This is a genomic window from Burkholderia sp. MSMB1459WGS, assembly GCF_001534535.1.
Lineage (GTDB): Bacteria > Pseudomonadota > Gammaproteobacteria > Burkholderiales > Burkholderiaceae > Burkholderia.
The window spans coordinates 114766-210308 of the sequence record NZ_LPMU01000075.1; the positions used below are offsets into that span (position 1 = coordinate 114766).

91 protein-coding genes, 1 tRNA gene and 2 pseudogenes (1 of these 94 running past the window's edge) are annotated in these 95543 nt (G+C 67.7%); 50 read left to right on the forward strand and 44 right to left on the reverse strand.

Annotation, left to right across the window (positions count from 1 at the left end):
* The 3 genes from WT97_RS29190 to WT97_RS34395 all read left to right on the forward strand — a co-directional run.
* A protein-coding gene (locus tag WT97_RS29190) for an RHS repeat-associated core domain-containing protein (RefSeq protein WP_257128568.1) crosses the window boundary here: on the forward strand, positions 1 to 203 show its end. Its footprint begins 4120 nt before the window's first position; 203 of the gene's 4323 nt are visible here — the last part of the coding sequence; the start codon falls outside the window, past its left edge; its stop codon occupies positions 201 to 203.
* 21 nt (positions 204 to 224) lie between these two features.
* On the forward strand, positions 225 to 824 hold the full coding sequence (locus WT97_RS34390) for a hypothetical protein (RefSeq protein ID WP_156440337.1): 600 nt from the start codon (positions 225 to 227) through the stop codon (positions 822 to 824).
* Positions 825 to 920: 96 nt separating this feature from the next.
* A complete protein-coding gene (locus tag WT97_RS34395; RefSeq protein WP_257128569.1) occupies positions 921 to 1208 on the forward strand; it encodes a hypothetical protein in 288 nt (95 codons plus the stop codon).
* Positions 1209 to 1257: 49 nt separating this feature from the next.
* Here WT97_RS34395 and WT97_RS33750 read toward each other — a convergent pair whose 3' ends face one another.
* Complete coding sequence (locus WT97_RS33750; RefSeq protein ID WP_082751506.1) at positions 1258 to 1908, reverse strand: hypothetical protein; 651 nt, start codon at positions 1906 to 1908, stop codon at positions 1258 to 1260.
* 784 nt (positions 1909 to 2692) lie between these two features.
* Between WT97_RS33750 and WT97_RS29195 the strand changes: the two genes are divergently transcribed.
* The 5 genes from WT97_RS29195 (at position 2693) to WT97_RS29215 (ending at position 7665) form a co-directional block, all read left to right on the forward strand.
* Positions 2693 to 3811 carry a branched-chain amino acid ABC transporter substrate-binding protein gene (locus WT97_RS29195; RefSeq protein ID WP_034204312.1) on the forward strand — a complete coding sequence of 373 codons (1119 nt, stop codon included), beginning with the start codon at positions 2693 to 2695 and terminating at the stop codon, positions 3809 to 3811.
* Between the two features lie 173 nt (positions 3812 to 3984).
* Positions 3985 to 4911, forward strand: coding sequence for a high-affinity branched-chain amino acid ABC transporter permease LivH (livH, locus tag WT97_RS29200; RefSeq protein ID WP_034204313.1), 927 nt, complete (start codon positions 3985 to 3987; stop codon positions 4909 to 4911).
* Between the two features lie 11 nt (positions 4912 to 4922).
* A complete protein-coding gene (locus tag WT97_RS29205; protein ID WP_060354901.1) occupies positions 4923 to 6194 on the forward strand; it encodes a high-affinity branched-chain amino acid ABC transporter permease LivM in 1272 nt (423 codons plus the stop codon).
* A complete protein-coding gene (livG, locus tag WT97_RS29210) occupies positions 6191 to 6964 on the forward strand; it encodes a high-affinity branched-chain amino acid ABC transporter ATP-binding protein LivG (protein ID WP_059502395.1) in 774 nt (257 codons plus the stop codon). Before WT97_RS29205 ends, livG begins: the two co-directional genes overlap by 4 nt.
* Complete coding sequence (locus WT97_RS29215; RefSeq protein WP_006484776.1) at positions 6964 to 7665, forward strand: ABC transporter ATP-binding protein; 702 nt, start codon at positions 6964 to 6966, stop codon at positions 7663 to 7665. The genes livG and WT97_RS29215 overlap by 1 nt, the downstream gene beginning before the upstream one ends.
* Before the next feature lie 92 nt (positions 7666 to 7757).
* Here the strand turns inward: WT97_RS29215 and WT97_RS29220 are convergent, their stop codons facing one another.
* A complete protein-coding gene (locus tag WT97_RS29220; protein ID WP_060354902.1) occupies positions 7758 to 8609 on the reverse strand; it encodes a LysR family transcriptional regulator in 852 nt (283 codons plus the stop codon).
* A gap of 151 nt (positions 8610 to 8760) precedes the next feature.
* Between WT97_RS29220 and WT97_RS29225 the strand changes: the two are divergent.
* Positions 8761 to 9672, forward strand: a pseudogene (locus tag WT97_RS29225) (DMT family transporter); the annotation flags it as partial.
* A 68-nt stretch (positions 9673 to 9740) separates the two neighbouring features.
* Positions 9741 to 10091, forward strand: coding sequence for a VOC family protein (locus WT97_RS29230; RefSeq protein WP_060037147.1), 351 nt, complete (start codon positions 9741 to 9743; stop codon positions 10089 to 10091).
* A 44-nt stretch (positions 10092 to 10135) separates the two neighbouring features.
* Here WT97_RS29230 and WT97_RS29235 read toward each other — a convergent pair whose 3' ends face one another.
* The 3 genes from WT97_RS29235 to WT97_RS29245 form a co-directional block, all read right to left on the reverse strand.
* A complete protein-coding gene (locus WT97_RS29235) occupies positions 10136 to 10543 on the reverse strand; it encodes a DUF2000 domain-containing protein (RefSeq protein WP_059795294.1) in 408 nt (135 codons plus the stop codon).
* A 44-nt stretch (positions 10544 to 10587) separates the two neighbouring features.
* A complete protein-coding gene (locus WT97_RS29240; protein WP_060037149.1) occupies positions 10588 to 11445 on the reverse strand; it encodes an AraC family transcriptional regulator in 858 nt (285 codons plus the stop codon).
* A gap of 73 nt (positions 11446 to 11518) precedes the next feature.
* Positions 11519 to 12502, reverse strand: a complete 984-nt coding sequence (locus tag WT97_RS29245) for an AraC family transcriptional regulator (protein ID WP_060037151.1) — start codon at positions 12500 to 12502, stop codon at positions 11519 to 11521.
* 41 nt (positions 12503 to 12543) lie between these two features.
* On the opposite strand from WT97_RS29245, the gene WT97_RS29250 reads away from it, so the two are divergent.
* On the forward strand, positions 12544 to 13293 hold the full coding sequence (locus WT97_RS29250; protein ID WP_059502405.1) for an SDR family oxidoreductase: 750 nt from the start codon (positions 12544 to 12546) through the stop codon (positions 13291 to 13293).
* A gap of 88 nt (positions 13294 to 13381) precedes the next feature.
* Here the strand turns inward: WT97_RS29250 and WT97_RS29255 are convergent, their stop codons facing one another.
* Entirely contained in the window at positions 13382 to 14683 is a 1302-nt protein-coding gene (locus WT97_RS29255) for an aspartate aminotransferase family protein (RefSeq protein WP_059502407.1), read from the reverse strand.
* A gap of 79 nt (positions 14684 to 14762) precedes the next feature.
* Here WT97_RS29255 and WT97_RS29260 point away from each other — a divergent pair, with 79 nt between their 5' ends.
* Positions 14763 to 15647: a LysR family transcriptional regulator gene (locus WT97_RS29260; RefSeq protein WP_060354903.1), complete on the forward strand. Its 885-nt coding sequence runs from the start codon at positions 14763 to 14765 to the stop codon at positions 15645 to 15647.
* A gap of 182 nt (positions 15648 to 15829) precedes the next feature.
* Here the strand turns inward: WT97_RS29260 and WT97_RS29265 are convergent, their stop codons facing one another.
* Complete coding sequence (locus WT97_RS29265) at positions 15830 to 17071, reverse strand: MFS transporter (protein ID WP_060037156.1); 1242 nt, start codon at positions 17069 to 17071, stop codon at positions 15830 to 15832.
* 139 nt (positions 17072 to 17210) lie between these two features.
* On the opposite strand from WT97_RS29265, the gene WT97_RS29270 reads away from it, so the two are divergent.
* On the forward strand, positions 17211 to 18083 hold the full coding sequence (locus tag WT97_RS29270; RefSeq protein WP_060354904.1) for a LysR family transcriptional regulator: 873 nt from the start codon (positions 17211 to 17213) through the stop codon (positions 18081 to 18083).
* Between the two features lie 76 nt (positions 18084 to 18159).
* Here the strand turns inward: WT97_RS29270 and WT97_RS29275 are convergent.
* A tRNA-Leu gene (locus WT97_RS29275) sits at positions 18160 to 18244 on the reverse strand.
* Positions 18245 to 18386: 142 nt separating this feature from the next.
* Here WT97_RS29275 and WT97_RS29280 point away from each other — a divergent pair.
* The gene (locus WT97_RS29280) at positions 18387 to 19700 is read left to right on the forward strand and encodes a leucine-rich repeat-containing protein kinase family protein (RefSeq protein WP_060037219.1); all 1314 of its coding nucleotides are present in this window, start codon (positions 18387 to 18389) and stop codon (positions 19698 to 19700) included.
* Between the two features lie 15 nt (positions 19701 to 19715).
* Here WT97_RS29280 and WT97_RS29285 read toward each other — a convergent pair whose 3' ends face one another.
* The 8 genes from WT97_RS29285 to WT97_RS29315 all read right to left on the reverse strand — a co-directional run bounded on the left by WT97_RS29285 (position 19716) and on the right by WT97_RS29315 (position 25136).
* Positions 19716 to 20345: a LysE family translocator gene (locus tag WT97_RS29285; RefSeq protein ID WP_060037158.1), complete on the reverse strand. Its 630-nt coding sequence runs from the start codon at positions 20343 to 20345 to the stop codon at positions 19716 to 19718.
* Positions 20346 to 20443: 98 nt separating this feature from the next.
* The gene (locus WT97_RS34705; protein ID WP_006486739.1) at positions 20444 to 20617 is read right to left on the reverse strand and encodes a hypothetical protein; all 174 of its coding nucleotides are present in this window, start codon (positions 20615 to 20617) and stop codon (positions 20444 to 20446) included.
* Positions 20618 to 20649: 32 nt separating this feature from the next.
* Positions 20650 to 21093, reverse strand: coding sequence for a copper chaperone PCu(A)C (locus WT97_RS29290; RefSeq protein ID WP_060037160.1), 444 nt, complete (start codon positions 21091 to 21093; stop codon positions 20650 to 20652).
* An 83-nt stretch (positions 21094 to 21176) separates the two neighbouring features.
* Positions 21177 to 21542 carry a copper resistance protein CopC gene (locus tag WT97_RS29295; protein ID WP_059795322.1) on the reverse strand — a complete coding sequence of 122 codons (366 nt, stop codon included), beginning with the start codon at positions 21540 to 21542 and terminating at the stop codon, positions 21177 to 21179.
* Positions 21543 to 21832: 290 nt separating this feature from the next.
* Positions 21833 to 22210, reverse strand: coding sequence for a DUF2946 domain-containing protein (locus WT97_RS29300; RefSeq protein WP_059795325.1), 378 nt, complete (start codon positions 22208 to 22210; stop codon positions 21833 to 21835).
* Between the two features lie 92 nt (positions 22211 to 22302).
* Positions 22303 to 22797 (reverse strand): SRPBCC family protein, encoded by a 495-nt coding sequence (locus tag WT97_RS29305; protein ID WP_060037220.1) that lies wholly within the window; start codon positions 22795 to 22797, stop codon positions 22303 to 22305.
* A 58-nt stretch (positions 22798 to 22855) separates the two neighbouring features.
* Positions 22856 to 23158: a 2Fe-2S iron-sulfur cluster-binding protein gene (locus tag WT97_RS29310; RefSeq protein ID WP_059502422.1), complete on the reverse strand. Its 303-nt coding sequence runs from the start codon at positions 23156 to 23158 to the stop codon at positions 22856 to 22858.
* An 82-nt stretch (positions 23159 to 23240) separates the two neighbouring features.
* Positions 23241 to 25136, reverse strand: coding sequence for a sigma-54-dependent Fis family transcriptional regulator (locus WT97_RS29315; protein WP_060037162.1), 1896 nt, complete (start codon positions 25134 to 25136; stop codon positions 23241 to 23243).
* Positions 25137 to 25321: 185 nt separating this feature from the next.
* On the opposite strand from WT97_RS29315, the gene WT97_RS29320 reads away from it, so the two are divergent.
* Together WT97_RS29320 and WT97_RS29325 are read left to right on the forward strand one after the other, a co-directional pair.
* A complete protein-coding gene (locus WT97_RS29320; protein WP_249189237.1) occupies positions 25322 to 25597 on the forward strand; it encodes a DUF2964 family protein in 276 nt (91 codons plus the stop codon).
* Between the two features lie 239 nt (positions 25598 to 25836).
* Entirely contained in the window at positions 25837 to 26124 is a 288-nt protein-coding gene (locus WT97_RS29325) for a DUF1488 domain-containing protein (protein WP_006480750.1), read from the forward strand.
* A 245-nt stretch (positions 26125 to 26369) separates the two neighbouring features.
* On the opposite strand, the gene WT97_RS29330 is transcribed toward WT97_RS29325, so the two are convergent.
* Entirely contained in the window at positions 26370 to 27671 is a 1302-nt protein-coding gene (locus WT97_RS29330; protein WP_060354905.1) for an NCS2 family permease, read from the reverse strand.
* An 805-nt stretch (positions 27672 to 28476) separates the two neighbouring features.
* On the opposite strand from WT97_RS29330, the gene WT97_RS29340 reads away from it, so the two are divergent.
* Positions 28477 to 28755, forward strand: a complete 279-nt coding sequence (locus WT97_RS29340) for a hypothetical protein (RefSeq protein ID WP_034186190.1) — start codon at positions 28477 to 28479, stop codon at positions 28753 to 28755.
* Positions 28756 to 28927: 172 nt separating this feature from the next.
* Here WT97_RS29340 and WT97_RS29345 read toward each other — a convergent pair whose 3' ends face one another.
* From WT97_RS29345 to WT97_RS29365, 5 genes are all read right to left on the reverse strand, one after another.
* Positions 28928 to 29302, reverse strand: a complete 375-nt coding sequence (locus tag WT97_RS29345; protein WP_060037222.1) for a DUF2917 domain-containing protein — start codon at positions 29300 to 29302, stop codon at positions 28928 to 28930.
* Positions 29303 to 29553: 251 nt separating this feature from the next.
* Positions 29554 to 29841: a hypothetical protein gene (locus WT97_RS29350; protein WP_059502430.1), complete on the reverse strand. Its 288-nt coding sequence runs from the start codon at positions 29839 to 29841 to the stop codon at positions 29554 to 29556.
* Positions 29842 to 29943: 102 nt separating this feature from the next.
* Positions 29944 to 30849 carry a metal-dependent hydrolase gene (locus WT97_RS29355; protein ID WP_060037164.1) on the reverse strand — a complete coding sequence of 302 codons (906 nt, stop codon included), beginning with the start codon at positions 30847 to 30849 and terminating at the stop codon, positions 29944 to 29946.
* Between the two features lie 35 nt (positions 30850 to 30884).
* The gene (locus WT97_RS29360; protein ID WP_060037166.1) at positions 30885 to 32672 is read right to left on the reverse strand and encodes an SDR family oxidoreductase; all 1788 of its coding nucleotides are present in this window, start codon (positions 32670 to 32672) and stop codon (positions 30885 to 30887) included.
* 44 nt (positions 32673 to 32716) lie between these two features.
* Positions 32717 to 33616 carry a M24 family metallopeptidase gene (locus WT97_RS29365; protein ID WP_059502434.1) on the reverse strand — a complete coding sequence of 300 codons (900 nt, stop codon included), beginning with the start codon at positions 33614 to 33616 and terminating at the stop codon, positions 32717 to 32719.
* A gap of 289 nt (positions 33617 to 33905) precedes the next feature.
* On the opposite strand from WT97_RS29365, the gene WT97_RS29370 reads away from it, so the two are divergent.
* The gene (locus WT97_RS29370) at positions 33906 to 34178 is read left to right on the forward strand and encodes a CopG family ribbon-helix-helix protein (protein WP_059502436.1); all 273 of its coding nucleotides are present in this window, start codon (positions 33906 to 33908) and stop codon (positions 34176 to 34178) included.
* On the forward strand, positions 34166 to 34456 hold the full coding sequence (locus WT97_RS33775) for a type II toxin-antitoxin system RelE/ParE family toxin (protein WP_082742335.1): 291 nt from the start codon (positions 34166 to 34168) through the stop codon (positions 34454 to 34456). Before WT97_RS29370 ends, WT97_RS33775 begins: the two co-directional genes overlap by 13 nt.
* Before the next feature lie 81 nt (positions 34457 to 34537).
* Here WT97_RS33775 and WT97_RS29380 read toward each other — a convergent pair whose 3' ends face one another.
* The 3 genes from WT97_RS29380 to WT97_RS29390 all read right to left on the reverse strand — a co-directional run bounded on the left by WT97_RS29380 (position 34538) and on the right by WT97_RS29390 (position 37993).
* Positions 34538 to 35311: a slipin family protein gene (locus WT97_RS29380; protein WP_059502441.1), complete on the reverse strand. Its 774-nt coding sequence runs from the start codon at positions 35309 to 35311 to the stop codon at positions 34538 to 34540.
* On the reverse strand, positions 35308 to 36840 hold the full coding sequence (locus WT97_RS29385; RefSeq protein WP_060037224.1) for a nodulation protein NfeD: 1533 nt from the start codon (positions 36838 to 36840) through the stop codon (positions 35308 to 35310). Before WT97_RS29385 ends, WT97_RS29380 begins: the two co-directional genes overlap by 4 nt.
* A 121-nt stretch (positions 36841 to 36961) precedes the next feature.
* Positions 36962 to 37993: an AraC family transcriptional regulator gene (locus WT97_RS29390; RefSeq protein ID WP_059502443.1), complete on the reverse strand. Its 1032-nt coding sequence runs from the start codon at positions 37991 to 37993 to the stop codon at positions 36962 to 36964.
* A gap of 136 nt (positions 37994 to 38129) precedes the next feature.
* Here WT97_RS29390 and WT97_RS29395 point away from each other — a divergent pair, with 136 nt between their 5' ends.
* From WT97_RS29395 to WT97_RS29420, 6 genes are all read left to right on the forward strand, one after another.
* On the forward strand, positions 38130 to 39263 hold the full coding sequence (locus WT97_RS29395) for an acyl-CoA dehydrogenase family protein (protein WP_060037170.1): 1134 nt from the start codon (positions 38130 to 38132) through the stop codon (positions 39261 to 39263).
* 165 nt (positions 39264 to 39428) lie between these two features.
* Complete coding sequence (locus WT97_RS29400; RefSeq protein ID WP_060037172.1) at positions 39429 to 41135, forward strand: AMP-binding protein; 1707 nt, start codon at positions 39429 to 39431, stop codon at positions 41133 to 41135.
* A gap of 112 nt (positions 41136 to 41247) precedes the next feature.
* The gene (locus tag WT97_RS29405; protein WP_060037175.1) at positions 41248 to 42777 is read left to right on the forward strand and encodes a CoA-acylating methylmalonate-semialdehyde dehydrogenase; all 1530 of its coding nucleotides are present in this window, start codon (positions 41248 to 41250) and stop codon (positions 42775 to 42777) included.
* Positions 42778 to 42795: 18 nt separating this feature from the next.
* Positions 42796 to 43698, forward strand: a complete 903-nt coding sequence (gene mmsB, locus WT97_RS29410) for a 3-hydroxyisobutyrate dehydrogenase (protein WP_060037226.1) — start codon at positions 42796 to 42798, stop codon at positions 43696 to 43698.
* Positions 43695 to 44486 carry an enoyl-CoA hydratase gene (locus WT97_RS29415; protein WP_060354906.1) on the forward strand — a complete coding sequence of 264 codons (792 nt, stop codon included), beginning with the start codon at positions 43695 to 43697 and terminating at the stop codon, positions 44484 to 44486. Before mmsB ends, WT97_RS29415 begins: the two co-directional genes overlap by 4 nt.
* Positions 44483 to 45622: an enoyl-CoA hydratase/isomerase family protein gene (locus WT97_RS29420; protein ID WP_060037179.1), complete on the forward strand. Its 1140-nt coding sequence runs from the start codon at positions 44483 to 44485 to the stop codon at positions 45620 to 45622. The genes WT97_RS29415 and WT97_RS29420 overlap by 4 nt, the downstream gene beginning before the upstream one ends.
* 40 nt (positions 45623 to 45662) lie before the next feature.
* On the opposite strand, the gene WT97_RS29425 is transcribed toward WT97_RS29420, so the two are convergent.
* Entirely contained in the window at positions 45663 to 46583 is a 921-nt protein-coding gene (locus WT97_RS29425) for a LysR family transcriptional regulator (protein WP_059502454.1), read from the reverse strand.
* A gap of 180 nt (positions 46584 to 46763) precedes the next feature.
* On the opposite strand from WT97_RS29425, the gene WT97_RS29430 reads away from it, so the two are divergent.
* Positions 46764 to 48302, forward strand: coding sequence for an MFS transporter (locus WT97_RS29430; protein ID WP_060037181.1), 1539 nt, complete (start codon positions 46764 to 46766; stop codon positions 48300 to 48302).
* A gap of 30 nt (positions 48303 to 48332) precedes the next feature.
* On the opposite strand, the gene WT97_RS29435 is transcribed toward WT97_RS29430, so the two are convergent.
* From WT97_RS29435 to WT97_RS29460, 5 genes are all read right to left on the reverse strand, one after another.
* Positions 48333 to 49712: an efflux transporter outer membrane subunit gene (locus WT97_RS29435; protein ID WP_060037183.1), complete on the reverse strand. Its 1380-nt coding sequence runs from the start codon at positions 49710 to 49712 to the stop codon at positions 48333 to 48335.
* A 6-nt stretch (positions 49713 to 49718) separates the two neighbouring features.
* Complete coding sequence (locus tag WT97_RS29440) at positions 49719 to 51764, reverse strand: MacB family efflux pump subunit (protein WP_060354907.1); 2046 nt, start codon at positions 51762 to 51764, stop codon at positions 49719 to 49721.
* A 2-nt stretch (positions 51765 to 51766) separates the two neighbouring features.
* Positions 51767 to 52957 (reverse strand): efflux RND transporter periplasmic adaptor subunit, encoded by a 1191-nt coding sequence (locus WT97_RS29445; protein WP_060037228.1) that lies wholly within the window; start codon positions 52955 to 52957, stop codon positions 51767 to 51769.
* A 456-nt stretch (positions 52958 to 53413) separates the two neighbouring features.
* Positions 53414 to 53995, reverse strand: coding sequence for an HD domain-containing protein (locus WT97_RS29455; RefSeq protein WP_059502463.1), 582 nt, complete (start codon positions 53993 to 53995; stop codon positions 53414 to 53416).
* A gap of 79 nt (positions 53996 to 54074) precedes the next feature.
* A complete protein-coding gene (locus tag WT97_RS29460) occupies positions 54075 to 54641 on the reverse strand; it encodes a helix-turn-helix transcriptional regulator (protein WP_059502465.1) in 567 nt (188 codons plus the stop codon).
* Positions 54642 to 54887: 246 nt separating this feature from the next.
* On the opposite strand from WT97_RS29460, the gene WT97_RS29465 reads away from it, so the two are divergent.
* The 3 genes from WT97_RS29465 (at position 54888) to WT97_RS29475 (ending at position 57816) form a co-directional block, all read left to right on the forward strand.
* Entirely contained in the window at positions 54888 to 56291 is a 1404-nt protein-coding gene (locus tag WT97_RS29465) for an HdeD family acid-resistance protein (RefSeq protein WP_059502468.1), read from the forward strand.
* Between the two features lie 94 nt (positions 56292 to 56385).
* On the forward strand, positions 56386 to 56958 hold the full coding sequence (locus tag WT97_RS29470; protein ID WP_059502470.1) for a hypothetical protein: 573 nt from the start codon (positions 56386 to 56388) through the stop codon (positions 56956 to 56958).
* 126 nt (positions 56959 to 57084) lie between these two features.
* Positions 57085 to 57816 carry a ribonuclease T2 gene (locus WT97_RS29475; RefSeq protein ID WP_034204357.1) on the forward strand — a complete coding sequence of 244 codons (732 nt, stop codon included), beginning with the start codon at positions 57085 to 57087 and terminating at the stop codon, positions 57814 to 57816.
* 135 nt (positions 57817 to 57951) lie between these two features.
* On the opposite strand, the gene WT97_RS29480 is transcribed toward WT97_RS29475, so the two are convergent.
* Positions 57952 to 59475, reverse strand: coding sequence for an FAD-dependent monooxygenase (locus tag WT97_RS29480; RefSeq protein WP_060037189.1), 1524 nt, complete (start codon positions 59473 to 59475; stop codon positions 57952 to 57954).
* 147 nt (positions 59476 to 59622) lie between these two features.
* Between WT97_RS29480 and WT97_RS29485 the strand changes: the two genes are divergently transcribed.
* Positions 59623 to 60300, forward strand: coding sequence for a TetR/AcrR family transcriptional regulator (locus WT97_RS29485; protein ID WP_060354908.1), 678 nt, complete (start codon positions 59623 to 59625; stop codon positions 60298 to 60300).
* Between the two features lie 49 nt (positions 60301 to 60349).
* On the opposite strand, the gene WT97_RS29490 is transcribed toward WT97_RS29485, so the two are convergent.
* Together WT97_RS29490 and WT97_RS29495 are read right to left on the reverse strand one after the other, a co-directional pair.
* The gene (locus WT97_RS29490) at positions 60350 to 60985 is read right to left on the reverse strand and encodes an isochorismatase family cysteine hydrolase (protein ID WP_059502476.1); all 636 of its coding nucleotides are present in this window, start codon (positions 60983 to 60985) and stop codon (positions 60350 to 60352) included.
* A gap of 76 nt (positions 60986 to 61061) precedes the next feature.
* Positions 61062 to 61976 carry a glutaminase gene (locus WT97_RS29495; protein ID WP_059793444.1) on the reverse strand — a complete coding sequence of 305 codons (915 nt, stop codon included), beginning with the start codon at positions 61974 to 61976 and terminating at the stop codon, positions 61062 to 61064.
* A 218-nt stretch (positions 61977 to 62194) separates the two neighbouring features.
* Between WT97_RS29495 and WT97_RS29500 the strand changes: the two genes are divergently transcribed.
* Both WT97_RS29500 and WT97_RS29505 read left to right on the forward strand, forming a co-directional pair.
* Positions 62195 to 62905, forward strand: a complete 711-nt coding sequence (locus WT97_RS29500) for a response regulator (protein ID WP_034204362.1) — start codon at positions 62195 to 62197, stop codon at positions 62903 to 62905.
* Between the two features lie 64 nt (positions 62906 to 62969).
* Positions 62970 to 64100 carry an ATP-binding protein gene (locus WT97_RS29505; RefSeq protein WP_059502480.1) on the forward strand — a complete coding sequence of 377 codons (1131 nt, stop codon included), beginning with the start codon at positions 62970 to 62972 and terminating at the stop codon, positions 64098 to 64100.
* A 102-nt stretch (positions 64101 to 64202) separates the two neighbouring features.
* On the opposite strand, the gene WT97_RS29510 is transcribed toward WT97_RS29505, so the two are convergent.
* Entirely contained in the window at positions 64203 to 66596 is a 2394-nt protein-coding gene (locus WT97_RS29510; protein WP_060354917.1) for a patatin-like phospholipase family protein, read from the reverse strand.
* Positions 66597 to 66870: 274 nt separating this feature from the next.
* Here WT97_RS29510 and WT97_RS29515 point away from each other — a divergent pair, with 274 nt between their 5' ends.
* From WT97_RS29515 to WT97_RS29530, 4 genes and pseudogenes are all read left to right on the forward strand, one after another.
* Complete coding sequence (locus WT97_RS29515; protein ID WP_059502482.1) at positions 66871 to 67905, forward strand: rod shape-determining protein; 1035 nt, start codon at positions 66871 to 66873, stop codon at positions 67903 to 67905.
* Between the two features lie 90 nt (positions 67906 to 67995).
* Positions 67996 to 68354, forward strand: a pseudogene (locus WT97_RS35240) (autotransporter outer membrane beta-barrel domain-containing protein); the annotation flags it as partial.
* Positions 68355 to 68512: 158 nt separating this feature from the next.
* Positions 68513 to 70735 (forward strand): amylo-alpha-1,6-glucosidase, encoded by a 2223-nt coding sequence (locus tag WT97_RS29525; protein ID WP_060354909.1) that lies wholly within the window; start codon positions 68513 to 68515, stop codon positions 70733 to 70735.
* A gap of 96 nt (positions 70736 to 70831) precedes the next feature.
* The gene (locus WT97_RS29530; protein WP_009694579.1) at positions 70832 to 71083 is read left to right on the forward strand and encodes a hypothetical protein; all 252 of its coding nucleotides are present in this window, start codon (positions 70832 to 70834) and stop codon (positions 71081 to 71083) included.
* Positions 71084 to 71566: 483 nt separating this feature from the next.
* Here WT97_RS29530 and penR read toward each other — a convergent pair whose 3' ends face one another.
* Positions 71567 to 72457 (reverse strand): beta-lactamase transcriptional regulator PenR, encoded by an 891-nt coding sequence (gene penR, locus WT97_RS29535; protein ID WP_060037195.1) that lies wholly within the window; start codon positions 72455 to 72457, stop codon positions 71567 to 71569.
* A gap of 148 nt (positions 72458 to 72605) precedes the next feature.
* On the opposite strand from penR, the gene blaPEN-bcc reads away from it, so the two are divergent.
* The gene (blaPEN-bcc, locus tag WT97_RS29540; RefSeq protein ID WP_060037197.1) at positions 72606 to 73544 is read left to right on the forward strand and encodes a PEN family class A beta-lactamase, Bcc-type; all 939 of its coding nucleotides are present in this window, start codon (positions 72606 to 72608) and stop codon (positions 73542 to 73544) included.
* Positions 73545 to 74015: 471 nt separating this feature from the next.
* Here the strand turns inward: blaPEN-bcc and WT97_RS29545 are convergent, their stop codons facing one another.
* From WT97_RS29545 to WT97_RS29565, 4 genes are all read right to left on the reverse strand, one after another.
* Positions 74016 to 74216: a hypothetical protein gene (locus tag WT97_RS29545; RefSeq protein ID WP_059502489.1), complete on the reverse strand. Its 201-nt coding sequence runs from the start codon at positions 74214 to 74216 to the stop codon at positions 74016 to 74018.
* A gap of 582 nt (positions 74217 to 74798) precedes the next feature.
* A complete protein-coding gene (locus WT97_RS29555) occupies positions 74799 to 75131 on the reverse strand; it encodes an antibiotic biosynthesis monooxygenase (RefSeq protein WP_060037199.1) in 333 nt (110 codons plus the stop codon).
* A gap of 42 nt (positions 75132 to 75173) precedes the next feature.
* Positions 75174 to 76550, reverse strand: a complete 1377-nt coding sequence (locus tag WT97_RS29560) for an ATP-binding protein (protein ID WP_060037201.1) — start codon at positions 76548 to 76550, stop codon at positions 75174 to 75176.
* On the reverse strand, positions 76547 to 77209 hold the full coding sequence (locus tag WT97_RS29565) for a response regulator (protein ID WP_060037203.1): 663 nt from the start codon (positions 77207 to 77209) through the stop codon (positions 76547 to 76549). Before WT97_RS29565 ends, WT97_RS29560 begins: the two co-directional genes overlap by 4 nt.
* A gap of 233 nt (positions 77210 to 77442) precedes the next feature.
* Here WT97_RS29565 and WT97_RS29570 point away from each other — a divergent pair, with 233 nt between their 5' ends.
* The 7 genes from WT97_RS29570 (at position 77443) to WT97_RS29600 (ending at position 83920) form a co-directional block, all read left to right on the forward strand.
* Positions 77443 to 77796 carry a YgiW/YdeI family stress tolerance OB fold protein gene (locus WT97_RS29570; RefSeq protein ID WP_059793427.1) on the forward strand — a complete coding sequence of 118 codons (354 nt, stop codon included), beginning with the start codon at positions 77443 to 77445 and terminating at the stop codon, positions 77794 to 77796.
* A gap of 54 nt (positions 77797 to 77850) precedes the next feature.
* Positions 77851 to 78711 (forward strand): MurR/RpiR family transcriptional regulator, encoded by an 861-nt coding sequence (locus WT97_RS29575; protein ID WP_006485686.1) that lies wholly within the window; start codon positions 77851 to 77853, stop codon positions 78709 to 78711.
* 54 nt (positions 78712 to 78765) lie between these two features.
* A complete protein-coding gene (locus tag WT97_RS29580) occupies positions 78766 to 79191 on the forward strand; it encodes an N-acetyltransferase (RefSeq protein ID WP_059502499.1) in 426 nt (141 codons plus the stop codon).
* Between the two features lie 183 nt (positions 79192 to 79374).
* Positions 79375 to 81042, forward strand: a complete 1668-nt coding sequence (locus WT97_RS29585; protein ID WP_060354910.1) for an ankyrin repeat domain-containing protein — start codon at positions 79375 to 79377, stop codon at positions 81040 to 81042.
* A gap of 144 nt (positions 81043 to 81186) precedes the next feature.
* Positions 81187 to 82047, forward strand: coding sequence for an oxaloacetate decarboxylase (locus tag WT97_RS29590; protein WP_060037209.1), 861 nt, complete (start codon positions 81187 to 81189; stop codon positions 82045 to 82047).
* 344 nt (positions 82048 to 82391) lie between these two features.
* On the forward strand, positions 82392 to 82658 hold the full coding sequence (locus tag WT97_RS29595; protein WP_034204377.1) for a YodC family protein: 267 nt from the start codon (positions 82392 to 82394) through the stop codon (positions 82656 to 82658).
* Between the two features lie 101 nt (positions 82659 to 82759).
* Positions 82760 to 83920: a cytochrome P450 gene (locus WT97_RS29600; RefSeq protein ID WP_059793420.1), complete on the forward strand. Its 1161-nt coding sequence runs from the start codon at positions 82760 to 82762 to the stop codon at positions 83918 to 83920.
* A gap of 15 nt (positions 83921 to 83935) precedes the next feature.
* Here WT97_RS29600 and WT97_RS29605 read toward each other — a convergent pair whose 3' ends face one another.
* Both WT97_RS29605 and WT97_RS29610 read right to left on the reverse strand, forming a co-directional pair.
* Entirely contained in the window at positions 83936 to 84262 is a 327-nt protein-coding gene (locus WT97_RS29605) for a superinfection immunity protein (RefSeq protein WP_059502508.1), read from the reverse strand.
* A gap of 90 nt (positions 84263 to 84352) precedes the next feature.
* Positions 84353 to 84772, reverse strand: a complete 420-nt coding sequence (locus WT97_RS29610) for a rhodanese-like domain-containing protein (protein WP_060354911.1) — start codon at positions 84770 to 84772, stop codon at positions 84353 to 84355.
* Positions 84773 to 84886: 114 nt separating this feature from the next.
* On the opposite strand from WT97_RS29610, the gene ftrA reads away from it, so the two are divergent.
* The 5 genes from ftrA (at position 84887) to WT97_RS29635 (ending at position 90136) form a co-directional block, all read left to right on the forward strand.
* On the forward strand, positions 84887 to 85849 hold the full coding sequence (ftrA, locus tag WT97_RS29615) for a transcriptional regulator FtrA (protein ID WP_059502511.1): 963 nt from the start codon (positions 84887 to 84889) through the stop codon (positions 85847 to 85849).
* Between the two features lie 258 nt (positions 85850 to 86107).
* Complete coding sequence (locus WT97_RS29620; RefSeq protein WP_059502513.1) at positions 86108 to 87562, forward strand: M20 family metallopeptidase; 1455 nt, start codon at positions 86108 to 86110, stop codon at positions 87560 to 87562.
* A 60-nt stretch (positions 87563 to 87622) separates the two neighbouring features.
* Positions 87623 to 88732: a malate/lactate/ureidoglycolate dehydrogenase gene (locus tag WT97_RS29625; RefSeq protein ID WP_060037213.1), complete on the forward strand. Its 1110-nt coding sequence runs from the start codon at positions 87623 to 87625 to the stop codon at positions 88730 to 88732.
* Positions 88729 to 89292, forward strand: a complete 564-nt coding sequence (locus WT97_RS29630; RefSeq protein ID WP_060037232.1) for a TfoX/Sxy family protein — start codon at positions 88729 to 88731, stop codon at positions 89290 to 89292. The genes WT97_RS29625 and WT97_RS29630 overlap by 4 nt, the downstream gene beginning before the upstream one ends.
* A gap of 265 nt (positions 89293 to 89557) precedes the next feature.
* The gene (locus tag WT97_RS29635; protein WP_060037215.1) at positions 89558 to 90136 is read left to right on the forward strand and encodes an NnrU family protein; all 579 of its coding nucleotides are present in this window, start codon (positions 89558 to 89560) and stop codon (positions 90134 to 90136) included.
* Between the two features lie 33 nt (positions 90137 to 90169).
* Here WT97_RS29635 and WT97_RS29640 read toward each other — a convergent pair whose 3' ends face one another.
* Positions 90170 to 91549, reverse strand: a complete 1380-nt coding sequence (locus tag WT97_RS29640) for an amino acid permease (protein WP_060037217.1) — start codon at positions 91547 to 91549, stop codon at positions 90170 to 90172.
* A gap of 292 nt (positions 91550 to 91841) precedes the next feature.
* The gene (locus WT97_RS29645) at positions 91842 to 92579 is read right to left on the reverse strand and encodes a sulfite exporter TauE/SafE family protein (protein WP_059793475.1); all 738 of its coding nucleotides are present in this window, start codon (positions 92577 to 92579) and stop codon (positions 91842 to 91844) included.
* 1135 nt (positions 92580 to 93714) lie between these two features.
* On the opposite strand from WT97_RS29645, the gene WT97_RS29650 reads away from it, so the two are divergent.
* The coding region (locus WT97_RS29650) for an Ig-like domain-containing protein (RefSeq protein ID WP_156440338.1) at positions 93715 to 95543 on the forward strand (1829 nt) is incomplete at its 3' end.

The window sequence follows — 95543 nt, forward strand, 5'->3', positions numbered from 1 at the left end:
TGACCAAAAATCAAAGTGCTTCCGGTGTGTTTGACATGGCGAGTCCATCGAATACCGTTGACGGTGTTGGTGGTGGGGTAATTACGCCATCAGCAGGAAAGACGGGGCAGTTCGAAATCGCAACTGGAAATAGAGATATAGGGGAAGTGCTTGGTGAGCGTGGTACTTCGTATGATGCAACATTTCACGTGCTGAAATATTGAGGTGTGTTGATGAGCGCGGAGTTGAAGAAGATATTTGAGAAAAGATTGCAAGATTTTTTAAAGGAAAATATCAGCGAAAGCGGTGTCAAGGTATCGAGGAGTGAGATTGTTGTTGACCGAGAAGGTGGGGGTAATGGGCGCATCGGATTTAGATTTCTGAGAAATGCAAACGGATATATTCTTTCTGCTGCAGCTGATTCTCCTGGCCTTCAGGATTTTTATGTGAGCAGAAATCCTCCGTACAGACCAAGGATACCAACTGGTCTGGTTATGGCAATGAATACGTCTATGGAAACTGTAAAATCATTTTCCCCGAATGTCGGTGGGGCAATTGATCTGCCTCGTGATGAGGGGGAGATTGAGTCGGCATGTCGATGGATATGTGAAAAGGTAACGAGTATTTATTTGCCAAGAATAATCAATGTGGTGGAGGTCAATTCTGGGTTGGTTCGGGACGTAATGGAAAATCCAAATTACTATTCATACCCATTTCTAACCATTGTTTTTGCTGCAAAGAAAAATGGTATCGGCCTGAATGAGCTTGATACTGATTATTTGCTGGGTAAAAAGGTGTCGGGGAATAAGTCGTTCGATGGTGAAGTTTTGAAAGAGTATTTTTAGGGTATGAAGCGGTGGGGCGCCGTGTGCGGCAAACTGCGAGGTACGGCGGGTGGCGAGTTGCTTGCCAAGCAGTAGCAATACGATGCGGCAGGTGACGTGATCCAGAAGCGCGATCAGCGTTATGGCACGACGAGCTATCGGTATGACCCGACAGGGCGCATAGAACAAGCGGCAGGGCCGAGGCTGCCGTCGGAAGTGTTTCGCTGGGATGCAGCGGCGAACCTGGTGGCGAGCGATCACCCGGGCGGCTATGTCGAGCACAACTGGCTCAAAATGTTCGAGGACAAGCGATTCGAGTACGACGCGTATGAGCGGCTCGTTCGCAAGCTGAGTGGGCATGGGCCGGCTAAAGAGCTCACGCCGCAAGGCGAGGATCGATATTGAGCCGGGCAGGGTAGAGCAGCCGTAAGCGGTAACCACCCAAAACCCCGCATCACCAAGCAATATCGCAAGACGACCGCGACGTCCCCGCACCGCCGGTAGCCGTGCATTTCGTCCCCGATCCGTTGTCGTAGAACGTCCGCGTCTCCGGTTGCCGCACCGACGGATCGAACGGATTCGGCGCGCCGTGCGGACCGCGAGGCGCATCGTACGGCCGCTGGGGCGCATGCGCACCCGCACTTCCAACTGACCGAGAGCCGGTCGCGCGCAGGTATTCGTTCCAGTGCTGCTCGCGCTGCTCATACCCAGGCACTGCGCGACCTAAACTGTCGCTCCCGCCCGCGCCAAGCGCGACGCGGTTCGGAGCCGAGAGAAAATCGGGTTCGTGTTTAAAAGAAGGCGGCGATGCCACGAGCGCATCGCTTGTCACCTGCAACGGCCGCGTATCCGGCGTATCGAACGGGCTACGTTCGGTGGGGGCGGCGAACTGCACGCTTCGACGGCTCATCCGCGCAGCATGCCCGTCATCCCGAGCAACCGCACGCCGCTCCGAGCGGAACACATTGGCACCGGCCGATCGATCGGTCAGCGTATCGCGTTCCGAAGCATGGGAAGTCGAAACAGAGAGCGCGCACGCGATCGCGGCAGCGGAACACAGGCGGAAAGGGCAATTCATGGGCGATCCGAAGCAGGTGATGTGCATTGAACAAAACGGCAGATCACTGGCTGGCGGCGGGGCGACGAGCGGGTGTCGACGCGGCCCTGAGGCGATTGCGAGGCGCGGCGGGCGCGACTTGCACGAAGGCTGGCTGGATTGCGGAAGCGAGTTCGCATTATTTCACGGATATATCAAAAAGCTTTCAATATGTTTAGTTTTTCCGCTAAACGGAAATTTTTCCCGCCTCGCGTAGCGCCCCGTCCTGGTGCGCACGCTCACAATCATCAGTCGATTGATTTCCAGCGTCCGGGCCGTCGGTAGCTCGAAAAATGCGCCGGCGCGACCTCCCCATCGCCGAACACTCCGCCCAGCAAGGAATCCGCCTCGATCCCCGTGCCTAATCGCAACCCGATTGCACTCGAAGCAAACGTTCCCGCCTCGCCGAGGTTGCGCCCCCATCGCCACCCACCCATCTCAAAAACGTACGTGTTTTCCCTCAATCGACAGGCATTTTTGACAGACGATTGAAAAACGCCCATATAATTTCGGCTGCCTTGCCAACAGCTGTCGGACCATCCCTCCGAACCAGCGATTTGGCAAGCGGGGCAGGCGAAACGCTTGCGCAATGCAAGACGCATCACGATGTCTTTCCGAACCAGACGTCCCCTTCGGGGACTGCAAGAGCCGGGCCCCGCTACGCAACATTCCGCCGGAGTTCCGTCTTCTATGTGTCTCGGGCGTGTCCCATGTCCTCGCCCCGGGTGCTGTTCGATTGCGCAAGTCATGCCGCCTTTGCCCGTATGACTAAACAACATCGAGGAGCTCCCAGATGACGCTGTCCCGTCTTACGTCCATTTCCGTCGCTGCCGTGCTGTTCGCCGCGGGCGCCGCCGCCGCGCAAGCGGAAACCGTGAAGATCGCCATCGCTGGTCCGATGAGCGGCTCGGTCGCCCAATACGGCGACATGGTGAAGGCCGGCGCGCTGACCGCGATCGAACAGATCAACGCGGCAGGCGGTGCGGGCGGCAACAAGTTCGAAGTCGTGCTGATGGACGACGCGTGCGAACCGAAGCAGGCCGTCGCCGTCGCCAACAAGATCGTCAGCCAGAAGATCAAGTACGTGATCGGCCACGTGTGCTCGGGTTCGACGATTCCCGCGTCGGACATCTACGAGAACGAAGGCATCGTGATGGTCACGCCGTCGGCCACCGCGCCGCAGCTGACCGAAGGCAAGAAGCGCCACTTCATCTTCCGCACGATCGGCCGCGACGACCAGCAAGGCCCGGCCGCCGCGCACTACATCATCAACAACGTGAAGCCGAAGAAGGTCGCGGTCCTGCACGACAAGCAGTCGTACGGCCAGGGCATCGCGTCGTCGGTGAAGAAGGACCTCGAAGCCGCGAAGATCCCGGTCGTGCTGTTCGAAGGCATCAACGCCGGCGATTCGGACTACTCGGCGATCATCACGAAGCTGAAGTCGCAAGGCGTCGATTTCGTCTACTTCGGCGGCTACCACCCGGAAATGGGTCTGCTGATGCGCCAGGCGCGCGAGCAGGGCGTGAAGGCGACGTTCATGGGGCCTGAAGGTGTGGGCAACAAGGACGTGACGGCGATTGCCGGCCCGGCTTCGGAAGGCATGCTGGTCACGCTGCCGGCCGACTTCTCGGCCGATCCGGCCAACGCGGCGCTCGTGAAGGCGTTCGCGGACAAGAAGCGCGATCCGAACGGCCCGTTCCAGATGCCGTCGTACGCCGCGGTGAAGATCATCGCCGACGCGATCGCGGGTGCGAAGACGACGGATCCGACCAAGGTCGCCGCGTACATGCACAAGACGACGTTCGACACGCCGATCGGCAAGGTCGCGTATGACGCACAGGGCGACCTGAAGGCGTTCAAGTTCGTCGTCTACACGTGGCACAAGGACGCGACGAAGACCGCCGCCAAGTAATACGGAGTACCCGCCCCGCACACGCGCTCTGCCCGTCACCCGGGCGGAGCGCGTGCGCATTTGGCCGTTCCGCGGCCAACGGGCGGCCCGAGACGACACCGTGCGTTGCGCGCGGCCGACCGCCGTGATCCGGCGCAGGCATGCGACACAGCGCCAACGGGAGCTTCCCGCACATGACTGACTTCTTTCCTCAATTCGCCCAGCAGCTGGTCAACGGCCTGACGCTGGGTGCGATCTATGCGTTGATCGCCATCGGCTATTCGATGGTCTACGGCATCATCGGCATGATCAACTTCGCCCACGGCGAGATCTACATGATCGGCGCGTACGTGGGCCTCGTGACCCTGACGGCCATCGGCATCTCCGCCGGCTATCCGTTGCCGCTCGTGCTCGGCGCCGCGCTGATCGTGTCGGTGATCGTCACGGGCCTGTACGGCTTCGCGGTCGAGCGCGTCGCGTATCGGCCGCTGCGCGGCGGCCCGCGGCTCGTGCCGCTGATCTCGGCGATCGGCATGTCGATCTTTCTGCAGAACTACGTGCAGATCGGCCAGGGCGCGCGCGACGTGTCCGTGCCGGTGCTGATCTCCGGCGCGTTCGACATCCATCTCGGCGGCGACTACGACGTGACGATCCCGTATGCGCGCCTGTTGATCGTCTGCGTGACGCTCGTGCTGATGATCGCGCTCACGCTGTTCATCTCGCATTCGCGGATGGGCCGTGCGTGCCGTGCGTGCGCCGAGGACATGAAGATGGCGAACCTGCTCGGCATCGACACGAACCGTGTGATCTCGTTCACGTTCGTGCTCGGCGCAATGCTGGCGGCCGTCGGCGGCGTGCTGATCGGGCTGACGATCGGCAAGCTGAATCCGTATATCGGCTTCGTCGCGGGCATCAAGGCGTTCACCGCCGCGGTGCTCGGCGGGATCGGCAGCATCCCCGGCGCGATGCTCGGCGGCGTGCTGCTGGGCCTGGCCGAAACCTTCGCCGCGGGCTACATGCCGGCCGAGTACAAGGACGTGGTCGCGTTCGGCCTGCTCGTGCTGATCCTGCTCTTCCGCCCGACCGGCCTGCTCGGCAAGTCGGACATCGAAAAGGTTTGAGGGAGACGCAGATGAGTCAAGTCATTTCCGTTCGCCGCCCGGCCGCCGATGCTTCGATCGGCCAGGCGTTGAAGAATGCGGTGGCTGCCGCGATCCTGACGGCGATCCTCACGATTCCGGTGCTCGGGCTGCAACTGAAGCTCGACGGCTACCATGTCGTGCTGACGCCGCACTGGCGCCCGGTGTGGATCGCCGTTGCGGCGGTATTCCTGTTCCAGTTGTTCAAGCCGTGGCTGATGCGCGCGAAAGCGGCCGTGAAGCTGCCGGCGGCGCCTGCGATGGGCGCGCGGCAGCAGCGCGCGATCATCTGGGTGCTGCTCGCGGTGGGGCTCGTGTGGCCGTTCTTCGGCTCGCGCGGCGCGGTGGACGTCGCGACGCTCGCGCTGATCTACGTGATCCTCGGCCTCGGGCTGAACATCGTGGTCGGTTTCGCGGGGCTGCTCGATCTCGGCTATGTCGGGTTCTATGCGGTCGGCGGCTATACGTACGCGATGCTGAACCAGTATTTCGGGCTGTCGTTCTGGGAGTGTCTGCCGATCGCGGCGATCGCCGCGGCGACGTTCGGCTTCCTGCTCGGCTTCCCGGTGCTGCGCCTGCGCGGCGACTATCTCGCGATCGTCACGCTCGGCTTCGGCGAAATCATTCGCCTGCTCGCGAACAACCTGACGAGCCTCACCGGCGGCCCGGACGGCATCTCGAGCATTCCGAAGCCGACGGTGTTCGGCTTCGAGATGGCGCGCTCGGCGAGCGTCGAAGGCGCGAAGACCTTCCATGAACTGATCGGGCTGGAATACAGCGGCGAGCACATGGTGATCTTCCTGTACCTGATCGCGCTGCTGCTGGTGGGCTTCACGCTGTTCGTGACGAGCCGCCTGATCCGCATGCCGATGGGCCGCGCGTGGGAAGCGCTGCGCGACGACGAGATCGCATGCCGTTCGCTGGGTCTCAACCCGACGCGCATCAAGCTGTCGGCGTTCACGCTCGGCGCGGCGTTCGCGGGGATCGGCGGCGCGTTCTTCGCGGCGCGTCAGGGCCTCGTGAATCCTGAATCGTTCACCTTCATCGAATCGGCGCTGATCCTCGCGATCGTCGTGCTCGGCGGGATGGGCTCGCAGCTCGGCGTGATTCTCGCGGCGATTCTGCTGACCGTGCTGCCGGAAGTCGCGCGCGGGTTCGCCGAGTACCGGATGCTGATCTTCGGCCTGGTGATGGTGTTGATGATGATGTGGCGTCCGCAGGGCCTGCTGCCCGCGAGCCGTCCCCACGTGGAGCTGCCGCAATGAGCGTGAATGCAGAACTGTTGAAGGTCGCCGGGCTGCAGATGCGCTTCGGCGGGTTGCTCGCGGTGGACGGCATCGATTTCGACGTGCGCCGCGACGAGGTGTTCGCGATCATCGGGCCGAACGGCGCGGGCAAGACCACGGTGTTCAACTGCGTCGGCGGCTTCTACAAGCCGACCGGCGGCGACGTCGTGCTCGACGGCCACGCGATCGCCGGGCTGCCGAGCCACAAGATCGCGTTGAAGGGCCTCGTGCGGACGTTCCAGAACATCCGCCTGTTCAAGTCGCTGACCGTCGTCGAGAACCTGCTCGTCGCGCAGCATCGCAAGGTGAAGGCGGGGCTGCTGCACGGCCTGTTCGCGACGCCCGCGTATCGTCACGCCGAGAAGGAAGCGCTCGAACGTGCGGCCGTGTGGCTCGACCGGATGGGGCTGACGTCGGTCGCCAACCGGCCGGCGGGCACGCTGTCGTACGGGCACCAGCGGCGTCTGGAGATCGCGCGCTGCATGATCACCGAGCCGCGCCTGTTGATGCTCGACGAGCCGGCGGCCGGCCTCAACCCGCAGGAAAAGATCGAGCTGCAGCATCTGATCGACAAGCTGCGCCGCGAGTTCGGCGTATCGGTGCTGCTGATCGAACACGACATGAGCCTCGTGATGGGCGTGTCCGACCGCATCCTCGTGATGGAGCACGGCCGGCCGATCGTGATCGGCACGCCGGAAGCGGTCCGCAACGACCCGCGCGTGATCAAGGCGTACCTGGGGGAAGAGTGATGCTGAAGCTGGAACAGGTCCATACGCACTACGGCGCGGTCGAGGCGCTCGCGGGCGTGTCGATCGAGGTGAACAAGGGCGAGATCGTCACGCTGATCGGCAGCAACGGCGCCGGCAAGACGACGCTGATGATGACGGTATGCGGCACGCCGCGTGCATCGTCGGGCCGCGTGCTGTTCGAAGGCAACGACATCACCGCGATGTCGACGCACCAGATCATGCGGCAGGGGATGGCGATCTCGCCGGAAGGGCGGCGCGTGTTCCCGAGCCTGACGGTGCTCGAGAACCTGAAGATGGGCGGCTTCTTCGCGAGCCGTCACGAGATCGACGACGGTATCGAGCACGTGTTCAAGCTGTTTCCGCGCCTGAAGGAACGCGCGGCGCAGCGGGCCGGCACGATGTCGGGCGGCGAGCAGCAGATGCTGGCGATCGGCCGCGCGCTGATGAGCAAGCCGCGTTTGCTGCTGCTCGACGAGCCGACGCTTGGCCTCGCGCCGCTCGTGATCGCGCAGATCTTCGACATCATCCGGACGATCCGCGACGAAGGCGTCACGGTCTTCCTGGTCGAGCAGAACGCGAACAAGGCGCTCGGCGTGGCCGATCGCGGCTACGTGCTCGAAACGGGGCGCGTGGTGCTGGCTGACACGGGCGCGAACCTGCTCGCGAACGACCGGATCAAGCAGGCGTATCTCGGCGGTTGACGAGAGAAAGCCGCCGGCCTGCAACGGGCCGGCGGCAGTTTTGCGGGACTGTTCGCGTTCGTTTGCAAGGCCGGTTCCCGGCCTTGTCTTCCCTATCCGATCCTGAACGTGCTTTTCAGCACGTCGCGCAGATGCAGCGCGGCGCGATTGCTGTCGTCCGTCAGCACCGTGACGAGGTGCGGCGGCAGATCGGGCAGCGCGATTCCGGCGATGTGGCTCGTCAGGTTGCCCGACACACGCTCATGCTCGATCAGGCCGACCGCGAGGCCGTTCGCGATGCACGCTTCCACCGCCGGCGAACTGGCGCTTTCGAGCAGCATCCGGTGCGCGATCTTCGCCTTCTTCAGCGCACGCAATGCGGTGTCGCGGTACGGGCAGCCCGGCAGTTGCACCGCGATCGGCAGCGGTGCGTCGGGATTGAACTTGAACGTGCGCGCCGCTACCCACACCGGATGGGTCTTGCCGAGCAGCTCGGCGTGCGGCGGCGCTTTCGGTACTACGGCGATCGTGATGTCGAGCTGGCCGCGCGCGAACAGCTGCTGCAACTCGTCGCTGGAGCGCGCTTCGACCGTCAGTTCGAGCAGCGGCCGGTCCGCGGCGAAGCGCGGCAGGAATTCCGCCATGAAGTGCGCCGCGTAGGAATCGGGGATGCCGAGCCGCAGCTTGCCGGTCAGCATCTGCGGCGACAGCGATTCGACGAGTCGGTCGTGGCTCAGCAGAAACTCGGTGGTGTCGCTCAGCAGCTTGTGGCCGAACTGCGTAAGTTCGACCGCCTGGTTGTTTCGCGTGAATAGCCGCTGCGCGACCATCTCCTCCAGCTTCTGAATCTGCGCGGTGACGGACGACGGGCTGCGGTTCACATGAACGGCCGCATCCTTGAAGCGGCCAAGCTTCGCGACGGCGTGGAAGGTACGGAGCAGGTCGACGTCCAGGGTACGCGGCATGATTTGGTTTTTCCGAATCGGTGATTCAGGTAATGTCGATTGACGGAATTATTGAGCAACCCATATTCTCGGGTCAACGGCTCGAGCCGATTCGCCCGGCGGACCTGCGACCCGCGCCGGTCTCCTGCCACCTTCCGAGAATCGTCGCTCCATGCAGCTATTCCTGCTTCAACTCGTTTTCGTCCTGTCGTGGAGTTCCGGATTCATCGGCGCCAAGCTCGGCGCGGAGACGGCCGGCGCGTTCAACCTGCTGTTCTGGCGGTTCCTGCTCGTCACGCTGTGCGTCGCGATCGTCGTCAATCGGCGGATCGGGCGCCTGACGCTCGAAAAAATCCGCTATCACGCGGTGATCGGCTTCCTGTCGCAGTTTCTCTATCTGGCCTGCGTGTACGTTGCGATCCAGCATGGGCTGCCACCGGGCATCGCGGCGATCGTCGCGGCGTTGCAGCCGCTCATCACGGCGGCGATGGCGTCGTTCGGCGGCAGCGAACGCAGCGGGGCGCGCCAATGGGCCGGGCTCTTGGTCGGGTTCGTCGGCGTGGGCATCGTGATCGGCGGGCAATACGCGCTGCCGGCCGGGTCGGTCGGGATCGTGATGTACCTGCTGCCGCTGGTGTCCGCGTTCGGCTTGTCGATCGCGACGATCTATCAGCGCCGCCGCGCGTTGACCGACGTGCGCAGTAACGAGGACGGGTTGATCCTGCCGTTGTTCGTGCAGGGCTGCGTGAGCCTCGTGCTGTTCGCGGCGGGCGGGATCGTCACGGGCGACCTGCACGTGCCGACGCAGCCGAACGTGTGGGTGTCGGTCGTGTGGCTCACGGTGTTCTCGACGTTCGTCGCTTATCTGTCGTTGTGGGCGCTGCTCAGGCGGATGCCGGCGACGCGCGTGGCGACGCTCGTCTATCTCGAGCCACCGGTGACGCTGATGTGGGCCGCGTGGATGTTCGGCGACCGGATCGAGGTGACGACCTATGTCGGTATCGTCGTCGTCGCGCTCGGCGTCTGGCTGGCCGGCAAGCACGGCGCGCGGCCGCGCTGCGCGGACATGAAGACGCCCGGCCGCCGACGTGCTGGTCGCGCGCGTGATTCCAGTGTAGCTTCGCGAGACTGCCCGAATCGTGAAGGAATCCGATGAAAGTCAAACGAATCGTCGCCAACATCGACACGCGATCCGTCGACGACGCCAAGCGCTTCTATCAGCACATTTTCGGCCTCGACCTGCTGATGGACCACGGCTGGATCGCGACCTACGGCAATGCCGAGCAGATGGACGTGCAGATCAGCTTCGCGTCGCAGGGCGGGTCGGGCACGCCGACGCCCGATCTGTCGATCGAGGTCGATGACCTCGACGAAGCGCTCGCGCGCATTCAGGCTGCCGGCATTCCGGTCGAATACGGCCCGGCCGACGAGCCATGGGGTGTGCGGCGCTTCTACGTGCGCGACCCGTTCGGCAAGCTCGTCAACGTGCTCGCGCATCGCTGAGCGGCGGTGGCGTGCGGCGGCCGGCGGGCGGGGCACGCCGGCGTTCACGCATGCAACGCCAGCCCCTTCACCGCCTTGTCGACGGCCTTCTTCGGCCCGTGCAACGCCAGGCCGACGAGATCGGGATGCTCCGCGTCCTCGGCGCGAAACGCCGCGCGGTTGGCCGCATCGTGCCCGGTCGAAAACATCGCCCGCACGTAGGGCACGATCGTGAGCTCGCGCGACAGCGCCTGACGGTGCGCGGCCTGCAATCCGTTCAAATCGGCGGCGAACACCAGCATCGGCTGGCCGAGCATCCGGCCGTAGCGGCGCCCGGCCGCATCCTCGTAAGGCTCGCCCAGTGCTTGGGGCGCGCCGGCCGCGACGCCCGTTGCGAGAAACGCGACCACGTTGAGTTTCTGCCACGCGGCGAGATCGTCGCGCACGATCAGCGCTACTTTGGTATCGAACATGCTTGCTCCCGGTTGGAGCATCCATGATCGGACGTCGTGCGCGATCAGTCTGGAACGTTTGTGCAGAGTTGCCGGTACGCGGCCGGCGTGATCCGGTATGCGCGGCGGAACCAGCGGCCGAGGTGGCTCTGGTCGGCGAAGCCGACGTCGGCGGCCGCCTGCGCGGGCGTGCGGCCGGCCGCCAGCAGCTTGCGCGCGGCACGCAGCCGCAAGCGCACGAGGTACGCGTGCGGCGACGTGCCGAACGCGCGCTGGAACATCCGCGTGAGCCGGAACCGGTCGATGCCGGCGGCGCTCGCGAGTTCGTCGAGGCCGATGTTGCCGTCCATGCGTTCGTGCAGCAGGTCGCGCACGCGCGCGATCGCAGGCGGCACGGCGCTGCTCTCCAGCACGAGCGGGCTGGCCAGTTGGCTGCCGAGGCGCATCAGCAGGCGGTCGAGCGTCTGGTCGCGCGCAAGCCGGCCTTCGTTGTCGTGGATCGCGAAGAAGGCGTTCCGGATCGCGTCGACGAGGCCGCGATCGTCGACGAGCGTATGGCCGAACGTGGCTTCGACGCTGCCGAGGCCCGGCAGGTCCAGCCGGCGCGCGGCGCGCTCGACCCACGCCTGCGGCAGGTACAGCATCCCGTACGTGAAGCCGCCGGCTTCGGGCGCGTGGCCGTCGTGCATCGCGCCCGGCTCGATCAGGATCGCGCGGCCCGGCACGCTGGTATGCAGCGAACGGCGACACTGGAAGCGTTGCACGCCCTGTTCGGTGAAGCCGACCAGCATGTCGTCGTGATCGTGCGCATCGTACGCATGGCCGTTGAAATGGGCGTGCAGGCTTTCGATGCCGGTTTCCGCATCGCGGCGCGCGACGAGCCAGTGGTCGGTCGTGCCGACGGTCTTTGCGTCGGTCGTCATCGCGCGCCTCGCACATCGTCGTGGCGTGACGAAACGAGGTTGCAGGCGGCGGGACAGGGAAGGCGGGTGCGGCTCATGGTTCGTTCGCCGCCTGTTCGGCCTGTTCGTCGCGCGCGTATTGCGCGGGCGGCCGGCCGACGTGCCGCGCGAACGCGACGCTGAAGGTGCTCGCGGAACTGTAGCCGACGCGCGCCGCGATCTCGGCGATGCGGCCTTCGTTGCGGCGCAGCAGGTCTTTCGCGAGCGCCATGCGCCACGTCAGCAGGTATTCCATCGGCGCGACGCCGACCGCACGGCTGAAACGCTCGAAGAAGGTCGAGCGCGACAGCGCCGCTTCCTTCGCCAGCTCGACGATCGTCCACGGATGCGACGGGCGCGCATGCATGGCGCGGATGGCGGCCGCGAGGCGGCTGTCGGCGAGCCCGCGCACGAGGCCCGGCGATGCGTGCGTGCCGGCCGTGAATCGCAACGCCTCGATCAGCAGCACTTCCATCAGCCGCGACAGCACGATCTCGCGCGCGGGCCGCTGCGCGCGCGATTCGTCGCGCACCAGTTGCACGAGCGTGGTCAGTCGCGGATCGCCGCGCACGTGCACGAATCGCGGCAGGAGTGACACCAGCAATGCCGCGTCGGGCGAACCGAAGCTGCAGTTGCCCAGCATCATGCGCGTGTCGATGGGGTTGCCGGGATCGCCCACCCGGTATTCGCCGGTGTCGAGCGCCATCGGCGGTGCGGATTCGACGCCCGGCGGCGGCGGTTCGAGGCTCGATGTCGCGATGCCGTACGCCGCCGGAATCAGCACGAAATCGCCGGCCCGCAATTCGATCGGCGCGTGCCCGTCGATCTCGATCCGGCAACCGCCGTCGAGAACGACGCAATAGAACGGCTCGCCGGCGACCGTACGACGCACGAGCCATGGGCTCGCACCGTGAACGGACTTGGAGTACCGCGCAGCCGGTTGCAGCAGCGTCACGACTTCGGTCAGCGGGTCGATCATCGCCGGACTCTCGCAAAAGAAAAGCGGATTTTCGATTGTAGCGAATACGGCGGCGGCCATCTATCGTACGGACACGTGCTCAACACATCCCAGGAGTTCGCATGAAGACCGTACTGATCACCGGCTGTTCTTCCGGCTTCGGCCTCGAAATCGCGCGCCATTTCCTGGCGCGCGACTGGCAGGTCGTCGCGACGATGCGCACGCCGCGCGGGGACGTGCTGCCGCCGTCGGAGCGCTTGCGCGTGCTGCCGCTCGACGTGACGAACGCGGACAGCATTCACGCGGCGATCGATGCCGCCGGCCCGATCGACGTGCTCGTCAACAACGCGGGCTTCGGCGCGGCCGCACCGGCCGAACTCACGCCGCTCGACACGGTGCGCGCGCTGTTCGACACCAACACGATCGGCACGATCGCGGTGACGCAGGCCGTGCTGCCGCAATTTCGCACGCGCGGCGCGGGCGTGATCGTGAACGTCACGTCGAGCGTCACGCTGAAGGTGCTGCCGCTGGTCAGCGCGTATCGTGCAAGCAAGGCGGCCGTGAATGCGTTCACCGAATCGATGGCGGTCGAGCTCGCACCGTTCGGCGTGCGCACGCATCTCGTGCTGCCGGGCCGCGCGCCCGGCACGCGTTTCGCCGACAACGCACGGGCCAACATGCATGGCTTCGAGCACGAAGCGTACGCGGACTTCGTCGGCAAGGCCGTGGCGCGGATGCTCGATGCATCGGGGCCGATCACCCATGCGCAGGACGTTGCCGAAGCCGTGTGGCGCGCGGCGACCGATCCGTCGAGCCCGATGCGTATCCCTGCCGGCGCCGATGCCGAAGCTTGGGCCGCCGAAGCCCGCTGATCGATACGGAATGCGAAGCATGAGCGCGTCGTGCCGGTCGGTCGAACCGGCGCGACGGATCGCGCGGGAACGGGGCTGTCGCGTGCCGTTACAGCGCGCGCGTAATCGCCTGCTCCAGCAGCGACAGGCCGAGATCGATCTCGTCGTCGCTGACGGTCAGCGGCGGCGCGATCCGGAACACGCCGCCCATGCCGGGCAACTGCACGATGTTCATGCTGAGCCCGAGGTTCATGCACGCGCGCGTGATCTTCGCGCCGAGCCCGTCCGCCGGCTCCTTGGTGCGGCGATCCTTGACGATTTCGACGCCGAGCAGTAGCCCGCGCCCACGCACGTCGCCGATGCAGTCGAAGCGTTCCATCAGGTCGAGCAGGCCGCGCCGCAGCCGCTCGCCCATCACGTTCGCGCGCGCGACGAGGCCGTCGCGCTGCACGACGTCGAGCACGCGCAGGCCGACGGCTGCCGGCAGCGGGTCGGACACGTGCGTCGTATAGAACAGATAGCCGAGTTCGTGCGCGCGTTCCTCGATGGCCGCGGACGTCACGAGGGCTGCGAGCGGCAGCCCCGCGCCGAGCGTCTTCGATAGCGTCAGGATGTCGGGCGTCACGCCGTCGCGCTGGCACGCGAACATCGTGCCGGTGCGACCGACGCCCGTTTGCGCTTCGTCGAGGATCAGCAGCATGCCGCGTTCCTCGCACTTGCGCTTGAGCGCAGCCATATAGCCTTCCGGCAATTCGATGATCCCGCCCGAACTGAGGATCGGCTCCGCGATGAACGCGGCGAGGTTGCCGCTCGACTGGCGATCGATCAGGTCGAACGCGTAGTCGAGTTCGGCGAGCGGGTCGTAGGCGCCGTTGCGCTCGAAGCGCGGCCGGTATGCGAACGGCGCCGGAATCGCGAACGAGCCGACCGACGCCGGGCCGACGCCCTTGCGGCCGGCGCTGTACGTGGCCGACGCGGCGGCGCCCGTCATCCCGTGCCACGACTGCGCGAACCCGACGATCTCGTACTTGCCGGTGACGAGCTTCGCCATCCGGATCGCCGCCTCGTTCGATTCCGCGCCGGTGCTGAGCAGCAGCGCGCGGTCGAGCCCGGCGGGCGTGATGTCGGCCAGGCGGGTCGCGAGATCGACGACCGGCCGCGACAGCATGCCGCTGAACAGGTGGTCGAGCTTGCCCGCGTATTCGCCGATCACGGACACGATCTCCGGATGGCTGTGGCCGAGCACCGCGCTCATCTGGCCCGACGTGAAATCGAGGATCGCGCGGCCGTCGGCGTCGTAGACGAAGCTGCCTTTCGCGCGCTCGACGATCATCGGCTCGAACGTGCCGCCGTAGCGGACCAGGTGCTGCCTGGCGTTGCGCCAGAAGGTTGCGTCGTCGTTCAGGGACATCGGGCGGCTCCGGGCAAAAGGGCGGGGGATCGCTTGCAGTCTAGGCGCGCGTCTGGTTTGATGGAAACGAATAGTTCTAATGCAAGCTAGAAAGGGAGCTAATACCTTGGCGCTTTCGCTCGAAATCGACCTGCTGCGCTCGTTCGTCGCGATCGCCGAGGTGCGCGCGTTGAGCCGCGCGGCCGCGCGGGTCGGCCGCACGCAATCCGCGCTCAGCCAGCAGATGAAGCGGCTCGAAGCGGCCGTCGATCAGCCGCTGTTCCAGCGTACCGGCCGCGGCGTGGTGCTGACGCATCCGGGCGAGCGGCTGCTCGTGCACGCGCAGCGCATCCTGCGGCTGCACGACGAGGCGATGGCCGACCTGTGCGGCACGGGGTTGTCTGGGACCATCCGGTTCGGCTGCCCGGACGATTACGCCGAGGTGTGGCTGCCGTCGCTGCTGCGGCAGTTTTCGAGCCAGCATCCGCAGGCGATCGTCGAAGTCGTCTGCGCGCCCACGCCGCGGCTCGTCGAACACCTGGAGAAGCGTGCGGTCGATCTGGCGATGATTTCCGTGCCGGACGACGGCGCGACCGACGACATCGTTCGCCGCGAGCAACTGGTCTGGATCGGCTATCCGGGGCTCGAACCCGCGCATTTCGATCCGCTGCCGCTCGCGCTGTCCGACCGCGACACGCTCGATCATCTCGCGGCCTGCGACGCGTTGAGCGGCGCCGGCCGCGACTATCGCGTCGCGTACGCGAGCAGCAGCCTCGCCGGGCTGATCGCGCTCGTGCGCTCGGGGCAGGCGTTCGCGGTGATGACGCAGACGGCAGTGCCGGCCGACCTCGCGATCGTCAACGGCGATCCGCATTTGCCGCCGTTGCCGGCCGTGGGCATCACGCTGAGGTTCGACCGGAAGCGGCCGTCGCACCTGACGGCAGCATTCGCCGACCATATCCGGCAAACGCTGCCGTTGCTGTGACGGGCGACGCGAATCAGTCGACCATCGACGAGGCCGACACCTGCCTGGAGCCGGGCATCTCCGCCGTCGCATCGCGTACGCGGATCGCCGCCTGCATGGCCGGCAGCTTCAGTTCGGTTTCCTGATATTCACCGGCCGGTTCGGGCCCGCCGACGATGCCGCGATTGTCGTCGGGCGTCGCATCACGCGCGGCTCGAGCGCCGCGCCGCCAGCACTGCGATGACGAGCAGCACCGCGACATAGGCGGCGACGCTCGTCCATGCGCCGCGTTGCCAGAACGCGCCGCCGACCGAGCCGAGCACGCTCGACCCGACATAGTAGGCGAGCAGATACAGCGAGGCCGCATGCCCTTTCGCGGCGCCTGCGAGCGCGCCGACCCAGCCGCTCGCGACCGAATGGGCGACGAAGAAGCCGATCGTCACGAGCACGATGCCGACGACGATCGCGGCGAGCGAGTGCGACAGCGTCAGTGCGAGGCCCACCGCGAAGACGACGATGCCGCTGACCAGGACCGGCCCCCGCCCGAGACGATCGGCAAGCGCGCCGGCGCTCGATGACGACACCATCCCGAACAGGTACGCGCCGAAGATCAGCCCGCATGCGGTCGGGCTCAGGTTGAACGGCGCCGCCATGAGCCGGAATCCGGCGTAGTTGTAGATCGTCACGAACGCGCCCATCATCAGGAAGCCGATCGCGAACACGAACGGTAGGCGTGCATGACGCAGTTGCGCGTGCCACAGCCGCAGGTGGTGACGCAGCGTCAGGTCGGTGCGCTTCACGAAGCGTCGCGAGGCCGGCAGCAGCATCACGAACGCGAGCGCCGCGAGCAGGTCGACGACGCCGATCGACAGCATCGCCGTTCGCCACGAGAAGTGCTCCTCGAGCGCGCTCATCCCGATCCGTCCGATCATGCCGCCGAACGCGGTGCCGCCGACGTAGAGCCCCATCGAGAAGCCGAGCCCGTCGGCGGCGATTTCTTCCGCGAGATAGGCCATCGCCACCGCCGGCACGCCGCCCAGCGCGAAGCCTTCGAGCGCACGCCAGACAAGCAGCAGGTGCCAGTTCGGCGACAGCGCGGCGAGCAGGTTGAACACCGCGGCCAGCGTCATCGACACGAACATCAGCCCGCGCCGCCCGACCCGTTCGGACAGCGCGCCGGCACACAGGATCGACACTGCGAGCATCCCGGTCGACAGCGACAGCGAGAGCGAACTCGACGCCGCGCCGACGTCGAACTCGCGTGCGAACGCGGGAAGCAGCGGCTGCACGCAGTACAGCAGCGAGAAAGTGGCAAAGCCGGCGAGGAAAAGCGCGAGCGCGATGCGCTTGTACGCGGCCGAGCGCGGGGACACGCCGGCCGGCAGCGCATCGGGTGCGGATGGTTGCGTGCCGGGCATGGATCGGGAAATCGAAGCGGAGGACATGGGGGCACTCGATGTGCGACGGAATACACGAATTCTTGCGCACGGTCATGTATATGTCCAATATATGAAATGAACCGCAGCAATATGTTTTAACACTGGCTGACAGGCCAGCCCGACTCACCGCGAGGTCACGTCACGCATGGAACTCCGGCATCTGCGCTACTTTCTGGCCGTCGCGGCCGCGTCGAATTTCACGAAGGCCGCCGAAACGCTCGGCATCGGCCAGCCGCCGTTGAGCCAGCAGATCAAGGCGCTCGAGAGCGAACTCGGCGTGGAGCTGTTCAAACGCACCGCGCGCGGCGCCGAGCTGACGCTGGCGGGCGAGGTCTTCGCGGAAGAGGCGCGCTGCGTGCTGGAAGATGCCGAGCGCGCGGCGCGGGCGGCCAGGCGCGCCGCACGCGGGGAAACCGGCCATTTGCGGGTGGGCTTCACCGGCACGGCCGCGTTCAATCCGAAAGTGTCGGATCTGATTCGCCGTTTTCGCGAGGCGTATCCGGATGCGGAGCTGACGTTGCAGGAAGCGACGTCGGGCGTGCTGCTGGAGGCGCTGGAGGCCGGGCGTCTCGACGTCGCGATCGTGCGGCCCGAGCGTCGCGTCGCCGCGGCGCTGCGGGTATCCGACTGGGACGAGGAGCCGATGTTCGTCGCGCTGCCCGTCGCGCATCGGCTGGCGCCGCGCCGGCGTATCGATCTGGCCGAGCTGGCCGACGAGTCGTTCGTGCAGGTGCCGCGCGCGGCCGGCGCCGCGCTGTTCGACGACATCGTCGCCGCGTGCCAGGCCGCCGGGTTCGAGCCGCGCATGGGGCAACCGGCGCCGCAGATCGCGTCCGCGGTGACGCTGGTGGCGGCCGGGCTCGGCGTGTCGGTCGTGCCGAAAGCGATTACGCAGGTGCAGGTGCCCGGGGTCGTGTACCGGCCGTTCGCCGGTAACCGGTTTCGCGCCAGGCTCGCCATCGCGTCGCGCTGCGACGAGCCGTCGGCGGTGGTGCGCAATTTTCTGTTGCTCGCGTAGCCGGCAACAAAAAACCCGCGAAGCCATATGCTGTCGCGGGTTTCAGATCATGCTCGGAATGCGCTGGAAGCGCATCTGGTGCCGACGGCGAGACTCGAACTCGCACAGCTTTCGCCACTACCCCCTCAAGATAGCGTGTCTACCAATTTCACCACGTCGGCACTGCAAGGGGCGCAATTCTAACGTCACATCGCGCGTTTGTGAAGGGGGTGTGACAAGGTCGTGTGCGTGCACGCGATCGATCCCGGTAGAATTCGTCCGATCGACCCGACGATCACCGCAACCGCCACCCGTTTTCTCCCCGTGATACACACCCTCGAACAGCTGCAGGCCGGACAACTGTCGGGCGCGCGGCAACTCAAGCTCGCGTGCGGGCTGACCGAATTTCCGCGCGAGATCTTCGATCTGGCCGACACGCTCGAAGTGCTCGACCTGACCGGCAATGCGTTGTCCGCGCTGCCGGACGATCTGCCGCGGCTGCATCGTCTGCGCATCCTGTTCGCGTCGGGCAACCGCTTCACCGCCTTTCCCGACGTGCTCGGCGCATGCGATCGGCTCGACATGATCGGCTTCAAGGCGAACCGGATCCGCACCGTGCCGCGCGGCGCGCTGCCGCGTGCGCTGCGCTGGCTGATCCTGACCGACAACGCCATCGACGAACTGCCGGCCGACATCTGCGATTGTGCGCGGTTGCAGAAGCTCATGCTTGCCGGCAACCGGTTGCGGACGCTACCCGCCGAAATGGCCGCCTGCCGCGCGCTGGAGCTGGTGCGCCTGTCGGCGAACCGGCTGGATGCGTTGCCCGACTGGCTGCTGCGCCTGCCGCGTCTCGCATGGCTCGCCGTGGCCGGCAATCCGTTCGGCGCGGCGCCGGAGGCCGCGGCGTCTGCCGGGCCGGACGTCGCGGAGATCGACTGGGCGGCGCTTTCGTGTGAACGGAAACTGGGCGAGGGCGCGTCGGGTGTCATTTATCGCGCGCAATGGCGGGCGAACGGCCATCCGCCGCGCACGGTCGCGGTCAAGCTGTTCAAGGGCGCAGTCACGAGCGACGGCCTGCCCGATTGCGAAATGGCCGCATGCCTGCATGCCGGCCGTCATCCGCATCTGATCCCGGTGATCGGCAAGGTGCGCGGGCATCCGGACGGCACGCACGGCCTCGTGATGGAGCTGGTCGATCCCGCGCTGACGAATCTCGCCGGGCCGCCGAGCTTCGCGTCCTGCACGCGCGACGTCTATGCCGCCGATGCGAGATTCGATCCGGCGCAGGCGCTGCGGATCGCGCACGGCATCGCATCGGCGGCCGGCCATCTGCACGCGCGCGGCATCATGCACGGCGATCTGTACGCGCACAACATCCTGCACGACGGCGCAGGCGGCGCGTTGCTCGGGGATTTCGGGGCGGCGTCGCCGTACGACGTGAACGAGCGCACACGCGGCGCCCGGTTCGAGCGGCTCGAAGTGCGCGCGTTCGGCTATCTGCTCGGCGAATTGCTCGAGCGATGCGAATCGCATGCCGGCGCGCTCGATGCGCTTGCGGCGGCGTGCGTGAACGAGGATGTCGATGCACGGCCGTCGTTCGACGAGATCGCGGCCGCACTGGCCGCGCGCATGCACTGACGGGATCGGGCCGGCCTACGCCTGCCGCGCGGTCAGCAGCTTGATGCCGAGCCCGACGAACAGCAGCCCGCTCGCGCGCTTGAGCGCGCGCACCGCGCGGCTCATGCCGAAACCGCGATGCAGGCGGCGCACGCCGGCCGAATAGACACTGTGAACGATCACGACCGTGCAGGCGATCGTCGCGTACATCACGACGAACTGCAGCGCGAGCGGGCGATCGTGCACGATGAACTGCGGCATGAACGCGGACAGGAAGATCATCGTCTTCGGATTGCTGCCCGACACGAACAGCGCTTCGCGGAACAGTTTCCGGCGATCGGGCGCGACGATCTCGGCCGCGCCGCTCGATGCGGCGGTCTTGCTATCGCCGCGCAACTGCCGGACACCCAGGTACATCAGATACGCGGCGCCGATCACCTTCATCGCGACGAACAGCGGCGGCATCGCCGCCAGCACCGCGCCGACACCGAGCGCGACCAGCAGCACGACCACGCCCTGCGCGACGAGGTTGCCCGCGATCGTCGCGACGGTGCCGTGCATGCCATAGCGCACCGTGTTGCGGATCACGAGCAGCACGTTGGGCCCCGGCGACAGCGTCGTGGCGAGATAGGCTGCGGCGAACAGCATCCAGGTCTGAATGGACATGCGGCGCTCCGAAAGGCGGTTGCGGCGGTCGGGATGAAGCGATGATGCCACGCCAATAATGGCGCGGGCCGCCGCCGCAACCGTGCCGTCGTCGCGCGTCAGCGCGCGTCGCGCATGCAGTACGCGGGAATCGACGGCGGTGTATCGATGGCGGCAGGCCGCGTCATCCATGCGATCCACGCGGCCCATAAGCCGCAGACGATCAGTACCGCGACATTCAGCGGCGTCCGGTAGCGGACGATCAGGTCGGCGAGCGGCAGGCGGTCTTTCATGAGCGTCTCCTTCGGTCGAGGGGCAGGCGGCGTTACTGGCCGGCGTAGGCCGGCGCCTTCGCGTCGCAGGTCACGGACACGGTCGAGCCGTCCGCGAAATGCAGCCGGAGCGGCACCTTCGCGCCGGGCGCGACGGCCTGGCGCGGCGCTTCCAGCATCGCGTGATAGCCCTTCGGCTTGAAGGCGACCGTGCCGTGCGCCGGCACGACGACCGAGTCGATGTGGACCATCTTCGCGGTGCTGCCGCTCGTCTGCGTTTCATGCATCATCGCCATCCCGTAGGCGGGCGTGTCGATACCGACGAGCGTCGCGGGTGCGTCGCCGTCGTTCTTCAGCGTGAAGTAGCCGGAGGACGGCACCGTCGCCGGCATCGTGCGGATCCAGCACGCATCGGCCTGTAGGGCCGGCGCGGCGAACGTGGCGGTCACGTGCAGCGCCAGCGCCGTGAGCAGGCCGGTCGAAATCGTGCGTTTCATCGTTTGTTCTCCTGATCGAGTGCGATGCCGGGGGCATCGATGCGAATGCGATCGGCACGGCGCGCCGATGCGCATCGCGTGCGTTACTTCAGCGTGAATGCGTAGCGGCCGTGCGTGCGATGGCCGTCGCTGGCCACCGCGATCCACGCGACCGTGTACGTGCCGGCCTTCAGATCGGCCAGTGCGACGCGCATCCGCTTCCGGTTGCCGGTGTCGACGGCCGACTTCCCGTCGACGACCGACTGCCCGTGGCTATCGGTCACGGCGATCGAGCTGAACGCCGGCTCGAGCGCCTCGCCGAAGTCGATCGTGACTGCGTGCGGCGCGCTCGACAGCGTGGCGTCGGGGGCCGGGTCCTGCGTTTTCGGGAGCGCGTGCGCATGGGCGGCCTGGATGACGACGAAGCCGAGTGCGGCGAGCGCGCCGCGAACGAAAGGGGTGGTTTTCATGGCTGGATGAGCGAGTGACGAATCGGATGGAAAAGACGGATTCGACGGACGGCTGCGCGAGCGGCATCGATGTCGGCGGCGATTGGCGCGGCCGTGCGCGGTCGGACATTCGCATGCGGGCGAATGCAGGCGCGGTCATTCGAACCGGCGGCGGCCAACCGCGCACACGGCACGGCGCCGCGCGCAGCATGGTGAGACATGATCGTCCTTCGAAACGTGACACGTCGCGCACGCGGGCGGCGTGCGCAGGCTGCGCGATGCACGACGGCATCACGCGCAATGACGACGGATCAGGACGCGAGCGGCGGGGCGCGCGGTTGCGCGGCCGTGAGCGGCAGCGCGCGGCGCAGGCTTTCGAAGCGGGTCGCCGCGCGATGCTCGATCGCGTGCACGTGGGCCGCGAACGTCAGTTCGGGGGCAGGCAGCGCGGGAGTATGAGCAAGCAGGCTGCAGTAGCCGCATGCGTGGAGATGCGCCTGCAGGCTTTTCGTCGACGTATCGGCGGAGCGATCGCCGGAGGCTGGCGCGGACGAACAGTAGCCGGCCAGCAGCGCGTCGACGCGGCCTTGCGTGGTCAGCGCCTGCGAGATCGTCGGCGCGAGCGCCGTCATCAGGATGGCGAGCATCCCGAGCAGACTGCCGATCTTCCGGAGGCGACGATTCAGCATGCGATGCGCGGCGGCGGGTGGACGACGATGCCGCCGATTATGCCACGCACGTCGATGCGTCGGCCGGCACGAACGTGCGGCGTAGCGGCGCGCTACGCGTGCAGCGCCAGATATTTCGCGATCAGCGTCATCTGCGCGGCCCAACCCTGGTCGTTCATTGCGCGCGCCGTCGCGCGACGCGCTTCGATCAACTGGTCGAAACCTGTTTCGGTGACCGTGAGCAACGTGCCGCCGGCCTGCGCCGCGAGCGTGAACGTGACGAGCGTCATCGGCTCGGACGCGTAATCGACGTTCGGATCGATCGCGAACGGATGCCAGCGGAACGAGAACAGTCGTTGCGGCTCGATGCGATCGACGACGATTTCGAACACGGTGCCCGCATAGGGCTCCTGCGCCTTCGCGACATCGTCGTCGACGCGGGTGGGCGTGATGCGGCCGAACAGCGGCTGGCCGGCCTCGAACGGGCCGTCGAACGAGACGCCGAACCACTGGCCGAATTCGCCGGAATTGCTGACGGCTGCCCAGACGCGGTCGGGCGCTGCGCCGAGCAGCGCCTGTTTTTCGATGCGATCGGTTTGCTGGGTCATCGTGTTCTCCATGCAGGATCGAGCGTTGCAGGACGACGCGCGCGCTCGCGCGCCGCGTCTAGTCGAGCATGGCCGCGTCGGGCACGTCGAGCACGAGGTCCGACGTTGCGACGGCCACGCACGGCAGCGTATAGCCGTCGGCCTTTTCCTCGCGGCTCAGCCCCGGCCATTCGATCGTGTAGCGTACGCTGCCGCTGACGATCCGGCAAAGGCAGCTTCGGCACGTGCCGTTGCGGCAGGAGCGCGGCAGCGACACGCGGGCGAACGCGGCGGCTTCGAGCACCGTCAGCGAATCGGGTGCGTCGAAGGTTGCGCCGAGCGGCTCGATGCGCACGAGGGACGGGTGTTCTGGATCGGTCATGACTGAAGCGGGCAGCGGTTCGGCGGCGACGCGCCAAGCATACCCGAACCCGCCGGCGGCCGGAGGCCGCCAGCCGCGGGCGTCAGTGCCGTCGCAGATACCGGTACACGGTATTGCGGGCGAGACCGAGTTCGCGCGCGGCCGCCGATACGTTGCCGCCATGCCGCGCGAGCACCGCATCGATCATCGCGGCCTGGTGGCTTTGCAGCGTCGTGCCTTCGCGCTTGCCGGCCGGCGTGGCTGCTTCCGGCGCAGCCGCGGCGTCGTCGCAGTCGAGCCAGAAATCGTCGGGCAAATGCGCGAGCGTGATCTCGTCTTCGTCCTCGGCGAGCATGCCGGCCGTACGCAGCACGTTGGTCATCTGCCGCAGGTTGCCGGGCCAGCGGTGGCGCGCGAACGCGTCGAGCACGTCGGCCGCGAGGCGGCGCGGCATCGGCTCGCTGCGCGCGAGCCGCGCGAGGATCCGCTCGACGAGCGCCGGCAGGTCGGTGCGCGTGGCGAGCGCCGGCAGCGTGACCGCGAGCCCGTTGATCCGGTAGAACAGGTCTTCTCGGAACGTGCCGTCGGCGATCATCGCGCGCAGGTCGCGGTGTGTCGCGCAGACCACGCGCACGTCGACCGGCACCGCGCGTGCGCCGCCGAGCGGCATCACCGCGCGCTCCTGCAGCACGCGCATCAGCCGCACCTGCTGCGCGAGCGGCATGTCGCCGATTTCGTCGAGAAACAGCGTGCCGCCGTCGGCCTGCGCGATCTTGCCGGGGCTGCCGCGCTTGCGCGCGCCCGTGAACGCGCCGTCTTCATAGCCGAACAGCTCGGCCTCGATCAGCGAATCGGGCAGCGCCGCGCAGTTCACCGCGACGAACGGGCCGTCCGCGCGCGGCGACGCCTGGTGCAGCGCGCGGGCGAGCCATTCCTTGCCGGTGCCGGTCTGGCCGAGGATCAGCAGCGGCAGGTCGCGCCCGCGGATCTTCGCGACGCGTTCGAGCACGGCGGCCATGCGCGCGTCGCCGGTGTCGAGCGTCGCGAACGTGATCGCGTCGGGGTCCGGAGCACGCACGCGCGCGGCCGGCGCGGCCGGCCTGACGGCGACGGTCGTTTTCTGCGCTTCCGGGAATTCGCAGCGCGCGAGCACGCGCACGCCGGTCGACAGCGTGAGGCGGAACGTGGCGCCCGGTGCGCGCGCGGCCTGCTGCGCGAGCTGGCCGAAGCGCATGCCGAACAACGCGTCGCTGGCCTGGTGCTGCAGTGCGTCGAACGACGCGCCGAGCTGGAACTGGGCGCTGCGGTTCGCGGCGATCAGCCCGCCATCGGGGCCGAAGGCGACGAGCCCCGCGAACAGCGAATCGACGCAATCCTCGTGTGCGTGAAAGCGCAGCCGCAGCGCTTCGCCGCACTGGTTCGCGAACAGGTGGTTCTCGATCAGTTGCGCGGACATCCGCACGAGCGCGAGCGTATGCGGGCTGGCGCCGCGCGGGTCGCCGCTCACGTCGAGCGTGCCGAGCGTGCGGCCGAACGGATCGGCGATCGGCGCGCACGCGCAGGTGAGGATGTGGTTGGCGCGCAGGAAATGTTCGGACCCGTGCACGACGACGGCCTGGCCCGACGCGAGCGCGGTGCCGATCGCGTTGGTGCCGCGCGCGCCTTCGGCCCACGACACGCCGTTGCACAGCGCGACGCGGTTGGCTTTCTCGATGAAGTCCGCGTCGCCGATGCTGTGCAGGATCACGCCGTCGGCGTCGGTCAGCAGCACCAGGCTTTGCGTCTCGGCGATCTGCGCGTGAAGATCCTCCATCACCGGGCGGGCATGTGAGAACAGTGTGTGGTTCGTGTCGAGCAGTTCGCGCAGCGCGACGCGCGACAGCGGCGAGAAATCGGGGCGTTCGTGCGCGCGCAGGCCGACCGCGGTCGAACGCGCATGCGCCTGCGCGAGCAGGTCGGTACGCCCCGCGGCGGCGGGCAGCACGAAGGGTTGCGGCATGGTTTGTCTCCTGTTCCCGGGGCCGTCGGGACCGATCGGATCGGAATCGGCGGCGGAGTGCGGCTCCGCTCGCGGTGCGCCATTCGGCGCGACAGTCGTCCGTCCGGGTACGCATCATCATACAAGCGCCACGTGCGATGTGCGACCGCGAACAAAATCCCCTTGCTTTTAAGCGCCCGCCTGCAATGATGGAAATGGAGCACGCACGCGCCGTGTTCCGCACTGCAACAAGCATGCGACGCGACATGCATCCGTTCGGGAGACGCATCATGGTTCGGGCGGAACTGAGAGTCGTGCTGGCGGCCATCGCCACCTTCATCATGCTGGGCGGCATTGCCGTGGCGATCCACGGATTGCTGTTCGATTTGACCGACGCGGTGAGATACGGAGCGGCCGCGATTGCGGTGGGCGTCACGACCGCCGCGATCGCGCTCAACGTCTGGCCGACCGATCCGCACTGACTCCGTTTGCGAAACGGTGCCGGATGCCGCGCAGATCAGACGAAATGCGCGTCGGAACGACGCACACCGAAATTTTTGTCTCCCGCGCGAAACCGTCTAAAGTGGAATTCAACCGGCATGCCTCGACTGCGCGACACCCCGCGGTCGGGGCCTCTGCCGGCGAGCCCGCATCCATTTCGTCCGGCCGGTGGCGGACGACGGACGCGGTCATTCGTTTTCTACCGGTCGAGGCGGCTTCCATGCAGATCCATTTCACGAACGAGAAGCCTGAGTATTCGGGGCGTGACCTGATGCTGGCGTTCACGGCTCTGGTCAATGGCGAGCGCGTCCAATGCCAGATCACCGCGGAGGCGCTGGAAGACCACTTCGGCGCGGCATCGCCCCGCTTCGAGGACATGGTCGGCGCATTCGACCAGCACCGCGAGCGCATCGAGGCGGCCGCGCGGCGCCTGCTGTCGGAAACGCGCGCGCAATGCGTGACGCTGCGCAGCGGCTATGTGCGTTTCTACGAGGCCAACTGGCGCTGACGCGACGACGCACGTCCGGCGGCGCGCGCCTCCGGGCGGCGCACGCGAAGACGTTGCCTTCACGCAATGCCGTTCGGCGGGGCCGGGCGGCATTTTCGTATGCGGGCCGTGCGGGACGATCGAGCGTCGATAGGAGCGTGCGCGCGGGTTCGTCAGGATCGCAGACGAATCGTGCGAAAACGAAAAACGCCACCCGAAGGTGGCGTTTTTTTCATTTCACCGCGCGGTGCAGCGATGCGCTTCGCTTACTCGCTGCCGAGATAGAAGAAGCGGAACAGGAACACGGCCGCGATGATCCACACGATCGGCTTGACCGTGCGGCCCTGGCCCGTCAGCAGCTTGAGGCCGCCGTACGCGATGAAACCGAACGCGACGCCGTTCGCGATCGAGTACGTGAACGGCATCAGCAGCGCGGTCAGTGCAGCCGGCACGGCTTCCGTCGCGTCGTCCCACGGCACCTCGACCATCTCGCGCAGCATCAGGCACGACACGTACAGCAGCGCGGGCGCGGTCGCGTAGGCCGGCACGACGCCGGCGAGCGGCGCGATGAACAGGCACGCGAGGAACAGCACCGCGACGGTGATGGCCGTCACGCCGGTGCGGCCGCCGGCCTGCACGCCCGACGCGCTTTCGATATACGCGGTGGTCGACGACGTGCCGAGCACCGAGCCCGCGACGATCGCCGTGCTGTCGGCGAGCAGCGCCTTGTTCAGGCGGTGCATCTTGCCTTCGACGAGCAGGCCCGCGCGATTCGCGACGCCCATCAGCGTGCCCGTCGCGTCGAACAGCTCGACGAGGAAGAACACGAGGATCACGTTGATGATGCCGGTCGACAGCGCGGCGCGGATGTCGAGCTTGAACAGCGTCGCATCGATCGACGGCGGCGCGGAGAACACGCCGTGGAACTGGTTGTCGCCGAAGAAGAACGACAGGATCGTCACGCCGATGATGCCGATCAGGATCGCGCCGCGCACGCGCAGGTGGTCGAGCGTGACGATCGTGAAGAAGCCGACGATCGCGAGGATCGTCGTGGGCTTGTGCAGATCGCCGAGCGTGACGAGCGTGGCCGGGTTGCCGACGATCACGTCCGACGTCTTCAGCGAGATGATGCCGAGGAACAGGCCGATGCCGGCGGTAATGGAAATCCGCAGCGATTTCGGAATGCCGTTGACGATCGCCTCGCGCACGCGGAACAGCGTGACGAGCAGGAACAGACAGCCGGAAATGAACACGGCGCCGAGCGCGGCCTGCCACGTGAAGCCCATGCCCTTGACGACCGTGTACGCGAAATACGCGTTCAGGCCCATGCCGGGCGCGCACGCGATCGGGTAGTTCGCGTACAGCCCCATGATGATCGACGCCAGCGCCGCGACGAGGCAGGTCGCGACGAACACGGATTCCTTCGGCATGCCGGCGTCGCCGAGGATCGCGGGGTTGACGAAGATGATGTAGGCCATCGTCAGGAACGTGGTGACGCCCGCGAGTATTTCGGTGCGGAAGTCGGTGCCGGCTTCAGCGAAGCCGAAATACCGCTTGATGGATTCCATGAAGGCGTTTCTCCGGTCGGGTTGTCGTGTTGATTGTTGTGCCGATTTGTTGTAAAGGCAGCGCGGCCGGCTAACTGTAACCAGCCACTATTGCCCGGCTATCGGCGGATTGTAATAGCGCGGATAGCTCGGACGATATAGTTGGAGGGCACGATCGATTGCCTGCGCGCGAACGGTCGGGCAGCCCGCCCGCGCGACGAAGGCGCGCATTTTACCGGTTCGCGGGGCACGGGCCGGCAGAAATGGCTGAAACGGGGGAAACGAGCGGAAGGGGCGCGGGGCCGGCGCACGACGCCAGCCGATGCATGCGCAACGGCACGGCGGCAGCGTCGCACGCGGCCGGTGCGCAATGACATGCGACTGAAACGGGGCGACCGCATGCTGCACGAACGCGGTGCAGGCGGCGCGTGCACGCGAATGCACGTGCGCGGCCGGCACGTGCGCGCGGCGGCGTGCAGCGGTCATTCGTCAGTCCAGGCGGTGGCGGGTATCGGGCAATCGTGCGCCGAAGCCGTTCCGTCCGCAACTGTCATTTCGCGATGCGGGGGCGACTGTGGTTTCTGTGTAAAAGATTGCAAGACCCCATCGCGTAAACCGGCAACTCTTTCTAGGATAGATACACCGCGCATGCACACGCCGGCCGGTCATTGCCGACGCGGGGAGTCGCAGTCCGTGCAGGCCAGGCGGTGAATGGCGGTCAAGGCCATTGCGCGTTTGGGCAGGCACGGCCGGTCAGGCACGGCCAGTTAGGCATGGCCGATTGCGATTGCCCGATGCGGGTTCGTCCGTAATCACGGAGGTCAGCATGTTGAACTGGATCAGCCGCTGGGCGATGCGACACGCCCCCACGCCGGAAAAAACCGCCGCTTCGATGCTCGTGACGGCGCGCATGGAACTGTTCGCAGCCGAACAGCGCGTCATCGATGCGAAATTACAGGCGGATTACTGGCGCACACGTGTGTCATTCCTCGAAGAGGTGCAGAAGCAGGGCATCGATCCGTGGGTGACCTCGCAGGCCGCGCAACGTCCCGACGTCGATTCCACGCCCCGAAGCACGGGCCCGCGTCTCGCCGCCAGCACCTGATGCACCTGCTGCATCCCCTCGCTGCGCACGGCGCGCGATCGCTCGCGGCACGCACGGGCGTGCCGCGTCCTTCGATGCGCACCTGCGGCGCGTTGCGCCGCGGGTGTGTCCGTTTCCGGATACCGTGATGCCGCACGCCACGGTTTGCCGTCGTGCGTGCGAACTCACCGCGTCAATCCCTTCTTCGCCATCGTCCAACGAGCAAACGCCGTAGTGGCGCGAGCGCGCGTCTCAGCCGCTCGCCGCGCCGCACGTACGCCGTCGTGATCGACGCTTCGGCCGCCGCGTCATCGTCGGTGCCGAGCCAGATGCGATCGCCGCGTGCGATGCGCAGCACGTCGCCGGGGCGTACCCAGTAGTCGTCGATGCTCGGTGGGCGCGTGATCCACAGCGGCGCGCCGTGCGCACGAATTTCCGCATCGCTGGGCGCGCGCCAGGTCAGTGTCGTGCGCGGCGCGACCGCGAAGCGGATCACGACGGTCGGTAACGCGATCGTGCCGGCGTGGCGCCGATCGCGGCGTTCGAACAGCGGGCTTGCCTGGTCCATCGTCTTCTCCATTCAGTGAGCCGGACGGATGACGTGCACCAGAACAAAAAGGCCTCATCCGTTTCCGGCGAGGCCTTGTGTGACATGCGGTACTGCTCGATTGCTAACGCACAAGCGCCTCCCGTGATCCATTCTTTCGAATGTTCACCGGGCAATGATTCGCGATGGCGATGAGCTTGAACGTAGGCATGCGAACGATTTTGTTGTCGGCGTGCGGCGTTGTCAACGACTATTTTCGAGATGGACGGCGATCACGCGTCGCGTTGCGCGAGCCCGTTCACGAGCAGTTCGGACAGTAGGCCCGTCATTCCGTTCGGATGGTCGGCGGCGCGCGCCTTCAACTGTTCGACCAACTCGGCGTTGAGCTTGCACGCGAACGGCACGAGGCCCTGTTCCTGGTCGAGCTTGCGTTGCGCGCGGCGATCCAGCTTCGCCGCCTCCTCGGCGCCCTTGCCGAAACGCGCGGAGCTCGACTGCTTCATCGCGTGCGTCAGCTTGAGCGCCTTGTTCTTTTCGAGATCGGTTTTCTTCATGGCCATCGCGGCACCTCCGGGAATTGAAGCCGCGATTGTACGCATTTCGGCGGACGCCGCCCGGCGGCGCCATCGCAACCCCGCTTGCGACGCCGCCCGCGCATCCGCTCACGCGCCTTTCGTCGTGCCCCAGTTGCCGCCGTGCGCGGCCGCCTGCGCGGCCGGCGAGCGCGCGAGGTAGGCGAGTGCCTGTTCGGTCGAGCCCTCGTGGTGCGGCGTATAGCCCGGCTTGAAATAGCGCAGCGCCGCGCCGATCACCTTCCAGAACGACGGCAGGTGCCCGCGCCGCGAACCCTGCCGCCACGCGCGCGCGAAGCCGGGGTAACGGCCGGCGTCCGGGTCGCGCCGGTACATGAATTTCGCGCCGGTCGTGATGTAGTAGAGCAGCAGCACGATCACGAACGCCATGTGCACGCAGCGCTCCGGATAGGTGCCGCCCATGTGCCGGTAGATGTCGAACGCGACGGTGCGGTGCTCGACTTCCTCGGCGCCGTGCCAGCGCAGCAGGTCGACCATCGTCGGGTCGGCGCGGCCTTCGTCGAGGCCGTGCGCGTTGAGCACCCAGTTGCCGAGATAGCCGAAGAAATGCTCGAGCGACGCGATCACGGCCAGTTGCTGCCGCAGCCAGAAACGCGTATGGCCGATCTTCAGCCCCAGCGGCTGCTCGCCGAGCACGCGCGTGAACAACCGGTTGAGCTTCTGCGTGAACGGCTTCGTGTCGATGCCGTGGCGATCGTAGTAGTGCTTGAGCACGCCGCCGTGCGAACGCGAATGCACGGCCTCCTGCCGCAGGAAGCCTTCGGCTTCGTCGCGCAGGCGTGCATCGGTGATCAGCGGCAGCGCCTTGTTGTACACGCGGCAGAACCACAGCTCGCCTTCCGGGAACAGCAGGTTCAGCGTGTTGATGATGTGCGTGCTGCCCGGATCGTTCGGCACCCAGGTGATCGGCGTATCGCTGAAGTCGAACTTCACGTGCCGGGCCTTGATCTTGTGGTAGTCGGCGGTATCGGTCATGTCGTCTCCTTGTCCCTGTGCAGCGTCGAGCGCCGTCAATGTGATGCCATGCTGATGCGCGCGAGCATCCGGCCCAGCCACGGCATGAAGCGGCCGACGAAACGCATCGCGTGCGCTTCGCCGCCGACCGCCACGACGGGGCGGTTGCGCAGCACGCCGTCGACCATCGCCCGCGCGACGGTTTCGGGTTTCAGGCCGCGCATCTGGTACAGCCTGGTCGCACGTTTACGCAACCGCGCTTCGTCCTGTGCGCTGGCGCCTGCGTAGTGCGTCGACGCCATGATTCCGGTCTCCGCGAAACCGGGGCACACGGCCGTCACGCCGATGCCTTTGCCCGCGAGTTCCGCGCGCATGCATTCGCTGAGCATCAGCACCGCGGCCTTCGTCGTCGCATAGGCGGGCAGGTCGCGCGACGGGCCGAACGCGGCGGCCGACGCGGTATTGACGATGTGCCCGCCGGTGCCGCGCGCGGCCATTTGCTGGGCGAACAGCCGCGAGCCATGGATCACGCCCCACAGGTTCACGTGCAGGATGCGCTCCCAGTCCCGCGTGCCCGTGTCGAGGATGCCGCCGGCCATGCCGATGCCCGCGTTGTTGATCACGATGTCCGCGCCGCCGAGTTCGCCGCCGACCCAGGTCGCGAGCGCTTCCATTTCGTCCGCGGACCCGACGTCGACACGTTTCGCATGCGCGTGCGCGCCGGTCAGCCCGATGAGCAGCGCGGTGCGCTCGGCGCTCGCGAGATCGATGTCGCATGCGACGACCGTCGCGCCTTCGCGAGCGAAGGCCAGCGCCGCGCAGCGGCCGATCCCGCTGCCCGCGCCGGTGACGACCGCGACCTTGCCGCCGAAGCGCCCGCTGGTTGCGCGGCGGCGCGCGTTAGCGAGCGCAGGCGGTTCGTTGCCGGATTCGACCGCGTCGATCAATTGCCCGGCGAGATCCGCGAAGCGCGCGGGATCGGCGAGCGGCAGCCAGTGGCCGGCAGCGACTTCGCGGCGGTAGTACTGCGGCACCCAGCGCGACAGGTTCTCGGACAGCGCGGGGCTCACGTATTTGTCGCCGAGCGGCACGATCGTCTGCACCGGTGCGTGCGCATAGCGTTCGCGCGGCGCGAACAGGCAGCGGATGAAGTTCGCGCGATAGAGGCGTACGCCGCGCGCGCCGTCGTCGGCCTGGGTCGGCCGCGGCGCGGCGGGCGTTTTCTCGAGCCGGCGCAGCAGGCCCGGCCACGCGCGGCCGAGCCACAGCCGCCAGCCGAGCTCGGGGATGAGCGGCAGGTGGAACAGATACACGTACCACGAGCGCACGAGCTGGCCGCCGAGCGTGGCCAGCGACGCGGGCGTCGGGCGCAGCACGCGCTCGCGCAGCCAGAAGCCGACGTGGTCGAGGCATGGCCCCGAGCACGACGTGTACGACGCGATGCGGCCGGCGAGGCGCGGGTCGGTGACGAATTCCCAGCCCTGGATCGAGCCCCAGTCGTGTGCGACGAGGTGCACGGCGCGGCCCGGGCAGAGCGCATCGATCACCGCGACGAAATCGTCGGTCAGCTTCGCGAGATGGTAGTCGGCCGTGCGCTTCGGCACGCCGGACAGGCCCGCGCCGCGCACGTCGTACGCGATCACGTAGTGCCGGCGTGCGAGCAGTGGCGCGACGTGCTGCCAGACGCTGCTGTCGTCGGGATAGCCGTGCACGAGCACGACCGGCGAGCGGGCCGGATCGCCCCAGGTCCTGACCGCGAGCGTCAGGTCGCCGGAGGCGACCGCCGTTTCGGCGTGAACCGATTCGAACAGGGCCAGCGGCGCTTCGTCGGAAAGAGACTGCATCGTGAGTCCGTCGTTCAGAGAGTCGGGAGGCGGGAGCGGGTGCGTCAGGCAGCGGCCGGCACGTTCGCCGCGGCGTGCGCGCGTTCGGCCTGGCGGCGGCGCCAGCGGCGCACGTGCGGCAGATCGTCGTCGAGCCAGTACGCGTCGTCGTCGGTGATCACCAGCAGTTCCTCGAATTTCGCGCCGACGCCCGCGAAGCCGAGATGCGGCTCGACGGCCCACAGGCCCGGCACGGGCGCATGCTCGGAGCGGCGGTCGATCGACCACAGCGGCGACCAGCCTTGCTGCTTCGCCGCGCGGCCCTGGTCGAGCAGCAGGTTGCGCGTCGCGTTCAGCCCGAAGCGGGCGACGAAGCGCGGCTTCGACAGCTTGTGGATCTTCGCGACACGATGCGCGAGCACCTTGAACGGGTAGGCCTTGTGGCGCGGCTCGACGCCCTGGCGGCGGCACAGCGCGTCGACTTCCTGCGCGACTTCCGCCATCGGCCGGCGCGCCTTCACGAGCCGCACGATCATGTCGCGATGGTCCATCAGGTCGTCCTGCAACTGCTCGAGGATCGGGTTGCGGCCGAGGCAGTGCGCGTAGCCGACATCGGCGACGATGCCGTCGAGCACCGGCGCGACGTCGAGGATCACCGGCATGTCGGTTTCGAGTTGGCGGTTGCTCGGGAAGAACGCGAGATTGAAGCCGCCCATGTGCTTGAGGCCGGAGAAGCCCTCGAACGCGGTGCGATCGCCGAACCATGCGAATGGCTTGTGCAGCCAGTCGTGCACGCCGTTGTCCTGCAGCCATTCGGTCAAGAGGCGCGCGGCTTCCTTCTCGGTGATGCCGGGGTACAGCATCGCGCCGACGGTTTCGACGCAGCGGTACGCGAGCTGCTGGACCGCGCGGAATTGCGGCAACTCGTCGAGATGGACTTCCGGCAGCGGGTGGTGGGCGGTCATGATGCGTCTCCGTCGAGGGTGCTGATCCGGAACGCGCCCGCCAGTGTTCATCACCACGAGCTATTCAGTCAGCATTTAATGTGTCATTGCGCGATGTAACGATAATAGACGGTTCCGGAAAACGCGCTAGCCCCGTGGGGTGAGGATTTGTCCTAATGGAGAGGCGAAATGGAAGGAAGGCTCTAGCGCACTGATGGCCGGGGTACTTTTCGGTGTCGATCCAATATTGCTTTTCGAGCGAGGCCAGACCTACAATATTCAAAGGTAATACCTCTGGATACTTTTTATCGTGGCAACCTCGATCAAACTCGATCCGGCCCTTCAGGAGCGGGTGCGTCATCTGGCCGAACAGCGTCGGCGCACGCCGCACTGGATCATGCGCGAGGCGATCGCGCAATATGTGGCGCGCGAGGAAAAGCGCGAGTCGTTCAAGCAGGAAGCGATGCAGGCATGGGCAGACTATCAGTCGACGGGGCTGCACGTGACGCACGAGGAGATGGACGCGTATCTCGAGAAGCTCGAGGCCGGTGAAGCAGCGGAGCCGCCCGAGTGTCACGACTGATCTGGACGCGAACTGCCCAGCAAGCGATTGTTCGCCTTCATCGTTTTCTCGCCGACCAGGATCCGCTGGCCGCGCGTCGTGCGATCAAGGCGATTCGTACTGGCGTCGACGTTCTGGTTCGACAGCCCCGGCTCGGTCGTCCCGTCGACGAACTCGATACGGTTTTTCGCGAATGGCTGATCGATTTCGGCGACAGCGGATACGTGGTGATGTACAGGGTCGATGATGATGGCGTCGCGATCCTGACGATCAGGCATCAACGGGAAGCCGGGTATTGAGCGACCGGGCCACGCCTGCCGCCATCGTGTCACGCTCCATTGCACGATGGCCGGGTATCGTCCATACGCACATCAGCACCGCTAATCCTCCCGCTTCCCCCCCAACCGCTCCAGCAACGCCCCCAGCAGATCGATCGGCAGCGGGAACACGATCGTCGAATTCTTGTCCGCGGCGATCGTCGTCAACGTCTGCAGGTAGCGCAACTGCATCGCCTGCGGCTGCTGCGCGAGCCGCTGCGCGGCCTGCAGCAGCTTCTCCGACGCCTGCAATTCGCCTTCCGCATGAATCACTTTCGCGCGCCGCTCGCGCTCGGCTTCGGCCTGCCGGGCGATCGCGCGGATCATCGTCTCGTTCAGGTCGACGTGCTTGATTTCGACCGTCGACACCTTGATCCCCCACGCGTCCGTCTGCGCGTCGAGCGTCTTCTGGATGTCCGCGTTCAGTTGCTCGCGCTCGGCCAGCAGTGCGTCGAGGTCGTGCTTGCCGAGTACCGAACGCAACGTCGTCTGCGAGAGCTGGCTCGTCGCGTCGAAGAAGTGCGCGACCTGGATCACGGCCTTCTCCGGATCGACGACACGGAAATACACGACCGCGTTGACCTTCACCGACACGTTGTCGCGCGTGATCACGTCCTGCGGCGGCACGTCGAACACGACGGTGCGCAGGTCGATCCGCACGACCTGCTGGACGATCGGGATGATCAGCACCAGCCCCGGCCCCTTCACTTTCCAGAACCGGCCGAGCATGAACACGACACCACGCTCGTATTCGCGAAAGATGCGGATCGACGACGCGACGAGCACCACGACGAAGACGACCAGGACGCTGCTGAAGCCGAACGTGTAACCGATCATGGAGGTTCTCCCTGGGGATGGGCGGGGGCGGGCACGTCGTAGAGCGGCGCGACCGTCAGCGTCAGCCCGTGGCGGCCGGTGACGCGCACGCGGCAGCCGGCGGCCAGCGGCGTGCTGCTCGCCACGCGCCAGCGCTCGCCGTGCACGCGCGCCCAGCCGGCGGCCGACGGCGGCGCGCCGGCCGCGTCGTTCGGCTGGTCCGGATGCAGGCCGTCGTCGAGGACTTCGCCGATGCTGCCGAGCATCGCCTCGGCGCCCGTCACGACCGGGCGGCGCCGCGCGCGCAGCGCGACGCTCGACACGCCCGCGACGAGCAGCCCGCCGCCGAGCGCGAGGCTCGCGATCACGGGCCACGGAATCCCGTAGCCGGGCACGTCGGTGTCGATCAGCATCAGCGCGCCGATCGTGAACGCGACGATTCCGCCGAACCCGAGCACGCCGAAGGTCGGCAGGAATGCCTCGGCGACGAGGCAGCCGAGCCCGAGCAGCACGAGGCCGAGGCCCGCATAGCTGACCGGCAGCAACTGCATCGCGAACAGCCCGATCAGCAGGCAGATCGTGCCGGCGACGCCCGGCAGCACGAAACCGGGGTTCGCGAATTCGAAGAAGAGGCCGTAGATGCCGATGGTCAGCAGGATCAGCGCGACGTTCGGATCGGCGATGATCGCCAGGAAGCGGCTGCGCCAGTCGGGCGCGAGCACGATTAGCGGCGCGTGCGCGGTCGCGAGATGCAGCGTGCCGGCAGTGGTCGTCGCGGCGCGGCCGTCGAGCTGGCGCGCGAGATCGGCCGGATCCTGCGCGATCAGGTCGACGACGTGCTGTATGCGCGCCTCGTTCGCCGACAGGCTCACGGCCTCGCGCACCGCGCGCTCGGCCCATTCCGCATTGCGCCCGCGCAATTGAGCGAGGCCGCGGATGTACGCGGAAGCGTCCTGTATCGCCTTGCGGATCTCGGTCGATTGCGTGTCGGTCGGCAGCGCTGCGGCCGTGGCGGACGCGCCCGATGCACCCGATGCACCGGTGGGTGCGCCCGGCGGCGCGGCGCCGCCGATGCCGAACTGCACGGGCGACGCCGCGCCGAGATTGGTGCCGGGCGCCATTGCCGCGAAGTGGCTCGCATAGACGATGTAGGTGCCCGCGCTCGCCGCCCGCGCGCCGCCCGGCGCGACGAACGCGGCGACCGGCACCGGCGAGCCGAGGATGGCCTTGATGATCTGCCGCATCGACGTATCGAGGCCGCCGGGGGTGTCGAGCTGCACGATCGCGAGCGGCGCGTGCTCGCGGGCCGCGCGGTCGAGCGAACGCACGATGAAATCGGCGCTGGCCGGGCCGATCGCGCCATTGACGGGAATCACGACGACCGGACGCGCGGCCGGCGCGTCGGCCGGTGGCGGCGCGGCGAGCGCGGCGCATACGACGAGCAGCGCCGCGAACAGCGCGGCGCGCGCGACCCGCGCGGACAGCGGGTGACGGGGGCGGCCGGCGGGCGCGGCAGGCGCCGGCGGCGGCTCATGACGGTGAAAGCGCATCGGGACGTCCGGGCGGCGCACGGCCGCGTGCCGTCCGGCTTGCGGAAAGGGCGTGGGCCCGATACTTGAAGATTAGGCGGTTTCGGGGCAAAGCGCGAAGGTGCGGCCGCGCCGGCCGGATTCAGCTGGCGCCGCCACCGCGCGCGAGCACTTCGTCGCGATAGTCGGCCGGGCTGCGCCCGCTCCATTTGCGGAACGCGCGGTAGAACGCGCTCGGCTCCGCGAATCCGGTCGCGGCCGCGACGTCGGCGATCGTGCGTGTGGGGTCGGCCAGCGCCTCGAACGCGAGATCGCGCCGCAGCGTGTCCTTGATCGACTGGTACGCGTGGCCTTCCTGGTGCAGCTTGCGTCGCAGCGTGGCCTCGGCCACGTGCAGCCGCGCAGCCATCCCGCCTGCGCCCGGCCACGCGGCGGGCGGCATCCCGCGCAGCACTGCGCGCACGCGCTGCGCGAGCGCGTTCGGGTTGCGGTACTTGACGATGAAGCTGGCCGGCGCGTTGCGCAGAAACGTTTTCAGCGTCTTCGCGTTCTGCACGACCGGCAGCGTCGCGAATTCGGGATCGAAATCGACATACGAATCGGGCTCGTTGAAACGCATGTCGTCGCAGAACATCGACGGATATTCGTGATCGGCGGGCGGCGTGTCGCAACGGAAGCTCGCATGCAGCAGCGGAATGCGCCGGCCGATCAGCCAGCACGTGAGGCCGTAGACGATGATGAAATAGGTTGCGTACGTGAACATCGCGGGCGTCGCGCCGTTGCGGTGCACGAAACGCAGCCGCACGCGCTGCGGGTTCGCGTCGAGTTCGGCGTGCAGGTCGTCGAGCACGCAGTGCATGAAATTCACCGCGCGCGCCATCGCGTGAAGCCCGTCGCGGGCGGACAGCGCGGCCTGGCTCATCGCGATGAAGCTGCCGCTGCGCATCGGGTGGCGATCCTGCCCGAAAAACTCGTCGTCGAGCGTGCGCGCGATGGCGTTCCACAACGCGCCATATTGCTGCGCGGACACGCGTGCGCGCGGCTGCCCGAGCAGCGCGGGCGCGATGCCGGCCTGCGCGAGCAGCGGCTCGGCCGCGACGCCGCGCCGCGTGGCCAGCGCGACGCTGTACGCGACGAGGCCGATCGCGACGGTTCCCTTGTCTTCCTGCTTCATCGGTGTCGCCGGTATGGCAAAAACGCTCAGTGTAAATGAGCGACGCGAGCATCGAACAGTCGCGCGTGCTTGCCTACACTTGTTGCATCGAAACGCAAGGACGGTCGCGCCCGGCGGCCGCGGGAGACTGCAGCACATGGACGAGCTTTACACCGAAGACCAGCGGATGATCCGCGATGCGGCGCGCGCTTTTGCCACGGAGATGCTGGCGCCGAATGCCGCGCAGTGGGACCGCGACGCCCACCTGCCCGACGCGATCGTCGCGCAGCTCGGCGAACTGGGCCTGCTCGGGATGATCGTGCCGCAGGAACTGGGCGGCTCGTATACGGATTACGTGGCCTACGCGCTGGCGATGGAGGAAGTGGCGGCCGGCGACGCCGCGTGCGCGACGATGATGAGCGTGCACAACTCGGTCGGCTGCGGGCCGATCCTCGGCTTCGGCACGCCCGCGCAGAAGGATCGCTGGCTGGCCGACATGGCGGCCGGCCGCGTGATCGGCGCATTCTGCCTGACCGAGCCGCATGCCGGTTCCGAGGCGAACAACCTGCGCACGCGGGCCGAATTGCGCGACGGCAAATGGGTGCTGAACGGCGCGAAGCAGTTCGTGACCAACGGCCAGCGCGCGGGCGTCGCGATCGTTTTTGCCATGACCGACCCCGAAGCCGGCAAGCGCGGCATTTCCGCGTTCCTGGTGCCGACCGACACGCCGGGCTTCATCGTCGGCAAGCCCGAGAAGAAAATGGGCATCCGCGCGTCCGACACCTGCCCGATCACGTTCGAGAACTGCGCGATTCCCGAAGAAAACCTGCTCGGCAATCGCGGCGAAGGGCTGAAGATCGCGTTGTCGAACCTCGAAGGCGGGCGCATCGGCATCGCCGCGCAGGCGCTCGGCATCGCGCGCGCCGCGTTCGACAAGGCGTGCCGCTATGCGGGCGAGCGTGTGCAGTTCGGCAAGCCGATCGCCGAGCATCAGGCGATCCAGCAGAAGCTCGCCGACATGGCCGTGCAGATCAACGCCGCGCGCCTGCTCGTGCATCACGCGGCGAAGCTGCGCACGGCCGGGTTGCCGTGCCTGTCGGAAGCGTCGCAGGCGAAGCTGTTCGCGTCCGAGATGGCCGAGCGCGTGTGCTCGGACGCGATCCAGATTCACGGCGGCTACGGCTATCTGGTCGATTACGAAGTCGAGCGTCACTATCGCGACGCGCGCATCACGCAGATTTACGAAGGCACGAGCGAAGTGCAGCGGATGGTGATCGCGCGACAGCTTTGAGTCGCGACGGTCGCACCGACGACGGCATCACGCAGGGCACGAGGGCAGCGCGGCGAACGCGGCACGCAACGACGTGACCGTGCGCCGTGCAACACGGAGCCGGGCATGTGCGGCGGCACATGCGCCGGTTGACCGCTGGGCATGGAGACTGGACGGAGACGACACATGACGGTACAGGCATTCCTGGACGCACGCGACTTCCTGCTGCGCCATCGCACCGACTACGACACCGCGTACCGCGAGTTCGAATGGCCGGTGCTCGATGCGTTCAACTGGGCGCTCGACTACTTCGACCCGATGGCGCGCGGCAACGACCAGCCCGCGCTGTGGATCGTCGATGCGGCGACCGGCACGGGCGATCCGTATTCGTTCGCGCAGATGTCCGAGCGTTCGTCGCGGATCGCGAACTGGCTGCGCTCGATCGGCGTCGTACGCGGCGACCGCATTCTGCTGATGCTGCCGAACCGTGTCGAGCTGTGGGACGCGATGCTGGCCGCGATGAAGCTCGGCGCGATCGTGTTGCCCGCCACCACGCAACTGTCGCCCGACGACGTGCGCGACCGCGTGCGGATCGGCGGCGCGAAATACGCGATCGTCGACGACAACGAAACCGCGAAGTTCGAGCAACCCGATCTCGGCCTCGCGCAAAAGATCGTCGCCGGTGCGCCGCGCGCGGGCTGGCTCGCGATGAACGACGGCTATGCGGTGAGCGCCGCGTTCGAGCCGGACGCCGTCACGCACGCGAACGATCCGATGCTGCTGTACTTCACGTCGGGCACGACGTCCAAGCCGAAGCTCGTCGAGCATACGCATCGCACCTATCCGGTCGGCCATCTGTCGACGATGTACTGGGTCGGCCTGCAGCCGGGTGACATCCACTGGAACATCAGCTCGCCCGGCTGGGCGAAGCATGCGTGGAGCTGCTTCTTCGCGCCGTGGAATGCGCAGGCGTGCGTGTTTGCGTTCAACTATGCGCGCTTCGAGCCGAAGGTCGTGCTCGATGCGCTCGTCAAATACCGGGTGACCACGCTGTGCGCGCCGCCGACCGTGTGGCGCATGCTCGTGCAGCAGCCGCTCGCGTCGTTCGACGTGAAGCTGCGCGAGATCGTCGGCGCGGGCGAGCCGTTGAATCCCGAGATCATCGAGCGCGTGAAGAAGGCGTGGAACATCTCGATCCGCGACGGCTACGGCCAGACCGAGACGACCTGCCTGATCGGCAACTCGCCGGGCCAGCCGGTGGTCGCAGGATCGATGGGCCGGCCGCTGCCCGGCTACCGGATTGCGCTGCTCGATCCGGACGGCGCGCCCGTCAGCGAAGGCGAGGTCGCGCTGCCGCTCGGCGATGGCGCCGCGCGCCCGGTCGGGCTGATGAACGGCTATGCGAACAATCCCGACGCGACGGCCCATGCGATGCGCGACGGCCACTACCGCACGTCGGATATCGCGATGCGTCGCGACGACGGCTACTACGTGTACGTCGGCCGCGCGGACGACGTGTTCAAGTCGTCCGACTACCGGCTGAGCCCGTTCGAACTCGAGAGCGTGCTGATCGAACATCCGGCGATCGCCGAGGCGGCCGTCGTGCCGAGCCCGGACCCCGTACGGCTGTCGGTGCCGAAGACTTTCATCACACTGCGCCAGGGCTACGAGGAAAGCCCCGCGCTCGCGCTGGAGATCTTCCGTTTCTCGCGCGAGAAGCTCGCGCCGTACAAGCGCATTCGCCGCCTGCAATTCGCGGAGCTGCCGAAGACGATCTCGGGGAAGATCCGCCGCGTCGAGCTGCGCCGCCGCGAGATCGAGCGCGGCGACGACGCGACCGCGCGCATGCCAGGCGAATACTGGGAAGAGGATTTCGCCGCCGAACTGAAATGACCGATCGCGGGCCGCGCGAGCCGCATGCCGCGGCCGCCGCCCGCAGCCGAATCGAACCGGTCGCGCGGCGGCATGTCGCTATGCTGCGACCCACTGCAAGGAGAGTGCTCTGATGAACGCGAATCCGACGCCCCGTACGGGGCAAGACGTGCCGACGGTCAAGCTGCTGATCGACGGCGCCTTCGTCGAGTCCGCCACCGACGAGTGGCGCGACGTCGTCAACCCGGCGACGCAGCAGGTGCTCGCGCGCGTGCCGTTCGCGACCGTCGCGGAAGTCGACGCGGCCGTGCAGGCCGCGCACGCCGCCTATGCGACGTGGAAGAACACGCCGATCGCCGCGCGCATGCGCATCATGCTGAAGTTCCAGGATCTGGTGCGTGCGAACCAGCAGCGCATCGCGAAGACGCTGACGGCCGAGCAGGGCAAGACGATTCCCGACGCCGAGGGCGACATCTTCCGCGGCCTCGAAGTGGTCGAGCACGCATGCTCGATCGGCACGCTGCAACTGGGCGAATTCGCGGAGAACGTCGCGGGCGGCGTCGACACCTACACGCTGCGCCAGCCGCTCGGCGTGTGCGCGGGCATTACGCCGTTCAATTTCCCCGCGATGATCCCGCTGTGGATGTTCCCGATGGCGATCGTGTGCGGCAACACGTTCGTGCTGAAGCCGTCGGAGCAGGACCCGATGTCGACGATGGAACTCGTCGAGCTCGCGCTCGAGGCCGGCATACCGAAAGGCGTGCTGAACGTCGTGCATGGCGGCAAGGAAGTCGTCGACGCGATCTGCACGCATCCGCTCGTGAAGGCGATCTCGTTCGTCGGTTCGACGGCGGTCGGCACGCACGTATACAACCTCGGCAGCCAGCACGGCAAGCGCGTGCAGTCGATGATGGGCGCGAAGAACCACGCGATCGTGCTGCCCGACGCGAACCGTGAGCAGGCGATCAACGCGCTCGTCGGCGCGGGCTTCGGCGCGGCCGGCCAGCGCTGCATGGCGACCTCGGTCGCGGTGCTGGTGGGCAAGGCGCGCGAGTGGCTGCCCGACATCGTCGCGAAGGCGAAGGCGCTGAAGGTCAACGCGGGAGCCGAAGCCGGCACCGACGTCGGCCCGGTCGTGTCGCGCGGCGCGAAGGCGCGGATCCTGACGCTGATCGACGCGGGCATCAAGGAAGGCGCGAAGCTCGAACTCGACGGTCGCGACGTGAAGGTGCCCGGCTATGAGGACGGCAACTTCATCGGCCCGACGATCTTCTCGGGTGTGACGACCGACATGTCGATCTACACGCATGAAATCTTCGGGCCGGTGCTGGTCGTGATGGAGGTCGACACGCTCGACGACGCGATCGCGCTCGTCAACGCGAACCCGATGGGTAATGGCGTGGGCATCTTCACGCAGAGCGGCGCGGCGGCGCGCAAGTTCCAGAGCGAGATCGACGTCGGCCAGGTCGGCATCAACATTCCGATTCCGGTGCCGGTGCCGTTCTTCAGCTTCACCGGTTCGCGCGGCTCGAAGCTGGGCGATCTCGGCCCGTACGGCAAGCAGGTCGTGCAGTTCTACACGCAGACCAAGACGGTCACCGCGCGCTGGTTCGACGACGACACGACGGCCGGCCCGGTGAATACGACGATCCGGCTGCATTGAGCGGTGGAGGAAACGAACATGAAAATCGGATTCATCGGCCTCGGCCACATGGGCGCGCCGATGGCGCTGAACCTGCTGAAAGCCGGCCATGACGTGCATGCATTCGACCTGAGCGCCGACGCGTTGCGCGCGCTGCAGGACGCCGGCGCGCAGGCGGCCGCGTCGCCGCGCGATGCGGCGTCGGGCGCGACGTTCGTGATCACGATGCTGCCGGCCGCACCGCACGTGCGCTCGGTGCTGTCCGGCGAGAACGGCGTGCTGGCCGGCCTCGGCGCGGGCGCGACGGTGATCGATTCGAGCACGATCGACCCGGCGAGCGCGCAGGCGTTCGGCGCGCTGGTGCGCGAGCACGGCGGCACGTTCGTCGATGCGCCGGTGTCGGGCGGCACCGGCGGCGCGGCGGCCGGCACGCTGACCTTCATGGTCGGCGGCAGCGATGCGGATTTCGAGCGCGTGAAGCCCGTGCTCGCCGGCATGGGCAAGAACATCGTCCACTGCGGCGCGACGGGCATGGGGCAGGTCGCAAAGGTCTGCAACAACCTCGTGCTCGGCATCTCGATGGCGGCGGTGTCGGAGGCGATGTCGCTCGGCGTCGCGCTCGGCATCGACCCGAAGGTGCTGGCCGGCATCGTCAACACGTCGACGGGCCGCTGCTGGAGTTCGGACACCTACAACCCGTATCCGGGCGTGATCGAGACCGCGCCATCGTCGCGCGGCTACACGGGCGGCTTCGGCACCGACCTGATGCTGAAGGATCTCGGCCTCGCGAACGATGCGGCGAAGCAGGCGCGCCAGCCCGTCTATCTCGGCGCGCTCGCGCAGCAGCTGTACCAGACGATGAGCAGCCGCGGCGACGGCCAGCTCGATTTCTCGGCGGTGATCCGCCTGTACCAACCGGCCACGAAGAAGGACGCCTCATGATCGAACTCGACTACGTCGACGACGGCGCGATCGCGTGCGCGACGCTCAAGCGTCCGCCCGCGAACGCCTTTACTGCCGACGGGCTGCGGCAACTGCAGGCGAGCGTCGCCGAACTGAATGCGAACCCGCGCGTGCGCGCGCTGGTGATCACCGGCGACGGCCCGAAGTTCTTCAGCGCGGGCGCCGACCTCAACACGTTCGCCGACGGCGATCGTGCGGTCGCACGCGCGATGGCGTCGCGCTTCGGCGCGGCGTTCGAGGCGCTGCAGGATGCGCGCGTCGTGACGATCGCGGCGATCAACGGCTATGCGATGGGCGGCGGCCTCGAATGCGCGCTCGCGTGCGACCTGCGGATCGCGGAGGCGCATGCGCAGATGGCGCTGCCCGAACCGTCGGTCGGCCTGCTGCCGTGCGGGCTCGGCACGCAGACGCTGCCCTGGCTCGTCGGCGAAGGCTGGGCGAAGAAGATCATCCTGACCGGCGCGCGCGTCGATGCGGCCACTGCGCTGCGGATCGGCCTCGTCGAGGACGTGGTGGAAAGCGGCGCCGCGCGCGATGCGGCGCTCGCGCTGGCGCGCGACGTCGTGCGGCAAAGCCCGCACGCGCTCGCCTACAGCAAGGAGCTGATCGGCCTCGCCCGTCGCGGCGTGCCGCGCGGCGCGGCGCTCGCGGTCGAGCGCGAACGCTTCGTCGACCTGTTCGACACGGCCGATCCGCGCGAAGGCGTGGCGGCGTTCCTTGGCAAGCGCGCACCGCAGTGGCGCACCGATGAGGAGTCGCAACGATGAGCACGCCGGTGACGAATCACGACGCATTCGCGGAGCATGCGCCCGAGGTGCTGTATCGCGTGGTGAACCGCGTGGCGCTGATCACGCTGAACCGGCCGGTCGCACTCAACGCGCTGTCGTACGCGATGATCGGCGAGCTGACCGCGCTGTTCGAGCGCTGCCACCACGACGACCGGATCGTCGCGGTCGTACTGCGCGGCGCGGGCGAGAAGGGCTTCTGCGCGGGCGGCGACGTGCGTGCGCTGTACAGGATGGTCGCGCAGCGCGAGACCTGGCTGCCGTTCTTCGTCGACGAATACCGGCTCGACTACGCGATCCACACGTTCCCGAAGCCGGTGGTCGCGCTGATGGACGGCGTGACGATGGGCGGCGGCATGGGGCTCGCGCAGGGGGCGGCGCTGCGCGTCGCGACCGAGCGCAGCAAGATCGCGATGCCGGAAACGCGCATCGGCCTCGTGCCCGACGTGGGGGCGACGCATTTCCTGTCGCGCATGCCGGCCGAACTCGAACTGTACGTGGGGCTGACCGGCGCGATGCTGTCGGGTGCCGACGCGCTGAGCGCGAAGCTCGCGGACCTGTGCGTGCCGTCCGCGTGGCTCGACACGTTCGAGACGCGCATCGAAAGCGTGAAGTGGGACGGCGATGCGCTGCCGTTGCTGCGCAAGGTATTCGAGCCGCCGTGCAACGTGGTGCCGCACGCGGCGCTCGACGGCCAGATGCCGTGGATCGTCCGTCACTTCGACAAGCGCTCGACCGTCGAGCGGATCGTCGCGACGCTCACGCAGGACCTGGCGCGCGACGAGCTGGCGCGCGAGCACCGTCAATGGTTGCAGGCGACGCTCGATGCGCTCGCGAGCCATTCGCCGACGATGCTCGCGGTGACGCGCGAAGCGCTGCTGCGCGGCCGGCAGATGACGCTCGCGGAATCGTTCCGGATGGAGCTCGGCATCGTGGCGCGCGCGATCGAGGAAGGCGATTTCTGCGAAGGCGTGCGCGCGCATCTCGTCGACAAGGATCGCAAGCCGCGCTGGGCCCCTGCGTCGCTCGTCGAGCTGCGCCCCGAGCGCGTGCGGCATTTCCTGACGTCGCCGTGGAAGCTGTTCGCACATCCGCTCGCCGATCTCGGCGCGGCGTGATGCGCCGACGCGCCATGCGGCGCGTCGGCTTTCACGCGTCTCATCGCGCTTCGTCCGCTCGCTCGATCATCGGCGGAACCGCCTGCGCGAGCGCATCGATCACGCAGCGCGTCTTGCGCGGCAAGTAGCGCGTCTTCGGCCAGATCGCGTGAATGTCGCCTTCGCAGACGAAGCAGCGATCCAGCACGACCGCCATCTCCCCGCGCTTCACGTAATGGTCGAGCAGCCAGCTCGGCAGCCACGCGATCCCGAACCCCGACGCACCGGCCGCGGCGATCGCCTGCACGTCATCGAAACTCAGTTGATGCGGCATGTCGATCCGCACCGTCGAGCCGTCCGGCGCGCGCAAGTCCCACGGCTGCACCACGCCCGACCGCGAATAGGCGATCGTCCGGTGGTGCTTCAGGTCGTCGAGCGTCTTCGGTGTCCCGTAACGCGCGAGATACGACGGCGCCGCGCCGAGGCTGCCGTATTGCGTGCCGAGCCGCCGCACCGCGAGGCTCGTGCTGTCCGCGAGCGTGCCGATCCGCACCGCGAGGTCGATCCCTTCCTCGACGAGATCGACGAAGCGGTCGGTGATCGACACGTCGATCCGCAGGTCAGGGTAATTGCGCGCGAGGTCGAGCACGATCGGCGTCACGCAGTGGTGCCCGAACGCGAGCGGCACGCTCAGCCGCAGCTTGCCGCGCGCCTCGTGGCGGCCGCAGTCGAGATCGGCTTCCGCCGCTTCGAGTTCCGCCAGCGCGCGCACGCAGCGGTCGTAGTACGCCTGGCCGTCGTCGGTCAGGCTCTGGCTGCGCGTCGTGCGTTGCAGCAGCCGTGCGCCGAGCCGCTTCTCGAGCCGCGCGATCGCCTTGCCGACCGCGGAACGCGTCATGTCGAGCCGCTGCGCGGCCAGCGCAAAGCTGCCCGATTCCACGACCTGGACGAAGGTCGTTACGCCGTCGAGTCTGTCGGTCATGGCGAGATTGCGTCGATTGAGTCCTGAGATTCCCCAGTGCATGGAAATGCGTACGCCAATGGGGAGGTGAATTCTCACTATAGTACCGATTCCCGCTCAGCGTGCGTCGCCGGCCGCACGCGGCGAATCCTACTCAACCTGGAGGCGCGCGGCCTGTCGTCGAGCCGCCGCGCAATACGCATGACGCTATCCGACTCTCGCAGGAATGCGGTCGCACTCGCGGCCGTCTGTCTCACGTCGCTGATGTTCGGCCTCGAAATTTCGAGCGTGCCGGTGATCCTGCCGACGCTCGAACACGTGCTGCATGGCGATTTCAACGGCATGCAGTGGATCATGAACGCGTACACGATCGCGTGTACGACGGTGCTGATGGCGGCCGGTACGCTCGCGGACCGGTTTGGCCGCAAGCGCGTGTACGTGATCGGCACCGTGCTGTTCGGCGCGACGTCGCTGCTCTGCGGGCTCGCGCCGAACGTGCCGGTGCTCGTGGCGGGCCGGCTGCTGCAAGGCGCGAGCGGCGGCGCGATGCTGATCTGCCAGATCGCCGTGCTGTCGCACCAGTTTCGCGAAGGGCGCGAGCGCGGCCGCGCATTCGGGATCTGGGGGATCGTGTTCGGCATCGGCCTCGGGTTCGGGCCGATCGTCGGCGGCGCGATCGTCGCGCTGGCGAGCTGGCCGTGGGTATTCCTCGTTCATGCGCCGCTCGCGGCCGTCGCGCTCGTGCTGATCGGCGGCGCGGTGCAGGAATCGCGCGATCCGCATGCGGGCTCGCTCGACGTCGCGGGCATCGTCACGTTGTCGCTCGCGGTGCTCGGTCTCGCGTTCTACATCACCCAAAGCGCGGAACTCGGATTGACGAGCAGAGCCGGCCTCGGCGTGCTCGGCGCGACCGTGCTCGCGCTGGTGGGCTTCGTCGCCGCGGAGCGCCGCAGCGCGCGGCCGATGTTCGACTTCTCGGTGTTCCGGATTCGCGCGTTCACCGGCGCGATCTTCGGCTCGATGGGAATGAACTTCAGCTTCTGGCCGTTCATGATCTACCTGCCGATCTGGTTCCAGGTCGCGCTCGGCTACGACAGCGTGACGGCCGGCCTCGCGTTGCTCGCGTACACGCTGCCGACGCTGATCGCGCCGCCGTTCGGCGAACAGCTCGCCCTGCGCTACGGGCCGGGTGTCGTGATTCCGGGCGGCCTGTTCACGATCGCGGCCGGTTTCGTGCTGATGCGGTTGGGCAGCGCGGCCGATCATGCGAGCTGGCTGACGATGCTGCCGGGCTGCGTGATCGCCGGCATCGGGCTCGGGCTGACCAACACGCCCGTCACCAACACGACGACGGGTGCGGTGCCGAGCGCGCGCGCCGGGATGGCGTCGGGCATCGACATGAGCGCGCGGATGATCTCGCTCGCGCTGAACATCGCGGCGATGGGCTTCGTGCTGGTGGCGGGGATCGTCGCGAGCCTGAAGCGCGGGCCGGCCGGCGCGATCGGCGACGCGGCGCTGCGCCGGCTCGCGCAGGAAATCGCGTCGGGTCGCACCGACGGGCTGCAGGCCGTCGCGCCGGCGCTCGCGCAGGCCGACCCGACCGGCGCGGCGCTGCACGCGGCGCTGGTGCATGGGTTCGGCTGGGTGATGGTGTACGGTGCGGCGGGCGTGGCCGTGCTCGCGACCGCGAGCATGGTGGCGTTCGCGCCGGCGCGGCGCGGGGCGGCCGTATGCGAATGACGCAGCCGGCGTACGGCATATGGCGGCCGGTCAGGACGTCCCGCCGCCGAGCGCGCGGTAGAGCTTCATCTGGTTGTTGAGCCGGTTCAGGCGCGTCAGTTCGTCGGCGCTCTGCGCGCTTCTCAGGACCTGCTGCTGGTCGAGCCACGGCTGCACGGCGGTCGCGCCGGCCGCGAAGCGCGCGGCGGCCAGCCGCTCGGCGCGCTGCGCCTGGGCGAGCGACAGCGCGCGCTGTTCGGCCTCGCGTTCGAGCTGCACACGGGCCGACAGGGCGTTCTCGACTTCCGCGAGCGCCGTATGGAGCCGCTGGCGGAACCCGACCACCGCTTCCTCGTACTGCGACTTCGACACCTTGATCTGCAGCTGCATCGTGTTCCACTGGATGAACGGCAGCGCGAGGCCGAGCCCGAGCGTGCCGACCGGGTTCGTCAGCACACGCTCGAGGCTCGTGCTCGTCGTGCCGGCGCTGCCGGTCAGCGTGAAGGTCGGGTAGAAGCTCGTGCGCGTCGCGTCGACCTGCGCGAGCGACTCGCGCAGCCGGAATTCCGCCGCACGCAGGTCGGGGCGCCGGCCGAGCAGGCTCGCGGGCAGGCCGGCCGCCACGTCGGGCGGCGCGGCGTCGGGCAGTGCCGTCGGCTCGGCCGCGAGCTGCTGCGGCGGCCGGTCGAACAGGATCGCGAGCGCGTGCCGGTTCTCGGTGCGCTGCTGGATCAGTTGCGTTTGCGCCGCGCGTTGCGCGGCGAGGCTCTGTTCGGCCTGCGCGACATCGAGCTCCGACACGGCGCCGGCCGTGTGCCGCGACCGGACGAGCGCGAGCGTGCGCACCGCATACGCGATGTTCGCTTCGCCGAGCGCGATCTGCCGATTCAGATAGCCGATCTGCCAGTACAGCGCCGCGGTCGTGCCGATCAGCGACAGCCGCGCGGCTTCGAGATCGGCGGCCGTCGCGTCGGCTTCCCAGTGCGCGGCATCGCGCAGCGCGGCCAGCCGGCCCCACAGGTCGATTTCGTAGCTGAGCGAACCGGTGAGGCTGCTCGCTCGGCTCGTTCGGTGGGTATCGAGCGTGCGCGACACGGCGCCGTTCGCGCCCAGCGTCACGTTGGGTGTCAGGTTCGTGTCGACGAGTCCCGCCTGCAATTGCGCGCGATACACGCGGATCGCCGCGATCGCGAGATCGCCGTTGGCGCGTAGCGCGCCGTCGATCAGCGCATCGAGTTGCGGATCGCCGAAGCTGCGCCACCAGTCGCGCGCGGCGGCAGGCGCGTCGGCCGCGACCGGCGCGGCCCAGTTCGCGGGCATCGCGACGGCCGGCAGCGGATCGTGGCGCACGCCCGCGCAGCCGGCGAGCAGCGCGGCCGCGCACGCGAATGCGCCGAGGCGGTGAAGCGGGGAGGATTGCGTGATGGCCATGTTTCGTCAGTCGCGCGCGAGCGCATCGATCGGATCGAGCCGCGACGCGTTGCGCGCAGGCATGAACCCGAAAATCACACCGGTGAGCGTCGAGCACACGAACGCGGTCGCGATCGCGCCGGCCGAGAACACCATCTTCCACTGCGCGACGAACATCGAGAACAGCGCGCCGAGCCCGAACGACAGCGCGATGCCGATCGTGCCGCCGAGCAGGCACACGAGCACGGCCTCGACCAGGAACTGCTGCAGGATGTCGGACTGGCGCGCGCCGACCGCCATCCGGATGCCGATCTCGCGCGTACGCTCGGTGACCGACACCAGCATGATGTTCATCACGCCGATCCCGCCGACCACGAGCGAGATCACCGCGATCAGCGAGAGCAGCAGCGTCAGCGACTGGCCGGTCTTCTCGACGGTCTTGACCACGCTGTCCATGTTGTACGTGAAGAAGTCCTTGCGGCCGTGGCGCTGGATCATCAGTTTCTCGAGGCTTTTCTCGGCGGCGGCGCTCGGCTGCCCGTCGCGCACGCGCACGGTGATGCTGTCGAGATAGCGCTGGCCGAACAGGCGCCCGCTCGCGGTCGTGTACGGCACCCACACGTTCAGGCTCTTCACGCTGCCGAATGCGCTTTTCTTGTCGGCGGTCACGCCGATCACGACGCACGGCACGTTGTCGACGAGGATCGCTTCGCCGACCGGATTGCGCGTCGCGCCGAACAGCTTGCGGCGCGTGTTCTGGTCGATCACGACCACCTGCGCCTGGCGGCGCACCGCGTCGTCGTCGAACGCGACGCCGAGCGCGAAACGCATCCCGCGCGCCTGGAAGTAGCGGTCGCCGACGCCGCTGACGAGCGCATTCACGTTGATGTTGCGATAACGCAGCAGCAGCGTGCGCGACGTCTCGGGTGTCGCGCTGTCGACGTACGGCTGCTCCGCGAGCGCGGCGACGTCGTCGGGCACGAGCGTCTGGATCGTGTCCGCGCGGCTGTCGCCCCAGTCGGTGCCCGGATAGAGGCTGATCGTATTGGTGCCGATGCTGCCGATCTCGTCGAGCATGTAACGCTTCGCGCCTTCGCCGACCGCGACGATCGACACGACCGACGTGATGCCGATGATGATGCCGAGCATCGTCAGCAGCGTGCGCAGCCGGTGCGACACGAGCGCGATCCAGGCCATCCGGCACGCCTCGCCGAAGCGGCCGGTGCCGGCGGCGAAGCGTCGGGCGCGCGGGGCGGGAGCGGTGTCGGCGTCGGCGTCGACGGCCGGCGGGGCATCCCCGGAAGCCGGTGCGGACCGCCCGTCGGGTGCCGTTTCGGCCGTTGCGGCTGGCCCGACGCCGGATTCCGCGAGCGCTTCCGCGTAGTGGCGGTTCGGCCGGTCGGCGACGATCTCGCCGTCGCTGATTTCGATGATGCGCCGCGCATGGCGCGCCACCGCCTTGTCGTGCGTGACGATCACGATCGTATGGCCGAGCGCGTTCAGTTCGTGCAGGATGCGGATCACGTCCTGGCCGCTTTTCGTGTCGAGCGCGCCGGTCGGTTCGTCCGCGAGGATCACCTGGCCGCCGTTCATCAGCGCGCGTGCAATGCTCACGCGCTGCTGCTGGCCGCCGGACAGTTGCCCGGGCCGGTGATGCGCGCGATCGGCGAGCCCGAGGCGCGCGAGCAACGCGCGGGCGCGGGCGTGCCGCTCGGCGCGCGGGGTGCCTGCGTAGATCGCCGGCATTTCGAGGTTCGCGACCGCGTCGACGTGCGGCAGCAGGTGATAGCGCTGGAACACGAAGCCGAAGTGCTCGCGGCGCAACTGCGCGAGCTCGTCGCTGTCGAGCATCTGCGTGTCGCGTCCGCCGACCGTGTACGTGCCTTCGCTCGGATGATCGAGGCAGCCGAGGATGTTCATCAACGTCGACTTGCCGGACCCCGACGCGCCGACGATCGCGACGATCTCGCCCGCGTCGATCGACAGGCTGACGTTGTTCAGGACGACGACGTCCTTGTCGCCGGCCGGAAAGCGTCGCGTGACGGCGGCGAGTTTCAGCAGAGGCTGGCTCATCGTTACACCACGTCCGACAATGGCGCGCGCTCGTCCGCCGACGCTTCGCCGATCACGACGCGCTCGCCGTCCTTCAGGCCGGCCAGCACTTCGACGCGCACGTTGTTGTTGATGCCGATGCGGATGTGACGCGTTTCCGTGCTGCCGTCGGCGCGCAGCACGCGTACCGCGACGGTGCCGTCCTTGCGCTTCTCGCCGAGCGCAGCGGCCGGAATGATCAGCGCGTTGCGCGCGTTGCCGAGCACGATGTTGACCTGCGCGGTCATCGCGATGCGCAGCCGGTGCTCGGGATTCGGCACGTCGAACAGTGCGTTGTAGAACACCGCGCTGTTGGGCTTCGCGCTGCCGCCTGCGCCGCCGAGCGTGCTTTGCGCGTCGGCGTAGTTCTGCGGTGCCGGTTCGATCGCGCGCAGCTTGCCGTAATGACGCTTGTCCGGTTCGCCGAGGATCGTGAAATAGGCGCTCTGGCCGGCGCTCACGCGGATCACGTCGGCTTCCGATACCTGCGCCTTCACGGTCATCGTGTCGAGATTCGCGAGCTTCAGGATCACCGGCGCCTGCTGCTGAGCGATCACGGTCTGGCCTTCCTGCGTGACGATCGCGACGACCTCGCCGTCGATCGGCGCGACGATACGCGTGTAGCCGAGGTTGGCCTGTGCGGTCTCGATCTGGATGCGGGCCGAACGGATCTGCGCGGCGAGCGACGCGAGGGTGGCGCGCTGCACGTCGAGCGCCGCGCGCGCGGCCTCGAACGCTTCGCGCGACGTCGCATCGTCGGGCAGCATCGCCTGCTGGCGGCGGAACGCGAGCTCGGCCTGTGTCAGTTGCGCGGCGGTCGATTGCTGCTGCGCGCGCAGGCTTTCTTCGCTGGCGCGCGCCTGGCGCAGCGCGTTTTCCGAGATCACGGGATCGATCTCGGCGAGCCACTGGCCCTTCGTGACCTTGTCGCCGAGCTTGACCTTCAGCGTCTTCAACTGCCCCGACACCTGCGCGCCGACGTCCACTTGCTTGAACGCCTGCAGCGCGCCGGTCGCGAGCACCGCATTCTCGAGATCGCCGCGCGTGACGGGCGCGGACAGGTACTGCGGATGCTTGTCGGGCGCGCAGGCCTTCAGCGTGACGCCGGCGGCGATCGCGACGATGGCAAGGGTGGCCAGCACGATGCGCCGGCGGCGATGGGTCTTCTGGATCATGAGAATGCAGCGAGGATGAAGCAGGCGCCGGCAATGCGTGCGGCCGAACGGAACGATCCGGTCGGTGTCGCATGCCGGACGCGTTGTCCGCGACGGGTTCCGCGTACGCATCGCGCGGGTGTGCCGAATCGAATCAGGCGCTCATGGTAAGCGAGGAATTCGCGCCAAATCGTGTGGAAATTGTGCTGAATTGTGTGGATGCCGGACCGACGCGCTGCCGAACAGTGCAATTGTTTCGATCCGTGAAAAGGCGACGATCCGCCGCGCGACGACAATCGCCATCATCGGCCGGTCGCGTTTTTCGTCGAGCGGGGCAGCGCGTCGACTTGCTCGAGCGCCGGCCCCCATTCGTCGAGGTGCGTGACCGTGAAGCCGCTGCCGATCGGCAGGCTTACGAGCGTGCATTCGCGTTCGTACGAGCGGGGCGAGCGGGGTAGCCCGCCCGATCTCGCGAGCTCACGCGCGGTGTCCGCCCGCGTCGATCCTGCGCTGCGTATCGGCATCGACGATCTCGCGGATCGCGCTGAACAGCGGTGCGGCGTCGGTGTAGCGACGCCCGTAGCCGAGATTGAACGCATAGTCGAAATCGGGCGGATTGCTGCCCTGGTTGTGCTGCAGGATCGTTTCGAGCTTGTCGAGCGCCTTCGCCGCGCGGGCTTCCGGCGAGGCGGCTGCCTCGTATTCATCCCACAGCGCGACGATCTCGTCGCGCACCGCGCGGTCGAGCGGCGCGGTCAGCGTCAGCAGGTCGTCGCGTTCGTGCGCGCGCTTGTCGGGGTATGCATCCTGCGCGATCGCGGGGATGTCGCCGTGCAGCGCCTCGCCGAGGTCGTGGACGACGCACAGTTTCAGCAGCTTCAGCGTGTCGACGGCGGGCAGTGCATCGGCGAATACGAGCGCCATCAGGCATAGCCGCCAGCTGTGCTCGGCCGTGCTTTCGGGGCGGCCGGCCGACGTATGGCCGCTGCGCAGCACGTCCTTCAGGCGTTCGGCTTCGCGCAGGAAAGCGAGCCGCGCGTGGATCGTATCGGGATTCATGGTCGGCGTCCTTGCGATGAGCCGTCAAGCGTATGCCGGCCAGCCGGGCTTCGTCCACGCATGAAATATGCGTGGACCGTCAGTGCACGTCGAGCGTTTCCACGAGCCGCACGGCCGAGCCGTCCGACAACGTCATCCGTGTCCACCGGCACCGGCTGCCGCGAATCGGCACGACGCGCGACGCATTCGCGCCGGTGTCGAACTCGACGCTCGGCGGCCCTGCGCGTTCGTGCCAGCCGAGCCGGTCGAGCGCGGCTTCCATGCGGACGATCTCCGGCGTCGCGTAGCGCCACAGCGACGTGCCGAGCAGCGTCGAAAGCGGCCGCGAGAACTCGGCCGCGCGCGCCGGCGAGCTGGCAAGCAGACGGTGCGTGAGATCGCACACGAGATGCATGCGGCCCGCACTGCCGGCGATCAGCCGCGCGAGTGCGTGGTCGCCCGCGGAATCGAGGCGCGCGGCGAGCAGCCGTTCGGCCGTCGCGCGTTCGTCGGGCGACATCTGCTGGAGGCCGGCCTCCCAGCGCGAGATCGTCGATTGCGCGACGCCGAACAGCTCGGCCGCATGGCTTTGCTTCACGCGGTGCAGCGCGCGCCAGCGCTTGAGTTGCGGGCCGAGCGAGGACGGATGAAGCGGTGAGGCATTCATGACGATGCTCCTGTGGCAGCGTTGCCGTGCGCGCCCCGTCGGAATCGTTTTCGCGAGGCTTTCAACCGGTCTCACCATATCTTATTATTCGGCCAGAGCGGTGCGTGCCGGCCACCATCGATCATGTGAGCGACATGGTGCGCCGGCAACGATGACCGCCTTCCGGCCGGCGCGTCGCCCGACGCGCGGTCGCAACGACAGGGAGCGCGAGGCCGTGCGTTTCCCGAAAAAAGATACGAGGGCGCAATGGTACGACTGGTGTTGCTGCTGCTGGGCATCGAATATCTGCGAACCCGCTGGCGCGGGTTGACCGTGCTCGGCTGGCTGTGGGTCGTCGCGGGCGTCGGCATTTTCGTCGATGCGCTCGACGGCGCGCTGCATTTTCCGATCGAACTGTTCGCATGGCTGTTCCTGATCGAGGGGCTCGCGACGCTCGCGGTGGCTGGCAGCGGGGTCGGCGGGCAGCGCATCCTGCGCTACGTGAAGGGCATCGCGGTCGTGGTGGCTGCGGGGCTCGTGTTTGCCGGCCATCATCACGGCCACTTCCTGCTGTCGATGATCTTCGGCACGCTGTTTCTCGTCGACGGGCTGTTGCAATGCACGTCCGCATGGATGGTGCGCTATCGCCGCTGGCACGTCGCGTTCGCGTGGGGCGTCGTCGAGATCCTGCTGGCGATCTTCTTCTTTCAGCCGTACCCGACGCACTACGTGGGCACCGTGCCGTACTGCCTCGGCCTGTTGCTGACGTTCGGCGGGATGCACATGCTGAGCCTTGCCGCACGCGTGCGGCGGCTGACACGCAACCCGGCGTTCGCGACGTCGCCCGCGCCGGCGCTGGCGCCGGATCTCGACGATGCGCCGAACCTGCCGCAGTTCGCGCAATCCGAATGGGACGGCCCGCCGGCCGACGGCGAGCGGGCGCTCACCGTGCACGTGTGGACGCCGACCGGCACGTCGAAGGCCGAAGCGCAGCGTTATCCGGTGATCGACCGCTACATCGCGGCGGTGGACGTCAACGGCGTGATCTCGACCGGCCATGCGGCGCTGGAGTCGCCGGAGGGTATCTACATCAGCCTGTATCCGGGCGTCGAAATCGATCGTTCTCCGGACGAATTCACGCGCATCCTGCGTGCGACGCGCGAGAACGACGTGCCGGGCCTGTTCCAGCCCGACTATGCGACCGAGTCGAAAGCGTGGTGTCCGTCGACGGTGCGCGTGCGCATCCGCAACTACGATCCGGCCAAGCTCGATGCGTTCTGGTCGTCGTACCGGCAGAACACGACGTACAACCTCACGCACCGCAACTGCTCGAGCTCCGTGTCGAATGCGCTCGAAGCCGCGCTCGACGGCGCGGTGTGGCGGCTGAAGGGCGCGCGGGCCGGGTGGGGCGCGTTCGTGCGGCTGCTGCTCACGCCCGAGCTGTGGGTGGCCGCGCAGATCCGCAAGCGTGCGGTGACGATGGCGTGGACGCCCGGGCTCACGCTCGACTATGCGCGCGCGCTCAGCATGCTCGCCGATCCGCGTCCGTTCGCGTGGTGGAAGGTTGCGCGCTCGGCCGTGAGCGCGATCATGGCGTCGCGCCGCGCGTGGCGCGAGCAGGACAGCGCGGCGCTGTCGCCCGGCGGGTCGGAGGCGGCGTCGATGAAGTGAACGCGTGGCGCCGGACGCGGGCCCGACGTCACGAGGGGCGCCTTCGCGCGGCGCCGCGATATTGCCTGCCATCAGCCCCCCACGGACGACGACGATGAACAACACGAGAGCGTTCCGCATCCTGATTCCGGCCGCGCTGACGCTGGCGAGCGCCGGCCTCGCGCAGGCGGACACGGACGAAGTGCCGCGCATGAGCAACGACGTTTACCGGATGTCGGTGTCGTTCTGCTCGAACGTCGCGGCCGCCGAGAAGGTCGCGTGCCAGGGCGACATGATCGCCGCGGGCAGCCGGATCGTCGCGGCGCTGGGCGGCCTGCCGCCGGCGTCCGCCACGGCGATCGACGAAGGCGCGCGCAACAAGCTGCCGCCGGCGGAGCGTAACGGGCTCGCGCCCGTCGAGCCGGCCGCGATCGACAAGGACGACGTTCTGGCCGGCCTCGCCGGCATGGTGCGCCTCTGCGACGTGTACGAGCCCGAACCGGCGTCGCGTGCGCGGCACCACGCGGCGCTGCAGCAGAAGGCGCCCGATGTCGCTCCCCGTGTCGAGGCGTTGCTGGCCGATGCGTCGACGGCGGCGCGCCGGCGCGTCAGCATCGGCGTGTGGCAGATTCTCGCGCTCGAGGGCCCCGAAGCGTCGGCGCGCGCGTGCACGCAGCTCGGCACCTGAGCGATCGCGCATTCTTTCGTCCACCTTCACATTCGTGCCATGTTGCGTCAGCAACAATCGCGGGCAGACATTCGACAACCTTGCGGCGCATCCCGCGACCGCAAGCCCTTTCCGAGGAAACACGCCATGCTCAAGACGCTCGCCCGCGCCGCTGCCGCACTCGCCGTCGCTTCCGTTTCACTGCACGCCGCCGCGCAGACCAGCTACGACTACCTGTTGCTCGCCGCATCGTGGGAGCCGGGCTTCTGCGCGTCGCACGACACGCCGGAATGCACGAACCTCGCCGGCTCGTATGCGGCGACGAGCCTGTCGCTGCACGGGCTGTGGCCGAACCGCTACGACGGCAATCAGCCGTTCTATTGCGGCGTGCCGCAGAGCGACATCGACCTCGACAACGCTCACCAGTGGTGCAGCATGGACGCATACCCGATCAGCAGCGCGACCCGCAACACGCTGTCGACGTACATGCCGGGCGTCGCATCGTGTCTCGACAAGCACGAGTGGTTCAAGCATGGCACGTGTTCGAATTCGGCGACGCCCGATGCTTACTGGAATCAGGCGTCGGGCATGATCAGCCGGTTGGGCAACACGTCGTTCAACGCGTTCCTGCAAGCGAACGCGGGCAAGACGGTCACGCGTAACCAGTTGCTGTCGGCGTTCGAAGGCGCGTTCGGCAGCAACACGCGCAGCGCGGTGTCGCTGAAGTGCACGAAGACGAACGGCGTGAGCTACTTCACCGAAGCGTGGATCGCGGTGAAGACGAATGCGACCGCGCAGTTTCCGAGCGCGGCGTCGCTCGTGACGGACGGCAATACGCAGGGCACGTGCCCGACGTCGGGTGTGTTCATCGCGAAGTGACGGGGCGCGGCTGACGTGCGCGATATCGCGCACGTCGCGAGCGGTCAGGGTTGCGGCATGGCGGGTGGCATGGGCATTCCAGCATGTTGGGCGTGCCGTTGACGGAGCGCATGCGGGTTTGTCGGTCGGCTGCGCTCAACGCGTCGCGGACGGCACGCCGAACCACCGCATGGCCGCATGCGCGACTGCGTCCACGTCCGCATCGTCATTGCAGGCCCATGCGACGAAGCCGTCGGGGCGCACCAGCACCGCGCGCAATCCGAGCCGGTCCTTCGCGTCGCTCGCGAGATACGCGATCCGGTCGTGCCAACGGCTTGCGAGTGCCCGAAGCGACGGGTTCGCATCGAAGTCCAGCAGCATGCCCTTGCCGTGCCTGACGTGTTCGCCGAGCCGCGTGCCGTCGGCCAGTTCGAAGTCGGGAACGCCGTGGCCCACGAGTGGATGGCCGCCGCCGAGATCGTACGCGAGCGACACGCCCCACAGGCGCTCGGCGAAGTACGTCGCGCCGTCGCGCGTGTCGACGAGATCGCGAATGATCGCGGCGAGCGCGCGCGAACTCGGAGACGGTCGCATCAGCGCGACCTGCGCACGCGACCAGTCGAGCACGCGTGCGCCCACCGGATGCCGTTCGTTCGTATAGCTGTCGAGCAGCCCGTCCGGCGCGTCGCCGCGGATCGTCGCGGCCAGCTTCCAGCCGAGATTCATCGCATCGCCGAGCCCGAGATTGAGCCCCTGGCCGCCGAGCGGCGAATGGATGTGCGCGGCATCGCCCGCGAGCAGCACGCGGCCGTTGCGGTACGTCGATGCCTGGTACGCGCGATCGGTCCACGTGGCGGCGAGCCGAAGCGCGGTCAACGTGACGCCGGTGCCGGACACGCGGCGCAGCACGGCCTGCGCATGCTCGAGCGTCACCGGCCCGCCCCGGTGGAATGCGCCGCCGTCGAATTCGACCAGCGCGACGGTTCCGGGCGGCGTGTAGGTGTACATCCCGGCCGCCGTGTGGTGACGGCCCGGCAGCAGCGCGCCCGGATCGGCGAACTCGGCTTCGATCGAGTAGCCGGTGAACTCGGCGTCGGTGCCGGCGAACGCGAAGCCGCCGGCTTTGCGGACCGCGCTGCGCCCGCCGTCGCAGCCGACGAGCCAGCGTGCGTGGAATGTCTCGCCGCCGGCGTGCAGCGTGACGCCATCGTCCGACTGATCGAAGCCTTCGACGGCGACACCGCGCCGGATCTCGACGCCCGTTGCGCGCGCGCGGGCGCTCAGCACGGATTCGACCCGCGCCATGTCCGTCGCCATGTGCGTGCCGGCCGGGCCGGGCAGGTGATATGGCCACTGCGACGTATCGACGTCGTCGTGGAAGAACTGGATGCCGGCGAAATGGCCGGCCGGCCGACGCGATTGCTGCATCCAGTGCGCGGTGTCCTTTGCACGGGACGGTAGCGCGATGCCGTCGAGCAAGCCGCGACGATAGAACGCGTCGATGGTCGGCGCGGACAGGCCGCGCATGCCGAACGGGAGATGCTTCAGCGGGGATTCCGGATCGTCCGCCTGTTCGACCACCAGCACGGAGGCGCCGGCGAGGCGTAATTCGCACGCGAGGAACAGGCCGACAGGGCCGGCTCCGGCGATCGCGACATCATGGGTCACGGGCTCGTTCATCGGTGGCTCGGTTTCGGGCCAAGGCGGCCCCGGTGTGATCGAGAGGGCGGTACGCACCGGCATTGCGCCCGCTTCGGGAAAGTAATGGAATGTCGTTCCATCGGCGAGATATTGGAACGATGTTCCAGATGTGTCAAGCTAGCACCCATGAAAACCAGCAACCGGACCGAGCGGCGTGCGGACGCGCTGTCGAAAGAGCGGATCGTCGAGGCCGCGATCGGGATACTCGACCATTCAGGCGAGGGCGCGCTGACGTTTCGCACGCTCGCCGCGCACCTGGCGACCGGAAGCGGCGCGATCTACTGGCATGTCGCCGACAAGCAGGACCTGCTCGCGGCGGCCGCGGATCAAGTGATCGAGGCTGCGCTGACGGACGTGCCGACGGAGCGCGACGGCGATGCGGCGGAAGCGATCCGGCGCATCGCGCTGCGCCTGTTCGACGCGTTCAGCGCGCATCCGTGGGTGGGTGCGCAGTTGTTCCGGGAGCCGTGGCAGCACGCGGTGCCGAGGATCCTGGAGCGCATCGGCGGGCAGCTTCAGGCGCTGGGTGTGCCCGAGTCCGCGCAATTCAATGCGGCGTCGGCGCTGATGCATTACATCTTCGGGCTGGCCGGCCAATACGCGGCCGGTGCGCGGCTGCATCCGCGCGAGGCGGGGCAGCAGGCGATCGTCGCGGCCGTGGCCGAGCGGTGGGCGCAGCTCGAACCGGCGCAGTATCCGTTCGTGCGGAAGGTGGCCGAACAACTGGCCGCGCACGACGAGCGCGCGCAGTTCCTGGCCGGCATCGATCTCATTCTGGCGGGAATCGGCGTGGCGGCTCGGTAAGCCCGCCATCGGATGCATGGTTTCGAACAGCGGTGCGACGAGTCCGTCGTCACGCCAGCAGCCGCAACGCATCCGCGAGCGACAACACCGTCGTGCGCGATTCGAACGCGGTGGCGAACAGATGCTCGTGGACGATCGGGTCCGGGTCGTAGCAGCAATCCTTGACCGTGTAGAGGCCGAAATCGGCGTCGCTCGCGTGGGCGATCGACGACAGCATCACGCCGGTCGACGCGATGCCGACCATGATCAGCGAATCGACGCCCTGCGCGACGAGCCGCGCCTGCAGATCGGTGCCGAAGAATACGCTCGCGCGGTGGGCGACGATCAGCGGTTCGTCGGGCTGCCTGGCCAGTTCGGGACACGGGGCGTCGTCGATGAAGAGGCCGAGCTGCTTGATGCCCTGGCCATTCTTGTTGCGCGGGCTGACTTCCGGATAGCCGGGGCTGAAGCGCAGATTCGCGAACCAGACGCCGATGCCGGCGGCTCGTGCCGCGTCGCAGAGACGGCGCGTGTTGGCGAGCAGCTCGGGCGCGACCGACGGGAAAAGCCCGAGGATATCGGTCTGGTAATGCATGACGAGCAGCGCGGTTTTTGATGGCACGATGGGCGGGATCGGCGAGGAGGAACGGCTGCCGGCGTGCGCGCGGGCGGAGGTTGCAATTTCTGATGCGTTGTCCGGATTCATGCGTGGCGTTCTCCAGTAATCGCTTCGGAATGTCGGAAAATCGGCGGTGCCGACGATGCAGCCCGGCATCGCCCCTTCAAAAAATCGACCGCCCCGTATAAGTCGTCAACCACTCCAGCGCCAGCGTGCCGGCCAACGAATTCCCGTTCGCATCCAGCCCCGGCGCCCACACGCACACCGCCATCTCCCCGGGCAGCACCGCGACGATCCCGCCGCCGACGCCGCTCTTCGCCGGCAGCCCGACCCGGTACACGAAATCGCCGGCCGCATCATAGGTACCGCACGTCAGCATCAGCGCCGACAGCCGCTTCGCGGAACTCGAATCGACGATCCGCTCGCCGGTCGCCGGCGCGACGCCGCCGTTCGCCAGAAACAGCGCGGCGCTGGCGAGCTCGACGCAGTTCATCGTGATCGCGCACTGCCGGCAATACGCGTCGATCACCGTGTCGGGCGGCATCTGCATGTTGCCGAAGCTTGCCATGAAGTGCGCCATCGCGCGGTTGCGCTCCGCGTGCTGCAACTCCGACAGCGCGACGCGCGAGTCGTAGTCGATGTCGTTCGCGCCGATCAGCCGCCGCACGAATTCGACGAGCGCCGTCTCGGCCTTCACGAAGCGGCGGCACAGCACGTCGGTGACGACCAGTGCGCCCGCGTTGATGAACGGATTGCGCGGCTTGCCGCGCTCGCTTTCGAGCTGGACCAGCGAATTGAACGCGGTGCCGGACGGCTCGCGGCCGACCCGTTCCCACAGCGCGTCGCCCAGCAACTGGAATGCGAGCGTGCACGCGAACAGCTTCGAGATGCTCTGGATCGAGAAGCGCTCGTGCGCATCGCCGACGGTGTAAACGTTTCCGTCGAGCGTCACGACGGCCATCCCGAACTTGTCGGCGGGCACTTTCGCGAGTTCGGGAATGTAGTCGGCCACCCGTCCCTGGCCAATCCAGGGGGCGAGTTCGGTGTGGATGCGTTCGAGGATCGTCGGGTAATTCATCGCGTCAGGCAGGGTAGAGGCAGGCCGGATTCCGGCGAGCCCGTATGGAACCGTCCCGGCGCCGATTCGTCAAGCGCGGCCGAAATCGCGCCCTTATTTTCAAGACCGGCAAACAGGCGAGCGGCGGGCGCAGTATCATGCGGTACGTTTCGGCCGATGGCCGGCGTCCGGCACCGGCCGGCGCCGCCGCGGCTTCTCCGATGATCCGACCGCTGCCCATGTCTTTTCGCATTCTGCTCGTCGAAGACGACACCCGCCTGTCCACGCTGATCGCCGGCTACCTGCGCAAGAACGACTATGAAGTCGACACCGTGCTGCATGGTGACGCCGCGGTGCCGGCGATTCTGTCCATTCGTCCCGATCTCGTCATCCTCGACGTGAACCTTCCGGGCAAGGACGGCTTCGAGATCTGCCGCGAAGCGCGCAAGCAGTACGACGGCGTGATCATCATGGTGACGGCGCGCGACGAGCCGTTCGACGAGCTGCTCGGCCTCGAATTCGGCGCGGACGACTACGTGCACAAGCCGGTCGAGCCGCGCATCCTGCTCGCGCGGATCAAAGCGCAACTGCGCCGCGCGCCCGTGCGCGCGGCCGAGAGCGCCGCGCCGCAGCCGGAGCGCTACGCGTTCGGCAAGTTCTCGATCGACCGCACCGACCGCACCGTCGTGCTGCCCGACGGCAGCACGCCCGACCTGACGTCGGCCGAATTCGACCTGCTGTGGGCGCTCGTGTGTCATGCGGGCGAAGTCGTCAGCCGTGACGATCTGATGCTGCAGCTGCGCGGCGTCGAATTCGACGGTCTCGATCGCACGATCGACGGGCGTATCTCGAAGCTGCGCCGCAAGCTGCGCGACGACGCAAGCAACCCGCAGCGGATCAAGACGATCCGCAGCAAGGGTTATCAATTCAGCAAGCACGCGTGGGAATGACGCCGCCGTCGCGCGACGCCGTCACGTTCCGCGCGGGCATTCCGCCCGCGGGCCGGGAGCCGCGATGATCCGACGAACCCGTTCGCACCCCGATGCGCCGCCGCTTCCGCCGCTGCGCTACGTCAAATGGCGCTGGCTGCATTTCCGACGCGCGTGGACCGACACGCGCGCCGATCGCATTCCGAGCTGGTCGCGCCTGTATGTGCGCACCTACGTGCATCTGCTCGGCCTCGTCTTGCTGACCGCACTGGTGCCCGCGCTCGCGCTGTCCGTCGAATTGTCGCCGCAGGTCGTGTGGCATGCGTTCGACTCGCTGCCGGGCGACATCTGGATCGTGCTGGCGTTCGTGTTCACGGCGCCCGCGCTCGCCGCGTACCGGTGGATGCGGCCGGTGTGGTCGGATCTGGTGATGGTGCGCGAGCGCGCGATCGATTTCACCGGCGGCCGCTTCAACACGCGCGCGCGCGAATCGCACAGCGTGATCATCGGCCCGCTCGCGCGCACGCTGAATGCGCTCGCGATGCGCATGGAGCGGCTGATCGCCGCGCAGCGCGATCTGACGAACGGGATCTCGCATGAACTGCGCACGCCGCTCGCGCGCGTGCGCTTCGCGCTCGAAATGCTGCGCGAACCGGGTTCGGCGGCCGAATACCAGGGCGCGCTCGAGAGCATCGCGCAGGACGTGACCGAGCTCGAGGAACTGATCGACATGAGCCTCACGTATGCCCGGCTCGAATACAGCTCGCTGCAGTCGAACCTCGAGATGACCGCACCGGTCGCGTGGTTCGAGCACCAGGTGAACGACGCGCAACTGCTGTATCCGGACCGCACGATCGAGTCGCGCATCGCGATCGGGCCGGATCTGCGCGTGAAGATGGATCGGCGGCTGATGTCGTATGCGATGCGCAACTTGTTGCGCAACGCGAGCAAGTACGCGAAATCGCGGATCGTCGTCGGGATCTCGCTCTTGCACGGCAACATCGGGATCTTCGTCGAGGACGACGGTCCCGGTGTGCCCGAGAACGAGCGCGAACGGATCTTCGACGCGTTCGTGCGCCTCGACCGTCGCACCGGCGGCTACGGGCTCGGCCTGTCGATCACGCGGCAGGTGCTCCACGCGCACAACGGCCGGATCGCTGTCGTCGATCCGGTCGAGCTCGGCGGCGCGCGGTTCGAGATCAGTTGGCCGGTCTAGCGCCACGCTGCGCGCGGGCCGATCGACGGCAATCGCGAAGACGCAGGCCGCCGGCGGGCGCACGCGCGCCACGGATGCCGCCGAAGCGGCATCCGCGCATGCTCAGTAGGTGCGGCCGAGCTGCAGGTAGAAGTTGCGTCGGCCGCTGGGCGCGAGCGCTACGCCGATGTAGACGGGCCCGAACGCGGTCGACAGGCTCGTGAAGAACGTGTAGCTCTGCTTGAGCGAGCCGCCGCCGATCTGCTGGCCGCTGGACCAGACGTTGCCGACTTCCGCACTGGCGCCCACCGACAGCGCCTTGATCGGCGATGCATTGAACGTCATCAACTGGTTCATGTACGTGATCTGCCCGTACGCCAGCTCGTTGCCGTTCAGCTGATCGGCCGCATAGGCGGACAGATGCTGGAAGCCGCCGAGCGTGAAGTTGAACGCGTTGATCAGGTTGGTGCCGCCGATGCTCTTGCCGCCTTCGATCGTCGCGCTGACGCTGTGTCGGCCGAACTGCTGCGCAATCATCGCCTTGCCGTAGATCTCGGTATAGGGCGAGTTGTTGATCCCGTCGTCGAATTCCTGCGCCGAGCCGCCGTTACGCGACACGAGCGAGCGGTCGATCCGCAGTTCGCCGAAATAACCCTTGCGCGGGAACATCGGATCGTCGAGCTGATCGATCACGAGCCGCGCCCGCGCGACCAACGCCTGGGACGTGAAGCTCGGCCACAGCAGCGTCTGGCCGCTGCCGTCGTCGAACGGTACGTTGTAGGTCGGCGAGCCGTGCCCGGTCATGTAACCGACGCCGATCCGGAAATCGCCGAGCCGCGCGATCGGCAGGCCCAGATCGATTCCCGCGCGTGCCGTCTGCATCAGGTACTGCGTGACCTTCACGTCGCCGGAGTCGTTGTACAGGTTCGCATAGCGACGCTGGTATTCGGCGTACGGCGACAGGTACACGCCGTACGCGGTCGACAGCGGCTGGCGCAATTCGACGCGTGCCGACTGCAGGTCGCTGCCGATCGTCGTGTCCGCGCGGAATTCGAGCCCCGATTCGGTGAGCCACGGCCGCCGGTAGCCGACGTGCAGGCGGAAGCCGCCTTCGTCGGTCGAACTGCTCGACATGCCGAGCCCGAACAGCAGGAAGTTCGGCCCCCAGTACTTCTCGCGCGCGTTGATCTCGAGCACGTTGTCGTCGCCGTGGCTCACGATCTGCTGCGTGACGCTCTCGAAGTTGCCGCCGGTCGTGAGTCCGAGCAGATCCTGGCTGACGGTCTTCGGATCGTAGATGTCGCCGGGTTTCACATGCAGCGCATTGCTGACGACGCGCTTCGGCACGCCGCCGCTGGTCTTGATGTCGATGCGCGTGATCCGGATCGGCGGCGGCAGCGGCTGCGCGTGCGCGGACCGGTAGGCCGCGTACTGTTCCGGCGTGAGCGCGAAACGCCGCAGTTTCGGCAGCGCCGCGGTCGCGGCGGCCTCGCCGGCGGCAATCGCCTGCTTCGCGTTCTGGAAATCGGTAAACGCGAGCGGGCCGAGGTTCGGCGTGAGCAGCACGTCGTGCGCGTCGAGCTGCTTGCGCTGCGCGGTCACGTTCTGGCGGATCAGGATGCCGACCATCTGCTGCATCACGTCGGCAGGCGACGCGAGTGCGTCGAGCGGGCGCAGTTGCGAGCCGATGTCGACGGCGATCACGATGTTCGCGCCCATCTGCCGCGCGGTGTCGACGGGCAGGTTGCTGACGAGCCCGCCGTCCACCAGCGCGCGTCCGTTGATCTCGGCCGGCGCGAACAGGCCCGGCATTGCCATGCTCGCGCGAATCGCGAGCGGCAGCGAGCCGTGGTCGAGCACGACCATCTGGCCCGTCTGCAGGTCGGTCGCGACCGCGCGGTACGGGATCGGCAGGTGGTCGAACGGCTGGTTGGTCGGCACGGCGGCCGTCCAGTTCGCGAGCAGCGCCTGCAGCCGGTTGCCCTGTACGAGGCCGACCGGCGCCTTGACGCCTTTCTTGCCGAAGCCGAGCGTCAGCCCGTTGATGTACAGGCGTTCGTCTTCCCGGCTGGTTTGCGGCAGGTCCGCGCGGTCCGTCACGTCGAACGCGATATCCGCCAGATTGACCTCCGACAGCCGCTTCTGCATCTCGTCGGCCGCCATCCCGCTCGCGTACAGGCCGCCGACCACGGCGCCCATGCTGGTGCCCGCGATGCAGTCGATCGGAATCCGGTTGTCCTCCAGCACTTTCAGGACACCGAGGTGTGCGTAGCCGCGCGCGCCGCCACCGGACAGCACGAGGCCGATCGACGGCCGGCCGGCCGGGCCGCCGTCGGCCGTGCAGGTGTGCGCCGACGCGGCCGGCGCGGCGGCAGCCGGCGCGTCGGCGGCGGCAACGGGAGCAACGGCTTCGGTGGCCGGCAGCGGTTGTGCGGCGACCGTGCAGCACCAGAAGGCAACGAGCGTCGTGCAGAGCGGGCGCACCGGCGCCCAGCGGAAGAAAACGGTCGCTGTCATGGCGAACATACCTGGCGTGATCGTGCGTCTGAGGCCTGCCGGGAGCAGGCAAGACCGAGAGATTACCGTGTTTTACAGGCCCGACGCGAGAGGTTCGTTGCGTAGCCGGACGTGCCCGAAACGCCACATTCGGCAATTTCGTCGCGAAAAAATCATGGGAATTGCCTAAAGTATCGGAACGATTTGCCGCTAAGCTCGTGATGGGACGGCATGGACGCGTGGCAAAACGTGCGGCGCGGCTGTCCCGGCCCGTTCCCTCACAAAGGTTTGAAATATGTCGACACCGCTGTTCGGAAAGTTGTTTGCGCAACCCGTTGCGATCGACCTGGGAACGGCAAGCACGCGGATCTATACGCACGAACGCGGCGTGGTGCTGAACCAGCCGTCGGTCGTCTGCTTCCGCAAGGGCGGCGCAAGCGACGCGCGGCCGACGCTCGAGGCCGTCGGCGAGCTCGCGAAGGCGTTGCTCGGCCGCGAACCGGGGCATCTCGAATCCGTGCGGCCCATGCAGCACGGCGTGATCGCCGACGCGCACGCGGCCGAGCAGATGATCCGCAGCTTCATCGACATGTCGCGCACCCGCTCGCGCTTCGGCCGCCGCGTCGAGGTCACGTTGTGCGTGCCGTCCGACGCGACGGCCGTCGAGCGCCGCGCGATCCGCGAGGCCGCGTTCGCAGCCGGCGTATCGGAGGTCGAGCTGATCGAGGAATCGCTCGCGGCCGGGCTCGGCGCGGGTTTGCCGGTGACCGAGGCGGTCGGCTCGATGGTCATCGACATCGGCGGCGGGACGACCGAAGTCGCCGTCATCGCGCTCGGCGGCATCGTGTACCGCGAGGCGATTCGCGTCGGTGGCAACCAGTTCGACGCGGCGATCGTCAACCATGTCCGCAACCTGTACGGCGTGCTGCTCGGCGAGCAGACGGCGGAGCACGTGAAGAAGACGATCGGCTCGGCCACCAGCGCGGTGCCGCGCACGTCGACCCGCGCCGTCGGCCGCGGCATCGGCGACGGCCTGCCGCGTTCGGTCGAGCTGTCCAATCACGACGTCGCGGACGCGCTGGCCGCGCCGCTCAAGCAGGTGATCGGCGCGGTCAAGTCGGTGCTGGAAAACGCGCCGGCCGAACTCGTGACCGATATCGCGAATCGCGGCGTGGTGCTCACCGGCGGCGGCGCGCTGCTCGCCGGGCTCGAACGCCTGCTGTACGACGAGACCGGGCTGGTTGCGCGGATCGCCGACGAGCCTGCCACCTGTGCGGTGCGCGGCGCCGGTGAGGCGATGGGGCGGCTCGCGATGTGCCCGGCCGATTGAGCCGGGGCGGTGCCGGCCGGGCGCCGCGGTGCAGGCTTCACATTCTTTCGATCTCGCTGTTGTCGGCCCGGCCGGCATCGTCCACTGCATGGACGGGCGCGGGCACTGCGCGCCGGCGGCGAGACGACCCACAGCAGCTTCTCGACGCTCGGCCTGCGCGCGGCGTCGCCGCCCGGTTCGATCGCGAGCGGCACGTTCACCGCGCGCGGCACGGTCGGCTGGCGGCATGCGTTCGGCAACGTGCGGCCGTCGTCGGCGTTCGCGTTCGCGAAAGGCGCACGTCGTTCCAGGTGTCGGGCGTGCCGATTGCTCGCGACAGCGCGGTGCTCGAAGCCGGCATCGACGCGAACGTCACGAAGCGCGCCTGACGCTCGGCCTCACGTTACAGCGGCCGGTATGACACTGGCGTGCGCGACAACGGGACCCTCGGCAACATCCTGCGGAAATTCCGACCGGCAACCGATGTACCCGCACGCGACACGGTGCGACGACGCGACTTCGCATCGCGTCGCGGCCGTTTCGGCGCTGCGCGCGCCCCCCGTTCTGGCCTATCCTGTGCGAAACACGCGACGCGCGCCGCGCGTTGCGCCTCGACACAGGAGCATCGATGCCGAATCACGCCGAAGCCACGACGACGCAGGCGCCGCAAGTCGCGCCGATTGCCCCGACCACCGCGTCGGGTCCCGCTTTCATCGCGCCCGAAGCCGATCCGCAGGCGATCGCGCGCAACAATCAGTACGTGCTGAAATCCGGTGACGCGTTCGTGGTCAGCGACGCGCTCGGCGACATCGGCGGGCATGACGACGGCCTGTTCGTCGACGACATGCGCGTGCTGTCGACCTGGCGCCTGACGTTCGGCGGCCGTGCGCCGTCGTTGCTGTCGGGCGCGACGAGCGCCGACAACGCGTCGTTCACCGCGCACCTGACGAACCGCCCGCTGCCGCCGCTCGGCGGCCACGAGACACCCGAGGGCGTGATCCACATCGAGCGGATGCGCGTGCTCGCGGGCGACGTGCTGTACGAAGCGCTGACGCTGACGAACTACGGTGCGAGCGAAGCCGAAGTGCCGCTGTCGCTGTCGTTCGCGGCCGATTTCAAGGACATGTTCGAAGTGCGCGGCACGCAGCGGCCGAAGCGCGGCACGGTGGGGGCGCCGCGCGTCGACGCGGGCGCGGTGCGGCTGTGCTATGACGGCCTCGACGGCGTGGAGCGCAACGTGACCGTGCATTTCTCGCCGGCGCCCGACGCGCTGTCGGTCGATCGCGCCGACTACACGCTGACGATCGCCGCGCAGGCGTGCGTGTCGATCTACCTGACCGTCGATGCGACGCTCGGGCCCGCGCAGGGCGAAGGGCCCGGATGCGGCCGCGTCGCGCTGCGTACGGCGCTCGTCGGCGTGCATCGCGAGATGCGGGCGCGGCGCGAGTCGATGGCGCGCGTGAACACCGGCAATCCGCTGTTCGACGCATGGCTCGATCGCTCGCTCGCGGATCTCGGGTTGCTCACGACGCAGCTCGACACGGGGCCGTACCCGTATGCGGGCATCCCGTGGTTCTCGACGCCGTTCGGCCGCGACGCGATCATCACGTCGCTGCAGATGCTGTGGCTGCAGCCGTCGCTCGCGCGCGGCGTGCTGCGGTTTCTCGCCGAGCATCAGGCGCGCGAGACCTCCGCGTTCCGCGACGCGGAGCCCGGCAAGATCATGCACGAGTTCCGCCGCAGCGAGATGGCCGCGACGGGCGAGGTGCCGTTCGCGCTGTACTACGGCGGCGTCGATACGACTCCGCTGTTCATCGTGCTCGCGGGCGCCTATGTCGAGCGCACCGGCGACGATGCGCTGATCGACGAGCTGTGGCCCGCGCTCGAGCGTGCCGCGCAATGGGTGATCGACAAGTGCGACCGCAATCCGTACGGGCTGCTCGATTATCAGCGCACGTCGGAGCGCGGCCTCGCGAACCAGGGCTGGAAGGACAGCCACGATTCGGTGTTCCACGCGGACGGACGTTTCCCGGACGGGCCGATCGCGCTCGTCGAAGTGCAGGCCTATGCATGCGCGGCACTCGACGCGATGTCGGCGTGCTCGCACCGGCGCGGCCATGCGGCCGACGCGACGCGCTACGCGTTGCGCGCGAAGACGCTGCGCGAGCAGGTCGACGCGCTGTTCTGGATGCCGGAAGGCAATTTCTACGGGATCGCACTCGACGGCCATGGCGACCTGTGCCGTGTGTTCGCGTCGAACGCGGGCCATCTGCTTGCCTTCGGGCTGCCCGACGCCGAGCGCGGCGCGGCGGTCGCCGGCGTGCTCGGCTCGGCCCTGTTCCAGACCGGCTGGGGCATCCGCACGCTCGCGGCCGGCCAGCCGCGTTTCAATCCGATGGCCTATCACAACGGCTCGGTGTGGCCGCACGACAACGCGCTCATCGCGCGCGGCCTGGCGCGCTACGGCGACAAGACGGCCGCGGTGAATCTGCTGCGCGCGCTGTTCGAGGCGGCGGTGAGCTTCGAGATGCGCTTGCCGGAGCTGTTCTGCGGATTCCCGCGCCGACGCGGCGAACCGCCGACCGCGTATCCGGTGGCCTGCCTGCCGCAGGCGTGGGCGGCCGGCGCGCCGTTCATGATGCTGCAGGCGTGCCTCGGCGTGAGCATCGACGCGGCGCGCCACGAGGTGCGCGTCGAGCGTCCGGCATTGCCGGAAGGCGTCGACTGGCTGCGGATCGATGCGCTGCGCGTCGGCGACGAAACCGTGTCGCTGACGTTCCGCCGCGTCGACGGCCAGGTCATCGCGGCGGCGGAGCAGCCGGGCCGTGTGAAGGTGGTCGCGGTGCTGTAGCGGCGTGCCGCGCGAACGTTGCGCGATGTCGCGCCACGTTCGCGCGCAGCGGCATAGAATCGTGACATGACCCTTGAACGATGGCGGAGGTAGACGATGACGACCGACAATCGGCCCGACGACGGCGAGCACAAGCTCGAGAATCTGGAAGCGGCGGTCGACCACCTGCACAAGTCGATCGAATCGCAGAGCATCGCGGTCGGCGCGGCGAAGGGCATCCTGTTCAGCCTGATCGAAACGCTCGGCGCACTGATCGGCGATCCCGACCTGCCCGAGCATGCGCGTTCGGGCTACGAAGCGTTGCGCGACAAGGCGAGCGAATTGCGCGGCGGCCTCGAGCGCCATTGACGCACGGGCGGCGCAGATGCTGCCCGATTCGGCAGACGCAGCACAAAACCCCGTGTGCTCAATCAGTTAGGTGCCCGATACGCAGGATATCCACAAGCTTGCCAACACAATCTGTGGAGAACCACCCGGCCATCGGCCGGGTGCGCCACGCGTGCGCGGCGTGCGGTTCGACAATCTTTGCGGTGCCACACCATTGACCGGCCAAGGTCCGTGAACTGAATCCCCTTCTGTATCAAGATGTTACGCGCCCGATGTGGCGGATATCCACAGGCTTGCCAACAAAATCTGTGGACAACTCGCAATCGATTGCGTCGCAGGCGTTGAGGATCCGGCCGGAATGCGACGGGTGCGCGAAGCCCGTGCGCAAAGCCTGCCCGCGCCGCGCATCGGCGCACGAATGCGTGCGCGATCAAAGGCTTAGGCTCCGGATACCCAGGATATCCACATCCTTGCCAACACTTTCTGTGGACAAGCGCGGCCGCGTTATTCGGCGGGCGCCGCGCCGGCCGCTTCCGCCACGATCCAGTCGCGAAAGAGCGTCATCGCGGGCGTCAGCGGTTTCGACTTCAGCGACGTGAGCCAGTAGCCGCCCGCGCGCACGTCGATGTCGAATGGCCGCGCGAGCTGGCCGAGTTGCAGTTCGCGCGCGAACATGCAGGCGGGCGCGAGCGCGACGCCCGCACCTTGTATCGCGGCCTCGACCATCAGCCGGGACGAATCGAATACGGGCCCGTTGACGGCCCACGGTTCGAGTTGCGCGGCGTCGAACCAGCCGAGCCATTCGTCGGTGCGGTACGAGCGCAGCAGCGTTTCGTTCGCGAGGTCAGCCGGCTGCGCGAGACGCCGCGCAATGTCCGGCGTGCACAGCGCGGTGAGCGGCGCATCGAGCAGTTGCTCGTTGCGTGTCGTCGGCCAATTGCCGACGCCGAAGCGGATCGCAAAATCGAGGCCCTCGGCGGCGAGGTCGACGACGTTGTTGTTGGTCCGCAGCCGCAGCTCGACGAACGGGTGTGTGTCGCCGAACTGCTTCAGCCGCGGCATTAGCCAACCTAGGGCAAAGGTGCCGACGACGCCGAGCGTCAGCACCTCGCGGAAGCGCCCGCCGTCGAACTGCTTGAGCACCGTCTCGATGCGGCTGAACGCGTCGCTCAGCACCGGCAGCAATGCACGCCCCTCGTCGGTCAGCCCGAGGCCGCGCGGCAATCGCGTGAACAACGTGCAGCCGAGCCGCTCTTCCAGCGAGCGCACCTGCTGGCTGACCGCGGCCTGGGTCACGCTCAGCTCGAGGCCGGCGCGCGTGAAGTTCAGGTGGCGCGCCGACGATTCGAATGCGCGCAACGCATTGAGCGGAAGATGAGGGCGGAGTTTGGTCATAAGAATTTCTTTTGTCAGCGCTCAATTATCGTTGCTTGTCGGGCAACCGTAAAGTCTCGATAGTGCTGTCTCGGCGGCCGGCCGTTTTCGGCACGCAATACCGACACGCAATGCCGTTTCGCCGCCATTCCACCACGAGACAACCGACATGACTTACTCAACGAAACGTCGAACCCTGTTGCTGGCCGCCGCGACGGCGCCGCTCGTTCTCACCGTCACCGCGTGCGCGTCGCGGCAGGCCGCGGCGCCGGACCCGGCCGCGGCGGCAGCGGCGGCTGCCGCGGACGCCATTGCGCCCGTCGCGGCGGCGACGACGCTCGCCGATCTCGAGCGCGACGCGGGCGGCCGTCTCGGCGTGTGCGCGATCGACACGGCGAGCGGCCGCGCCATCGAGCATCGCGCGGGCGAGCGCTTCCCGTTCTGCAGCACGTTCAAGGCGATGCTGAGTGCGGCGGTCCTCGCGCAGAGCGTCGAGCGGCCGGGCTTGCTGCAACAGCGCGTGACGTACACCAAGGCCGACCTCGTCAACTATTCGCCGGTGTCGGAGAAGCATGTCGGCGCGGGCATGACGGTCGGCGCGCTGTGCGAGGCCACGATTCAGTACAGCGACAACTCGGCCGCGAACCTGCTGATGAAGCTGATCGGCGGCCCGTCGGCGGTAACGGCCTACGCGCGTTCGATCGGCGACGACATGTTCCGTCTCGATCGATGGGAGACCGAACTGAATACCGCGCTGCCGGGCGACCCGCGCGACACGACGACGCCCGCCGCGATGGCCGCCAGCATGCGCGCGCTGACGCTCGGCGACGCGCTGCCGGCCGCGCAGCGTGCGCAGCTCGTCGCGTGGCTGCGCGGCAACAAGGTCGGCGACAAGCGAATTCGCGCGGGCGTGCCCGCCGGATGGACGGTCGGCGACAAGACCGGTACCGGCGATTACGGAACGACCAACGATGCGGGCGTCATCTGGCCGACGTCGCGCGCGCCGATCGTGCTGGCCGTGTACTACACGCAGGCGCAAGCCGATGCACGGGCGAAGGACGACGTGATCGCGTCGGTCGCGCGCATCGTCGCGCGCACGTTCGGTTGAGCAGCGCGGCACGGCGCGCGTGGCGAGCGCCGCGGGCGCGCCGTGCCGCAGTCGTGACCCGCGCGATCAAACGTTGTGCGATCAACGACTTAGGTCGCGCATGCTCAGGATATCCACATGCTTGCCAACAAAAATTGTGGACAAGCCCGCGCGCCGCGGCGTCCGGCGCGACGCGCGCCGGGCGTGCCGCGTTTGAGGCAGCGCGAACAAAGTCTTTCGGATCAAGCGCTTGGTCGCGGTATGCGCAGGCTATCCACACGCTTGCCAACACAATCTGTGGACAAGCACGGCAGCCCGCGCGTCACGTGCCGACGCGGCATGCAACGCGCGATCGGGTGTCGTCGTGCCCTTTTCGAGGCGGCGCGGACAAAGTCTTTCGGATCAAGTGCTTGATCGCGGTATGCGCAGGCTATCCACATGCTTGCCAACACAATCTGTGGACAAGCTCGCGCGCGGCCGCGACCGCAACGCTCAGGGCTGCCGATCGTCGACGGCGGGCCAGCGCGCGAACGCGAACACCCACAACATGATGAAGTTCAGCACCGGGACGAACATCGTCAGGATCCACCAGCCCGAATGCCCGGTGCGCCGAACGATGCGGACGTACGGATAGACGACGATGGCGACGAGCACGAGCGAGACGAGCAATTGCCACGCGGTGAAGTGTTCCATGGTCTTCCTCGGAGTGAGGTGTCGTGATGCGGTGCCGGCGGCACGGCCGGCCCGGGGCGCCGACGCGCATGGCCGACGATGCGCGGCCGCGTGCGGCTTGCGTGATCTTGATGCGCGGCGGGCACGGGCGTCAAGGCAGCGGCAGGGCGCTGCCCGGATGCCCGATCGTCGCGTTCGCGCATGCCGATGCCGCGCGTTGCCGAAACGGTGACGCGCGGCGCGAATCGTAGGCCGATCAACGGGTTAGCGCAGGCTTGCGCAGGATATCCACAAGCTTGCCAACAAAATCTGTGGGTAAGTGGCGCAGCGCCGGTCCGGCATGCGTGCGGCGGTTGCGATGCCCATCGGACGTACATCGTGGACGTACATCGTCGTGGCGTCGTGATGCGATGTGCGGCGAAGCGGTGACGGCGATGGCCCTTGCCCGGGCCTTGTCTGCATCACGCGTGCCAAAGTCCATCGGATCAAGGGTTTAGCGCCGCGGTGCGCAGGATATCCACAAGCTTGCCAACATTTTCTGTGGAGAAGTCCGCATTCGCGATTCGGCCAAATGCCACGCGCTGCCACGCTTCGCACGCCGGCTCACGCTGTGCAGATACCGGCCACGCCGATCTTCTGGAACAGGTGCGGGCTGGTGACGGCGGACCACGGATAGGCCGACAGCTTCGCGACGAATTCCGGATGCGTGAAGGCTGCGCGAAAGGCGTCCGTCGATTCCCGGACCGCGTGGTTCAGGTAGGTCGGGCTGTCGCCGAGCGCGCGATGAAGCTGCGTCGAGATGAATCCCGGCTGGCGCTTCATGAATTCCATGTCGTCTTTCCAGACGGCGAGAAAGTCGGCTTCGTCGGCGGGCGCCGGCGTAAACATGTTGACGAGCACGACCGGCGCCGCGTCGATCGCGATCTGTTGCCGGATTTGCCAACATAATCCGGGGACAAGCCGACCGCCGCGCGCGCGTCAGGCCGGCCGCGGGAAGCGCACCGTGACGGTCAGCCCGCGCCCGCCGCGCGTGGTCCCGAGCGCGACGGTCGCGCGATGTTGTTCGGCGATCCGCTTGACGATCGACAACCCGAGCCCGCTGCCCGACGACGTGGCGGCTTGCGCGCCTTCGCCGCGATAGAAGCGTTCCCATACGTCCGTGCGTTCGGCCTCCGGAATGCCGGGGCCGTCGTCGGCGACTTCGAGCACGGGCGTCGCGCCGTCCATGCGCGCCGATACGTCGACGCGCGCGCCTGCGCCCGCATAGCGGATCGCGTTGTCGACGAGATTGTTCAGCAGCACGCGCAGCGTGTCGGCATTGCCCGCCGTCGTCACGGGCACGTCGACTATCGCACCGAGATCGATCCGGTGCGCGTCGGCGACGCGCGCGCGGTCCGACACCACCGAACGGCACAGCGCGGCGAGATCGACCGGCGCCGACGCGCCGACGGCCGCCTGCGCATCGGGCTCGAGGCGTGCGAGCGTCAGCAACTGTTCGGCGAGGTGGCCGAGGCGCGTCGTGCCCGCATGGATTTGCGCGAGGATGCGCTCGCGTTCCTCGGCAGTCGCCGCGCGTCGCAGCAATTGCGACTGGATCGACAGCCCCATGATCGGTGTGCGCAGCTCGTGCGCGGCATCGGCGATGAAGTGCCGCTGCAACGTGAACGAGCGGTCGAGGCGTGCGAGCAGGTCGTTGATGGCCTCGGCGAGCGGGCGGACCTCGTTCGGCATCGATGCGACGTCGACCGGCTCGAGGTTGTTCGCATTCCTGCGTTTCAGGCCGGACGCGATTGCCCGTAACGGCCGCAACCCCGCGCCGATGCCGAACCACAGGCCGAGCGCGAGCAGCGGCAGCATCGAGAAGACGGGCCACAGCAGGTGGACGGCGATGCCCGCGATCGCTTCCCAGCGCGCATGCCGTGCCTGCGCGAGCCGGATCGTCGTGCCGCCGCGCTCGGTCACATAGGTGCGCCACGGCTGGCCGCCGACGTCGACGCTCGCGATGCCCTGCTGCGCGGGCGGCGGCAGCTTCGAGTCGCGGTCGGTCGAATACACGAGCGTGCCGTTGCGCCATACCTGCAGCAGCACCGCATCGGGGTCGCTCGCTTCGAAGCCGTGCTTGCCTGTGGCGCGGTTGCTGAACGACAGCTCGCCGTTCGGGCCGACGACGATCTGTTTCGACATGCTGCGCATCTGGTCGTCTAGCAGATCGTCGAGTTCGCGCAGCGCGCCCCAGTAGGTGCCGGCGCTCGCGACCAGGCCGATCACGCACGCGGCCGGCAGCAGCCACGTCAGCAGGCGCCGCCGCAACGACGCGTTGCGCCAGCGCGCGACCGCGCGTTGCAGGCGCGTCACGTGCCGTCACCGATCCGGTAGCCGACGCCGCGCACCGTGCGGATCATGTCGTGGCCGAGTTTCTTGCGCAGGTTGTGGATATGCACCTGCACCGCGTTGCTCTCGATTTCCTCGCCCCAGCTATACAGCCGTTCCTCGAACTGTTCGCGCGAAATCACCGCGCCCGGTTCGCGCATCAGCTCGTGCAGCAGCACGAATTCCTTCGGCGACAGCGGCACTTCGTCGTCGTCGAGCCAGACGAGGTGCTTGACGGGATCGAGCCGCAGCGGGCCGATCGCGAGCGTCGTCTGCGCGCGGCCTGCATGGCGGCGGCTGACCGCGCGGATACGGGCGAGCAACTCGTCGAGCGCGAACGGCTTGACGAGATAGTCGTCCGCGCCGCTGTCGAGGCCCGCGATGCGGTCGGGCACGCCGTCGCGCGCGGTGATGATGATCGCGGGCAGGTTTTCGTCGCGGCGGCGCAGCGCGGCGAGCACCGACAGGCCGTCGCGATTCGGCAGCCCGAGATCGAGCAGCAGGAGCCCGTAGCCGGTCGCACGCAGCGCGAGCGACGCGGCGTCGCCGTCCTTCACCCAGTCGACCGCGAAGCCTTCCTGCTTGAGGCCCTGTTCGAGCCCGCTGCCGATCAGCGAATCGTCCTCGACGAGCAGTACGCGCATGGATTCGTGTCTCTCCGACAGGGGCGCCGCGGCGCCCGGGGTTCTCATGATAAGCGCACGCGCCTTAGGCCGAGCTTAAATGCACGCCGTGCGCGGCCCGCGTTCGTACCGGTCCAATGCGGCACCGTGTCGCTTCGGCATGCCCTTCAGGTTTGCTTAATCTTACGGTCCGTAAGCTGGCGCCGTCGCGTTCAACGGAGCGCGGCGCCACATCGAAGAAGAGGACCGAGATCATGAAACACCTGGCCAGAATCCTGGCGGTCGCGCTCGTCGCGCTGCCTGCCGCCGTCTACGCGCAATACACGGGGCCGTCCGCGCTGACCACGACGACCGTGAAGGAACTGCTCGCCAACGGCCGCGACGACCAGCACGTGCAGTTGCAGGGGCGCATCGTCAAGCACGTCGGCGGCGAGGATTACGAGTTCGCCGACGCCACCGGCACGATCCGCGTCGAAATCGACCCCAAGCTGTGGGCGGCGGGCCAGCCCGTCAGCGACAAGAACGAAGTGAAGCTGACCGGCGAATTCGAGCGCAAATGGTCGGGCCGCGTGAAGGTCGACGCCGATCACGTCGAAGTGCTGCGCTGACGGTGGGCGCGGGGCCGGTGATACCATGGACGACCGGTTCCCGTTCCCACCAAGATGGCCGCCAATTTCGACGAACTCGCGTCCCGGATCCGGGCGCAATTTTCCGAGCTGAGCCCGCAATTCCAGGCGGGCGCCGCCTTCCTGCTCGATCATCCCGACGAAGTCGCCACGTCGTCGATGCGCAAGGTCGCGCAGCGCGCGCAGGTGCAGCCTGCGTCGCTCGTGCGGCTCGCGCAGCAATTCGGCTTTCCCGGCTGGAACGAGCTGCGCGACCTGTGCGTCGCGCGCGTGCGCACGCGTCCCGAGCCGCTCACGCAGCGTGCGCGCTCGCTCGTGCGGCCCGACGCGAAGGCGTCGCTCGCGCACGATCTGCTCGCCGCGCAGCAGCACAACCTGTCGGCGACCGCCGCGCAGAACGAGCACGCGCTCGCGGACGCGGCGAAGCTGATCCGCAAGGCGTCGCACGTGCACGTGGCGGGGTTTCGCTCGTGCTATCCGGTGGCCTTCGGTTTCGTCTACGGCTACCGGCTGTTTCGTCCGACCGTGTCGCTGCTCAACGGCGTCGCCGGTTCCCTCGAAATGGAGTTGCGCACGATCGCGAAGCAGAGCGTGACGGTGATCGTCAGCTTCGCGCCGTATTCGGCCGAAGCGACGCGCGTCGCGCAGGCCGCGAAGGCGCAGGGCAGCCGGATCGTTGCGATCACCGACAGCGCGGTGTCGCCGATCGCGCTGCACGCGGACGCGCAACTGATCTTCACGCACGACAGCCCGTCGTTCTTTCCGTCGCTGGTGGCCGCGCATGCGATGGCCGAGGCGCTGGTCGCGCAGTTGCTGGCGCTCGAAGGCAGCGATGCGATCGCGGCGCTCGAGCGGACCGAAGCGGAACTGCACGCGAAGGGCGCATACGTCGTTTGACGGGCGCGGCATGCACGATTTCCGCCCATTTTCATCCACGACCCCGCGCAACCGATGACGTTGACCTATGCCGTGACCGATGCGGGCGACCCGGAGGTGCGCAAGCAGATCGTCGCGCCGCTCATCCGCTTCAACGAAAGCCAGGCCGGCCCGGTCGACTTTCGGCCGCTGGCCGTGATCGTGACCGACGAGGCCGGCGCGGTGGTCGGCGGCCTGTGGGGCGGCACGGCGTTCGGCTGGCTGCATGTCGACCTGCTCGTAGTACCCGAAGCCGCGCGTGGCCAAGGCGCCGGCACGCGCATCATGGATCTGGCCGAACAGGAGGCCGTCGCGCGCGGTTGCCACAGCGCGTGGCTCGATACGTTCGACTTCCAGGCGCGGCCGTTCTACGAGAAGCGCGGCTATGTCCGCTTCGGCGAGCTCCACGATTACCCGGTCGGGCACAGCCGCATTTTCCTGACGAAGAAACTCGCGGGGTGAGCGCCGCAGCGCCGCACGATTGACGACGCCGGCGGCCGTCGCCTACGATACCGGCCAGCGATGCAGGTCGCTTCCGGGTCCGCGGAAAGGGTTCAACCCACCTGTCGCTGCAAATCCAGTCTTCCCCCATCCTTTGTGCTGGCGGTATTGCGGACCTTCGGCCATCCACGCACGAGGATCCGCATGAAAAAGCTGCCTCCCAACGCTCATCCCGATCATCTGAAAAAGCAGGCCAAGGCATTGTTGCGCCTGTACCGGCAGGGCGACGCCGATGCCGTCGCGCGCTTCGTCCAGTCCCTGCCGGCAGCCGCGAATCGCACGCATGACGAAACGCTCGCACTCGGGCTCCGCCTGCACGACGCACAGTCCTGCATCGCGCGCGAGTACGGTTTTGCTTCATGGGCCGATCTCGGCGTGTTCGTCGAAACGCATGCGCTCGCGCGGCAACCGCGGTCGTCGTTGATTCGCCGCTGGCTCGACCTCGCGTACGGCGCCGACGTGACCGGCGGTTTCGACGCGGCCCGGCCGCGCGTCGCCGCGCAATTGCTGCGCGATCGCCCCGATCTCGTATCGGCGGACTCGACGATCGCATGCGCGTCGGGCGATCTCGACGCGGTGAAGGCGGCGCTGGCCGCCGATCCCGGCTGGATCGCGCGCGCCGACGGTGCGCTGAAGTTGCCGCCGCTCGTCGCCGTCACGCATTCGCGGCTCGGCCAGCTTCCCGAATTCGCGGCCCGGCTGCGTGCGTGCGCGCGCTATCTGCTCGATGCGGGCGCCGATCCGAACCAGCGGATCGGCAACCGGACGCCGCCGGCCTCGCTCGCGCAGCCCGACGAGTCGGCGCCGCTGTCGGCGCTGTATGGCGCCGCCGGCGTCAATCGCGATCCGGCGCTCACCGCGATGCTGCTGGAAGCCGGCGCCGATCCGAACGACGGCGAATCGCTGTATCACTCGGTGGAGAATCCGGCATGCACGCGCCTGCTGCTCGAGCACGGCGCCCGGGTGAGCGGGACGAATGCGTTGCGGCGGGCGCTCGACGTGCCGGACGCTACCGCGCTCGAGTGCCTGCTCGCGCATGGCGGCGACCCGAACGAGCCGGCCGGCGACGGGCCGACCAAGACGTGGGGCGCGCCGTTGCTGCGCGCAATCGCCGTGCGTTGCCCGGCGCGCCATGTCGCCGCGCTGCTGGCGGCCGGCGCCGATCCCCGCGCGCGGACCGCCGCGGGCGTCAGCGCGTACCGGCTCGCGATGCAGACCGGGTTGTCCGACGTCGCGGCGCTGTTGCGCGCGGCCGGCGCGGAGGAAGCGCTCGATGCGCAGGACGCATTCGTGGCGGCCTGCGCGCGCGCCGATGCCGACGACGCGCGGCGCATCCAGGCGCGCCATCGCGAGCTGCCCGGTACGTTGCCCGACGACCGGCTGCGGTTGCTGCCGGACGCCGCCGCATGGGGTTCGCGCGATGCGGTGAAGGTGATGGTCGAACTGGGCTGGCCGATCGCCGCGCGCGGCGGCGACTGGGACGCGAGCGCGCTGAACCACGCGGTGTTCCGCGGCGATGCCGAACTGCTGGCGTTCCTGCTCGCGCACGGCGCAAACTGGCGCGACGTGCACGGGTTCGGCAGCGATGCGCTCGGTACGTTGTCCTGGGCGTCCGTCAACGAGCCGGAGGGCGTCGGCGATCCCGACTGGGAAGCGTGCGCGCGCGTGCTGATCGCGCACGGCGTGTCGCCGGCGGTGCGCGATCCGTCGAATCCGGATGGCGTGCTGATCGACGGTCGCGCGATGCGGTTTTCCGAGGCCGTCACCGACGTGTTGCTCGGCGTCGACGCCGGGCGGCCCGCATCGAAGTGAACCGACGCGGGCGGCCATGCGTGGCGGCCTGCATTCGGCATCGGCGAGTTTGTTCTGTTGCGCCACGACATTTCGGCGAATGCTGAAACGTCGCGTGCACGACCGGCGTAAGCTCACCCGTCAACACTTTCCTCGGAGTTCGCGATGACCCGTTCCGACCTGCAAGCCCGCCACGCCGAAGCCTTCCGTGCGCTGCACACGCGCCCCGGCGCGTTCATCATCCCGAACCCGTGGGACGCAGGCACCGCGCGCCTGCTCGCGATGGCCGGCTTCGAGGCGCTCGCCACGACGAGCGCCGGTTACGCGTTTTCGAAAGGGCGACCCGACAACGCGATCGACCGCGACGCGATGCTCGCTCACATCGCCGATCTCGTCGCCGCGGGCGGCTTGCCCGTGAGCGCCGATCTCGAGAACGGCTTCGGCGACGCACCCGACACGGTGGCCGAAACGATCCGGCTGGCGGCCGAGGCGGGCGCGGTCGGCGGCTCGATCGAGGACGCGACCGGCCGTGCCGATACGCCGATCTATCCGCGCGACGCGTCGGTCGAGCGGATCGCGGCGGCCGTCGACGCGGCGCGTGCGCTGCCGTTTCCGTTCACGCTGACCGCGCGCTGCGAAAACTACCTGCACGGCCGGCACGACCTCGACGACACGATCGCGCGGCTCGTCGCCTATCGCGACGCCGGCGCCGACGTGCTGTATGCGCCCGGCATCACCGACGCCGACGAGATCGCGGCGGTGACCCAAGCGGTCGGCGCGCCCGTCAATGTCGTCATGGGTCTGCAGGGCGGGTTGCTGAGCGTCGACGAACTGGCGGCGCTCGGCGTGAAGCGCGTCAGCGTCGGCGGCGCGCTGGCGCGGGCCGCGCTCGGCGCATTCCTGCGTGCGGCGACGGAGATGAGGCGCGACGGCACGTTCACCTTTACCCGGGCGGCCATACCGGGGCGCGATATCAACCGCTGGTTTGCTGCACCGGATAATTCGCCGATTTTGTTCGACGAATGATCCCTAATAAAAACTGGAATCGTTTACGGCGTAACGTTGATTGACGATAATCAACCGGTTTCGCGTCCGGATTAATCGTCGATGACGGCGCAAAAATCATCGTATATTCTCCGCATTCCGCCCGATCGGTCGCAGGCGGCGTGTAAGCCGCGCCGGGGCTGGCGCCCGGCGGGCCGTCATACGCGACGATCCCGCACATTGTTGCAGGTTCCCGTTCAGAGCGTTTCCGCGCATGGGAGTTGCCGGATGATTTTTTGATTGATAATCTGCGGCACGTTCCAATGACCGGTGAGTGGGCCGCCGGGAATATCAATATATTCAATATATAAAAAGCTGAGAGAGCGATGACGATCCGAGAAAATCACCGCGTCAGGTTTCGCGTGGGCGATGTCGTGACGCTGAAAACGGGCGGGCCGCGCATGACCGTCACGTATGCCGGGCCGGTCGTGTTCGACGACGGCGACTGGTTGATCTGCCAGTGGTTCGACGAAAGCGGCGAGTTCCGGCAGGAAATGTTCCATCACGACACGGTGGTGCCCGAGCCGCGCGCGATTTCGGCCGGGCGGGTACGGCTGCGCATGCAGTCGCACCGCGACCGGTCGGCGGCCTGACGCCGGCCGGCCGCTGCAATGCCGCGGCGCGCGGCGTCCGTGCGACGACATTTCACGTCACCCCGAAACATGCGACGGCGCGCTGCGCCGATACTGGACGCATGAACCCGATCGATCCCATTGCAGCGGTCACGCACCGCGATCCTTATCCCTATTACGCAGCGCTCGTCGACGGCCCGCCGCTCGCGTTCGACGCCGCGCTCGGCCTGTGGGTCGCGAGCCGCGCGGCGGCCGTGACGGCCGTGCTCGGCGATCCGGCCTGCCGTGTGCGCCCGCTGGACGCGCCGGTGCCGCCCGCGTTGCGCGGCACGACGGCCGGCGCGTTGTTCGGCGAGCTGGTGCGCATGAACGATGGCGCGTCGCGACACGATGTGCCGAAGCAGGCGTTGCGCGCGGCGTTCGCGCCGATCGACACGGACGCGCTGCGCGATCGCGCCGACGCGCTTGCCGCGCGGCGACTGCCGGCGCCCGGCGATGCCGACGCGCTGAACGCATGGTGCATGACGGTGCCGGTGTGCGCAGTCGCCGATCTGCTCGGTTTCGACGAAACGCAGCTCGACGACATCGCGGCGCGGGTCGTCGAATTCGTCGCCGCGCTGTCGCCGCTGTCGGATGCCGCGGCGCTGGCGCGCGCGAGCGACGCTGCGCGGCAACTGCTCGACCGGATGACCGAACGCGTCGCGCAGTCGCATGCAGAGGACGGCACGCTGGTCGCCGCGGTGCAGCAGGCGGCCCGGGCGTCGGGCTGGCAGGCGAGCGGCGCGCGGGTCGCGAATCTCGTCGGATTGCTGTCGCAGACGTGCGAGGCGAGCGCCGCATGGCTCGGCAATGCGCTTGTGGCATGGAACGGCGAAGCAGGCGCGATGCCGGACGCGGCCGCGCTCGACGCCTTCGTCGCCGAGGTCGGGCGTTTCGATTCACCGGTGCAGAACACGCGCCGCTTCGTCGCGGCACGCACGACGATCGAAGGCGTGAGCGTCGAGGCCGGCGATGCGATCCTCGTCGTGCTGGCTGCGGCGAACCGCGATCCGGCCGTGCATCGCGATCCGCACCGGCTGATGCCTGGCCGCACGACGGGGCCGAATTTCGGCTTCGGCACGGGGCCGCACGGGTGTCCGGGCGAGCGGATCGCACGGGCGGTGACGGCGGGGGCGTTCGCGGCGCGGTTGCGCGCGGGCGGCTGGCCGCCGCGCGATGCACTGAAGTGGGATTACCGCGCGTCGACCAACGTCAGGATGCCGAAGTTCGACGCGATACGGTGAAGGGGGAAGCGGGGCTCAACGGCAGCCTTGCTTTTCCGCCCATTGCTCCTGGGCGGCGACGCGGCGTTGCACGCGTTCGACGAGGCCGGCCGAGAAGGTCCGCATGCTGACGCCGCGGCGCTTCGCGAGGATCGTCTGCGCGACGTCGGTGCGCGGGTTCGGCTGGCACGCCCAGTACAGCGTCATCAGCCAGCCGATGCCCGTCCACCCGAACAGTGCGTTGAACATCGCGATCGTCAGCTTGTCGTGCCGGGCACGCCGGTCGGCAATGACGGCCGGCAGGAAATAGAGCGCGATCGCTGCGACTGAACCGGCCACTTGAATCAGGACTGCATCATGCATGGTGCTGCTCCGTCCGAACTGCAATGAGGCTGATTGTCGCGCTTTTTCCGTTTATGTGCCGGCAATTGATTGTTGCGCTTTCGGTGACGATCAGGCGGCTTCGGCGTCCGCCGGCTGCACTTCTTTGCTCAGTGCGAAACCTTCGTCGAGCCAGCCCGTCACGCCGCCGATCATCAGCTTGACGGGGCGGCCCAGGCGCGCGAGCCGGATCGCCGCACGTGCGGCGCCGTTGCAGTGCGGCCCCGCGCAATAGACGACGAAGAGCGTGCCGGCCGGGTAACCGGCGAGCTTGCTTTCGACGATCTTGCGGCGCGGCAGGTTGCGCGCCCCGGGCACGTGGCCGGCGGCGAACTGCTCGGGGCCGCGCACGTCGAGCAGCACGAAATCGGGTGCGCCGGACGCCAGTGCGTCGTGCACGTCCCAGCAATCGGTCTCGAAGCGCAGCGATGCCTCGAAATGCGCGAGGGCGGCGAGGCTGTCGGCGGCGGGGACGTCGGTGACGTAGGACATGGTCAGGCTCTCCTGGTTGAACGGGCGCGGAACGCGCCGCAATGAAGGGCAGTATCGCGGTTCGGCGCATGTCGCGGCAGTGGCGCGATCGACAAGTTCCGGTAACATTGCGCCATGCACAATCATCTCGTCGTCGCACTCGCCTACGATCGCCTCTGCACGTTCGAATTCGGCTGCGTGGTCGAACTGTTCGCGCTCGAGCGCCCCGAGCTGGGCGTCGACTGGTATCGCTTCGCGGTATGCGCGAGCGAGCCGGGGCCCGTGCGGGCGGCGGGCGGCATTACCGTCGCCGCACCCTACCGGCTCGCGACGCTCGATCGCGCGGATACCATCGTGATTCCCGGCTGGCGCGATCCGGACGAACTGCCGCCCGAGCCGTTGCTGAAGAAGTTGCGGGCCGCGCATCGGCGCGGCGCACGGCTCTGCTCGATCTGTTCGGGCGTGTTCGTGCTGGCGGCGGCCGGCGTGCTCGACGGGCTCACCGTGACGACGCATTGGCGGTATGCGGAACGCCTGCAGGCGCGTTATCCGGCGCTGCGCGTGAATCCGGATGCGCTGTACGTCGACGAAGGGCAGATCGTCACGTCGGCCGGCTCGGCGGCGGGGCTCGACATGCTGCTGCATCTCGTGCGCCGCGATCATGGCGGCGCGATCGCGAACCGCGTCGCGCAGCGCCTCGTGCTGCCGCCGCATCGCGACGGCGGGCAGGCGCAGTTCGTGCCGCGCCCGGTCGCACCGGGCGGCACCGACCGGCTCGCGAAGCTGATCGACTGGATGCGCGCGCATGCGGCCGAGCCGCACACGCTTGCGTCGCTCGCCGCACAGGCCGCGATGAGCACGCGCACGTTGCAGCGTCGGTTCGCGGACGCGACGGGGATGTCGCCGCTCGCGTGGCTGATCCGCGAACGCGTGAACGTCGCGAAGGACATGCTCGAAGCGCAGCCCGCGTTGTCGCTGGCGCAGGTCGCGGCGCGGGCGGGGTTCGGATCCGAGGAATCGCTGCGTCGGCATTTCCGGCGTGTCGCGGCGACGAGCCCGGCCGCGTACCGGCGCGGGATGGATCGCGGCGGCACGTAGCAGGCGCCGGGCGGAGCGCTCGCGTGCGCGGCGCGTTCGAGCGGCAGGCCAGCGGTTTCTCGCCGCGGTGGTCGGCGAGCCCGCGGCGCGTTCGCGTGAAGAGGATGCGGGTGAACTGACGCGGTGCCTGCGGCGCGACGCGCCTGGCCTGCGCGACGCGTTTCCGAAGGCGGTCCGAACGGCGGGCAAGGGGGCGCCGGCAGGGGAGCATCGGCGTATGATCTGGATTTTCGTCAGCCCGATCCAGGCATCCCCACCATGACATCCGTCGACACCACCCCCGTCCTCGACCATGACAAGCTCGTGACCTTCATCGAGCGCAAGTGGAACGATGAAATCCTCCACGCCCTGACCGACTACATCGCGATTCCCGCGAAGAGTCCCGCGTTCGACCCCGACTGGGCGAAGCGCGGGTATCTCGAGCGCGTCGTCACCGACGCCGCGCAGTGGGCTGAACGACAGCCCGTGAAGGGCCTGAAGCTCGAGATCGTGCGCTTGCCCGGCCGCACGCCGGTGATTTTCTTCGAGACGCCCGCGACGCGTTCGGGCAGCACCGACACGATCCTGCTATACGGCCACCTCGACAAGCAGCCCGAATTCGACGGCTGGCGCGCGGACCTCGGCCCGTGGACGCCGAAGTTCGAGAACGGCAAGCTGTACGGCCGCGGCGGCGCGGACGACGGCTATGCGATCTACGCGAGCCTCGCGGCGCTCGGCGCGCTCGACGAGCAGGGCATCGAGCGGCCGCGCTGCGTCGGTCTGATCGAGACTTGCGAGGAGTCGGGCAGCTACGACCTGCTGCCGTACGTCGACGCATTGCGCGACCGGCTCGGCCAGGTATCGCTCGTCGTGTGCCTCGATTCGGGCGCCGGCAACTACGACCAGATGTGGCTGACCACGTCGCTGCGCGGCCTCGTGTCCGGCGACCTGCAGGTCGAGGTGCTGGAAGAAGGCGTCCATTCGGGCGTCTACGGCGGCATCGCGCCGTCGAGCTTCCGCGTGATGCGCCAGTTGTTCGAACGCCTCGAAGACGCGAAGAACGGCAACCTGCTGCCGGGCGCGTTTCATTGCGAGATTCCGTCGAGCCGCGTGCGCGAAGCGGAAGCGGCCGCCGCGATTCTCGGCGATACGGTATGGAAAGGGCTGCCGTGGGCGTGCGGCGCGGACGGCAAACCCGTGCTGCCGACCACGACCGATCCGCGCGAGGCGCTGCTGAATTCGACGTGGCGCCCGTCGCTGTCGGTGACCGGGGCGGCCGGCATGCCGGCGCTCGCCGATGCGGGCAACGTACTGCGCCCGCGCACCGCGTTCAAGCTGTCGCTGCGGCTGCCGCCGCTCGTCGACGCCGCGCAGGCCGTGCAGCAGCTGAAGGCATTGCTCGAACTCGATCCACCGTACAACGCGAAGGTCACGTTCAAGCCGGACGCGGGCGCCGCGACCGGCTGGAGCGCGCCGGATCTCGCGCCGTGGCTCGCGTCGTCGCTCGACGCCGCGTCGCGCCGCCACTTCGGCGCCGACTGCGCGTACATGGGCCTGGGCGGCACGATTCCGCTGATGAACGTGCTGCAGGAGGGCTTCCCCGCAGCGCAATTCATGGTGTGCGGCGTGCTCGGCCCGAAGTCGAACGCGCACGGCCCGAACGAGTTCCTGCACGTGCCGTACGCGAAGAAGCTCACGGCGGCGGTGGCCGACGTGATCGCGACCGCGCACTGATCGTCGCAATATCCGACGTGCCGATTGCCCGACCCGAACCGACTTGATGGAGTGTTGCCGATGACCGCACTGCCGACGCCCGATACCGAACCGCTGCGCATGCGCGCCGAACCGCTGCATGCGTTCGTCGCGGCACTCTGGGAACGGGCCGGCAGCCACCCGCGCGAGGCGACGCTCGTCGCCGATCACCTGGTCGCCGCGAATCTCGCGGGCCACGATTCGCACGGCGTCGGGATGATCCCGAACTACGTCGCGTCGTGGCGGGAAGGGCAGTTGCAACTGAACGGGCACGCGTCGATCGTCCGCGACGGCGGCGCGGTGCTGACGATCGACGGCGGCCGCGGCTTCGGCCAGGTGATCGCGTTCGAGGCGATGGTCGAAGGGATCGAGCGCGCACGGCGCATGGGCATTTGCGCGATCGGGCTGCGCGACGTCCATCACCTCGGCCGCATCGGGCACTGGGCCGAGCAGTGCGCGCGCGCGGGGCTCGTGTCGTTCCATTTCGTCAACGTGCCGGGCGACCTGCTGGTCGCGCCGCTGCACGGCACCGATCCGCGTTTCGGCACGAATCCGTTCTGCGCCGCGTATCCGCGGGCGGGCAAGCCGCCGCTGTTGCTCGATTTCGCGACGAGCGCGATCGCGTACGGCAAGACGCGCGTTGCCTACAACCAGGGTAAGCGCGTGCCGGCCGGCGCGTTGATCGACCATCGCGGCCAGCCGACCGACGATCCGGCCGTGATGCACGAGCAGCCGTTCGGCGCGCTGCTCCCGTTCGGGCTGCATAAGGGGTATGCGCTCGCGGCGATGTGCGAGATCTTCGGCGGCGCGCTCGTGGGCGGGCATACGACGTACGGCGATACGCTGCAGAAGACGAGCGCGATCGTCAACGGGATGCTGTCGGTGCTGATCGATCCGAAAGCGTTCGACGCGGCCGACGCCGAACGCGAAGCCGATGCCTTCGTTGCGTGGGCGAAGGCGTCGCCGCGGGCCGGCGATGCACCGGTGCAGGTGCCCGGCGAGCCGGAAGAGGCGAGCCGCGCCGTGCGCGGCACGGCCGGCATTCCGGTCGACCGCGCGACGTGGCGGCAGATTCGCGAGAGCGCGGCGGCCGTCGGTTTCGACGCGGCCGAGCTCGATGCGTGGACGCAGCGCTGCGAGGCATCCGCATGAGCTGGCAGGCGGAGAAGGCGCACGGCGAGGAAATCGCGTATCAGCTTGCGCCGCTCGGTACGGTCGCCGTCGCGCGGTTTTTCAGCGGTGCGGCCTTGCGGCTCGACGGCGTGATGTTCGGCTTCATGTCGCGCGGGTCGCTGTTCCTGCGCGTCGACGATGTGAACCGCCCTGCGTTCGTTGCGGCGGGGATGGGGCCGTTCTCGTATGCGCGGCCCACGCGCACCGTCGCGCTCGAGGGCTATTACGAAACGCCGGCCGACGTGCTCGAGGATGCGGGCGCGCTGTTCGACTGGTGCCGCAGCGCATATCGCGCGGCGCTGCTGGCCGGGCCGCCGAAGCGCAAGGCGAGGGTGGCGTCGAAGACGGTATCGGGAGCAGGGCCGAAAGCCGCGCCGAAAGCTGCAGCGAAGCCCGCATCGAAACCGGCGCCGAAAAAGGTGTCCGGTCCAGCGGCGAAATCCGCATCGAAACCGGCGTCGGCGCGGAAAGCGGAGCCGGCTTCGAAATCGTCACGGGCGCAGGCGGCGAAGCCCGCGACGAAGCGCAAGCAGACGTAGTACCGACCGCGCGGCGCGACCGCCTCGCGATTTTTCGTTTTCCTTTCTTTCGGGCAAACCCGCACGACCCGGCGCACGCATGCATCGAGCTTGACGCACCGCACATCGTGCATGCTTCACAACGGCGGCCCCGGCGTTTATGATCGGCGCGGGTTGCGCCCGTGCCTGGCGCGACCTGCGCCGGCCTCGCCGCCGGCCCCGCGAACGGCGCACCGGACGCCGCGCGGAACGCTTCCCCACTCATCATTCCAGACGGAGACAGCCGATGCTCGTCCTGATTCTCGGTTTAGCGATCTTCCTCGGTGTGCATTCGATCCGGATCGTCGCCGACGGCTGGCGGTCCGCGACGATCGAGCGGATCGGCGAGAGGGGCTGGAAGGGCGGTTACGCGATCGCGTCGATCGTCGGCTTCGCGTTGATCATCTGGGGGTCCGGGATCGCCCGCACGAGCGCGACGTTGCTGTGGATGTCGCCGGTCGGCGTGCGCCACCTGACGGGCATGCTGACCGCGGTCGCGTTCGTGCTGATCGCCGCGTCGTATGTGCCGCGCAACCGGATCAAGACGCTCGTCGGGCATCCGATGCTGGCCGGCGTGATGGTCTGGGCGGTGGCGCACCTGCTCGTGAACGGCACCGTGCACGCGTTCGTGCTGTTCGGTGCGTTCTTCGTGTGGTCGATCGTCGATTTTGTCGTGTCGCGTGCGCGGGATCGCCGCGACGGTGTCCGCTATCCGGCCGGCGGGCTGGCCGGCGACGTCGCGGCCGTTGCCGCCGGGCTCGTCGCCTGGGCCGTGTTCGCGCTGTTCCTGCACGGCCCGCTGATCGGCGTGCGGCCGTTCGGCTGAACGGAACGCGCGCGCCGGTCGGCTTCCCGCTCGTCAGCGGCTCTTCGCGTCGGCTGCCTGCCCGAATGACGGCTGCTTGCGCCGCAAGAAGTACGCCGCGACGATCGCGAGCGCCGTCAGCACCGTGAACCAGAACTGGAAGCGCGAATCCGGATTGAACGCCTGCGACCCCAGCACGGCGACCAGCGCCAGCAACGCGACCCAGTTCGACACCGGATAGAACCACGCGCGGAACGCCGTCGGGTCGCGTTGCTCGTGGCGCGTCTGCCGGCGCATCGCGAAGTGCGCGACGACGATGAAGATCCATACGATCATCACGAACGCGCCGCTGCTCTTCGCGAGCATCAGGAACAGATCGCCGCCGCTCACGAAGTGAATGCCGAGGATCGACACGCAGATGGCGAGGCACAGCACGAGCGCGTTCATCGGCACGCCCTTCGCGTTGGTGCGGCCGAACATCGCGGGCGCGTGGCCGCGCTGGCTCAGCGAGAACAGCATGCGCGAGTTCGAGAACAGGAACGAGTTCATCACGGACATGAACGACACGAACAGCACGATCTTCATCGCGACGGCCGCCCCCGTGAAGCCCGCCATGCCGAACAGCGACACGTACGGCGATTTCAGGTTGACCTTGTCGGTCCACGGCATGCACAGGATCAGGATCGACACAGAGCCGACGTAGAACACCATCACGCGCACGATCACGCTCTTGATCGCGCGGATCACGTTCCTGCGCGGGTTTTCCGATTCGCCCGCGGCCACGGCCGCGATCTCGCTGCCGCCGAGCGAGAAGATCACCACCATCACGCCGGCGAGCACGGGCGAGATGCCGTTCGGCATGAAGCCGCCGTGATCGGTCAGGTTCACGAGCCCCGGTGCGGGAATACGCGGCTGGAAGCCGAGCAGGATCGATGCGCCGAGCGCCATGAACACGATGATCGTCGCGACCTTCGCGAACGACAGCCAGTATTCGGCTTCGCCGAACGAGCGCACCGAGTAGGCGTTGCTCGCGATCAGCGTGACGAGCATGAACAGCGCGCCGCCCCACACAGGCAGCCACGGCAGGAAATCGTGGAGGATCGCGCCGAGCAGAATCGCTTCGACGGTGATCGTCATCATCGATTTGAACCAGTACAGCCAGCCGACCGCGAAGCCGGCCCATTCGCCGAGATAGCTGCTCGCGTACGTGGAGAACGAGCCGCTGTCGGGATGGCGGGACGCCATTTCGCCGAGCATGAACATGACCAGCGTGACGATCACGCCGCCGATCAGGTACGACAGGATCGCCGCGGGGCCAGCCGTTGCGATGATCGCGCCGGAGCCGACGAACAGGCCCGCGCCGATCACGCCGCCCAGCGCGATCATCGTGATGTGCCGTTGCTTGAGGCTTTGCCTCAACGAGTTGTCCTGCATCTCCTACCTCTAGTTATTGTTGGCCGGGAACGTATCGGACGGCGCGTCGGCAAGCGTTCTGCCGCCGCACGGGCGCCGATGTCGAGGGAGCGTGGGGTGACGCGATGTGCCGGACCGCCGGCGGTGAATCGAAATGGCGGCCGCAGTGTGCCGGTCGGCGCCCGCGAGAGGGCGCCGATCGCGGCAACCCGGATTGTGGTCGGGCACCGCCGCGACGGCAAACGAGATATGCGAAAGACGTCTTGCGGTTTGCTCATCAATTGCCGCGATCGCGGCAGGGACGAGCGTGAGCTCAGATCGGCTTGACGAACAACCCGACGGTCAGCAGCGCGCCGATGCAGACGATCGCGATCCGCAGCACGCGTTCGTTTACGCGATGCAGCGCCCACGCGCCGAGCAGGCCGCCGACGATCGCGCCGCCGCCGAGCGCGATCGCCGCGCGCCAGTGCAGGTGCGGCGACGTGACGAACAGGACGACCGCCGACGCGTTCATCACGCCCGCCAGCGCGTTCTTGGTCGACGTTGCACGACGTGGCGGCAGGCCGGCCATCGTCAGCGCGGCCATCATCAGGAACCCGATGCCGCCGCCGAAGTAGCCGCCGTAGACCGCGATCAGGAACTGCGCGACCCCGGTCGCGACGGGGCCGAGATGTTGCGCGCCAGCGTCCGGTTTGCGGAAGAAACTGCCCCATGCGAACACGACCGTCGCGAACAGCACGAGCCACGGCACCAGCTGCGAGAAGATCGACGACGGCGTTTTCAGCAGCAGCAGGCCGCCGAGCGCGCCGCCGGCCACGCTGATCGCGAACAGTGCGCGAAACGGCAGCTTGCCCACGCCGCTCACCATGTTCCGGCTTGCCCAGCCCGTCGTGACCTGGCCGGGGAACAGTGCGACCGTCGACGTGATGTTGGCCGCGAGCGGTGACATTCCCGACACGATCAACGCGGGCAGCGTGACGAACGAACCGCCGCCCGCGAGGGCGTTCTGGAGGCCGGCCCACAGGCCGGCGACGATGATGAGAGCGAGCACGATCGATTGATCCGGGATATCCGACCTTGAACCGCCGACGGCCAAGCCCGCCGCGTGAGGATGCACGATGGTAATTCAGGACCGCCGTCCACGCACGCGTGTCCGCGCCATGCCGGCGATGGCCGGTGGCGGACCGCATGCGCGTCGATTATTTGTATCGAGGATTCAATTCCGCCAAAACCCCGTTATTTGTTTCCTTTTCGGATTCGCCGGATCGGTTCGGGGAGGCCGGTTTTCGATGTGAATGAATATCGTTACGACGAAGACTGAATTGGATACCAGGTGCTCGGTAGAAATAGGTGTCGGGTTCGGAGGCGCCGTGGATGTATACGGGTTTTCCTGAAAATCCTTTTTGCCGATGAGGTTTATAGCTGGATGCGGTGCGTCGGGATGCGCAGTCTCAATACAGTTGCATACCGAAATCTGCTCTCGCGTTCATTCCGCTGAAGTCGACGCGGACCCAAGCGGGCCGGGCTTTTCGAGATAACCCTGTCGCGATGAATCATTGTCTTGGCAACGAATTCGTCGAATCAATCCTGAAAATTGTTCATCTTTTTATGGTGAGAGAAAAATATATGCACGAAAGACTGAAAATATTTGTAAAAGCTTCAGCGGAGTGCAATCATGTACGTGAAAGACCGGTGTAATCTAAATGCAGGCACGAGCGGTAACATAAAAGAGAGTGATGGTGCACCGCGACAATTCGCTCTGATCAAGCGAATCGTTGGTTATTCGCGATAAAAGGAAATAACTAATATGGCGAGGGCGGTAGAGATGCAGATCCAATATCAAACAAAAAATCGCCGTACGGAAAAAATCCGCGGCACGAGGGCCATCAAACACCTCCGTCCGGCGGGGTGGCGCACCGTGTCGGGCCGTTGCCTGGCCCGCAGGGCGAACGGCTGTTCCGGCCGTCTGGACTCGCCCCTGATTCCATAGCAGCCCCGGCTCCTTTCTTCCTTTTCCGTTATAGACCGCCTCGGGTGGGCTAGCGGCTCGTTGCGTCCCGCGTGAGCCGGATACCCGATTTGCAGCGGCGCGAAATCGCGTCGTGCCCCGTCGCGCCCGTTTGGTTGAACGTTTGCCCGTCAGCGACGGGCCAGGTTTGTCATCCCTATCTACAAGGAGTCGGGCAATGGTTTCCTCGTCGGTATTGAGCAATCACGTCGATGTTCCGGTCGCCAATGGTTCGCAGGTCGTCGCGTCGCCCGGTGGTCCAGCCAATTTCCTGCTGTCGGCTCACAAGGAGGACGTGGCCAACTACGCGCGTTCCGGGAACGACCTTATCGTCGAATTCAAGGACGGCCGAACGGTGCGCGTGCAGGCGTTCTTCGAAAACGGCGCGGATTATCACAATCTCGTCTTCGTCCAGGACGACGGGCGGTTTCTCGTGCAGTTCGGCCCCGGATTGCAGGCGACCGGCGACGGAATCGTCGATTCGGCGCTCGCCTATGCGCCGATCGGCGACGGGTTGTCGACCGGTGCCCTGCTCGGCATACTCGGCGGCGTCGCCGCGGCCGGCGGCATTGCGGCAGCCGCGGCCAGCGGCGGCGGCGGGGATGGTGGCGGTAGCGGCGGCGGAACGCCGACCGGATCGGCGCGACTGACGATCGATGGGCAGCCGATTGGCGGCAACGGCAATATCGTCACGGGTCGCACGTCGCCGACGATCGCGGGTTCGGGTGCTCAGCCGAACGCGACGGTGACGATCCAGGTCGATGGTCAGACGGTCGGTACGGTGACCGCGGACGCGAACGGGCACTGGTCGTACACGCCCGGTACGTTGCCCGACGGCGCCCATCAGATCACGGTGACGCAGACCGACAGTAGCGGCAATACGAGCGAACTGGGCACGGTCGGGATCGTGGTGGATACGGTCGTGCCGGAAGCGCCTGCGATTACGGCCGTCAACGACGATGCGCAACATCCGGTTGCGATCGGCGGTGCGACGAACGATACGACTCCGACGTTGAGCGGTACAGCGGAAGCGGGTAGCAGGGTGAGCGTCTATGACGGCACGACGTTGCTGGGCACGACGACGGCGGATTCGTCCGGGAAGTGGACCTTCACGCCGAGTTCGGGTTTGGGAGAGGGCGCGCACTCGATCACGGTGACTGCAACGGACACGGCGGGCAACGTGAGTGCGCCGAGTGCGGCATTCGGCTTGACGATCGATACGACGGCGCCGGCGGTGCCGACGGTGAACGCGACGGACGGTACGTCGCTGTCGGGTACGGCGGAAGCGGGCGCGACGGTCAACATCGATACGAACGGCGACGGTACGCCAGACGCCACTGTGACGGCCGATCCGAGTGGCGCATGGACGTACACGCCGTCGACCCCGCTGCCGGTCGGCACGGTGATTGGTGTGACGGTTACAGATGCGGCAGGCAACACGGGGCCGTCTGCCTCGGTGACGGTGTCGGGTGACACGACCGCGCCTGCGGCACCGGTCATCGGCACCGTGACGGACGACGTGGGCTCCGTTGTTGGCGCGATCGTTTCAGGCGGCAGTACGGATGATGCGACACCGACACTGAACGGTACTGCGGAAGCAGGTAGCACGATCAATGTGTACGACGGCACGACGCTGCTGGGCACCACGACGGCAGATCCGTCCGGAAACTGGACATTCACGCCGCCGACGGCGCTGGGGGAAGGCGCACACAGCCTGACCGTCACCGCAACCGATGCCGCAGGCAACGTAAGCACGCCAAGCACGGCATTCAACCTGACGATCGATACGACGGCGCCTGCACTGCCGACGGTGAACGCGACGGATGGTACGTCGCTGTCGGGTACAGCCGAAGCAGGCGCAACGGTCAACATCGATACCAACGGCGACGGCACGCCGGACGCCACTGTGACGGCCGACCCGAGCGGTGCATGGACGTATACGCCGTCGACCCCGCTGCCGATCGGCACGGTGATTGGTGTGACGGTCACCGACGCAGCAGGCAATAC

Excerpts from the sequence above, each read along its gene's own strand:
- WT97_RS29310 (WP_059502422.1), bottom strand. The coding sequence starts at position 23,158 with ATGACCGATCCAGAACACCCGTCCCTCGTGCGCATCGAGCCGCTCGGC.
- mmsB (WP_060037226.1), top strand. The coding sequence starts at position 42,796 with ATGAAAATCGGATTCATCGGCCTCGGCCACATGGGCGCGCCGATGGCG.
- WT97_RS29290 (WP_060037160.1), bottom strand. The coding sequence starts at position 21,093 with ATGAAACGCACGATTTCGACCGGCCTGCTCACGGCGCTGGCGCTGCAC.
- WT97_RS29510 (WP_060354917.1), bottom strand. The coding sequence starts at position 66,596 with ATGACAGCGACCGTTTTCTTCCGCTGGGCGCCGGTGCGCCCGCTCTGC.
- WT97_RS29325 (WP_006480750.1), top strand. The coding sequence starts at position 25,837 with ATGCAGATCCATTTCACGAACGAGAAGCCTGAGTATTCGGGGCGTGAC.
- WT97_RS29420 (WP_060037179.1), top strand. The coding sequence starts at position 44,483 with ATGAGCACGCCGGTGACGAATCACGACGCATTCGCGGAGCATGCGCCC.
- WT97_RS29215 (WP_006484776.1), top strand. The coding sequence starts at position 6,964 with ATGCTGAAGCTGGAACAGGTCCATACGCACTACGGCGCGGTCGAGGCG.
- WT97_RS29575 (WP_006485686.1), top strand. The coding sequence starts at position 77,851 with ATGGCCGCCAATTTCGACGAACTCGCGTCCCGGATCCGGGCGCAATTT.
- livG (WP_059502395.1), top strand. The coding sequence starts at position 6,191 with ATGAGCGTGAATGCAGAACTGTTGAAGGTCGCCGGGCTGCAGATGCGC.
- WT97_RS29455 (WP_059502463.1), bottom strand. The coding sequence starts at position 53,995 with ATGAATCCCGATACGATCCACGCGCGGCTCGCTTTCCTGCGCGAAGCC.
- WT97_RS29250 (WP_059502405.1), top strand. The coding sequence starts at position 12,544 with ATGAAGACCGTACTGATCACCGGCTGTTCTTCCGGCTTCGGCCTCGAA.
- WT97_RS29480 (WP_060037189.1), bottom strand. The coding sequence starts at position 59,475 with ATGAACGAGCCCGTGACCCATGATGTCGCGATCGCCGGAGCCGGCCCT.
- blaPEN-bcc (WP_060037197.1), top strand. The coding sequence starts at position 72,606 with ATGACTTACTCAACGAAACGTCGAACCCTGTTGCTGGCCGCCGCGACG.
- WT97_RS29640 (WP_060037217.1), bottom strand. The coding sequence starts at position 91,549 with ATGCAGGACAACTCGTTGAGGCAAAGCCTCAAGCAACGGCACATCACG.
- WT97_RS29590 (WP_060037209.1), top strand. The coding sequence starts at position 81,187 with ATGACCCGTTCCGACCTGCAAGCCCGCCACGCCGAAGCCTTCCGTGCG.
- WT97_RS29525 (WP_060354909.1), top strand. The coding sequence starts at position 68,513 with ATGCCGAATCACGCCGAAGCCACGACGACGCAGGCGCCGCAAGTCGCG.
- WT97_RS29630 (WP_060037232.1), top strand. The coding sequence starts at position 88,729 with ATGAGCTGGCAGGCGGAGAAGGCGCACGGCGAGGAAATCGCGTATCAG.
- livH (WP_034204313.1), top strand. The coding sequence starts at position 3,985 with ATGACTGACTTCTTTCCTCAATTCGCCCAGCAGCTGGTCAACGGCCTG.
- WT97_RS29230 (WP_060037147.1), top strand. The coding sequence starts at position 9,741 with ATGAAAGTCAAACGAATCGTCGCCAACATCGACACGCGATCCGTCGAC.
- WT97_RS29385 (WP_060037224.1), bottom strand. The coding sequence starts at position 36,840 with ATGCGCTTTCACCGTCATGAGCCGCCGCCGGCGCCTGCCGCGCCCGCC.
- penR (WP_060037195.1), bottom strand. The coding sequence starts at position 72,457 with ATGACCAAACTCCGCCCTCATCTTCCGCTCAATGCGTTGCGCGCATTC.
- WT97_RS29475 (WP_034204357.1), top strand. The coding sequence starts at position 57,085 with ATGCTCAAGACGCTCGCCCGCGCCGCTGCCGCACTCGCCGTCGCTTCC.
- WT97_RS29505 (WP_059502480.1), top strand. The coding sequence starts at position 62,970 with ATGATCCGACGAACCCGTTCGCACCCCGATGCGCCGCCGCTTCCGCCG.
- WT97_RS29425 (WP_059502454.1), bottom strand. The coding sequence starts at position 46,583 with ATGACCGACAGACTCGACGGCGTAACGACCTTCGTCCAGGTCGTGGAA.
- WT97_RS29400 (WP_060037172.1), top strand. The coding sequence starts at position 39,429 with ATGACGGTACAGGCATTCCTGGACGCACGCGACTTCCTGCTGCGCCAT.
- WT97_RS29565 (WP_060037203.1), bottom strand. The coding sequence starts at position 77,209 with ATGCGCGTACTGCTCGTCGAGGACGATTCGCTGATCGGCAGCGGGCTC.
- WT97_RS29395 (WP_060037170.1), top strand. The coding sequence starts at position 38,130 with ATGGACGAGCTTTACACCGAAGACCAGCGGATGATCCGCGATGCGGCG.
- WT97_RS29365 (WP_059502434.1), bottom strand. The coding sequence starts at position 33,616 with ATGACCGCCCACCACCCGCTGCCGGAAGTCCATCTCGACGAGTTGCCG.
- WT97_RS29220 (WP_060354902.1), bottom strand. The coding sequence starts at position 8,609 with ATGCCGCGTACCCTGGACGTCGACCTGCTCCGTACCTTCCACGCCGTC.
- WT97_RS29435 (WP_060037183.1), bottom strand. The coding sequence starts at position 49,712 with ATGGCCATCACGCAATCCTCCCCGCTTCACCGCCTCGGCGCATTCGCG.
- WT97_RS29415 (WP_060354906.1), top strand. The coding sequence starts at position 43,695 with ATGATCGAACTCGACTACGTCGACGACGGCGCGATCGCGTGCGCGACG.
- WT97_RS29430 (WP_060037181.1), top strand. The coding sequence starts at position 46,764 with ATGACGCTATCCGACTCTCGCAGGAATGCGGTCGCACTCGCGGCCGTC.
- WT97_RS29295 (WP_059795322.1), bottom strand. The coding sequence starts at position 21,542 with ATGAAAACCACCCCTTTCGTTCGCGGCGCGCTCGCCGCACTCGGCTTC.
- WT97_RS29350 (WP_059502430.1), bottom strand. The coding sequence starts at position 29,841 with ATGGCCATGAAGAAAACCGATCTCGAAAAGAACAAGGCGCTCAAGCTG.
- WT97_RS29305 (WP_060037220.1), bottom strand. The coding sequence starts at position 22,797 with ATGACCCAGCAAACCGATCGCATCGAAAAACAGGCGCTGCTCGGCGCA.
- WT97_RS29360 (WP_060037166.1), bottom strand. The coding sequence starts at position 32,672 with ATGCAGTCTCTTTCCGACGAAGCGCCGCTGGCCCTGTTCGAATCGGTT.
- WT97_RS29205 (WP_060354901.1), top strand. The coding sequence starts at position 4,923 with ATGAGTCAAGTCATTTCCGTTCGCCGCCCGGCCGCCGATGCTTCGATC.
- WT97_RS29245 (WP_060037151.1), bottom strand. The coding sequence starts at position 12,502 with ATGGCCGCCGCCGTATTCGCTACAATCGAAAATCCGCTTTTCTTTTGC.
- WT97_RS29470 (WP_059502470.1), top strand. The coding sequence starts at position 56,386 with ATGAACAACACGAGAGCGTTCCGCATCCTGATTCCGGCCGCGCTGACG.
- WT97_RS29195 (WP_034204312.1), top strand. The coding sequence starts at position 2,693 with ATGACGCTGTCCCGTCTTACGTCCATTTCCGTCGCTGCCGTGCTGTTC.
- WT97_RS29260 (WP_060354903.1), top strand. The coding sequence starts at position 14,763 with ATGCAAGCTAGAAAGGGAGCTAATACCTTGGCGCTTTCGCTCGAAATC.
- WT97_RS29620 (WP_059502513.1), top strand. The coding sequence starts at position 86,108 with ATGACATCCGTCGACACCACCCCCGTCCTCGACCATGACAAGCTCGTG.
- WT97_RS29390 (WP_059502443.1), bottom strand. The coding sequence starts at position 37,993 with ATGAAGCAGGAAGACAAGGGAACCGTCGCGATCGGCCTCGTCGCGTAC.
- WT97_RS29315 (WP_060037162.1), bottom strand. The coding sequence starts at position 25,136 with ATGCCGCAACCCTTCGTGCTGCCCGCCGCCGCGGGGCGTACCGACCTG.
- WT97_RS29340 (WP_034186190.1), top strand. The coding sequence starts at position 28,477 with ATGTTGAACTGGATCAGCCGCTGGGCGATGCGACACGCCCCCACGCCG.
- WT97_RS34705 (WP_006486739.1), bottom strand. The coding sequence starts at position 20,617 with ATGAAAGACCGCCTGCCGCTCGCCGACCTGATCGTCCGCTACCGGACG.
- WT97_RS29240 (WP_060037149.1), bottom strand. The coding sequence starts at position 11,445 with ATGACGACCGACGCAAAGACCGTCGGCACGACCGACCACTGGCTCGTC.
- WT97_RS29235 (WP_059795294.1), bottom strand. The coding sequence starts at position 10,543 with ATGTTCGATACCAAAGTAGCGCTGATCGTGCGCGACGATCTCGCCGCG.
- WT97_RS29580 (WP_059502499.1), top strand. The coding sequence starts at position 78,766 with ATGACGTTGACCTATGCCGTGACCGATGCGGGCGACCCGGAGGTGCGC.
- WT97_RS29545 (WP_059502489.1), bottom strand. The coding sequence starts at position 74,216 with ATGGAACACTTCACCGCGTGGCAATTGCTCGTCTCGCTCGTGCTCGTC.
- WT97_RS29380 (WP_059502441.1), bottom strand. The coding sequence starts at position 35,311 with ATGATCGGTTACACGTTCGGCTTCAGCAGCGTCCTGGTCGTCTTCGTC.
- WT97_RS29490 (WP_059502476.1), bottom strand. The coding sequence starts at position 60,985 with ATGAATCCGGACAACGCATCAGAAATTGCAACCTCCGCCCGCGCGCAC.
- WT97_RS29530 (WP_009694579.1), top strand. The coding sequence starts at position 70,832 with ATGACGACCGACAATCGGCCCGACGACGGCGAGCACAAGCTCGAGAAT.
- WT97_RS29300 (WP_059795325.1), bottom strand. The coding sequence starts at position 22,210 with ATGCTGAATCGTCGCCTCCGGAAGATCGGCAGTCTGCTCGGGATGCTC.
- WT97_RS29600 (WP_059793420.1), top strand. The coding sequence starts at position 82,760 with ATGAACCCGATCGATCCCATTGCAGCGGTCACGCACCGCGATCCTTAT.
- WT97_RS29625 (WP_060037213.1), top strand. The coding sequence starts at position 87,623 with ATGACCGCACTGCCGACGCCCGATACCGAACCGCTGCGCATGCGCGCC.
- WT97_RS29595 (WP_034204377.1), top strand. The coding sequence starts at position 82,392 with ATGACGATCCGAGAAAATCACCGCGTCAGGTTTCGCGTGGGCGATGTC.
- WT97_RS29605 (WP_059502508.1), bottom strand. The coding sequence starts at position 84,262 with ATGCATGATGCAGTCCTGATTCAAGTGGCCGGTTCAGTCGCAGCGATC.
- ftrA (WP_059502511.1), top strand. The coding sequence starts at position 84,887 with ATGCACAATCATCTCGTCGTCGCACTCGCCTACGATCGCCTCTGCACG.
- WT97_RS29570 (WP_059793427.1), top strand. The coding sequence starts at position 77,443 with ATGAAACACCTGGCCAGAATCCTGGCGGTCGCGCTCGTCGCGCTGCCT.
- WT97_RS29265 (WP_060037156.1), bottom strand. The coding sequence starts at position 17,071 with ATGTCCTCCGCTTCGATTTCCCGATCCATGCCCGGCACGCAACCATCC.
- WT97_RS29515 (WP_059502482.1), top strand. The coding sequence starts at position 66,871 with ATGTCGACACCGCTGTTCGGAAAGTTGTTTGCGCAACCCGTTGCGATC.
- WT97_RS29320 (WP_249189237.1), top strand. The coding sequence starts at position 25,322 with ATGATGGAAATGGAGCACGCACGCGCCGTGTTCCGCACTGCAACAAGC.
- WT97_RS29440 (WP_060354907.1), bottom strand. The coding sequence starts at position 51,764 with ATGAGCCAGCCTCTGCTGAAACTCGCCGCCGTCACGCGACGCTTTCCG.
- WT97_RS29500 (WP_034204362.1), top strand. The coding sequence starts at position 62,195 with ATGTCTTTTCGCATTCTGCTCGTCGAAGACGACACCCGCCTGTCCACG.
- WT97_RS29585 (WP_060354910.1), top strand. The coding sequence starts at position 79,375 with ATGAAAAAGCTGCCTCCCAACGCTCATCCCGATCATCTGAAAAAGCAG.
- WT97_RS29270 (WP_060354904.1), top strand. The coding sequence starts at position 17,211 with ATGGAACTCCGGCATCTGCGCTACTTTCTGGCCGTCGCGGCCGCGTCG.
- WT97_RS29255 (WP_059502407.1), bottom strand. The coding sequence starts at position 14,683 with ATGTCCCTGAACGACGACGCAACCTTCTGGCGCAACGCCAGGCAGCAC.
- WT97_RS29355 (WP_060037164.1), bottom strand. The coding sequence starts at position 30,849 with ATGACCGATACCGCCGACTACCACAAGATCAAGGCCCGGCACGTGAAG.
- WT97_RS29495 (WP_059793444.1), bottom strand. The coding sequence starts at position 61,976 with ATGAATTACCCGACGATCCTCGAACGCATCCACACCGAACTCGCCCCC.
- WT97_RS29345 (WP_060037222.1), bottom strand. The coding sequence starts at position 29,302 with ATGGACCAGGCAAGCCCGCTGTTCGAACGCCGCGATCGGCGCCACGCC.
- WT97_RS29485 (WP_060354908.1), top strand. The coding sequence starts at position 59,623 with ATGAAAACCAGCAACCGGACCGAGCGGCGTGCGGACGCGCTGTCGAAA.
- WT97_RS29330 (WP_060354905.1), bottom strand. The coding sequence starts at position 27,671 with ATGGAATCCATCAAGCGGTATTTCGGCTTCGCTGAAGCCGGCACCGAC.
- WT97_RS29635 (WP_060037215.1), top strand. The coding sequence starts at position 89,558 with ATGCTCGTCCTGATTCTCGGTTTAGCGATCTTCCTCGGTGTGCATTCG.
- WT97_RS33750 (WP_082751506.1), bottom strand. The coding sequence starts at position 1,908 with ATGCACATCACCTGCTTCGGATCGCCCATGAATTGCCCTTTCCGCCTG.
- WT97_RS29285 (WP_060037158.1), bottom strand. The coding sequence starts at position 20,345 with ATGTCCATTCAGACCTGGATGCTGTTCGCCGCAGCCTATCTCGCCACG.
- WT97_RS29610 (WP_060354911.1), bottom strand. The coding sequence starts at position 84,772 with ATGTCCTACGTCACCGACGTCCCCGCCGCCGACAGCCTCGCCGCCCTC.
- WT97_RS29445 (WP_060037228.1), bottom strand. The coding sequence starts at position 52,957 with ATGATCCAGAAGACCCATCGCCGCCGGCGCATCGTGCTGGCCACCCTT.
- WT97_RS29460 (WP_059502465.1), bottom strand. The coding sequence starts at position 54,641 with ATGAATGCCTCACCGCTTCATCCGTCCTCGCTCGGCCCGCAACTCAAG.
- WT97_RS29405 (WP_060037175.1), top strand. The coding sequence starts at position 41,248 with ATGAACGCGAATCCGACGCCCCGTACGGGGCAAGACGTGCCGACGGTC.
- WT97_RS29465 (WP_059502468.1), top strand. The coding sequence starts at position 54,888 with ATGGTACGACTGGTGTTGCTGCTGCTGGGCATCGAATATCTGCGAACC.